The following is a 115,343-nucleotide window of genomic DNA, read 5'->3' on the forward strand; positions in this document are numbered from 1 at the left end:
GGCGCATCGGAGTCAGCGAGGAGCTGCAGCGATGCCTGGAAATCGCCGGCACCGCCAGCCTGGTCAGCACGCTGCCGCTCGACCCCGACAACGTGATCGTCAACCAGCTCAACGAGATCACCCTGAGCGGCAGCTATCACCTCTATAACCTGCGCACGAACGAGACGGAGCTTCTGTTCCGTGCCAACGGGCGTACCTCGCCGGGACTGTTCGACCCGCGCACCGGCAAGGTGCTCACCCGCGTCGAACTGGAGTCCGTCGGCGGCAGCGAGTACGAGCAGCGCATCTCGATCCTCGACGAGGAGACCGGCGAGTTCGAACTCCACGACAAGCTGTCCAACCGGCTGACCGAACGCCATTCGGTCGGGATCGTCGGACGCGACGAAGCCACCGGCAAATACTACGTGCTCACCGATCTGTTCGCGGACCAGACGCAGGCGTGGATGTACGACCCGGCCAAGCGGGAATTCGATTCCGAGCCGCTGCTGGCGCATCCGCAGTTTTCGATCGGCAGCCTGATCTTCGGATCGCAACCGAGCGACTTCAATCGTGTCCTGGGATTCACTGTCGGCGACATGCAGCGCACGGCCGTGTACGTCGACCCTGAGATGCGCGCCATCCACGACGGCATCAAGGCGGCGTTCCCCGATCAGAGCGTCTCCATTGGCGGATACAACGACGATCGATCGCGCGTGCTGTTCACCACGCACAGCGCGCAGCACCCGCCGGCCTACCACCTGCTTCTGGACCGCAAGCGCGTGCAGACGCTGGGCAGCCAGCGTCCGTGGATCGAGGCCGGGGACATCGGCGAACAACGCTGGGTGAGCTATCGCGCACGCGACGGCATGCAGATTCCCGCGATCCTGGACCTTCCGGCCGGCTGGACCCCGAAGGACGGTCCGCTGCCGACGGTCATCCACCCGCACGGCGGCCCCTGGGCTCGCGATTACGGTGGCTGGGACATGTCGGGCTGGGTGCCGTTCCTGACCTCTCGCGGTTACGCGGTGCTGCGCCCGCAGTACCGCGGCTCCGCCGGCCTGGGCCGCGAGCTGTGGCTTGCCGGCGACTCGCAATGGGGCAAGGCGATGCAGGACGACAAGGACGACGGCGCGGCGTGGCTGGTCGAGCAGGGCATTGCCGATCGCGACCGCCTGGCAATCTTCGGTTACTCCTACGGCGGCTTCGCGGCCGCGGCCGCGGCAGTGCGCCCCGACAGCCCTTACCAGTGTGCGATCTCCGGTGCGCCGGTTACTGATCTGGGCCGGCTTGGGACGAGCTGGAGCGAGGACCGGCTCCAGCGCATCCTGCAGGGGCGCACCGTCACGGGCATGGACCCGATGCGTAATGCCGACAAGGCCTCGCTTCCGATCCTGCTGTACGTCGGCGACCGCGACGTCCGCACGCCGGCGTTCCACGCGCGCGACTTCTACGAGGCCGCGCGCAGTCGCACGACGGCGAAGTTCGAGCTGATCCCCGACATGCCGCACAGCATGCCGTGGTACTACCGGCACCATCAGAAGACGCTGGGCCTGATCGAGCACTACCTTGCCGAGGAGTGCGGGCCGGAAGGGCTCTGATCCAGCCGCCGATGCAGGTGTCCAGCCGCCCGCGGCTTGGCCAGAGCTCAGGCCCGGGAGCGGCTTGCAACCACCTCTCACGCCATGTATACATTCATCGGTCTTTAACGATGCTTTAACGCAGTCATCACCCAGGGGAAACAAGCAATGCAGATGCGCAACACAACACGCGGGCCCAAGCTCCTGCCGCTGGCAGTCGCCGTGCTCGCAGGCCTACACAGCGTCGCAGCCGTGGCCCAGTCCGAGACCGACGCGCAGCAGGAGCAGACTCAGCAGCAGGAGGAGGCGCAGCAACAGGCGCAGGCCCCGCAGGAGGACGTGGTCGTCGAGCTAGACCGCCTGACCGTCACCGGCTCGCTCCTGCGCCGGGTCGAGTACGACTCCGTCTCGCCTGTCCAGGTCATCACCGCGGACACCAACATCGCCCTCGGCCAGGTCGAAGCCGCCGAGTTCCTGCAGAGCTCGAGCATTGCCGCGGGCTCCACCCAGATCAACAACCAGTTCAGCGGCTTCGTCATCGAGGGCGGCGCGGGCGTGCAGACCGTTTCCTTGCGCGGTCTCGGTGCGCAGCGCTCGCTGGTCCTGCTGAACGGCCAGCGCCCGGGGCCGGCCGGCACCCGCGGCCAGGTCGGCGCATTCGACCTCAACGTCATCCCGACCTCGATCATCCAGCGCGTCGAGCTGCTGAAGGACGGCAGCTCCTCGATCTACGGCTCGGACGCGGTGGCCGGCGTGGCCAACGTCATCACCCGCAAAAACATCGATCGTCCCGAGATCACCGTCAATGCCCGCGCGCCGTTCGACGGCGGTGGTGAAACCTTCACCGTCTCCGGCGCGACCGGCTGGAACTTCGACCGCGGCGCCATCACGCTGGCGGCCGAGTGGTTCAAGCGCGAGCCGCTGAAGGTCGGTGATCGCGACTTCTTCCAGTGTTCCGAGGGCCTGTTCACCGATGCGGAAGGCAACCGCATCGACCGCGAGGACCGTTCGATCCTCGCCGGCACCGAACTCGCCGGCTGCAGCAACCTGTATGCGAATACGGTGATCGACGCCCTGACCGGCGCCCGCTATATCCCGTCGCCGGACGGCACGACCGTGGGCCTGATCCCGGGCTACCGCCCTCGCCGGAATGAGACCTACATCGGTCCCGGCGGACAGGCCTTCTACGAGGACGTGCTGAACTTCGATTTCTACGGCGACCAGTACATCAGCAATGAACTGGAGCGTTTCAGCATCTACTCCGGCGCCGAATTCGCGTTCGGCAGCGTCAACTGGAATGGCGAGGTGCTGCTCAACCGCCGTGAGAACGAGTCCAGGCGCTTCCGTCAGTTCTTCCCGCTGGTGGGTGGCTCAACCTCTCGCATTCCGTTCTTCAGCTACGCCAACGACCCCGACTACGCCGCTGCGGTTCCGTCGGGTCTGGCCCAGCCGGTGATACCGTTCCGCTCCAACGGCAACGAGTCGGTCGATTACTACTACGTGTCCACCGGTCTGGACGGCCTGGTCACCTGGACCGACACGTGGGCCTGGCAGGTCGATACCGGCTATTCGCGCTCGGACGGCGACTACTCCAGCCTCGGTATCGTCGCCTCGCGTTCGGGCGATGTCCGCTTCGACGACAGCGCCCCGGTGATCGACTACTTCGACCCCGCCGTACTGAACGGCGATCGTATGGACGAGCTGGAAGCGCAGATCGGCCAGTGGCATACCGGAAACACCGTCTATGACCAGTTGACGTTCAGGAGCTTCGCCACCGGTGAGCTGTTCGACCTGCCGGCCGGCGCGGTGGCTGCCGCGGTCGGCGTGGAGTACCGCGACTACAGCATCGACGACCAGCCCAGCGATCTGTCCAGGACCGGCGACCTGTGGGGCCAGTCCTCGGCCCAGGTCACCAAGGGCGAAGACAGCGTCAAGGAACTCTTCGCGGAGTTGGAAGTGCCGCTTATCAGTGGCGTGCCTGGCTTCGAGGAGCTCAAGGCGAATGTGTCCGGACGTACCTTTGAGTACGACTCCATCGAGGGCAGCGACAGCATCTGGAAGTTCGGCATGAGCTGGCAGATGACGCCGTCGCTCCGTGTACGCGGCACCCGCGGCACTTCGTTTCGCGCTCCGGGGCTGTACGAGCTGTATCTGGGCAACCAGACCGGCTTCGTCAGCCAGCTGGCCATCGACCCCTGCATCGACTGGGGACAACGCGACAACGAGTTCCTCCGCGCGAATTGCGCTGCTGCCGGCATTCCGGCCGACTTCGCAGGCGGTAGCTCGTCGGCCACGATCGTATCCGGCGGCGGCGCCGGCGTGCTGAGACCGGAAAGCTCGCTGGCCGAAACGGTCGGCGTCGTGTTCACGCCGGAGTTCGCCGACTTCAGCGTGGCGCTGGACTACTGGTCCTACGACATCAGCGACACGATCTCGCAACTCGGTGGCGGCGCCATCCTGGGCGGCTGCTACGGCGCACCGGTGTTCCCCAACGCGTTCTGCAACCTGTTCGACCGCAACCCGGCCGACCACCCGACGGCGCCGCACGCGATCACCCTGGTCCGCGACTCGTATCTCAATGTGAACAAGCTGAAGACTCGCGGCTACGATCTGCTGTTCCGTTACGAGCGGGATTTCGGGGCAGGCAACCTGGAGGTCGAGGGCAACTTCACCTACGTGATGGAGGATTTCGAGCAGTTCTTCGACTCCTCGCAGGCCAGCGGCTTCGACAACGACGACCGCAATGGTTCCATCAGCCGTCCGAAGGTCGTCGGCAATCTCCGCACCGCTTTCGAGCGCAACGATTGGACCTTGAACTGGTTCATGGACTACGTCCACGGCACCAACAGTCTGAACCAGTCGCCGAACACCAGCTACTTCGGGTTCCAGAACGCAAGGCGTGATGTGACTGCCGATCGCGTGGTGTATCACGGTGCCTCGGTGTTCTATGACCAGCCCAACTGGTCGGTCCTGGTTGGTGTCCGCAACATCTTCGACACCGCGCCACCGCAGGTTTCCAGCGGCGTGGCCACCCGTTACGGCAACACCCCGGCCTTCGCCACGCAGTACGACTGGCTCGGCCGGACCGGCTATGTGCAATTCCGGTACAAGTTCTGATGTCCTGATCTAGCAATTGCCACGAAGAAGAGGCGACGCTTGCGTCGCCTCTTTTTTTGCCGAATCCATGGCAGGAGTACTGCCCTGCCCAGCCATCCCTCGATATCCAGTCGATGCGATATAAAGGGCCTGGGCCGGGCAGCCGCGCCCGGATGCGCTTGCCGAAACCCTGGGAGGGGACCATGCGTAACAAGCTACTTGCCGTGCTGCTCACCGTCCCGCTGCTGGGCGTTTCCACCGGGGTGCTCGCGCAGTCGCCGGTCGGCACCTGGACCACCATCGACGACGAGACCGGCCGGCCCAAGTCTGTGGTGGAAATCTACCGAGCGGGCGACGGCAGCCTGGCCGGGCGGGTCAACGAGGTGCTGCAGTCCGAGCAAGGCCCGGATCCGGTCTGCGACCAGTGCCCGGGCGAGCGCAGGGACCAGCCGGTCGAGGGCATGGAGATCCTGTGGGGCATCAGCCGCAATGGCGAGGTGTGGGACGGCGGCAAGATCCTCGACCCGGCCAGCGGCAAAATCTACTCGGTCAGGCTCAAGCCGATCGAGGCCGGCAGCAAGCTGGAGGTTCGCGGCTTCATCGGATTCTCGCTGCTGGGGCGCACCCAGACCTGGGTTCGACAGTAGCCGGGCACCGCACCAGGACACGCCTGCCAAGCCCGGCCACGCCGGGCTTTTTTGTGTCTTTGCGCAGGTCAACAAGTCGCCGCAGCATCCGCAGACGCACGGCGGGAGCGCGGTCATGCGCATGCGATAATCGCGCCTCTTTCATCCAGCCGATCGTCCCATGCCCCGCGAGTTCGTCGTCACCTGCGCCCTGCCCTACGCCAACGGCCCGCTGCACCTGGGCCACCTGGTCGGCTACATCCAGGGCGACATCTGGTCGCGCGCGCAGCGCTTGGCCGGCCACACCGCGCATTTTGTCTGCGCCGATGACACCCACGGCACCCCGATCATGCTTGCCGCGGAAAAGGCCGGCACCACGCCGGAAGCCTTCATCGCCCAGGTCCAGGCCGGTCACGAGCGCGACTTCGCCGATTTCGGCGTGGCCTTCGACCACTACGACTCCACCCACTCGCCGCGTAACCGCGCGCTGACCGAGGCGATCTACGCCAAGCTCGACAACAACGGCCACATCAAGCGCCGCTCGGTCGCGCAGCTGTTCGATCCGGCCAAGGGCATGTTCCTGCCCGACCGCTACGTCAAGGGCATCTGCCCCAATTGCGGCACCCCCGACCAGTACGGCGACAACTGCGAGCATTGCGGCGCGACCTACGCACCGACCGAGCTCAAGCAGCCACGCTCGGTGATCAGCGGCGCCGCGCCCGAGCTGCGCGAGTCGGAGCACTTCTTTTTCGAGGTCGGCGGCTTCGCGGCCTTCCTGCGCGAGTGGCTGGCCGGCGATGTCGCCGCGCCTGGCGTCAAGGCCAAGCTGTGCGAATGGCTGGATGCCGAGGGCGGCCTGCGCGCCTGGGACATCTCGCGCGACGAGCCGTACTTCGGCTTCGAGATCCCGGGCCACCCGGGCAAGTACCTGTATGTCTGGATCGACGCGCCGATCGGCTACCTCAGCAGCTTCCAGGCGCTGTGCGAACGCGAAGGTCTGGATTTCTTCTCCTATCTCGCACGCGACAGCCAGGCCGAGCTGCACCACTTCATCGGCAAGGACATCGTCAACTTCCACGGCCTGTTCTGGCCGGCGGTACTGCACGGCGCCGGCTTCCGTGCGCCGACCCGGCTGCATGTCAACGGTTACCTGACGGTCGACGGCGCCAAGATGTCCAAGTCGCGCGGCACTTTCATCATGGCGCGCAGCTACCTCGATGCCGGGCTCGATCCCGAGGCGCTGCGTTATTACTACGCCGCCAAGACCTCCGGCGGCGTCGACGACCTCGACCTGAACCTGGCCGACTTCGTCGCGAGGGTGAATTCGGACCTGGTCGGCAAGTTCGTCAATCTTGCCAGCCGCTGCGCCGGCTTCATCGGCAAGCGCTTCGACGGCTGCCTCGCGGACGCGCTGCCGGACCAGGCGATGTACGCGCGTTTCGTCGCCCAGCTCGCACCGATCGCGCAGGCCTACGCCCGCAATGAAGCCGCCGTCGCGCTGCGCCTGACCATGGCGCTGGCCGATGAAGCCAACCGTTACATCGACGACCGCAAGCCATGGGTGCTGGGCAAGCAGGACGGCGCCGAGGCCGAGTTGCACGCGGTGTGCACCCAGGGGCTGAACCTGTTTCGGGTGCTGGCCGCCGCGCTCAAACCGGTGCTGCCGCGGGTGTCCTCGCAGGCCGAGGCATTCCTCGCCGCGCCGGTGTCGGTCTGGAGCGACCTGGATGCGCCGCTGCTGTCGCATCGCATCGCCGCCTACACGCCCCTGTTCACCCGAATCGATCCGAAGCAGATCCAGGCCATGACCGAAGCCAGCAAGGAATCCATGAAGCCGACCGAAGCAGATGTCCTTGTAGGAGCGGCTTCAGCCGCGAAGCCAGAGGCAACGGACATCGGGAAAAAGCCCGCGGCTGAAGCCGCTCCTGCAAAAGCGGGTACGAAGGAGAACACCGGCGTCATCGGCATCGACGATTTCGCCAAACTCGACCTGCGCATCGCCAGAGTGGCGCTGTGCGAGTTAGTCGAAGGCTCCGACAAGCTGCTGCGCTTCGAACTGGATGCTGGCGAGCTTGGCCGGCGGCAGATTTTCTCCGGGGTTCGCGCCGCATACGGCGAGCCGGAGAAACTGGTCGGCCGCAATGTGGTGTTCATCGCCAACCTGGCACCGCGCAAGATGCGCTTCGGGATCAGCGAAGGCATGATTTTGTCGGCCGGTTTCGATGGCGGCGGGGTGTTTTTGCTCGATGTCGATGCCGGCGCCGAGCCGGGTATGCCGGTGCGTTGAAATGAGAAGCGAGTGAATAGAAGTGAGCAGTGAGAGTAAGGGCGCCATGTCTTTCGCGCTCACTTCTCACTTCTCAACGGTCACTCCTGCGGACGCCCCGTGAGGGTGAAGCGATCTCTCAGTCCTCACTCCTAGACTCTCACTCCTGCTTCATGGATCTCACCGAACGCCTCGATCGCCTGCTGCCACAGACCCAATGCGGCCAGTGCGGCTATGACGGCTGCCGGCCCTACGCCGAGGCGATGGCGGCCGGGGAGGCCGGCGTCGAGCGGTGTCCGCCCGGCGGCGATTCCGGCGCGCGCGCACTCGCCTGCTTGCTCGGCGTCAGTGGCAAGCCCTACGACCGCAGCCGCGGCGCGCACAAGCCGCCCCAGGTCGCGCTGGTGGTGGAAGCCGACTGCATCGGCTGCACCAAGTGCATCCAGGCCTGCCCGGTCGATGCGATCATCGGCGGCAACAAGCACATGCACACCGTGATCGAGCCGCTGTGCACCGGCTGCGAGCTGTGCGTCCCGGCCTGCCCGGTGGACTGCATCGTGCTGGTGGCGCCGCAGGTGCCGTAGACGATCAGCCGAGCAAGCTAGGCTCTACGGGCGCCTGTGTAGGAGCGGCTTCAGCCGCGATCCGGAGCCGGCGCCGGCGCGGCGTCTCCACGATCGCGGCTGAAGCCGCTCCTACAGGGGTTCGTCGTGGCTGACCGCTTCGCAGGCCGAACAGATGCGCTGCACCGTGTAACCCTTGGCGCGCAGCTTCTCGACCACGCCGTCCGCGCCCAGCAGGTGCAGTGCACCGACCACCACCAGCGTGTCGCGCGGCGACGGCCCGTCCAGCATGCGCTGGATCTGCGGCACCCAGGCATCGTTGCGCACGACGTTGACCAGGCGATAGGTCTCCGGTGTGTTCTCCAGCATCTGCAGGCGCGTCAGGCGATCGAGCGCTACCAGGTCCGCGCTGCGCCACGCCTCGTGCAGCCCGGTCAGCACGGCCGGCATCTCCTGTGGCCGGTCGAGGAAATCGGCCAGCGCAATGACCTGCTCGTCCATCGGGACACTGTCGAGCGTGTTCAACTGGTCATCGATGATCTCCAGCCCGCCGGTGGGCTTGTCGGCCGCGGCCGCCGCACGCATCAGGTGCTGGTCGAGTCCATCGGCGGCGCTGAAGCCCAGCGACTGCGCAACGCCGAGCATCAGCGTCAGGTTCACGAACCACGGTTCGAACGCTTCGAGCTGCTCGATCGAGGCGCCGTTGTTGCCGAGCACGTCATCGAGCCGGTCCTGCATCGCCGCAGGCAGCGTGTCGCTGAGGCCGCCGCCGTCGGCGTAGCCGGCCGCCGCCAGGAACTTGCGCGCGGTCGCCGGATCAGCAAGTTGCTCCGGCGGCACTTCGAACACCACCGCATCGGCCGCGGCGAACGCCTGATCGATGTCGCTGGACAACGGATAGTCGTCGGGCTTGAGCAGATGAAATGAGCCGAGCAGGTACACCGTGCTGCCGCTCCCGACGCTGGACAGCTTCCACAGCAGCGGCACGGGCGCCGCTCGGCCAAGCTCCGCACGCGCTGCACTCGGACTGTCATCGCGGGCCTGCGTGCTGGCCGGTGCGAACAGCAGCGCGAGGACCAACGCTGACAGGCCGAGGCTCTTGAGAGGGTGCATGGGCGGGCTCTTCAGTGCGGCGAGGCGTAGGTCTTTTCACCGGCCGCGATCGCCAGCTCGAGCCGGTTCTCCGGCGGCGGCAAGGGGCAGGTCGCGAACGCGGTGAATGCACAGGGCGGGTTGTAGGCGCGGTTGAAGTCCAGGGTGATGCGCCCTTGCGCATCCGGGCGTGGCGCATCCAGGTAGCGGCCAGCGCCATAGCTGCCGTGGCCGCTGGTGCGATCGGCGAAGACCAGGAACAGCGTGTCCTCGCCGTGGTCGAGCGCTTCGATGCGGTGCAGGGTGCCGTCACGCTCGAACTCGATCGCGCCGGGATTGGGCACCTGCTCGATGGTGCCGATGATGTTGGCGATCGGCAGGGTCCTGCCCGGCGGGTGCTCCACGAATTGGCCTGCGACACGCCACTGCTGCCGCGCCGGCCAGTAGTCCAGGCCGCCGAAACCGACGCGGCCGGGGGCGTCGGCGTGCTTCACCCGCAATGCGTGGCGCGCACCGCGCTTGATCACGGTGGCGAGGCCGCGGCCGTCGTCGAAGCCGAGCACGCTGGGACCGCCGGCGGCATCGTCGGCGTGCAACTCCGCCGGCCCGGTCAGCGGAGCGCCATCGAGCGTGACCGCCACGCCCTGCTCCGGCACGAACCGCGTTGCGCCGGCGTTGAGCTCGATCCTGCCGAGGTGCTCCGGGCCGACCGCCAGGCGGATGCCGTTGTCGGTATCGCTGCCGAAGTGATGCGCGCCCGGACCGATCCAGTGCAGCCCGACCAGGCTGGTCCAGCCGTCCGACCGGGTAAGCTCGGCGACGCGCTGCTCGCGCCAGCGCTGCTGATCGGCCTGGAAGGCAGCGAGCTCGGCCGGGCGTTGCGCTTCGCTGGATACGCCATTCTCGCGCTCGCCACCGGAGCATGCGGTCAGCAGTCCGCACAAGCCAAGAGCGGCGAGCCACACCGGCAAGGGTTTCGAGGAGGAGTTAGGGGAGCAGTTCGCCATCAGCGTCCTCGCAGGAACCAGCGGTCGATTTCGGGCAGGCTGAAATGGGCCCAGGTCGGGCGGCCATGGTTGCACTGGCCGGAGCGCTCGGTGGTCTCCATGTCACGCAGCAGCGCGTTCATTTCCGGCAGGCTCAGGCGCCGGTTGGCGCGCACCGCGCCGTGACAGGCCATGGTCGAGAGCAGCTCGTCGCGGGCGGCCGTGACCCGCTGCCCGCTCAGCGAGGACCCGCCGCCGTGTTCGCGCAGGTCGGCCAGCACGTCACGCAGCAGCGCCTCGACATCGCCATGGGCGAGCAGCGCCGGCACACTGCGCAGCGCCAGCGACTGCGGGCCGCTGCGGGTGACCTCGAAACCGAGCTGCTGCAGCGTCGCGGCCTCGCGCTCGGCGACATCGGCCTCGCGCTCGGATACCGACAGCGTCGCCGGCACCAGCAGGGGCTGGCTGCGCAGGCCTTTGCCATCGTGCGCGCGCTTGAGCTTCTCGTAGCCGATGCGCTCGTGCGCGGCGTGCATGTCCACCACGATCAGCCCTTCGGCAGACTCGGCCAGGATGTAGATGCCGTGCAACTGGGCGACGGCGTAGCCCAGCGGCGGCAAGGTCGCCTCGTCGCTGCCCGGCAGCGGCGAAGCCTGGGGAGCGTCCCTTTGTGGCGTGCCGTACAACGCGACGTAGCCGGCGCGCACCTCGGCCACAGTCGAGCCGGTCGTGGGCGAGTGCTGCAGACCCAGCGGAACCTGCGGCGCAGAGCCGGCCGACGGGTATCGGTGCGGCGCGAAATGGGCGTGGCCATTGCCTGACACGGCCGTCCGGTTGTCGGCCGACCCGTGCGGCAGCCCCGGCATGCTGCCAGCACGGGTTTCCGCAAGCGCGGCATGCAGGGTGCGATAGACGAAGTCGTGGATCAGCCGCGAATCGCGGAAGCGCACCTCGTGCTTGGCCGGGTGCACGTTGACATCGACCCGCCGTGGATCGAGCTCCAGGAACAGCACGTAGGCCGGCTGGCGGCCATGGAACAGCACGTCCGCAAACGCCTGCTTGACCGCGTGGGCAACGCTGCGGTCGCGCACCGCGCGGCCGTTGACGTACAGGTACTGCTGGTCGGCACTGGCGCGCGAATAGACCGGCCGCGCGATCCAGCCGTGCAGGCGAAGCCCGGCGCCGCTGTGATCGACGCGCATCGCATTGTTCGCAAATTCCTCGCCGAGGGTCTCGTGCAGGCGCGTGCCCGAGAGCCCCGCATCGGCCAGCATGTCGCCCTCGCCCTTCCAGCGCCGCGACGGCTTGCCGTTGTGCGACACGCGCAGCTCCACGTCCGGCCGCGCCAGCGCAAGCTGTCGCAGCCACTCCTCGATGTGGCCCAGCTCGGTGCGCTCGGCGCGCAGGAACTTGCGTCGCGCCGGCACGTTGAAGAACAGGTCGCGCACCTCGACCGTGGTGCCCAGCGGGTGTGGCTTCGGCGCGGGCGAGCCGACCCGGCCGCCATCGACCTCCAGCGCGGTGCCATGCACATCCTCGCTGCGGCGCGAGACCAGGGCGAACCGGCTGACCGACGCAATCGATGGCAGCGCCTCGCCGCGGAACCCGAGCGTCGTGACGCCTTCCAGGTCGTCGAGCGACGCGATCTTGCTGGTGGCGTGGCGCGACACCGCCAGCGGCAGCTGCCCCGCGGCAATGCCGGCGCCGTCGTCGCGGATGCGGATCAGGCGCACGCCGCCTTCCTCCAGGTCGATGTCGACCCGCGACGCGCCGGCGTCGAGTGCGTTCTCGACCAGTTCCTTCACCACCGAAGCCGGCCGCTCGACCACCTCGCCGGCGGCAATCTGGTTGATCAGGGTGTCAGGCAGTTGACGAATGGTCACGGACGGATGCGCGGCACTGTGCGGGGGCGCACCATGATAGCGGCAGTGAAGTCGCGCCTGCGGCGCTGCTCGGCTTGGTGCGGCGCGGCGGAGCAAACACGTGGCCCGCCGGGCCTAGTGTAGGAGCGGCCCATGGCCGCGAGCTCTTCGCTCACATCGCGAGACGGCCGGGGCCGATGCAGAAGGACCCCAACGGCGCGACCGCGCTTCGCCGGCCTCGGGTCGACAAGCATCGCGGCCATGGGCCGCTCCTACAGGGGTGGCGACGCGGTCTCGTGGAGCCGAAGCTTGCTGAGTGGGAACGTCGCCGCTGCGCAGCTTGTAAGTGAGGCAACAGCCACGCTGTTCACTACTTGCTGTTTGCAGGCGCGAAGCGCCGACTCACCGGCTGCCCCCGACCGAACCACCGGTGCCGGCAGTGGCCCACTGCGCTTCGGCACGGGCGGCGTACATCGTGCCCGGCGGAGGTTGCTGGGTGAAATAGGTATTGACCCCGTCGAGCAGCGCCCGCGCCACGGTCTTCTGGAACGCGGGGTCGATCAGCCGCTTTTCCTCGTCCGGGTTGGACAGGAACGCGGTCTCCACCAGCATCGCCGGCATGTCGGAGGTGCGCAGCACCGCGAAATTGGCATGCTCGATCTGCGGCTTGTGGTTGTTGCCGATGCGCTTGAGGCCGGCCAGCACGTGCGCGGCGGCGTCCTCGGAGGCTTTCATGTGGCCGCTCTGGGTGAGGTCGAGCAGCACCGAGGCCAGCGTGTTGTTGGTCCTGGCCAGGCTGACGCCGCCGATCAGGTCGGCCGCGTTCTCCTTGTCGGCCAGCCAGCGCGCCCGCTGCGACGAGGCCCCGCGCAGCGACAGCACGTAGACCGACGAACCCTTGGCCTTGCGGTTCTCGGCGGCGTCGGCGTGGATCGAGACGAACAGGTCGGCCTTGGCCGCGCGCGCCAGTTGCGCGCGCTTGTTCAACGGGATAAAGACATCGGTGTCGCGGGTCAGGTAGGCCTGGAGCCCGGGTGTCGCGTCGACCTGGCGCGCCAGCTCGCGCGCGATCGCCAGGGTGATGTCTTTCTCGCGCTTGCCGGCCTGGCCGATCGCGCCCGGGTCCTGGCCGCCGTGCCCGGCGTCGATGGCGATGATCAGCGGCCGCATGCCGCGCCCGCGCATCACCTGCTGCAGGGTCTTGCCGGCGCCGGCATTGGGCTGGCCAGTGGCCAGGCCGGTGGGTATGTCGGTGGGGATCGCAGCCGGCACCGTGGTCTGTACGCCGTTGCTGGCGGCATTGGAGTCGGCGGCGACGTTGCGCGAAGCGCGCGCCGCCAGTTCGGTGATCAGCCGCGTGGTCGCCGCAGCCGATGCCGCCGCCTGCTGGGCCGCAGTGGGTTCGTGCAGCGGCGGCGTCGAGGCAGCGAGGCCCGGCCCGGGTAGCGAGGCTTCCGGTGTGGCCACCCGCCCGCTTGCACCATCGCCGTCGCCGGGCCATTCCAGCACCAGCTTCGGACCGGATGCGCCCTGCTCGATCCGCGGCTGCAGCACGGCGATGCGTTGGGTCAGGTCGAACACCACGCGCGTGGTCCCCGGCGTCGGCTGACCGGTGCGGACCGACTGGACCACGCCGTTGCCGGCCGGGATGCGCACGCCGCGGGCGAGCGAAGACTCGGGGAGATCGATCACTAGACGGTCGGGATCGCTCAGGCGGATGACCTTGAACTCGGCCGCGCGGTCCAGTGCGATTTCCGCGCGCGTGCCGGTGGCGCCGTTGCTGAGCTCCAGACCGGTGATCTGACTGGCATGGGCGAGGTTCCAGGTCAGCGCTGCAAGCAGCGCCAGCCCGAGCAGCAGTCTGTGGACAATGGCGCCTTTGGCTCGCATGGCCGTAGTCAAGCACCGGATCGGGCAGATTGCAAGCACTTTTCCCTTTGTAATCCGTGACCTGCCGCGACTTCCTGCAAAATCGTTCAGGAACCGCCCGCAAACGACCCTGTCGCGCTGCATGCCGCTGCCCAGGCGACCCCCACGTCCGACACCGGTTGCAGCCGGACCTGCCGGCCCTGGCGCTCAATGGCCAGATGCACGATCAGATCCGCGGGCGGCAGCGCTGCAGCGCCGCGTTCGGGCCATTCGATCAACCACAGCACGGCTTCGTCGCCGTCCAGCCCGAGGAACTCCAACTCGCCGGCATCACCGATGCGGTACAGGTCCAGGTGCCACGCCTCGCCGCCGGCCGGTAGTGGATAGCGCTCGACCAGGGTGTAGGTCGGGCTGCGGATCGCGCCCGTGACTCCCAACGCACGCAGCAAGGCGCGGGCGAGGGTCGACTTGCCTGCGCCGAGGTCGCCGCGCAGGTGCACCACCGCACGTGCCGGCCGCGTCCGCGCCAGTCGTGCGCCGAGCGCGTCGGTCGCGGCCGGATCGGACAACCAGTAGGCGCTCATGCGGGTGCGTCCGGGTTCGCGCAGTGGCGCAGCCACGGCATCAGATCGCTGGGCAGCAGTCCACGCATGCCGCCCTCGGCCGCGGCGCGGTCGCCGGCGACCGCATGCAGCAGGGCGCCGACGCTGGCGGCATCGAACGCGGCCAGGCCCTGCGCGCGCAATGCCGCGATCACGCCGGTCAGCACGTCGCCCATGCCGGCCACCGCCATGCCTGGATTGCCCGCGGCGATCAGCCGGGGCATCCGATCCGGTGCGGCGACGATGCTGCCGGCGCCCTTGAGCACGACCACGCAGCCGTAGCGCTTGCACAGCGCGCGCGCCGCGGCGAAGCGGTCTGCCTGCACGCCGGCGGTGCTGGAGCCGAGCAGGCGTGCGGCTTCGCCCGGGTGCGGCGTCAGGATGGTGTCGGGCGCGAGCACTTGCAGGGATTGCGCCAGCAGATTGAGTGCATCGGCATCGAGCACCAGCGGCTTGTCCGCCTGCAAGGCTTGCGACCACAGGTCCCGGCCCCAGCGTTCCTGGCCCAGGCCGGGCCCCAGCGCGATCACGTCGCTGCCGCCTGTGAGCGGGCCCAGGACATCCGTCGGGTGATCATCGATACCGTGCACCATCACCTCGGGCCGACGCGCCAGCAGCGCGGCGACGTGCGCGCTGCGCGTGACCACCTCAACCAGTCCGGCGCCGCTGCGCAGCGCCGCTTCCGCCGCCAGCGTTATCGCGCCGCCATGGCCGGGACTTCCTCCGACGCAGAGCACGCGGCCATGCGCGCCCTTGTGGCTGTCGCGCAGCCGGCGCGGCAGGCTGCGGGCCAGCTGTTGCACGGTCCAGCACTCGGCGCTGCCGGCAATGGCGGTGAACTGGTCCGGAGCAAGGTCGAGATCCGCCACTGCCAGGCTGCCGGTGCAGTCGAGCGCTGCACCGGTGCGCAAACCCGCCTTGGCCGCGATGAACTCCAGGGTGTGCCCCGCGCACACCGCCGCGCCCGGGCGCGCACCCGATCGTGCATCGACGCCGCTGGGCGCATCGAGCGCCAACACCGGCGCGCACTGCCGGTTGATAGCCTCGATCAGCCGCGCGGCGTTTTCATCCGCGGGGCGCGACAAACCGATGCCGAACAGCGCGTCGACCAGCAGATCGGTGGCCGGCAGCGCATCGCCGAACTCCGAAATGCCGCCGCCCGCAGCCTGATATTCGACACAGGCGCGTTCAGCCAGCGCGCCGCGCGGGGCATGCTGCGGCAGCCGCAGTACCTTCACCGAGCGGCCGGCCGCGCGCGCATGACCGGCCAGCAGGTAGCCGTCGCCGCCGTTGTTGCCGGGCCCGCAGACCACCAGGATGCTCAGTGCCCTCGGCCACAGCCGCAACGTCTCGCGCCATGCCGCCTGGCCGGCGCGGCGCATCAACTCGTAGGGATCTCCCAGACGCTGCGCCGCGCGCGCCTCGATCGCGCGCAGGGCATGGACATCGAACAGGGTCACGGCGTCGGGCATCGCGCGATTCTATACTTGCAACATCGTGAGCCCGTCTTCCGCACCCGCCACCGCCGTCGATCGCGCACCCGAGCAGAGCGCAGATTATTTCGCGCTCGCGCAGCGCATCCGCACGCTTGCGCGCGAGTTCGGGTTCCAGCGCTGCGGCATCACCGGCATCGAACTCGCTGACGATGAGGCCCACCTGCGCGACTGGCTCGCGCAGGGGCTGTACGGATCGATGGACTGGATGGCGCGGCACGGCACGATGCGCGCGCGGCCGCAGGAACTGATCCCCGGCACGCTGCGGGTGATCTCGGTCGGTCTGGACTACGGCCGCGACGATGACGAGGCCGCCTGGCAGACCCTGGCCGATGGCGAGCGCGCCTACGTCGCCCGTTACGCACTCGGCCGCGACTACCACAAGCTGATGCGGCAGCGCCTGCAGCGCCTCGCCGATCGCATCGCCGAACTCGTGGGCCCCTTCGGTCACCGCGTGTTCGTCGATTCCGCGCCGGTGCTGGAACGCGCACTCGCACGCAACGCCGGGTTGGGCTGGATCGGCAAGCACACCTGCCTGATCGACAAGGATGGCGGGTCGTGGTTTTTCCTCGGCGAGATCTACGTCGACCTGCCACTGCCCCTGGACGTGCCGGCCACCGCGCACTGCGGCAGCTGCAACCGCTGCATCGACGTCTGCCCGACCCAGGCGATCACCGCGCCGTACCGGCTCGATGCACGGCGCTGCATCTCCTATCTGACCATCGAGCATGAGGGTTCGATCCCCGAGGAACTCCGCGCGCCGATCGGCAACCGCATCTTCGGCTGCGACGACTGCCAACTGGCCTGCCCGTGGAACAAGTTCGCCAAGCGCACCGACGAGCCGGATTTCCGCGCCCGCAACGACCTGGATCGCGCCACGCTGGCGGAGCTGTTCGCATGGAGCCAGGCCGAGTTCCTGCAGCGCACCGAAGGCTCGGCGATCCGGCGCAGCGGCCATGCGCGATGGCTGCGCAATATCGCGGTGGCGCTGGGCAATGCGCCGACCACACCGGAGGTCATCGCCGCGCTGGAGTCGCGGCGAGATTGCGACGATGCCGTCGTGCGCGAGCATGTCGAATGGGCGCTAACCCGCCACGGCGCGAACCGGCCCCTGTAGGAGCGGCTTCAGCCGCGAGTCCTTGCCTTCCTCGGATCTGACCGTAAGGCATTGGACGCAGATCAACGCGGAAAGAGCGGATACGAGCAGATCAAAACAGGAGCCTCTTTTCCGCCTTTTTGGCTCTGATCCGCGTCAGAATATTTTCGACCGAATCTCCACCTGGTCGCGTCCCGTCCCGATCGCGGCTGAAGCCGCTCCTACAGGTTAGGAGGAAGGCATTCGACGCGGATCAACGCGGAAAGAGCGAATGCAAGTAATTAGAACAGGAGCTTTTGTTCGCTCCTATCCGCCTTTTTTAGCTCTGATCCGCGTCAGAAGCTCTTGCTTACGACCGCTGACGCAACTGCGCGATCAGTTCGCGCGTGACCGGATCGGCGGGCTCGCCTTCGCCGGCCAGGGCCGGCAGCAAGCGCCCGGCGACCTGCTTGCCGAGCTCGACTCCGAACTGGTCGAATGGATTGATGCCCCACATGCATGCCTGGATGAACACGCTGTGCTCGTACATCGCCAGCAGTGCGCCGAGCGCGCGCGCATCGAGCGCGTCGAGCAGCCACAGCGTGCTCGGGCGATTGCCGGCGTAGGCGCGATGCGGGTCGTCGTTGTGCTCGCCATTGGCGAGCGCCTCGGCCTGGCCCAACAGGTTGGCCAACAACACGCGCTGGTTCTCGCCGTAGAGGGCGTCGCTGCGCATCGTGCCGATCAGGTCCATCGGCACGATCTGCGTGCCCTGGTGCAGCGCCTGGAAAAAGCTGTGCTGGGTGTCGGTGCCCACCCCGCCCCACCACACCGGCACCGTGTCGGTGTCAACCGGTGCAGCATCGTGCCGCACCGATTTACCGAGGCTTTCCATCACAAGCTGCTGCAGGTAGTTCGGCAGCAGCTTGAGTCGCTCGTCGTAGGGCACGACCGCGTGGCTGGTCAGTCCGAGCGCATTGCGATTCCACACCGCTGTGAGCGCATGCCAGGCGGCCAGGTTTTCGCGCAATGGCGCCTGCAGGACGTGGGCATCCAATTCCGCGGCGCCGGCAAGCAACGCCTCGAACCGGTCCATGCCGATCGCCAGCGCGATCGGGAATCCCACCGCCGACCACAGCGAATAGCGGCCGCCGACCCAGTCCCACATCGGCAGGATACGCTCGGGCGGAATCGCGAATGCCGCGTGCGCGCGTTCGCTATTGGCGGTGATCGCGAACAGGCGAGCGTCATCATCCAGCCAGTCGCGCAGAATCGCGCCGTTGAGCAGCGTCTCCTGGGTGCCGAAACTCTTGGAGATCAGCAGGACCGCGGTGCGCCCGCCATCGAGTCCCGCAAGCAGGCGCTGCGCCGCGGCGCCATCGACATTGGACAGGAAGTGAACCCGGAAGCGGTCCGGCGCCGGGCCCGAGAGGGCATCGACCACCAAACGCGGGCCGAGGTCGGAGCCGCCGATGCCGATGCTGACCACATCGGTGACATCGCTGTCGGCGAGCTCCGCGTACAGCGCGGCCATCCGCTCCCGTGCGGCGCTGGCCTGCGCATGTGCTTGGCGCGCGGCGGGTGCCGTCGACAGGTCACCGCGCAGCGCGGTGTGCAGGGCCGCCCGTCGCTCCGTGGTATTGACCTGCTCGCCATTGAACAGCGCACGCATCCGGCTGGCGACATGCTCCGCCTCGGCGGCCGCGAACAGCGCATCGAGCGCCGCGCGGTCGTAGCGCTGCCGCGCAAAGCTGGCGTAGAGCGGGCCGACCCGCAGCGCGAAGTCCTGCGCGCGGGCCGGGTCGGCCTGGAACAACCCGGCGATCGAGGCGTCCTCCAACCGCGCGGCATGCGCGCCGAGAACCGCGGTGAGTTGCGCCGTCATGCCGGTCCGATCATCCGGGCTCAACCCTGTGGCTTCGATCAGGCCGCCTGGGCCGGAATGGAATGGTTGGTGTGGGTCAGCCGGTTGTCGCGATCGACATAGACCAGGGTCGGCTTGAAATTGGCCGCTTCGGCCTCGTCGCAGGCGCCGTAGGCGCAGATGATCACCAGGTCGCCTGGCTGCGCCAGGTGCGCGGCCGCGCCGTTGACCGAAATCACGCCGCTGCCTTCCTCACCCCGGATGGCATAGGTCACGAAACGCTGGCCATTGTTGATGTTGAAGATGTGCACCTGCTCGTACTCGCGGATCCCGGAGATGTCGAGCAGGCGGCTGTCGATCGCGCAGGAGCCTTCATAGTGCAGCTCGGCGTGGGTCACGGTGGCTCGGTGGATCTTGGCCTTGAGCAGGTTCAATTGCATGGATTCGGCTCCGTCCGCAGGCGCGCGGGCGTCGAGGAAAATGCGAGTCTAGCAGCGGATGGCGCGCTGCAACATGACGGAGCATCAGCGAGCGTAGAGCCGAGCTTGCTCGGCTGCGAAGAAGGTCCCGTCGAACTGGGTCGGATGCGCGGAGGGTGAGCCGCCGAGCTCGCTCGGCTGCGCGCAAGCCGTGCAACGGCTGCAGCCGAGCAAGCTCGGCTCTACCGCGGCGCAGTCAGACGCTGAACTCAAGGTTGTCGATCAGCCGGGTACGTCCCAGGCGGGCGGCGATCAGCGCGACCCGGCCGCTCTCCTCACCGGCCGTCCCGCGCACCTCGCCCAGATCGGGGCGGCGCAGCGCGGCGTAGTCGACCTGGAACCCGGCGGCCGTCAGCCGCTGGGCGGCCTCGGCCTCGACCGCCGCGGGTGCCCTGCCCTGCCTGGCCGCATCGCGCATGGCTTCAAGCGTGCGCCGGATCTCCGCCGCGCGCGGGCGCTCTTGCGCCGACAGGTACTGGTTGCGCGAACTCATCGCCAGGCCATCGCCCTCACGCAGGGTCTCGCCCGCCAGCAACTCCAGCGGGAATGCCAGGTCGCTCACCAGATAACGGACCACCGCAAGCTGTTGATAGTCCTTGCGCCCGAATGCCGCCACGTCCGGCTGCACCTGGTTGAACAGGCGCGCGACCACGGTCGCCACGCCATCGAAATGCCCGGGGCGATGTGCCCCCTCCAGCACCCCGGAGACGCCCGGCACCCGCACCTGCACGGTCGCCGCTGGACCGAAGGGGTACATCGTCTCCACCGACGGCAACCAGAGCAGGTCGCAGCCGGCCGCCTGCAGCCCATCGGCATCGGCCTGGAGGGTACGTGGATAACGCGCGTAGTCCTCGTCCGGACCGAACTGGGTGGGGTTCACGAATACGCTGGCAACCACGCGATCGGCGCGCGCGCGGGCCAGCGCGACCAGGGAATGATGGCCGGCATGCAGGTTGCCCATCGTCGGCACGAACCCGACCCGCAGCCCGGCGCGCTTCCATTCAATGATGCGTGCACGCAGCTCGGCCAGTTCGGTGACGGTCTCGATCATTGAGGATTCTTCAAAAAAAGCTTCTGACGCGGATCAGAGCAAAAAAAGGCGGATAAAGCTCTATGGAATAGAGTGCTTTATCCGCGTCTTTTATCCGCGTTGATCCGCGTCAAAGGCTTCCCGCTTCAGGCATAGGAATGCGTGGCGTCGGGAAACCGACCTTCGCGGACCGCGGCGGCGAATGCCTGCACCGCGCCGGCCACCGAGCCGCCCTCGGCCAGGAAGTCCTTGACGAACTTGGGCCGGCGATGGCCGCTGTCCAGGCCGAGCAGATCGTGCAGCACCAGCACCTGCCCGTCGCATTGCGGGCCGGCACCGATGCCGATCGTCGGAATGCCCACCTCGGCAGTGATCGCCGCGGCCAGTGGGGTTGGCACGCATTCGAGCACCAGCAGCGCCGCGCCGGCCTCGGCCACCGCACGGGCATCGGCGCGCACCTGTTCGGCCGCGGCGTCATCGCGCCCCTGGACCCTGTAGCCGCCGAGTCGCAGCACCGACTGCGGGGTCAGGCCCAGGTGTGCGCAGACCGGGATCTCGCGCTCGACCAGATAGGCGATGACCTCGAGCTTGTGTCCCGCGCCTTCCAGCTTGACCATCGCCGCGCCGGCCTGCAGCAGCGTGGTCGAGGCTTCCAACGCGCGCTGCGGGTCTGCGTCGGACTGGAACGGCAGGTCGGCGACCAGCAGGCTGCGCGACAGCCCGCGCGCCACGCATCGGGTGTGGTACGCGATGTCCGCGACCGTGACCGGCAGCGTGCTGGCCTGGCCCTGCACCACCATGCCCAGCGAGTCCCCGACCAGCACCAGGTCGGCGCCATTGGCGTCGAGCACGCGCGCGAAGCCGGCGTCGTAGCAGGTCAGCATCACCAGTTTGCGGCCCTCGCGCCTGGCCTCGGCCAGCGCCGGCACCGTCCACGGCTTGTCGGTGGGGGTCGAGGCGTACATGCGACTAGCCTAGCGCCTGTATGCCATCGGTCGCCATCGCCGCGAGTGACCGGCAGGCCGGGCCGACGCCCGGAATGTGCGTGTCGGGGGCGATCTCGACCAACGGCAGCAGCACGAACGCTCGCTCGTGAAGGTGCGGATGCGGCACGCACAAGCCAGGCTGGTTGATCACCGCATCGCCATACAGCAGCAGGTCCAGGTCGAGCGTGCGCGGCCCCCAGCGACCGCTGCCGTCGCTGCGCCGGTCGCGTCCGGCCAGGCGTTCGATGTCGAGCAGCGCCTCGAGCAGCGCGGGCGCGGGCAGTGCGGTCTGGATCATCGCCACCGCGTTGATGAAATCCGGCTGCGCCGTGACGCCCCAGGCCGGAGTGCGATACAGGCGGGATGTTTTCAGCAGCCCGCTCGCCGGCAGCGCCTGGAGCGATGCGAAGGCAGCACGCACGCTGGCCGCGGGGTCGCCGAGGTTGGCACCTAGGCCGATGAAGCAGATGCAGGGCCGGGCCGGAGCAGCGACCACGGCTTGGTCACTCGGCCGCGGCGGGATTGCGACGGCGACGGCGACGCTTGCGTGGTGCCGCGTCGCTCTCGACATCGTCCTGCGCCTGCGCGTCGAGCTGGGCCGCCAGCGCATCGCCCGGCTGGGTCTGCGCCTCGCGCCAGAACTCGACGTCGTCGGCATGCTCGTCGGATGCCGACAGGCGCAGCGCCAGGAAATCGAACGCGGCGCGGAAACGCGGATGCGCCAGCAGGCGGAACACACGCTTGCGCTGGCGTTGCGAGAAGCGCGACTGCAGCAGCCAGATCTCCTGCATCGGCAGCGAGAACCGCCGCGGCAGCGCGACCGTGCCGAGCTGGTGCAGGGTGACCCGATCGGCAGCACGGCGCTGCGCTTCGACCGTGTGCATGCCCTGCGCCTGCAGCGCCATCAGCGCGCGGCAGTAGGCCGGCCACAGCAGCAGCGCGAACAGGAACGCCGGCGATACCGGCTCGTCATTGGCGACGCGGTGATCGGTCCCGCGCAGGCCCTCGATCAGCATCCGCCGCAGCGCACCGCTGCGGTTGGACTTAAGCGCGGCGGCGCTTTCGGGCAACAGCGTCTGCAGCAGGCCATGCCGCTCCAGGCGCAGGAAGCTTTCGACCGCATGGCCGGACAGGAACAGCTTGAGGCATTCCTCGAACAACCGCGCCGGCGCAGCTTCGCTCAGCAGTGGCGCCAGCTGGGGGATCGGCGCCGCGGTGGCCGCCTCGATCTCGAAGTCGAGTTTGGCCGCCAGGCGTACCGCCCGCAGCATCCGCACCGGATCTTCGCGATAGCGTGTTTCCGGATCGCCGATCAGCCGCATCAAGCGGTTCTGCACATCCTCGAAGCCGCCGGTGTAGTCGCGCACCGAGAAGTCCTCGATCGCGTAGTACAGCGCGTTGGCGGTGAAGTCGCGACGGATCGCGTCCTCCTCGATCGTGCCGTAGACGTTGTCGCGCAGCAGCCGGCCGCCCTCGTGCAGCTCACGGTCGCCACTGCCGTCGTCGACATTGGCGCGAAAGGTGGCGACCTCGATGATCTCGCGCCCGAACACCACGTGCGCCAGGCGGAAGCGCCGTCCGATCAGGCGGCAGTTGCGGAACAGCTGCTTGACCTGCTCCGGGGTCGCGTCGGTAGCGACGTCGAAGTCCTTGGGGTGGCCGCCGACGAGGATGTCGCGCACCGCCCCACCGACCAGGTAGGCGCCAAAGCCCCCATCGCGCAGCCGGTAGAGCACGCGCAGCGCGCTCGAACTGATGTCCTTGCGCGAGACGTTGTGCCCGTCGCGCGGAATGAGCCGGAGCATGGGATGGGCGGGATCGTTGTCGGTCGGCATCGAGCGGGCTTCGCCGCGGTTGGGAAAGTTTTCAGTCAAGTTCGATTCGGTCGTCCTAAGCCGTTGCCGGCGGCAACAGCGGCGCATATACTAGCAGGCCGCGCTTCGTTGAGAGTTGAGCGCGGACCCTGCTCCCTTCGTCTAGAGGCCTAGGACGTGGCCCTCTCAAGGCTAAAACACGAGTTCGAATCTCGTAGGGAGCGCCAATTTTTCGCAGTCGTCCGCAGGGACGACGCTTCGGAGCCTGCGCAGCGATGTGCGGGTTTCGTCGCTCTAGGGCGGCGAGTCGGCCGCGTTGCGGCCTGAAAGTCGGCGCTGCGCGCCTGTAAACGGCAAGTGGTAACAGCAAAAGACGAGCGCTGTTGGTGTTGCCTCTCCCGTTTACTGTTTACAGCCGGCGCAGCCGGCGACTTACAGCGAGCGCAGCGAGCGACCTCACAAGCGCGAAGCGCCGGCTCACGCGAGTCGGTCCCGGCGCAGATGGCCCGCAGCCGCTAAACTACCCGCAGCAACGCAACCGAGCCCAGCAATGCCCTTCGTCGTCACCGAGAACTGCATCAAGTGCAAGTACACCGACTGTGTCGAGGTGTGCCCGGTCGACTGTTTCCACGAAGGCCCCAATTTCCTGGTAATCGATCCGGACGAGTGCATCGACTGCACCTTGTGCGAGCCGGAATGCCCGATCAACGCGATCTATCCAGAAGACGACGTGCCCGCCGGGCAGGAAGCATTCGTCGCGCTCAACGCCGAGCTCGCCAAGGCCTGGCCGGTGCTCACCACCCGCAAGGACGGCGCACCCGACGCCAAGGAATGGGAAGACAAGCCAGGCAAGCTGGAACTGCTCGAACGCTAAGGTGCGCCGTTTTTGTAGGAGCGGCTTCAGCCGCGAACCGATTGCGATGACTAGTGTTTGTGGAAGAGCTCGCGCTTGTGGAAGAGCTCGCGGCTGAAGCCGCTCCTACAGGTGGCGAGGACAGACAAAAAACGGGCGCCGAGCGCCCGTTTTTCGTTACGCGCCGTTGATGCGATCAGTTGCCGCCGATCGCCGCCTGCAGTGCCGCGATCAGGCGGGCCGGTGCGTCACCGGTGGCCGGCTGGCCGCGCGGATCCAGGGCCGACACGCGAGCGCCGGCTTCGGCGTCGGTGACGCGCACCAGGAAGTTGCTGCCCTCGTAATTCACGTCGAATACGCCAAGCAACTGCGCGCGGCTGGCCACCTCGACACCGTCGATGCCACCCAGCGCTTCGCCGACCCGGTTGAATACTTCGTCGCGACTGCCGGGCATGGTGAAGCCGGTGCCGGCCGATGCGCCCGCATCTGGCGGCGATGCGGCCGCTGCTGGCGTCGGTGCCGGCACGGCCTGGCCCGAGGCCGTCACCGAACTGGGCGTTGCCATGGCGGCGTCTGCCCGCGGCAGATCCAGGTCGGGCGGCACTTCCAGTGGGCGGCTTTCCGGGTTCTGCGCATACAGGTCGTTGCCCTTGCGGAACCAGCTGCAGCCGGAGGTGGCGGCGACGCCGGCCACCAGCAGGCCGGTGATCACGACACGGGATATCGAGTGGAGCTGGGGGGAACGCATGGCAATCTCCTGCGGGTTCACGCCGCGAAGGATTCGCGGCAGACGTTTTCGAGTTCGCGAATGGCGCCGACCATGGTGATCGCGGCGTCGTGATGAGCGGCCGACAGCGGCAGCATCGGCAGGCGCAGGCCATGGCCGATGCCCTGCAACGCGAGAAGGGCCTTGACCGGAATCGGGTTGGATTCGATCCCGAGGAAATCGTAGGCGGCGCGCAGGCGCGCATCCCAGTCCTGCGCCGGACCGGTGTCGCCGGCGCGGGCCAGATCACACAGGCGACGGAACGAAGCCGGCAGTACGTTCGAGCCGACCGAAATCACCCCGTCGGCGCCGGCCAGCATTGCGCGGCACGCGGTCGGATCATCGCCACTGAGCACCGCGAAGTCGGCGCTCTTGAACTCCAGCAAGGCCTGCATGCGCTCGGGCTCGCTGCGCGCTTCCTTGATGCCGATGATCCGAGGGTGGCCGGCCAGTTCCGCCACGGTCTCCGGCAGCAGGTCGCCGCCGGTACGGCCGGGCACGTTGTAGAGCACCACCGGCAGGGCCGTGTCGTCGGCGACTGCCCGGTAATGCGCGACCAGCCCGGCCTGCGGCGGGCGCACGTAGGGCGGGGTGACCACCAGCGCGGCGTCGGCACCCAGCGCGGCCGCGCGGCGGGTCTGCTCGACGGTCTTGGCGGTATTGGACTGGCCGGTGCCGGCCAGCACCGGGATGCGCCCGGCGACCAGCTCCACCGCGCTGCGCAGCAGGGTGTCGTACTCGGCGTCGTACAACGCCGCCGCCTCGCCGGTGGAACCAGCCACCACGATGCCCTGGGTGCGCCCATCGAGCTGCAGCGCCAGCAGCTGGTGCCAGGCGTCCAGGTCGAGTTCGCCGCTGGCGTCGAACGGGGTGGCCAGCGCGGTGATGCTGCCGGAAAGTCGCAAGTGCAGGCCTTTGCGGGTAGGTGGCTGGACGGGGCGTACACACATGCACGCATGGCCGGTGATGCTAATCGGGAAAGTCTGAACAAGTCCATCCCGGACGCCGCCTCAGGCACCGCCGCGGTCGCTTGCGGCGCGAAAGCGCCGGCAAGTATGCTGGCCGCAAAGCCGCAGCCCGCGCGGGCTGCCGTTCATGCCGGACCGCGGTTCGTCCGGATATACACCGCTCCCACACGCAGGCGCCGCCTTGACTGACTCTGATTCCCGGCCGTCGCCGAATGAAAACCACCTCCTGATCAACGCCTACACGACGCATCCGGAGTCGCCGCTGCTGTCGGTGTCGCGCCGGATCGCCGACAGCGGCTGCAACCTGGTCGATGCCCGCCTGTCCACCGTCGGCCGCGATGTCTCGGTGACCGCGCTGGCGATCGGCTCGTGGGATTCGATCGCCAAGCTCGAGGCGATGCTGGCCCGCCTGGAGCGCGAGGAAGACCTGAAGCTGAACTGGTACCGGACCGGCGCCAAGCAGGTGCGCTCGGACCTGTTGCCGTACATCGTCGAGGTGGTGGCGGCCGACAAGCCGGGCATCGCGTTCCAGCTTGCCGATTTCTTCGACCGCCAGGGCATCACCATCGAGAGCCTGCACTGCACGCGCTACCGGGCGATGCAGACCGGCGCGGACATGTTCTCGGCGCAGGTGACGGTCGGCGTGCCGGCGAGCATGCATATCGCCGCGCTGCGCGATGACTTCCTGGAATTCTGCGACCACCTCAACCTCGACGCGATCATGGATCCGATGAAGTTCTGATGCTGTCCGCCTGGCATTTTCCGGTGAAATGACGACGCAACAGCAGCATTGAAAGCACAGGAGCGAACGTAAAGATGCTCGACACCGGCGACTCGATCCACGGCAACAACGCGCCCTCCGATCTGCCCCTGGCCCTGTCGAGCGGCGAGACCGCCCGCCTCTGCGATTACCGGCATCAGTGGCTGGTGCTGTACTTCTATCCGAAGGACAGCACGCCGGGCTGCACCACCGAAGGGCGGGACTTCAACGCGCTGTTGCCGCAGTTCAGGCAACTCGACGCCGTGGTGCTCGGCGTGTCGCGTGATTCGCTCAAGTCGCACCAGAACTTCTGCGCCAAACAGGGATTCGCATTCGACCTGGTCAGCGATCCGGACGAGGCGCTGTGCAATGCCTTCGGCGTCATCAAGGAAAAGAACATGTACGGCCGCAAGGTGATGGGCATCGAGCGCAGTACTTTCCTGATCGACCCACAGGGCGTCATCGCCCGGTCATGGCGGCCGGTGAAGGTGCCCGGACACGCGCAGGCCGTGCTGGATGCACTGAGCGGCTTGTCCGGCGCTGCAGGCACGCCAGGGGCGGCCGCAGCTCAGTGATCTCCCCGATGTCATCTTTCTCCACCACGCCGCCCCGCGGGTCCGTGGTGGCCTGTCCCTGCCCGGCATACGCCGCACTGCCGTAGTTCCACCACCCCACCCGCCCACCGCCCCCGCCCACCGCCACGAGGCATTGGAATGACACGAAGCAAGCGGATCTACGTGCTCGACACCAACGTGCTCATGCACGACCCGACCGCGCTGTTCAAGTTCGAGGAGCACGACGTCTACCTGCCGATGCAGGTGATCGAGGAACTCGACAACGGCAAGAAGGGCACCTCCGAAGCCAGCCGCAACGCGCGTCAGGTCAGCCGCTTTCTCAACGAACTGGTCGAGGCCGCGGGCACCGAGCGGATCCATTCGGGCATCGCGCTCAGCCGGCCACAGGGACTGCAGCTGCGCAGCGCGCAGAGCATCGGCTGCCTGCGTTTCCAGACCGACAACTTCGACGCGGGCAAGCGCTTCGGCGCGGTGGTACCGGACAACGCGATCCTCGGCGCGATCCTGGCGCTCAAGGAAAGCCAGCCAGACGCGCCGGTGGTGTTCGTCTCCAAGGACATCAACCTGCGGATCAAGGCCGCGATCGCCGGCATCGCCTCGGAAGACTACGAGAACGACCGCGCGCTCGACGATTTCGACCTGCTCTACACCGGCGCCACTGCGCTGCCGGAGGATTTCTGGCAGCGCCACGGCAAGGACCTCAAGTCCTGGACCGACAAGGGCCGGACCTATTACGAGATCAGCCGCGCCGATGACGACGAGTGGTATCCCAACCAGTACCTGTACCTGCCCGGCGACGACGAATCCCAGCTCACTGTCTCCAGGGTCACCGATGCCCGCGTGACGTTGCAGATCGTCGATGATTTCCGCCACAGCCAGCACGCGGTGTGGGGCATCAATGCACGCAACCGCGAGCAGAACTTCGCGCTCAACGCACTGATGGATCCGGAGATCGATTTCGTCACCCTGCTCGGCACCGCCGGCACCGGCAAGACCCTGCTCGCGCTCGCGGCCGGGCTCGCCCAGACCATGGACCAGCAGCGCTATCGGGAGATCATCATGACCCGCGCGACGGTCAGCGTAGGCGAGGACATCGGCTTCCTGCCCGGCACCGAGGAGGAGAAGATGACGCCGTGGATGGGCGCGCTGACCGACAACCTGGAGGTGCTCACCCACAACCAGGAAGGCGGCAGTTGGGGCCGCGCGGCGACCAACGACCTGCTCGCCTCGCGGATCAAGATCCGCTCGCTGAATTTCATGCGCGGGCGCACGTTCCTGAGCCGCTGGTTGATCCTGGACGAGGCGCAAAACCTCACCCCCAAGCAGATGAAAACGCTGATCACCCGCGCCGGTCCGGGCACCAAGATCGTCTGCCTGGGCAACGTCGAGCAGATCGATACGCCGTACCTGACCGAGACCACCTCGGGCCTGACCTACGCGGTGGACCGGTTCAAGAACTGGCCGCACAGCGCACACGTCACGCTGCGGCGCGGTGAGCGATCGCGCCTGGCCGATTACGCGTCCGAGGTGCTGTAGCGCCTCATCCTGCATCTGTAGGAGCGGCTTCAGCCGCGATCGGATCGACCCCAACGATTTTTCGATCGCGGCTGAAGCCGCTCCTACCAAGCAACGCCGTCGAAAGACGCGACAATGCCGTCATGACGACCCCGCCCGACACCCGCCCGCTCTGCGCCCTGACCATCGCCGGCTCCGACTCCGGCGGCGGCGCCGGCATCCAGGCCGACCTCAAGACCTTCGCCGCGCTGAGCGTGCACGGGTTGAGCGCGATCGCCGCCCTGACCGCGCAGCACACGCGCGGGGTGACCGCGGTGCACGTACCGCCGGTGGCGTTTTTGCGTGCGCAGATCGACGCCTGCTTCGCCGACTTCCGCATCGGCGCGGTCAAGCTCGGCATGCTGGCCTCGGCCGAAGTCATCGCCACGGTGGCCGATGCGCTGGAAACCCACCGTCCGCCGCACGTGGTACTCGACCCGGTGATGGTGGCCACCTCCGGTGCAAAGCTGCTAGCCGACGATGCGCTGGATGCCTTGCGCAAGCGCCTGCTGCCGCTGGCCACGCTGGTCACGCCCAACACGCCCGAGGCCGAGCTGCTGCTCGGCCGGCGCATTGCCGATGCCGCCGCCGCACGCGCCGCGCTGGCCGAGCTGCGCGGCCTCGGCGCGCAGGCGGTGCTGCTCAAGGGCGGGCACCTGGACGAAGGCGACGAGGTGATCGACCGCTTCCACGATGCCGATGGCACCGCCGCATTCACGCATCGCCGGCTGGACCTCGCCGGCCACGGCACCGGCTGCACGCTGGCCTCGGCGATCGCGGCGCACCTGTGCCGCGGCAGCTCGCTGCAGGGCGCTTGCGCGGCCGCGACCGACTACGTGTCCGATGCACTGCGGCGCGGTTACCGGCCGGGCCGAAGCGACGTCGTCGTGCTCGATCATCTGGGTGCGGCGACGCGGCAGTCGGCAACGGACCCATGAACGAGTTGCGCTCACTGGAAATGCCGCTGGAGGCTGCCGACGGCCACGCGTTCACGTTGCTGGCCCGCCTCCCGGAGCAACCGGTCGCATCGCTGCTGTGGCTGCCAGCGCTGGGCGTGGCCGCGCGGCATTACCTGCCGTTTGCCGAGTCGCTGGCGAAACGCGGCGTCGCGGTGTTCCTGCACGAGTGGCGCGGCAACGGCAGCAGCGATCTGCGCCCGTCACGGACCCGGGACTGGGGCTATCGGCAGTTGCTGACGCTCGACCTGCCGACCAGCGAAGCGGCGATGCTCGACGCATTGCCGGAAGCCGCACCCGGGGCCGCACGCATCATCGGCGGCCACAGCCTGGGCGGCCAACTGGCCTGCTGCCGTCTGGCGCTGGCGCCCGACACAGCCCGGCGGTTGTGGCTGGTCGCCAGCGGCGCGCCGTACTGGCGCGCGTTTCCGCCGCCGACGCGCTACTGGCTGCCGCTGGTGTACCGGTTCCTGCCGTGGCTGAGCGATCGCTGCGGCGCGCTGCCCGGCCGCCGGATCGGCTTCGGTGGGGAAGAAGCGCGCAGCCTGATCCACGACTGGGCCGCAACCGCGCTGAGCGGGCGCTACGCCACGCCGGATGGCGACCTCGATCTTGATGGTTCGATGTCCCAGCTGGCGCCGGCCGTGCGCGCCGTGGTCCTGGCCGAAGACTGGCTGGCCCCGGCGTCGTCGCTGCGGTTCCTGCTGTCGAAAATGCCGCGTGCGCGGGTGTCGACGGTCGAGCTGGATGCGCAGGCGCTGGGCGTGTCGGCCGATCACTTCGGCTGGATGGCGCAACCCGCGCGTGTGGCCGAAGCATTGCTGGATTGAACAGCACCCAGCGCTGTCCCCGTTGCGGCGCCACTGCCGCATGGCAGGGGCGCGCAGTGCCGGGCTAGAACCGGGTGGTGGCTTCTCCGGTGCCTGTTTTCTTGGCACCGCCCACCGGCGCGCGTACTTCGCGGGCCGGTTCGAGTTCCGGGGGCCGGGAGCGGACCGTGGCCAGGGTCGGCACCAACGGCAGCGAGACCGGGTCGCGATAGCCCTGGGGGTGCTTCGATTGCCAGCGCCATGCGTCGCGGCACATCGCATCAACGTCCAGTTCGGCGCGCCACCCCAGCAGCTGCTGCGCCAGGGCCGGGTCGGCGTACAGCTCGGCCACGTCGCCCGGCCGGCGATCGACGATCTCGTAGGGGATCTTGCGCCCCGACGCGCGCTCGAATGCCTGCAGCAACTGCAGCACACTGATGCCGCGGCCGGTGCCAAGGTTGACGGTGACGTTGCGGTCGGTGCGCTCCAGGCACTCGAGTGCATCGGCGTGCGCGCGCGCCAGGTCGACCACGTGCAGGTAATCGCGCACGCCGGTGCCGTCGATGGTCGGGTAGTCACCGCCAAAAACCGACAGCTTCCTGCGCCGGCCCACCGCGACCTGGCAGATGTAGGGCATCAGGTTGTTGGGCACGCCCGCCGGGTCTTCGCCGAGCAGCCCCGAGGCGTGCGCGCCGACCGGGTTGAAATAGCGCAGCGTGGCCGCGCGGAACGCATCATCGGCGCCGCCGACGTCGCTGATCAGCTGCTCCAGCACCAGCTTGGTCCGGCCATACGGATTGGTGACCTGCAGCCGTGCATCTTCCTGCACCGGCACCCGCTCGGGATCGCCGTACACGGTTGCCGACGAGCTGAACACCATCCGCCGCACGCCGGCGTCCTGCATCGCCTGCAGCAGCACGATGGTCCCGCTGATGTTGTTGTCGAAGTACTCCAGCGGACGCCGGCACGAATCACCCACCGCCTTCAAGCCGGCAAAGTGGATCACGGCATCGAAGCAGTGGGTGGCGAAGAGTTCCGAGAGCGCATCGCGGTCGCGCAGGTCGACGCGGTGGAAATCCACCGGTGCGCCGATGACCCGCGCCAGGTGTCGCAGTGCGCCGGGAGAGCTGTTGACGAGGCTGTCTGCGACCGTGACGCGATGTCCGCGCTGGGCCAGGACCACACAGGTGTGACTGCCGATATATCCCGCACCGCCGGATACCAGAACTCGCATTGATCATCCTCAAGGAATTGATGGTCGGGTTCGGCCGCGGCACCAAGGAGGCCGCGCGGAACACTGCGGTCCGTGTGGACAATCCGTGTGCATCGGCCTGATGGGCGCACTTGCGCAATGCGATCGCACAACGTGGCCACACTTGCTTCTGCCAACGCGCTCGATCGCGCACCGCGGCCTCGCCACGGTCAGGAATCTGAACCCTGCATCGGCGGCATGCGCGGCTGCGTTTCGACTGTCGTCACCACGATTTCACCTACGCCGAGACATCAATGGCGCGTGAAGTTGCAAGTGCGTGGGGGCGAGTCGGGTGTAACCGTTTTCTTGGCGGATTTCCCCGGCTTCGCTCGAACTCGACCAGCCGGCATTCCGCGGCCCATGCAGCCACACATGTTGTGGCTCGAAGAACGTGTGATGCAGCAAGGACCGAGCAGCGGTATCGCTCACCCTGTGTGCGCTGTGCCGTGGAGACGGATCAATGCCGATGTCATCGCGACAGCGGCGCGCATAGCAATGGCGGCGTCTGCGCCGCACGCGGCCTGCCTTCCGGTTTGGCCGGGACCACATGCCTGCTCCGTTCCATTGGGTGGCACCTGGAGATGACCCACATGAAAAACCTACTCACTGTCCTGCTCGCTCTATCGTTGTCTGTCCTTCTCGCCGCCTGCGCCACATCCGGTAGCGCCGGCAATGGTCCGCCACCGGTCGACACCGCGGCAGCCGAGCCTTACCAGATCGGCGTCGATGATGTCGTCACCGTGTCGGTGTGGCGCAATCCGGAACTCGAAAGCACCGGTCCGGTCCGTCCCGACGGAATGATCTCGGTGCCGTTGCTCGGCGATGTTTCCGCTGGCGGCCGCACGCCGCCGGAAGTAGCCAAGGACATCGAGGAGCGTCTCTCGACCTACATCCGCGATCCGCAGGTCGCCGTGATCCTGAGCGAACTGCGCAGCCACGAGTACCTGTCCCGTGTCCGCGTCACCGGCGCGGTGCGACAGCCGGTGTCGATCCCGTACCGTCCCGGCATGACCGTGCTCGACGCGGTGCTGGCCGCCGGCGGCGTCACCGAGTTCGCCGCAGCGGACCGCTCCAGCCTGTATCGCAAGAACGGCAGCGAAACCGGCAACTACACGGTGCACTTGGAGCAGATCCTCAACAGCGGTGACCTGTCGACCAACTTCGACGTTGCGCCCGGCGACGTCATCACCGTGGCAGAGCGCGCGCTGTGAGTAACCATCTAGTCGAATGGCGGCCGCCGCAGCGGAGCTCTGCGGTGGTCCCCCTACTGCCGATGGCGATGGAGGAAGGTCGCCGGCGCCCGCTGCTGCTGGCGGTGATGTTCGCAACGATCGCTTTGGCCGCGCTCGTGCTGGGTGCGATGGCGCCGAAGAAGTTCACCTCCTCGAGCACCGTCCGCGTCCAGGAGAACAACATCATCGAGCCGGTGGCCGAGCGCCGGTCCTCGTCCGGCGCCCCGGTCGACCACGCCGGCATCGCGCGCGAGATCGCCTTCAGCCGCAAGGTGCTCGATGACGTGCTGGAGGTCGGCGGTTGGACGGCGGCCAATCCCACGCCGCTGGAGCGGGAGAAACTGCGCGACCAGATCATGGCCCGGACCACGATCGCCAGTCCGAACATGAATCCCGGCCTGATCAAGATCAGCTACAGCGACGAGGACCCGCAACGTGCCCACCAGGTCACCGAGCGCCTTGCCAACGCGGTGATCCAGGAAAACCTGCAAGAGCGCGAACAACTGAGCCGCACGGCGTTCCAGTTCATCGACGAGCAGACCGACCAGTACCACGAGAAGCTCACCGAAGCCGAGAGCGAACTGGTCGCGTACTACCGGGCCAATCCGGATGCCCTGCCCGGCAGCACCGAGAACTCCGAGCAGCGGATCACCGAGTTGCTGCGCGAGACCGACCGGGCCCGCCTGGAGGCGGTCGACCAACAGGCCCAGGCGCAGGCATTGCAGTCGCACCTGGCCAACGTGGGCTCGAACGGGATCGCCGGGGCACGCGCCTCGCAGATCGGCGCGCGCTTGAGTGAACTGCAGTCCGAACGTGACCGGCTCGGCCTGAACTACACCGACCAGCACCCCGACGTGGTCCGGATCGAGCATCAGATCCAGGATCTGGAAACCGAGCTGCAGCGCGAACTGGCCTCCCCCAGCCGCAACCCGGTAGCGGCCGTGCAAGCCTCGTCCTCGCCGGTGTACAGCTCGATCAGCGGTCAACTTGCGCAAGCACGCAGCCGCGGTGCCGCCTCGTCCGCCCGCCTGGCCTTCGGCGAGCAGCTGATGGCGGTGGAACGTGAGCGCAACCAGCGGCTGCTGGCCATGGAAGGCGAACTGGCGGAACTGACCCGCACCTTCGAGACCAGCCGCGACATGTACCGCGACCTGCTCGAGCGCCGTGAAAACGCACGCATGGCGATGTACCTGGATGCCGCACACGGCGACCTGAGCTTTCGCATCCAGGAACCTGCCGAAGTGCCGCTGCAGGCGACCGGACTGCGCCTGATGCACATCGGCGCGGCAGGCCTGTTGCTTGCCGTGGCGATACCGCTGGCACTGTTGTTCGCCTGGGTCAGGGCCGATCCACGGGTACGCAGCGCCGCACAGATCGAACAGGCCGCCGGTTTGCCGGTGCTGGCCTCGATACCACGCAACATCACCGGGCGCCGGCGTAAACGCTCCAACAAACGCCTGGCCATGGCAGCAGCACTGACACTGATGGTGCCCGTGGCCTACACGCTCGCTTTGATCCTCAGATAAGGCGCACGCATGAACCGACCAGACATGGTTTCGCTGGACCGCGGCGGCCGCGACAAACAAGCCGTCGCCGACCGCCCGATGGCTCGCGTCGTGGAGACCACATCGCTTACTCCCGCGCAGCGGCAGGACCGTTCCATCATCTGTCGCACCGCCTCGTTCCACCCGCAGGTTGATGCGTTCCGCGACCTGCGTACGCGGCTGCTGGCAATCGCCGCGGGCCACAACATCACCACCGTGGTGGCGCCGGTCAGCCGGGGCAGTGGCGCCAGCTTCGTCGCGCGCAACCTGGCGGCGACCTTCGCGTTCGATGAGGCGCACAGTGCGCTGCTGATCGATTGCGACCTGCAGCGGCCCTCGCAACACACCACCATGCGCATCGACCCGCAACGCGGGGGGCTGATCGACTATCTCGACGACCCTTCGGCCGACATCGAGGAGATGTTCTACGAAACCGGCATCGCGCGGCTGCGGCTGATCCCGGTGGGCGCCACGCCGAGCGTCGATTTCGAATACTTCACCTCGTTCCGGATGCGCTTGCTGATCGACTCGCTGCGCAACCGTTATCCGGACCGCTACCTGTTCCTGGACAGTCCGCCGGTGCGCGGTGCGCCGGATGCCCGGCTGCTCGCCGACCTCGCCGACATGGTCGTGCTGGTGGCGGCCTACGGCCACGACACGCCGCAGGCGATTGCGCAGGCGGCGGCCAATTTCGATCCGGAGAAATTCGCCGGCGTGGTCTTCAACGAAGGCGTGTGAGGCAGACCCTATGACCGGCGCAAAGGCAGGATATTCCGCGAACCGCACCTCCTGGCGCGGCTTGCGCAAGGGGACCCTGGTCCTGGCGGTGCTGCTTGCATTGCCCGATACCACCCGGGCGATCGACGTCGACTACGAAGTCGGCGTCGCGGTGCGGCACAGCGACAACATCAACCTCAGCCAAACAAATCCGATCGAGGACACGGTCCGCTCGCCGACGCTCTATTTCGAGGCCGCGCAGGTGGGTCGACGGATTCAGCTGGCCGCGCGCGGCGATTTGGAATACCTCGATTACGCCAGCAACACCTTCGAGAACGAGCTTCGCGGGCGCTTCGCCGGCAGGCTCAACTTCAACGTGCTGCCCGAGCGCCTGGATTTCGTGGTGCAGGACTACCTCAGCCGCCAGCCGATCGACCAGCTGGCCGCGTTCAATCCAGGCAACCAGCAGCAGATCAACGTATTCGTCGCCGGACCCAGCCTGTACACGCGCTTTGACGGCGTCACCCGCGGGCAGTTCGACCTGCGCTACAGCAACAGCTATGCCGAAGAAGACGAGGAGTTCGACAGCGACCGCTACAACGCCGCGGCACGCGTGCTGCGTGAGATGAGCTCCACATCGAGCCTGTCGGCGAACCTGGAGGCGACCGACGTCAGGTTCCAGCTCGAGGGAGGCGCCAGTGACTACCGGCGGTACGACGGCTATCTCGGCACCGCCGTGGAGCGGGACAAGGTCGATGTCGAGCTCGACCTGGGTTACTCGCGACTGGAACTGGACGACGGGTTCGAAGAATCTTCACCGCTTGCCCGCGCCTCGGTGAACTGGCGTGTCACCCCACGCAGCCTGCTCGCCACGACCGTGCGCTACCACCTCACCGACGCCACCCAGTCACTGGTCACCCCGCTGGAAATCGATGCGAACCGCCGGCCTTTCGCCGATTTCATCGTTCCCGACGTGCAGGTCGAGCCCAACGTGTTCCGCGAGCGCCTGATCCGCGCGCGCTACCGGCACACCGGCGACCGGTTGACGTTGCAACTGGTGCCCTACCACCGCCGGATGCGCTACGTGGAGCAGGACGTGGTCGAGAGCCAGGACCGCACCGGTGCGTTGCTCCTGGCCGATTACCGGCTGCGGCCGCGGCTCACGCTTTCGCTGGAGGGCGGCCGCGAAAAGCGCGAGTTCGTCCGGGTCGACCGCGAAGATACCGACACCACGTTCAGCGTCTCCCTGGCCCACCGCTTCACCCGCAAGTGGACCGGACGGGTCGGGTTCCAGCGGCGCGACCGCGACAGCTCCGCCATCGGCCGCAGCTACGACTCCAACGCCGTGCTCCTCAGCGTGACCTATCAGCGCTGAGGCAGAGGGTTGCCGTGTTGTGGTGCAACGGCGCTCCGGGTACGCGCGTCCGCCCGGCAGCGCCCCGAAACGCCGCTCGCCCCAGCGCACCGGCGCCGGCGACTGGCTGGACCTGGCTCCGGTTTTGCCTGCACTGGCGCTTCTTCCTCCTGCACGCGCTCGATCGCACCGGCGCCCGCGCCCTTCCCCAACCCATCGGCGCGCCGACCGCCCACGCATCAGCGACCGCAAACGCGTCACGCACCGGAGACCTTGACCCATGCTCGAACTGATCCTCTGGGGCGCAATCGGGATTCTCGGATACATCTACTTCGGATACCCGCTGCTGATCATCCTGCTCGGCAGAGTGTTCCGGCAGCGCGACGCACACAGCCGGGAACCCGCGCCGGAGGCCGCGCCCGCGGCCGCTCTGCCCTCGATCACGGTGATCATCACCGCCTACAACGAGGCGAAACACATCGCCGAGAAGATCCGCAACATCTTCGCGCTCGACTACCCGCACGACCGCCTGGACATCATCGTCGCCTCCGATGCCTCCAGCGACGCCACCGACGAAATCGTGCGCCAGTGCACCTCGGAGAAGGTGCGGCTGCTGCGGGTTGAGGGGCGTCAGGGCAAGACCGCCTGCCAGAACGCCGCGGCCAACGCCGCATCCGGCGATGTCCTGGTCTTCACCGATGCCACGACCACGCTGGGCAGCGACGCGCTGCAGGCCATCGCGCTCAGGTTTCGCGACCCGGAGGTGGGGTGCGTCGCCGGCCGCCTCACCTACATTTCCCGGCAGGACGATGCGACCGGCAAAGGCGGAACCTCGTACTGGGGTTATGAGACAGCATTGCGCGTGGCCGAGAGTTCGCTGGGCTCGTTGATCGGGGTTAGCGGCTGCCTCTACGGCGTGCGCCGGAGCGCCTATCGCGACATTCGCCCCGACCTGATCAGCGACTTCGTCATCGCCATGGTGATGCGCGAGCAGGACCTTCGCACGGTGCTGGAGCCGGCAGCGACCTGCACCGAGGAAACACTCGACCGTGCCGACCGCGAGCTGGCCATGCGCATCCGCGTGACGCTGCGCAGCCTGGTTGCATTGGCAACGCAGCGGCGTTTTCTGAATCCGCTGCGTTTCGGCACGTTCGCGTGGCAGCTGTGGTCGCACAAATTGCTGCGGTATCTGTCACCGGTGTTCTGGCTGTGCGCGTTGGCGGCCAACATCGCGCTCGCGAGCCGCGGCGAGTACGTACTGCTGCTGGCGCTGCAAGTGCTGGCCCTGTCTGCGGGGCTGCTTGGTTTCCTGCAGCTGCCGGTACTCGGCAAGTCCCGCCTGCTGGCGCAGCCGTATTACTTCGTACTGACCAACGTCGCCTCGGCGATCAGTCTGGTCAAGTTCATCCGGCGCGAAAAAGTCGTGACCTGGACGCCGCTGCGTTGAGCGACGCGTCGGTGTGTCGCGCATCGGTACGGCGCGTGGGCGCGCGGAATCGATGAACGCCGGTGGGCGTTTCTTCCGAAGCACATGGCCTCGCAGGCTTCGCCGGGACGTTGTGTTGAGGACGAGCGGGACCGAAAGGCACGCACCGAAGCACTCACTGAACAACGCACCGCAACACGAGCAAAACATGCACACGATGGACGCGAAAAGCCGGGTGCACCAGTCGCCCGCGGAGCACTACAGCGAACTGGACCCACCAAGCCCGGCCGTGGTTCCACCCCGGCGCGTGCTGTACATGGTCTCGCTGTTCCCATCTTGGTCGGAGACCTTCATCGTGCGCGAGATCAGCGCACTGATCGAGGACGGCGTGGACGTGCGGATACTGTCGCTCAAGCGCCGTACGGAGGCGCTGGTGCACTCCGATGCCGCGGCGCTGCTGGAGCGGGTGCGCCAGCCGCAGGGATCCGGCGCAGGGCTGTGGAAGATCCTGCGGGCGCTGCTGACCCACCCGGTCCGGATTCTCGCTGCCGCCGCGACCATCGTCGCCGGCACGTGGCGCCAGCCAGGCGTGCTGCTGAAGTCGCTCGGCGCGCTTGCACGCGCGCTCGAGCACCTGGAATGGCTGCGCCAGTTCGATCCCGAGCTGATCCACGCGCACTGGGCGAACTACCCCTCCACGGCGGCCTGGGCCCTGAGCAGGATCATCCGGCGCCCGTTCGGTTTCACCTCCCACGCCCACGATATTTTTGTCAACGGCCACCTGCTGCGGCGCAAGCTCCAGGACGCCGCGCTGGCGGTGACCATCTCGCGCCACAACGTCGAGTGGTTCGACCGGAACGTCTCCGCCACGGCACACGAGAAGCTGAAGGTGGTGCATTGCGGTGTCGACCTGCAACACATCGAGTGGCAACCCGAAGGCCGCAATGGGCAACTCATCGTGGCGGTCGGCCGGCTCCATCCGATCAAGGGATTCGACACCCTGATCGAAGCACTCGCGCTGGCCTGGCGCGGCGGCGCGCGGTTCCGCTGCAGGATCATCGGCGAGGGGCCGCTGCGCGCCGAGCTCCAGGCGCTGGTGCACGCACGTGGCCTGGACGACTGCATCGAACTGGCCGGAGCGCAGCCGCAGGAAGTGGTGCGTGCCGCGCTGCGCGAGGCCGCCGTGTTCGCCCTGCCCAGCCAGGTGGCGGCCGATGGAGGACGCGACGGCATCCCAGTGGCGCTGATGGAGGCGATGGCATCCGGCTGCGCGGTGGTGAGCTGCCGGACCTCCGGGATTCCCGAACTGATCAGCGATGGCCAGCAGGGCCTGCTGGTACCCGAGCGCGATGCACCGGTCCTGGCCGGCGCGCTGCAGCGGCTGCTGGGCGACGCGATACTGCGGCGCCGGCTCGCCAGTGCCGCGCGCCAACGCGTCGAGCAGCAGTTCGACGCCCGCCACGAGGCCGGGAAGCTGCGTCGGCTGATGACCAACGCACTGACAGCGGAGGCCGCGACCGATGCCCGCTAAACGGCTGCTGGTGGTGATCGACGAGATGGAGGTCGGCGGCAGCCAGCGTCAGATCGTGCACCTGTTGACCGGCCTGGATCGCAGCCGCTGGCAGCCGGAAGTTGCCTACTTCAGGAACGAGTCGTTCCTGGTCGGCCGGCTCGAAGCCGCCGGCATTCCGGTGCATCGACTGCCCAAGCGCGGCCGCTTCGACCCACATTTTCTGCGCCACTTCCACCGCCTGCTCCGCCAAGGCAACTACGACCTGGTGCATGCCTTTTCGCTGACAGCCGAGCTGTGGACGGTGGTGGCCAGCTGGCTATGCCGGCGTCGCCCGCCGCTCATCGCCTCGGAGCGCAACCAGCAGCTCGGCAAGCCGGCGTGGTACTGGCCGGTCAAGCGCTTGGTGCTCTGGCGCAGCGCCGGGGTCATCGCCAACTCCGAGGCCGGCGCGCGCGTAACGGCGCAGCAGACCGGCCGATCGCTGGAATTTTTCGACACCATCGCCAACGGGGTGGAGGTCCTCGCGCGCCTCGGGCTTGCACAGCGCGAGATCCTGCGCGCGGAAGTAGGCGTGCCGGCCGGCCGCGTGTTCGCCTTGTTCGTGGGCCGCCTGGTGCCGCAGAAGAACCTGCCATGCCTGATCAGGGCCATGGCCATGTTGCCGCCGAGCCAGCGGCCGTGGCTGGGGCTGGTCGGCGACGGTCCGCTGCGCCGCCAGGCCCAGCGGATGGCGACCGCGTCCGGGGTCGCGCTGGACATGCGCTTCTTCGGCGAGCGCGACGACGCCACAAGGCTGATGCAGGGCGCGGACTTCCTGGTGCTGCCGTCGCACTTCGAGGGGCTGTCCAACGCCCTGCTGGAGGCGATGGCGGCCGGCTGCCCGGCGATCGCCTCGGCGGTCGGCGGCACCCCCGAACTGATCGAGCACGAGCGTACCGGCCTGCTGTTCGCCGCGGACGACGCCCACGGCCTGGCATCAAACATGGCCAGGCTCTGCGCAGACGGCGCTATCCGATCGAAGCTGTCACTGCAGGCGCGCGACTATGTCGGACGCACCTACGGAATCGCCGCGATGGTCGCCGCCACGGTGGCGGTGTACGAGCGTTGCCTGGCGCCCACCTCGCGCCGCCCGGCCAGGCCGGACCCGCCCTCGGCACCGGCCAGGAACGAGCCACCGCCGGACGCGAGCCCGGCGTCGGCCAAACCGAACAATGCGGAGTTGCACCGATGACTGACCCCCGCCCGCCGCTGCACGTCCTGATGCTGCTGGACGCCGCTTACCCGCCGCTGCAGGGCGGCGGCACGGAAATGCAGGTCCGCACGCTGTCCAGGGCGTTGCGCGCGCGGGGCCATCGGGTGACGGTGCTCGCGCCGTTGACTCCAGGCGGCGTGCAACAGCGCGCCGGGCGCCTGGATGGCGTGCCGGTCTGCCGGCTGCCGTATCCGCGCCTGCATCTGGTCGGCGGGGTGTGGCTGATGATCCGCCTGTTCCTGTTCCTGATTTCCAGGCGCGATCGCTACGACGCCTGGCACGTGCATTCTCCGCGCCGGCTCGGCGCGGTGGCAGCCCTGCTCGGAAGCTGGCTCGCCAAACCCCAGGTCGTGGTCAAGGTCGCCAGTGCGACCGAGTTCGAAAGCGGCACGCTGGCGCCACGTCCATCCGCCTTGAATCGATCGCTTTACCTATGCCTGCGACGCGCGGATGCGTGGCAGGCGATCAGCGGCAGGATCGGCAGAGCGCTCGCGGCGCGGGGCATCCCGCCGCACCGCATCGCGGCGATTCCCAATGCGGTCGACCTGTCCCGATTCAACGCGTCCGCCGGCACCGGCAGTGAGCACCCGCGTTTCGTGTTCATCGGTAGACTGGTCACCGCCAAGAACCTGTTCATGCTGCTGGAGGCGTTTGCCGAACTGTTGCGGGTGCATCCGGGTGCGCAGTTGCGCATCGTCGGCGGCGGACCACTGGAGGCGGCGCTGAAGCAACGCGCGCACGTGCTGGACATCGAGTCAGGCGTCGAATTCACCGGGCACCGCAGCGACGTCGAGCGATTGCTGGCCGACGCTGATTTCGGGGTGCTGCCCTCCACCGTCGAAGGTCTGTCCAACACCCTGCTCGAATGCATGGCCAGCGGGCTGCCGATGATCGCCAGCCGCATCAGCGGCAGCGAGGACCTGGTCCGTACCGGTATCAACGGCTGGCTGTTCGAGCCGGGCGACCGCGCTGAACTGACGCGCTGCCTGATCGAGGCGGCATCGCTTGCGCCGCAACGGCGTCGCGAACTGGGTGAACAGGCGCGCGCCGCGATCGAGCGCCACGCCAGTCTGGACAGCGTGCTCGAGCGCATGCTGCCGTTCTACCGCGGCGCGCCCACGGCGGCGCGCAGCCGGATGTCCGCGGCCAGCGAAAGGGTTTGAACATGCTTCGACTGCTGTTCGCCATCGCCATAGTGCTGCTGCCCAACGCGCTGCACGTCTCGGTCGATACGGGGATCCCCGGTCTGAACTTCAGCAACCTGCTGTTGCTGGTGTTGATCGGTGCGCTGCTCATCAGCGCGAAGGAGCCCAGGCCGGCGCTGGCCGGGCCGGGGTATCTATCGGCGCCGTTGATCGCGCTGTTCCTCGTGCTGGGGCTGGGATTTGTGATCGCCCAATGGAGCGAGCCAGGCGATCTGATGGAGGACCTGACCCGCCTGAAGAACGCGATCTTCTATCCGATCTTGTACTTCGTGTACCGGCGCTGCCGGCTGGGCCTGAAAGCCACACGCCAGTTGATCATGCTGGTTCTGCTGGTAGCCGTGGTCGCGGGTCTGGAGGCGGTCTACCAGGGCGTCCAGTTCGGGCTCGGGCAATATGTCGACAGCGAGCGGGCCTCCGGTCCGTTCGGCGGGCCCGAAATGGCCAATCGTGCAGGCGTGTTCTATGCCTTTTTCCTGCCGTTGCTGGCTGCGGCGGCAGTGCTGATGACCCGGCCCAAAGCGGTGCGTATGGCCGCGATCGGCGGCTGCGTCGTGCTGGCCGCGGCGATCATGCTGACCTACTCGCGGCAGTCCTACCTGATTGCCGTGTTCGGGCTGCTGATGCTGCTGATGCACCTGATGCGCCGCAAAGCCATGGTCGCGATGGTGGCCGGACTCATGTTGCTGGTGTCGGTCGGGCTGTTTCCCGACAGCGTCGTCCAGCGCGTGCAGGAAACCCGGCAGGTCGACGCCGCCGGAGCGGCAACCCTGGACTCGAGCACCGCCAGCCGTTTCGACATCTGGAGCGGCGCCGTAAAGATGTGGAGCGACCACCCGGCTGGGGTCGGCCTGGGCCGCTTTGCCACCAACATCGGCGAGTATTCCAGCCATGTCGGCATGGACGCGCACAACACCTACGTGTTGATGCTGGCCGAGACCGGCCCGCTGGGACTGGCGGCGCTGCTGTGGGTGTTCTGGCGTCTTTGGGGCCTGGGGCGACGATTGCGCGAATCGGCCGCCAGCACCGACCTGGAAGCGCAAGCGCTGGCGCTGGGTTTCAGGATCGCGGTGGTTTCAGTGGCATTGAGCAATATCTATGGCAGCGCGTTCTTCGAGGGCCTGATCATGGCGAGCTTCTGGGTGCTGTGCGGCCTGCTCGAGCGCTACTACGCGCTCAAGGCACATGCCGCGAACGAACTGGCCGAGGAACAGCAGCCGGCTGAGCCGGTCGGGATTCGCGACCGCTTTCCGCTGGCGGCCCGCGCCCTGCCGGGTGCGGGGCGACCCTTCCGCACCGCTCCGAGGACCTATCCGCGATGACGAACGACCGGCTGCCGACGCCTGCGCTTCGCCGCGCAACCGCCAGTGGGCCGGGCCGCCGCCGGCCGCAGCGGCGTGGCGCGCTGCTCGTACATGCGCTCGCGGTGATGGCACTGAGCAGTCTGGGTGCGTGTGCCGCCGAAAACGCTTTCACCGGCGAGGGCGACGAACTGGTCGAACTCGATTCGAGTGCTTCGCAGGCGGCCGCTTCGCATGCGGCGGCGTCGCACGCCGCTGCCTCGGCGGCGGTAGCGAACGCCCTGCCTAAGACCTCCCGCCGCCGCTCTGCGTCGTCCGAGATCGATTCGACCACCTGGTACGTGCGCGTCGATGGCGGCGACGCGGACCAATGCACCGGTCGTGCCGATGCGGCCTATCCCGGCAGCGGCACCGGTGAGGCCTGTGCCTGGAAGCATCCGTTCTTCGCCCTGTCGCCCGATGGCGCCATCCGCATCGCCGGCGGCGACACCCTGCTGATCGGCAGCGGCGACTACATGATGGGCCGCGGTGCTCCGGGCGCCGGCGAATGCTCCGGCAAGGACTGCCATATGCCACCGGTCCCCAGTGGCCCCACCGCCACCACCCCGACCCGCATCCTGGGCGACTCCCGGTCGGCGCCGCCCGTGCTGTGGGGTTCGGGCGGCGCCGACCGAATCCTCAACCTGGAGGGCAGCTCGAACGTCGAGATCGGCATATTGGACGTCACCGACCGGGACGATTGCGTGCACAACCATTCCGCCGCGGGCGCGGACTGCCCGGCCCGGGGCAGCGGACACTGGGCCGGGGCCGGCCTGTTCGCCCGCGCCTCGCGCAATGTCCGGCTGCACGACCTGCGCATCCACGGTATGGCCCAGCAAGGTATCCGCGCCGGCGGCCTGAGCGACTGGACGTTGGAGCGGGTCAAGCTCATCGCCAACGGCCGTGCCGGCTGGGATGGCAATGTCGGTGACGACGGCTCCAACTCGGGCCGGATCGTGCTGCGCGAGATCGAGATCGGGTGGAACGGCTGTGGCGAGCGCTGGAAAACCGGTGAGCCATGGGCCTGCTGGGCGCAAAAGACCGGCGGCTACGGCGACGGCCTGGGCACCACCGAGACCGGCGGCCACTGGTTGGTCGAGGACGCCTACATCCACCACAACACCTCCGACGGGCTGGACCTGCGCTACATGGACGGCAAGGACTCCACCCACGTAACCGTGCGCCGCACCCATGCGGTCGCCAATGCCGGCAACCAGGTCAAGGTCCGCGGCAACGCCACCATCGAGAATTCAGTGCTGGTCAGCCAGTGCGCCTACTTCAGAGGCAAGCACTTCATGGTCGAGGGCGACCACTGCCGCGCCGGTGGCAACACCCTGCAACTGGTCCCGACTTCCAACGACACCATCAGCGTGCGCCACAACACCATCACCGGCGAAGGCGGCGTGCTGATCGGTGCCAACGAGGGCGACAGCAGCAACCGGATCGATATCCGCAACAACGTGCTGATCGGCTTCCCGACCTTCCGCAACCCCGACGTCCGGAGCGCGGTCTACTACGCCAACGATGCCCCGGCCCGGGTCAACTGGGATGGCAACCTGGTCTGGAACGTCAAGCGCGGCAAGTGCCCCGAGGGCAGCATCTGCGATCAGGATCCGAAGCTGGCCAACATGACGCTGCCGGGCTTCGATGCCGAGCCGCTGCCCGGCAGCCCGGTGATCGACCGCGTCTCACCGCCGCCACGCCGCCCGCACGGCCCGCCGCGACCGCAGGGTTCGCAGCCCCGCTAGAGTCCTGGCCCGATGCCGGACCGGGGCAACGCCTCCAGCCGGCGCCAACCATCCGCAGGCTGCTCTGGCAAGCCCGGCCTGCAAGTGGCCCTGCACGAAGTGCGTGTAAAGCCGGACTCCCCGGTTACTCCGCATCCGATGCCCAAACGCAGCCGAGCAAGCCCGTCTCCATGTGGCCGCGCGCGTCGGCAAGGCTGCATACCTAGAGGCCGCGTTCGCAGGGTTGGCTGACGAGCCCAGCGCCTGCGATGGGGTTCGCTGCGGGCGACTCTTCCCCCCAAGTGCCGAAAGGCAGCCGAGCAAACTCGGCTCTACGTAAAGCCGGCACGTGCGGTGGGGATTGCTGTGCGCGACTCATCTTGGGGGCTGCCCCCCGAGTGCCGAAAGGGGCAGCCGAGCAAGCTCGGCTCTACAGGAGCGCAGCGCACGCGTGGGGCTCGCTGGACCCCGCGCGCTACGCCGACAGGCCTGCTGCCGCTCCCGGCCGCTGAACTCATGTGATCACTTCCTAGGGTGCCGTCGCCAAGCCGCCGGCGCTGCCGCCGGGGTGCGGCCGATTGCCTGCGAAAGCGTGATGCCGGACACGAAACGGGGGCTCAGAGCGTCGCCAGGCCGGCCGTTTTCCGCGGCGAAAACAGGCGCCGCGGACCCTCACGCTCGCTACTCCCGGCTGAATGACGCCGTCGTGAAGATTCTTAGTGGGAACCGCGTCAAATTTTTGACGCAGTGGGCGTGACGCAGCGCACAAAAGGGCTGGAGGGCCCTTCCTAACATCGCCGCCGGCTCGAAGGGAGCCCTCCTCCTTTTCTAAACCCCGCTTAAACAGCGACGGAGTCCCACACCCTCATGTCTACTCATCGTTCCGGCAAGCTTGCCCTCCTGCTTCTCGCGCCTCTCGGTTTCGCAGCCCACGGTTCGGCCGAGGCGGCCACCACCTACCACGTCCGCGCCGACGGCGGCGACGCCAGTCAGTGCACCGGCCGCGCCGACGCCCCGTATTCCGGCAGCGGCAGCAACCAGGCCTGCGCCTGGAAGCACCCGTTCGTCGCCCTGCCCCCCGGTGGCACGCCCCGCATCGCCGGCGGCGACACCCTGATCATCGGCAAGGGCAGCTACAAGATGGGCTCGGGCTTCATGCCGCCGATCCCCAGCGGCCCCTCGGCCACCAGCAAGACCCGCATCCTCGGCCGCGCCGGCGCCGAGCCCAAGCTCTGGGGCGCCGGCGGCACCAAGCGCGTGCTCAACCTGGACGGCAGCTCCAATGTCGAGCTCGGCTTCTTGGACGTCACCGACCAGGACGACTGCGTCTATGGCCACAGCGTGAGCAGCGCCAGCTGCGGCTCGGGCGACTGGGGCCGCGTCGGCCTGTACGCCCGCAACTCCAGGAACGTCTGGATCCATGACGTCAATATCCACGGCCTGGCCCAGAACGGCATCAACGCCGGCGGCCTGAGCAGCTGGACCAGGGAGCGGGTCAAGATCAACGCCAACGGCCGCGCCGGCTGGGATGCCAACATCGGTTCGGGCAGCTCCAACTCCGGCCAGATGGTCCTGCGCGAGGTCGAGATCGGCTGGAACGGCTGCGGCGAGCGCTGGAAGACCGGCGAGCCGTGGGCGTGCTGGGCGCAGCAGACCGGCGGCTACGGCGACGGCCTGGGCACCATCGACACCGGCGGCCAGTGGCTGGTCGAGGACTCCTTCATCCACCACAACACCTCCGACGGCCTGGACTTCCGCTACATGGACGGCGCCGACTCCACCCACGTGACCCTGCGCCGCGTGTATGCCGTGGCCAATGCCGGCAACCAGGTCAAGGTGCGCGGCAACGCCACCGTCGAGAACTCGGTGCTGGTCAGCGAGTGCGCCTACTTCGAAGGCAAGCACTACATGGTCACCGACGACAACTGCCGCGCCGGTGGCAACACCCTGCAGTTCGTGCCGACCTCCAACGACAAGATCCTCGTCCGCCACAACACCATCACCGGTGAGGGCGGCGTACTGATCGGTGCCAACGAGGGCGACAGCAGCAGCCACATCGACATCCGCAACAACGTGCTGATCGGCTTCCCGGCCTTCCGCAAGCCCAGCGTCCAGAGCTCGGTCTACTACGCCAACAATGCCCCGGCCCAGGTCAGCTGGGACGGCAACCTGATGTGGAACGTCAAGGACAACGAATACGCCTGCCCCTCGGGCAGCATCTGCGGCAAGGACCCGATGCTGGCCGACATGACCCTGCGCGGTTTCAATGCCGAACCGCGCGACGGCAGCCCGGTCATCGACAAGGTCTCCGTACTCGCCGGCATCGACACCGACTTCCTGCTGCAGCCGCGCCCGGTCGGTACGGCCAGCGATGTCGGTGCGTATGAAATGCAGGTCGGCGGAATCATTTCCGATCCTGATCCGATCGATCCGATCGACCCGGTCGATCCGACCTGCACCCGCGGTGCGCCGACGCTGAGCATCTCCGGTCCGACCACCGCGGTCGCCGCCGGGACCACCAGCACCTTTGATCTGGCCCTGCGCAACAACGACTCCACCGCGTGCAGCAACACGACCTTCAACCTGGCCCGGACGGTACCGTCGGGTTGGACCGGCACCCTGTCGGCGAACAGCGTGGCCCTGGCTCCGGGAGCCACCGGCAAGGCGGCCATCCAGGTGACCTCGCCGACGACCGCCACCGCCGGCTCCTACGGCATCGGTGCCGGTGCGAGCAGCACCGAGGGCAGCGTCCACACGCAGAGCGCCTCGGCCACGTACCAGATCGAGGATTCGAGCAGCACCAGCACCGATGGCCTGACCAGCAGCGTCGGCACCGACAAGACCCAGTATGTCGGCGGTGAAACCGTGCACATGAGCGCCCGCGTGCTCCACAACGGCAAGCCGGTCTCAGGTGTGAAGGTGCGCTTCGGTGCGCTCAAGCCCAATGGCATCAACGAGGTCGTGGAGAAGGCCACCACCGACAGCAACGGCTATGCCCGCGCGTCGTTCGTCTCCGGCTCCGGCCAGAGCTCGATCGGTACCTACCAGCTGCGTGCCGAAACCAGCCGTGGCAGCCATTCGGCCATTGCCACCAGCACCTTCTCGGTCGCCGATCCAGATGCCGCCACGGCCACCGGCATGACCGAAACCGTCGCCACCGACAAGACCAGCTACGTCGCCGGCGAGACCGTGCACATGAGTGCCCGCGTGCTCAACAACGGCAAGGCGGTCTCCGGTGCCGAGGTGCGCTTCGGTGCGCTCAAGCCCAATGGCATCAACGAGGTCGTGGAGAAGGCCATCACCGACAGCAACGGCTACGCCCGCGCCTCGTTCGTCTCCGGCTCCGGCCCGAGCTCGATCGGTGCCTACCAGCTGCGTGCCGAAGCGACCAGCGGCAGCCTGTCGGCCACCGCCAGCAGCACCTTCTCGGTTGCCGATGCCGGCACCGGCACCGAGGTCGCCACGGCCACCGGCATGACCGAAACCGTCGCCACCGACCAGACCAGCTACGTCGCCGGCGAGACCGTGCACATGAGTGCCCGCGTGCTCAACAACGGCAAGGCGGTTTCCGGTGCCGAGGTGCGCTTCGGCGCGCTCAAGCCCAATGGCATCAACGAGGTCGTGGAGAAGGCCGTCACCGACAGCAACGGCTATGCCCGCGCGTCGTTCGTCTCCGGCTCCGGCCCGAGCTCGATCGGCACCTACCAGCTGCGTGCCGAGGCGACCAGCGGCAGCCTGTCGGCCACCGCCAGCAGCACCTTCTCGGTTGCCGACGAGGGCGTGGCCCAGGTCGAGGCAGGCTTTACCGACACCGTCGCCACCAGCAAGTCCAGCTATGACGCCGGTGAAACCGTGTACATGAGTGCTCGCGTGCTCCACAACGGCAAGCCGGTCGCGGGTGCGAACGTGCGCTTCGGTGCGCTCAAGCCCAACGGCATCAACGAGGTCGTGGAGAAGGCCACCACCGACAGCAACGGCTATGCCCGCGCGTCGTTCGTCTCCGGCTCCGGCCCGAGCTCGATCGGCACCTATCAGCTGCGTGCCGAAGCGACCAGCGGCAGCGAGTCGGCCACCGCCAGCGGCACCTTCTCGGTGGGCTGAGGCCGAGCGAAACACCCGGGGCCTGGAGGGGTCCAGGTCTCCCAGTTTGGATGAGGGGGGAGCGGCTTCAAGCGAGAGCTTGAAGCCGCTTTTTTTTGTCGTCCGCTGCCGCCGACCCGCCGCTTCGAATCCGCTCTCGCGCCGCCGGAAGGCACCGGAAATTCAGGGTGACGCGCGTCAAGTTTTTGGCACGTGCAGTTAAACCGGGGCTGCACGGCCCCTATTCATCTTTATCTACGGAACGTATACGTGAGCCAGGTCGCAGAAGGCCTGTCGGGGCGTCCATAGCATCCACGCCTCCACGGAGGGAACGGTTCTTGACCTGTCCGTCACTTCGTAGGAGATCTGCGTGTCATCTATCGTTCACAACCGCTTCACCGCCAAGTCACCGGTTTCGCTGCTGTTGCTGGCCTGTGGACTTGCCGCCTGGGGTTCCGCGCAAGCGGCCACCACCTATCATGTCCGCGCCGACGGCGGCGACGCCAGCCAGTGCACCGGCCGCGCCGACGCCCCGTATTCCGGCAGCGGCAGCAACCAGGCCTGCGCCTGGAAGCACCCGTTCGTCGCCCTGCCCCCCGGTGGCACGCCCCGCATCGCCGGCGGCGACACCCTGATCATCGGCAAGGGCAGCTACAAGATGGGCTCGGGCTTCATGCCGCCGATCCCCAGCGGCCCCTCGGCCACCAGCAAGACCCGCATCCTCGGCCGCGCCGGCGCCGAGCCCAAGCTCTGGGGCGCCGGCGGCACCAAGCGCGTGCTCAACCTGGACGGCAGCTCCAATGTCGAGCTCGGCTTCTTGGACGTCACCGACCAGGACGACTGCGTCTATGGCCACAGCGTGAGCAGCGCCAGCTGCGGCTCGGGCGACTGGGGCCGCGTCGGCCTGTACGCCCGCAACTCCAGGAACGTCTGGATCCATGACGTCAATATCCACGGCCTGGCCCAGAACGGCATCAACGCCGGCGGCCTGAGCAGCTGGACCATGGAGCGGGTCAAGATCAACGCCAACGGCCGCGCCGGCTGGGATGCCAACATCGGTTCGGGCAGCTCCAACTCCGGCCAGATGGTCCTGCGCGAGGTCGAGATCGGCTGGAACGGCTGCGGCGAGCGCTGGAAGACCGGCGAGCCGTGGGCGTGCTGGGCGCAGCAGACCGGCGGCTACGGCGACGGCCTGGGCACCATCGACACCGGCGGCCAGTGGCTGGTCGAGGACTCCTTCATCCACCACAACACCTCCGACGGCCTGGACTTCCGCTACATGGACGGCGCCGACTCCACCCACGTGACCCTGCGCCGCGTGTATGCCGTGGCCAATGCCGGCAACCAGGTCAAGGTGCGCGGCAACGCCACCGTCGAGAACTCGGTGCTGGTCAGCGAGTGCGCCTACTTCGAAGGCAAGCACTACATGGTCACCGACGACAACTGCCGCGCCGGTGGCAACACCCTGCAGTTCGTGCCGACCTCCAACGACAAGATCCTCGTCCGCCACAACACCATCACCGGTGAGGGCGGCGTACTGATCGGTGCCAACGAGGGCGACAGCAGCAGCCACATCGACATCCGCAACAACGTGCTGATCGGCTTCCCGGCCTTCCGCAAGCCCAGCGTCCAGAGCTCGGTCTACTACGCCAACAATGCCCCGGCCCAGGTCAGCTGGGACGGCAACCTGATGTGGAACGTCAAGGACAACGAATACGCCTGCCCCTCGGGCAGCATCTGCGGCAAGGACCCGATGCTGGCCGACATGACCCTGCGCGGTTTCAATGCCGAACCGCGCGACGGCAGCCCGGTCATCGACCGCGTTTCGCTGCTCGCCGGCATCGACACCGACTTCCTGCTGCAGCCGCGCCCGGTCGGCACGGCCAGCGACATCGGTGCGTATGAAATGCAGCCTGTAGTTGAAGTGGAGCCGACGATTGTGGCCCCACCCATGAGCCGCAATACCCCGCCGATGCTGGTCGTTGCACCCACCGCCTCCAATCGCCCGGTGGCCGCGGTGGCGCCGGTCAGCGACGCGAGTCCCGACATCGACGCCAGCACACCCGGCCCGCTGGCCCATGGCGATGTTGCGCCAGTGGCACCGGCGCGCATCGAAGTGAAGACGGCCTTCGTACGATTCGCCGAGCACGCATGGCATTCGTTTGCGCGACTGATCGGGTCGGCATGGCAAGCGGAAGCCTCGGTTCCGCCGGCGCAAGTTCAGCAGTCCGCGCCGCGGCAGCCGACCGGGACCTCCGCCGCGACGCACGTGGTCGCGCCATACCAGGCGACCGCACCGCATCAGGCAGTCGCGCCGGAGTTGCTCCGAGCGACGGTGGAACCGCGGCGTGCCGCCGGCTGGAGGTATGCGGTGCACGGCTGGAAGGCGGCGGTGGGGATCGAACCGCCGCCGCGCATGGGCACGGTGCACGCGCGATAGCAGAAGCGCCGCGGCCAATGGGCCGCTCCGGCGACGCGCATTGTTACCAGTAGTCGCCGAGGATCCGGTCGTATTCGCCGAGTGACCTGGCGCCGGAACTCGGCGCCAGGGTCAGTTCGCGGAAATAGATCTTGTCGTCGAAGTCATACAGATCGACGCGGACGCAATCGAACTCGCTGCCCAGGACCTCGGCAATCTCGAGCAGGCGTTCAAGGTTGCGTGGACGCTCCGGCAACGGGTCGGGCGTGGTGAACCCGAGAAAATTCGGGAGCGGCTGCCAGCCGCGGTCGAACAATGCGCACGTATGCCGTCCGAAGCGGTCGAGGTGGTGACATTCACCGAAAAGATCCTCGCGCGCCGTTTATCTGTCCACCCTGCCGATCGGCGACCAGCCACCCGCGGTGCCAGCGCTTGGCGCTACGCCGCATGGACGCCGTGAGAGATGATCCGGTAGCGCGGATCAGCCGGACGATGTGGCGGCAGTCGCGATGCCCCCCAGCGTCCCCGGAGTCGTCGCCGCGGATCGAAGTTCACTCGGTCGAATCGTGGGGCTGCCGATCCAGCCAGCCGCGCCACCCGTAGTACCGGATTCCCACCAGCTCGTGCAGCGCCGCTTCGGTCTTGAGCAGCGAACTGGTCCTTGGCAGCAGGTAGCCCGGTGCGCCGACGGGAACCGTCCTGAAGTCGGTGGGCAGCGGGCACACCTCGAAACCCACCGCCTCGAAGGACAGTCGCGCGCGCGGCATGTGCAGTGCGGAGGTCACCAGCGCGATCCGGCGCGGGACTCCGGGCATCATCCGGGCTACGTTCTCCGCGTTCTCGCGCGTGTTGGCCGAGTGCGACTCCGCATGCAGTGCGGGTCCAGGGACTCCCTGCCATTGTGCGTACCGGCCCATGAGCTCGGCCAAGGTTGCCGGTCCCGCGGCGACCGCGCCTCCGGTCACCACGACCTGGCGCCCCTCACGCTCGCGCCAGTACTGCACCCCGCGTTCGATCCGCCGCCGGCTGGCCAGATTCAGCACCGCGAAATCAGCCCGGCCCTGCGGCGGCCGATCGACGCCGCCGGCCAGCACCACCACGGTCGAGGGTGGATCGGTCAGGCACGTTGCCGGTCCCGCGACGGGTCGCTCCAGATAGTCCAGCAGCGAGTTGGCCACCAGCGGCGTCATCGCCAGCCAGGCAGCGACAGCCAACGCGAGGCAACCTGCCGCCAGCCATTTCGCACGGGAACGCAGTTGCCACGCGATGGGTGCCAGCACCGCGGCAAGCAGCAACCAGACCAGCGGTGAAAGCAACCATTTCATCTGCGCAGCGCGTCCCCCGCCAGGTTCACCGCGTGGGCGTCTTGCGCCAGTTCCATCTGGGCAAGGTCGCACGAAGCCGCGGGTCCAGCAGCCACACCGGAAGTGCGTATACCGCCAGGAAAAGTGCCCCCCCCGCGAACACCCGCGACCACGGTCCCGACAAGCCGAACATGTCGGTGTAGATGACGATCACCAGCAGCAACAGCGCAAAGCCGCCCGCGGTGCCCAGCGCCCGCGCATCGGGAAACCGCAGCAGTTCCCTTGGGCAACACAAGCATGTGGCGATGCTCAGCGCCACGTAGCTGATCACCGTGGCCCAGGCCGCGCCCATGTATCCGTAGATGGGGATCAACACGAAGTTCGCCGCGATGTTGAACACGGCGGCACCGGCGGTGAGCGAAAACACGCGCATCGAGCGCTTTCTCAACAGCAACCCGTAACCGGAGATGTCCAGCAGTGGGTACAGCGCCATCACCGTGCCCACCGCCACGAACACCGCCCCGGATGCGGCCTTGTCGGCGCCGGCCAACGCGACCAGGACGTCCTTGCCCACTGCCACGATCATCGCGGCGACGCCCAGGGATGCGTAGGTCATCGGCAACAGCACCCGACCCTTGAGCTCGCGCACTCCCACATCGCCCTCGCCGCCGTAGATGCGGTTGACTACCGGGACGAAGGCTTCCGACAGGGTCGCGCTCATGAACAGGTTGACCTGCATCGCCAGCGTGTAGCCGATGGTGTAGATGCCGACGGTGGCGTAGTCGTCGGTGATCTCCTTGAGCAGGACGCGGTCGATGGCGACCAGCGACATGGCCGCGAACTCGTTGGCCATCAGCGGCAAGCCGTACATCAGCGCGCCGCCGGTGGCCGCGAGGTCTATCGTGCGGCGGGAGAAACTGAGGTTGCGCGAGGCCCAGTAGACAAAGTAGCCGAGCAGCAACGTCGCCGCGATCAAGCGCCCGCCAAACACTGACAGGGCACTGCGCTCGACCAGGATCACTAATCCCAGCACCAGCGCGAGTTCCATGCCGCGACCGGTGACCTTGGTCGTCATCAGCAGGCCCGAGCGCTCGCTCGCTCGTACCACCGCCTGCACGATGCTGACCACCACCATCACCGGGATGATCAGCACCACGCACCAGAAGACGCCGGAGAACTCCGCCCGTCCCGTCCACTGCCAGCCCGCCAGCGCGGCGGCTACCACCGTCCACAACGACAGCGACAACAGCATCGGCAAGGTCACGAAATTGGTGCTGAAGTGCGCCTGCTGGCGGGCGTCTCCGTCGTGCGGATAGAAACGGATGATGGCGTGCTGCCCACCGAGCTTGGCCACCGCCACGGCGATCAACACCCAGGTGTTGAAGTACCCCATGACCCCGTATTGGGTGTTGTCCAGCAGCCGGGTCAACACCGGAAACGAGATGACGCCCGCCACCAGCAGCAGCATGTTGGCGACGGAGTAGCGCAGGTAATGCGTCGCGATTCCCGGCCGGGCCGGTAAACCCGGCGCGGCGTCCGACGCCCCCGATGCGACCTTCGCTGTCGGTGGCGGGATGTCCTGGCGGCGGCTCATCTCGGCGAAGCCGAGCCGCTACGCCAGCTCCCCCTCGCCGCGCGGCACGAAACGTCGATGTACCCGGCAACGTTGGGCGATGCGGCGGGCGCGGGACCGCTATGCATCGACCGACCCTTTCGAGCGGGACTGCTGGTTTGCACGGGTCTGCGCCTGCGCTCCTGACGCGGCGCCGAGTACGTCGTTCGAGGCGTCGAAGGTCCTGAGCAGAGGCGTTCCCGCCGGCGGATAGCCCCGCGCATCCAGCACCTCGACGCCGCCGGCGGCGCTGTAGGTATGACACGCGGCCAGCGAGTCGGCCCAGTCGGGCGCCAGCCGTGAGATCGGCTGTTCGCGGTAGTGACTCGGGCTCAGTTCCAGTACCTCGTTGAAGACGATCGCGGAGCCGTAACACGCCGCGCAATCCTGCGCCGGACGGATCAGCTTGTCCCCATGCTGGAACAGACGGCCCGCAGGTCGCGCGCGCCGCACATCGCTCACGATCGGATTGGCCGGGTGCGGCTGGAAAGGCCCCTCCAGGCGATCGGCCACGAACAGGAACAGCTCGTCCCAGGTGCTGTTGCCGTTCTCGGCGATGGTCGCGAACAGGTACCAGTGGCCCTCGTGGAAATGCAGGGTCGGATCGAGGCAGACGCGGCCGGCGACCAGGTCCACGACCCGGCGCCAGCCCAGCGGGAACTCGGCGGCCTGGTACAGCGTCACACGCTTGGCCTGGCTCGATTCCACGGTCATATACCACTCTCCGTCCCACGCGAACACCTGCGGGTAGGACAGATGCGAGGCCTCCTCCAGCGCCAATCCCAATCGCGCGGCGCTGTCTGGCTGCAGCTCCAGGCACGCGATCGCGCCCTTCCCCGAGGGTTGCATCTCCTCGACGAAGATCAGCTTGCGCCCGTCGCGCTCGACCATGCACGGATCTGCCCAGTAATAGCCTTTGGGTGCCTGGACGACGGTGCTGGAGCCCACCGCCGGCGCGGCCGGATCAAGGGGCGTGCTGTCCTGGCGCAACACCAGGAGCCATGGCATCAGGCGCCGCCGCTTGGCCAGCTGCCAACGTATGGTGGTGCAAACGGTGACCCACAGCGCGCGCGCGCCCGCCGCGACTCCCAGCGGCTCCCTGGCGCCTGCCTGCCGCAGCTCGCCCGGCTGCCGCCGCGGAATCAGCGGGTCGTCAGCGGCGAGTTGACGCATTACACGCAGCAGCAGCAAAGGCAGCTTCAGAAACGCTTGCTCACGCTGCCGGCTAAACGAACCGTACGAAGTAGCGCCCCAACTCGTCACCAGCGGCATCGGCGCCAGTGACGGAGTCAATAGTTCCAGCTGGATCTCGGTGGCGGACTCGCGGTTCAGCATCGGCGCCAGCAACGCGGTGCCGGCGAGATCATCATCCAGCAGCCCCGCATCCAGGCTCCAGCACCCCCACTCCGCATCGTCGGCCAACAGCGAGATCCAGGCCGGCGGCCCCAGTGACAGGATCAGGTCCGGCCGCAGCTTGCGCATCCGCTCGCGCAGTTGCTTGGCATCCGCATCGGCCGATACCTCCGGTGCGATCGAGACGCCCGGATGCGCCGGGAATGACACCGCCGACACCATGGCGCCGGTGTGGCCGGGGCGGAGGCGCTCGGCCGCCATGAAGGCGAGGATATCCGGCGGCAGGTCCTTCACCGCCGGTAACGACCAGTCCGCCACGGGCAGCACCGAGATGTCGATCCAGCTGACCTCCGCGGCGAGCTCCAGGAACCGCGACAGCCAGCCGGGAATCCACTCCGGTGCCACCAGGGTGACCCGAAGCGGCTGGGTGAGCCCTGGCGGCGTGGCGTACAGCCGCGTGGCCGGGGCTGCCGCACCGTCGGCTGGTCTATCGCTGACTGTGCAGTGCTGGCTCACGACGATCCTCCGGGCAAGGTGTGAGGGTGTTCGCGAGCTTGAGCATCCACTCTTCGACCGTACCGAGCAGCCGGTCGCGGTGGGCACGCGCGAAAAAGGTGTGGTCGCAATCCGGCCAGTAGCGCATCGCCACGCGCGGGTCCCGGGTGGGCTCGCCGAAGGCCCAGCGGAACTGGCGCGGATGCAGAAAACGATCGGTATAGCCGCCGGTGTAGATCCACATCTGGTGCACACCGCGGTCGACCAGTTCGGCGAACTGCTGGCGCGCCTGGGCATGGCTGGGCCAGTCGCGGACGTCGGTCGCCTCGAAACCCTCGCTGTCGCGCAGGTGCTTCGGCGCGTCCCGCAACATGCGCCGCCATTCGCGCGGCAGACGGCGCAGGCGATCCAGGTTCCGGGCGTAGTGGAACCACGGGCCGTTGAAGCCGATCCCGTCCAGCATCAGCACCGCGCGGACCCTCGCATCCTGCAGGGCGACGTTCCATCCCAGATCGGCAGCACTGCACACGCCGCCGATCACGAAATCGGAGCAGTCGTGCTCGGTGGCCAGAACCTCCAGGGCCGCCAGCGCCGCAACGCGCCCGTCGGCCCCCTTCAGTCGCGGTGCCTCGCCTACGCCCGGTACATCGAAGCGAAAGCTGTCCATGCCGTGCGCAGCCAGACGCTCGCCCAGCTCGACGTGCAACCGGAAAGGTCCGGACCGCGGCTGCAGGCCCGCACTGGGCAGGACCAATGTCGGTCCGCGCGATGGTGCCGCGCCGCGCGTGAGCACGCCGGTCAGGCGCCGATCCGGTCCGAACGTCACCAATTGTTTTTTAATCCGGCTCATCTGATCCCCTGCTCCAGCAGCACCTGGTCGGGCGCATGCGCCTCCCGCAGTGCACGGCCGAGGTCGTCCACCACCCGCTCCAGCGCCGGTGACAGGAAAAAGGTCGCCTCCATGCTGGCACCGCCGTTGAACGTGGGTGCGGTAGCGGGCAACGGGAGTACCCGTCCGACCCGGATCGGCAACGCTGGCGCGTCGTGACGCATCACCGCCCAGATCGGTACATGTGGAGGAAGCTGCGCCGTAGCGTTCTGCATGGGCGTGCGCGCAGGCTGGACAGGCGCATCCACCAGCCGGGCTTCCGTGAGATCCCGGCGAAAACGCTGGGAAACGGCGAACCCCATCAGCTGACCATCGTCCGCCGGGGCGCTTCGCGGTATTCCCGGCCTCGGCCTCGGTCGGGATGCTCGTTCGGCCGCATCGTCCTGCTCCAGCTCGGTGAGCCAGTCGGCCCCGTCGACGATTGGCTCCCACAGCACGAGCAAGTCCGCTTGCGAAGATTGCTGAAGCCACTCCATCACCGGCAGCGCGGCTCCCCGCCAGGCAAGCACCACCACCCGATCGACACCGGCACGGGCACGCAACGCCGCAATAGCGAGCTCCAGGTCGGCTCCCATCGAAACGAAATCGAGCTTGTCACCGCTGCCGTCGGAGTCGCCGGTGCCGAAAAAATCGAACCTCAGGCACGGCAAACCCATTGCCGCCAGGCGCGCGGCAGCTTCAGTCAGAAAGCGCCGGCTACGCGGTTGTTCATGCAGCAACGGCGGCACGAACACCACCCCGGTCGATGCGCGTGCCGGCACTCCATGCAGCGCGGCATACAGGCACCGCGAATCGGAGTCCAACCACATCGGCTCCCAAGCTCGGGTGCTCATCGATTCGGCTCCGCCGCAGCAAAACCGAGCAGCCGCTTGATCCCCTTGCTGATCCGGCCGCCGACGCTCACGGTCGCCGCTACCGGTTCGGCCTCCATCACCGGGAGGTCTTCAGCCAGTTGGGCGAGGGTCTCGGCACCAAGGCGGATCAACCGGATGCGCACCCCTGTATCACGCGCGACCCGGTTGGCCATCTGGACCGCCAGCATCGAGTGTCCGCCCAGGTCGAAGAAGTTGTCGTCGGGTCCGGCCGGTGTACCGAGGAGCTCCGACCACACATCGGCCAGGTAACGCTGGCGGGGATCGACAGGATTGCCGGATCCGGATGCCGCAGGCGCGCCGGTGCCGATCGGATCCTGTGCCAGGGGTGGCAAGGCATTCCGGTCGATCTTGCCGTTCGGGAGCAGCGGCAGTTGTTCCAGCGCGACGAAGTGCTGCGGCACCATGTACGAAGGGAGCGTGTCACGCAGGTCCGTGCGCAATGCCGCCTCGTCGATGCGCGCGCCAGGCGCGGCAACCAGGTAGGCCACCAGACGCTGATCGCCGGGTCGGTCCTCGCGAACGATCACCAGTGCGCGCGCGATTTCGTCGCGTGCCGCAAGATTGGCTTCTATCTCGCCCGGTTCGATCCGGTAGCCGCGTACCTTGACCTGGTGATCGAGGCGACCGAGGTGCTCGAGGTTGCCGTCGGCACGCCAGCGGCCGCGGTCGCCGGTCCGGTAGAGCAGCGCAGGTACGCTGCGACTGGCCCCGTCGGCGTCCGTCGTGCCGGCAAAACGGTCGGCCACGAAACGCTCCGCCGTCAGCTCCGGTCGCTCCAGGTATCCAAGCGTTACACCTTCTCCGCCGATGTAGACCTCACCGGGCACCCCCAGTGGACACAGCGCTCCATGCGGGTCCAGCACCCACACCTGGGTGTTGGCAATGGGCCGGCCGATGGTGACGTCGGGCGTCTTCTGCGCCTGCGGTGGCATGATGCGTGCACAGGTCGACCACACGGTTGTCTCGGTGGGACCGTACAGGTTCCACAGTGCTCCACAGCACGGCAACAAGCGTTCAGCCAGGTCCACCGCGAGCGCTTCACCACCACACAAGGCCTTGAAGTGCGGTGTGCCGGACCATCCGGCATCCAGCAGCAACCGCCAGAGCGAAGGCGTGCCCTGCATCGCCGTCGCACCACTGCTGTCGAGCAATGCGGCCAGTGCGGCGCCGTCGGCCACGCTGTCGCGGTCGGCCAGCACGACCTCGGCGCCGGTGCTCAATGGCAGCAACAGCTCCAGCACTGCGATGTCGAACGAAAGTGTCGTCACCGCGAGCAGGCGGTCGCTCGCCGAGAGCTCAAGGTCGCGCTGCATGCCGAGAATGAAGTTGGCGACCGCCCGATGCGGCACCTGCACGCCCTTCGGACGGCCGGTGGAGCCCGAGGTATAGATCAGATAGGCGACGTCCTCCGACTCCGCCGATTTCTTGTCCCGCCCGATGCGGGTATCCGGAACGGCCGCGAGCTCCCCGCCCATTTCATCGAGTTTCAGCACCGCACGTCCGCGCAGGTCGAACCGCGGCGCGTATGCCGCGGTGGTCAGCAGCGCCGACAAGCCTGCATCGGCGGCCATGTAGGCCAAACGATCGGCTGGGAACCCCGGGTCCAGCGGCACATAGCCGGCACCGGATTTCAGGATGCCGAGCAAGCCCGCCACCATGTCGGCATCGCGGTCCATGGCCAGGCCGACCAGCGCACCGCACTGCACTCCCTGGGCGCGCAGCAGGTGGGCGATGCGGTTGGCGCGTTGTTCCAGTTCCGCGTAACTCACCGCCACCGCTCCGCAACGGACCGCGATGCTCTCGGGCGTACGATCGCACTGCGCTTCGAAATGCTCGTGCATCCGCCACTCGCGGTCGAACGCCACCGGCGCCGGCTGCAGCGCGGCCAGCTCCGATCGTGCCGCCGCATCGACCAGTGGCAGATGGGCGATCTCGATGGCCTCGTTCTCCACGGCCGCACGCAGCAGCGTCTCGAAGGCATGCAGCCAACGGCGGACAGTGGTTGCGTCGAACAGGTCGCAGTTGTACTGGCACTCCACGCGCAGTTCGCCCTGCGTCTGCACCGCATTGATGAACAACTCGAACGGCTCGAAGTCGCGCGGGACTGTCTCGGTCTCCATCCTCAGTCCCGGGAAAATCTCGCGTTGCTGATCGAGCGCCTGATCCAGATTGAACAACACGCTCACCAGTGGCGTGCGCGAGGGGTCGCGCCGGATACGCAGCTTCTTGAGTAGTGTCCCGAAGGTGTAGCGCTGGTGCTCCAGTGCATCGAGCAAGACCGCCTGCGCATCGACCATCGCTTCGGCGAAGGGTTGATCGGGATTGGTCTCGAACAGCAGTGGCAGCAGGTTGACGCAGTGACCGATGACGTTGTCGTGGCCATCGACCGGCTGGCCGGCGGCCGGAATGCCGATGACCACGTCGGGATGCCCCGACAGTTTGGCCAGCAACACCGAGAAGCCGGCGAGCAGGGTCGAGAACAGACTCGCGCGCCGGCGCGCGCCCATGTTGCGCAGGCCGGTAACCAAGGCGGCGTCCAGCATGTGGTCCTCGCGTGCCGACGCGAAATTGCGCCGCAACGGGCGCGGCCGGTCGGTCGGCAGGTTCAGGACCGGGATCTCTCCGGAAAAGCGCGACAACCAGTACTGCTCGTCCTCGGCATGCACGTCGCCGGACTGATGCGATGCCTCGGCCATCGCGTAGTCCGCAAACCCTTCCGGCTGCGGCAGCGCCTCACCGGCCAGCCCGAGATTCTGTCGGTACAGCCCGGACAGCTCGAATACGATCTTCGACCACGACCAGCCATCACAGACGATATGGTGCGCGGTCAGGAGCAACAGGTGCTCATCGCTGGACGTCCGAAACAGCTGCACTCGGAACAGCGGGGCGTCGGCCAGCCGGAACGGGGTGTTGTTGGCGGCATGCAGCCGTTCCTGGAGCGCCCTCACGCGCGCCGCATCGTCCAGCTCGGCCAGATCCACCAGTGGACACGGTACTTCGACATGTTCCAGCACGCAGAACGTCTCGCCGTCCGGGCCGATACTTGCGCGCAGTGCATCGCGGCGATCGACCAGCTGCTGCACCGCGCGCTGCAGACAATCCACGTCGAGCGGACCGCGCAGATTGAGCGACACCGACAGGTTGAACGACAGCGATGCGTCTTCGCCAAGGTGATCGGCCAGCCAGACCTCCCGCTGCGGCTCGATCGTCGGCACTACCCGGAGCAACACGCCTTCGGCAAAGGGGTCATAGGCGACCGGTACGGGTGAGGTCCGCCCATCGGAGCCCGCCGGCGCTTCATCGATCCGACAGAACCGGTCCGGTTGCGTCGGGTCGGAGACATACCAGCCTGGCCGGCCTTCCGGGTCACGCCCCGGCCTTGCACCGGGTGCAATCGGATTTGCCGCATCCATCGGTGCGAACGGTCCACTCGGTTGCGACGAATGATGCGGCTGGACAGCGACAGCCGCTGCGGAATCACGTTCATTGACAGCGGCGGATTGCACCGCCGGTGTGTCGAGCTTCGCAGGTACAGGCTTATCGCCGCCTGGCAATGTTGCAGCATCGCCGGTGCCGCTGGGCGTTGCTTCATGGGCGGTCACCGGCTGCATTTCCTGCCTGTCGGGCCGGTGCATCTCGCCAGGATCAGGCCCAGCCGCCGCTGCGGCCGAACCCGGCGCTGGCGACGATTCCGCCGATGTCACCGGTGCCGACGTCACCGCTGGCACCGACCCGGAAGCCGGCTGTCCGGCCAGCAGTTCAAGCTGTCGTTCCATCAGGCGCATCTGCTGCGCGATCAGATCGGCCAGCGTGACGCCGGCGGCTGCGGTCGGGACAGCGGCCGCCGGCGCTGGCGAGGCCGGGCTTGGGGTTGAAGACGCGGCCGGGACCGCTGCCGGTGTCGGTGTCGGTGTCGGTGTTGGTGTCGGTGCCGGAGCCGCGGCTTGAGATGCCTCCGATACTGCCGGTGCGGTCGATGCGGTCGATGCGGTCGGCGCCGACACCGACTCGTCCGGGCGTTCCGCCGCGGCGGTCGCGTCGGCTGCAGGCGGTTCTTCCGCCGGCAACTGTGCATCGAGCCGTTCGGCCAGTTTATCCAGACTTGCGCAATCGCTCATGAGCTGGCGGAAGGTGACCTTGATCGAAAACACCTTCTGCAACTGCAAAGCGACCTGGGTCAGCATGAGGCTGTCGAGGCCGGCCTCGACGAAGTTCGCATCGACATCGGCATCGCCCATGTCGAACCCCGAGATGTCCTGGAACACCTCGCGCAAACGGGCTACCAATCGCGCCTTTCGGTCGGGGCCGGCATTTTCGCCCGCCGCCGAGGCGAGTACCGCAGGAGCAGCCTCGATGGCTTGTGCCACTGCATCGTGACTGCCGGACGGCGCGAGGGCGGCAGGTGCGGCCGATCGCTTCGCATCCGCGGTGGAGGCTGCCGCGTCCACCCAGTGCCGTTTGCGCTCGAAAGGATAAGTCGGAAGCCGCAGTCGCTGACGTACGCTGCGGCGATCGCACGCAGCCGGATCGATCCTCACGCCGCGGCACCACAGACGGCCCATGGCGCGGGCGAAGTCGATCGCTTCACTGGCGGCATTGTCCGACAGGGTTGCGACCGCGTCGATCGACTGCTTCTGCACGCCGGGGTGCTGGCGCGAAAGCGTACTGAGGGTCGAGCGCGGCCCGACTTCAAGCAGCACGCGTGCGGGCACATCGAGCAGCCGCCCGAGCGCGCCGGCAAAACGCACAGGCTTGCGCAGATGGCGGGACCAGTATTCGGGCGAGGTCGCCGTGGCGTCATCGAGCCAGTCGCCGCTCACGGTCGAGAGCATCGGCAGTTGCGGCGCCGACAGGGCGATGGCGGCCACCGCGGCACGGAACGGCTCGACCACCGGCTGCATCATCGCGGAGTGGAATGCATGGGAGGTGCGCAACGCCCGGCATGCAACGCCATCGCCTTCGAGCTCGGCCTGGAACTGCCCGATTGCCTCGGACGGGCCAGCCACCACACACGCTCCAGGTGCATTCTCCGCCGCGAGCGCCAGCTCCTGGGGCAGCCGCTCCAGCAGCGCATCAAGCGGCATGCGCACGGACAACATCCCGCCCGGGGGTTGCGCCTGCATCAGCGCACCACGATGCGCCACCAACCGCAATGCGTCTGGCAATGCGAACACACCAGCCAGCGTGGCCGCCACGAATTCGCCGACGCTGTGGCCGACCATCGCCGTCGGCACGACGCCGTAACGCTTCATCCAGACCTGCGCCAACGCATATTCGATGGCGAATGTCGCCGGCTGCATGATCGCGGTGGGCAGCAACGCCTCCGGATCGTCGTCGAACAGCTGCTTCCGCAGGTCGAAACCATCCTCTCCGTCGGCCAGGATCTGCGCGCATTCATCGATCGATGCACGGAACACCGGCTCAGTCCGGTAAAGACTGCGGCCCATGCCCGGGTATGTCGCGCCCTGGCCCGGGAACATGAACACCACGTCCGACTGGCGTGTCGGGCGGCTGCGGCTCACGGTGGCAGCGGTTTCCTTGCCGCGCAGTGCGGTCGCCGCGTCTTCGACCTCGTCGGCAACCACTGCCAACCGATGTGCGAAAGCCTTGCGCCCGACCGCGAGCGTCCATGCAACGTCGGCAAGATTCACATCGGGGCTGGCCTCCAGATGATCAGCCAGACGCACGCATGCCTGCCCCAGCGCAGCCGGGGTGCGTGCCGACAGCACCAGAAGTTGCGGCCCCTGCGCCGGCTCGGACTCTTCCGCCGGGGGCGCCTCCTCCAGCACCGCGTGCGCGTTGGTACCACCGACGCCGAACGAACTGACCCCGGCGCGGCGGGCAGAACCGTCACTGGCCCATTCGCTCAGCCCGGCGTTGACCACGAACGGCGAGCCGGCGAAATCTACGTTCGGATTGCGTGTCTCGAAGTGCAGGCTCGCCGGTATCTTCCGATGGGCCAGGGACAGCGCGGTCTTGATCACCCCGGCCGCGCCGGCAGCCATCACCAGATGGCCGACATTGCTCTTGACCGAGCCGACCCGGCAGAAACCATTCTCGTGCGTGCCGCGGCGGAATGCCTTGGTCAGCCCTTCGATCTCGATCGGATCGCCCAGCGACGTCGCTGTCCCATGGGCCTCGACGTAGCTGACGCTGCGCGGATCGACGCCGGCGTTGTCCTGCGCCATGGCGATCACAGCCGCCTGTCCGTCACTGCTGGGCGCGGTGAAGCTTGCCTTCTGCCCCCCATCGTTATTGATTGCCCCGCCACGGATCAGTGCCACTACCGGATCACCGTCGGCGCGCGCGTCGGAGAGTCGCTTGAGCAACACCACCGCGGCGCCATCACTGAACACCGTGCCCTGCGCATTTGCGTCGAAGCTGCGCGTATGGCCGTCTGGCGACAGCATCGTGCCGTCCTGATGAAGGTAGCCACTGCGCGGCGGACAGGTCACTGCTACGCCGCCGGCCAGTGCCATGTCGCATTCGCCGGCACGAAGACTGTTGACCGCCTGGCAGATCGCGACCAGCGAGGTCGAGCAGGCGGTGTTGACGCTTATGGCCGGACCGGTCAGGTTGAGCTTGTGCGCGATGCGAGTGGCGATGAAATCCTTCTCGTTGCCGACCAGTACCTGCAGGGCGCCCAGCTTGTCGACCAGTTCCGGATGCGCGGCGACATGGCGCTGCATGTAGGTTGCGGTGTACATGCCGGCGAACACGCCGACCGGGCCATCGGCGCCGCTATCGGGCGCATGCCCGCCCCGTTCCATGCACTCCCAGCACAACTCCATGAAGATCCGCTGCTGCGGGTCCATCAGCTCTGCCTCCTTCGGGCTGATGCCGAAGAAAGCCGCGTCGAAAAGCTCCACTCCTTCGATCACGCCACGTGCCCGCACGTACGCCGGATCGCTGCGTTCGGCCACGCTGACCGCAGGGTCCAATTCCTCGGGTTCAAACCGTGTTATGGACTCGCGGCCTTCACACAGGTTGTCCCAGAACGCCTCCACGTCGGCGGCGCCAGGAAAACGACCGGCCATGCCGATGATCGCGATGGGCTCAGGCCTCAAATCGGGTCGGACCAGCCGCTTTGCCGCGATGCGCGCCGGATCCAGCCCCGACCCTGCGGCACTGCCCGACAGTGCCGCAGCCAGCGACGCCGGTGTCGGATTCCGGAACAACAAAGTGACCGGAACCCTTTTTGCCGCCGCTAGCGGCGCGACCTTGCCGACCAACTGCACAGCCAGCAGCGAATTGCCGCCCAGCTCGAAGAAATTGTCATGCCGCCCGACGGCGTCGATATCGAGTAGTTCGCCGAAGGCATCGCACACTTCCGACTCGACAGCACCAAAAGGGGCCTCGAACGCACAGGCAAGCTCGGGGCGTGAACGGTCCGGTTCGGGCAGCGCCTTGGAGTCGAGCTTGCCGTTGATCGTCACCGGAAACGCGTCCAGGCGCAGGTAGCGCACCGGCACCATGAACTCCGGCAGCCGCGAGGTCAGATGCGCACGCAGCGCGGACGGGGTTGGCGCCTCCTGGCCAGCGACGTAATAGGCCAGCAGCCGGGCACTGCCGGTACGGCCAGGCCGCGCCACCACCGCACACGACTGGATTCCGGCGTGCTGCTGCAGCGCCTGTTCGATTTCCGACAGTTCGATGCGGAAACCTCGAACCTTGACCTGACTGTCGCGGCGCCCGGCGAATTCCAGTGTTCCATCCGGAAGAAACCGGACCTGGTCACCGGTGCGGTATAGACGCTCGCCCGCACGGAATGGATCGCCGACGAATCGCCCTGCCGTCAGCTGCTCCTGGTTCGCATAACCGCGCGCGAGACCGCTACCGCCGACGTAGAGCTCGCCAAGGATGCCACTGGGCACGAGTTCACGCCGCGCGTTGAACACATAGACCCGGGTATCTGCGATCGGACGCCCGATCGGCACCGCCGTCGCATCGGCCGGCAGCTCTTGCCCGACCTCATGCGTACTGATGATCACCGTGCACTCGGTCGGGCCGTAGCAGTTGACCAGCCGCAGCGTGGGCAAAGCAGCGCGCAGGCGGCGCACGTGATCGACCGACATCGCCTCACCGCCGGAAAGCAGCTCCTCCAGCCCCGCCAAGTGCAAGGGATCCTCATCGACCACCGCATTGAGCAAGGCAGCCGTCAGCAGCGTGGTGGTGACCCGATGTTTGCGGATGGACGCAGCGATCCCGGTACCGGTCGGCACGAGTTCCGGATGCACCACCACGCAACCACCGTTAAGTAGAGGTGCCCACAGCTCAAGCGTCGACGCGTCGAAGCCCAGGGGCGCTACCTGCAGATATCGCGTTTGCGGCCCAAAACTGGCGTAGTCGACACCGCAGACCAGCCGGAGGATGCCGCGGTGGCGGATCTCCACGCCCTTGGGCTCGCCGGTCGAACCCGAGGTGTACATCACATAGGCGATCGAATCACCGGAGATGGAAACGGCCGGCGCCGGATTGCCGGAGTGTTCGCCGGAGTCCTGCTCGGGATCCACCTCCACGCATTCCAGCCGCTCCGGCAGCAGTGCCGCAGCGCCGCTGTCGTCGACGATGGCAACTTGCACGCCGGCGTTGTCGAGCATCTGCGAGACGCGATCCCGCGGGTGTGCCCTGTCGATCGGAAGATAGGCCGCGCCGGCCTTGAGGGTTCCGAGTACGGCGATGACGGTCGCAGCCGACCTTGACATCGATACACCGACTGCCGCCCCGGGTTGAACCCCGGCTGCGATCAATCGTGCCGCCATCGTGTTGGCGCGGCGGTCGAGTTCGGCATAGCTCAGGGAGCGAGCGCCATCGACCACTGCGATCGCTTCAGGCGCGCGGGCGAGCATGGTCGCGAACTGTTCGGTGACCGTAGCCGCCAGCCCATCGGTCGCCGGGGTCCTGCCCCAATCGCCGAGTTGTCGCGCGCGGTCTTCAGGATCGAGCAGATCGATCGACTCGATGGGGCGGTTCTCAGCCAGGTCAGCAAGCACACGGCACGCGCAGTTCGCCACGAGCGTGACTGCTTGTTCGGTAAGCGGGGCACGAAACGAGCAGCTGATCCGCAACTCACCGGTGAGGGTTGGATCGGGTTCAATGCGCCACTCCGAAGCAATCGGATCAGCTTCGTTCAGTACCGCAGCTTCCTCGAAAACTGCCCAGACCGTCGGTGACACGCTTCCTTCGTCCGACGGCGGCGCCTCGGACATTGCTTGCCGCAGCGCCTGCTGCCACGACGCACATTGACCCTGCTGGTCGATATCCACAGCCGCCTGCTTCAGGCCGCTCGTCGCGACCGACGTGGACAGAACCTGGTCCTCCCCGGTCAGCTTCGACTCGACCAGTGCCAACGCCGCGATCAGCAGCTCGGACAGGGATGCCTGCCGGTGCTGCTTGGTGCGAAGGCCATCCGACAGTTTCTTGCCGAGAGCAAACTGCAGGTGCTGCCATTCCCCGGAGCTCCTGCCGGTTCGGCACGGCAGTAACGTGCTCAGCTTCGCTTCGTCAAGATATGCCGTAGGCGCAAGCGGCTTTCGATTCATCAGTCTTGGTACCTTTTCGTTTGCGGTCGACATTCGCTTTTTGCGCGACTACTACATTTCCGGCAGTAGTGACCATGGGAAACTTTCCGTTGCGGCAAATTTGGCTCCTGGCATTCCGTTTGCGGCGAAATAATCGGCTGCTCCAAGTAGCTCCTGCACGGCCGCGCGACTTGGTGCGTTGCCTCGATTACAACGTTTCCAGCCGCTGGGGGCGGCCAGACAGCGCAGCTGCGCACACGGACGTCACCCGCGTTAGGATGGGTCAACCGCGAGGGCTGACATGAACTCCGACCTGGCGTCGCTCTATTCGCAGCTCGATCTCCGGCCGGGCTGCAGCTTTGAAGAATTTCAGCGGGCCTACCGACGGCAGATCGCGCAATTGCATCCGGACCGAGGCCGGACGGGTCCGGGCTCGTCGGAAACGCAGGCACGGCTGCGCAACCTGATCCTGCTGCACGCCACGGTGAGTCGATTCCACCATCGCTACGGGAGAATGCCCGGCGGGCGATCGCCGCGGATCACCGGCGTTCTGCCCACCAGGGGCAGCCAGGGCCGGCACGTGGGCCACACGGCAGCATCCCAGCCTGGCAGCGACAAGCGACCGGCCCGGTTTGCCGTTGGGCTGCTTATCATCGGCGCGCTCGTGGCAATGCTGGCAGCGTGGAACTGGCTTGTCTCCACGGGGCGCGACGCCACAGCGCACCTGCTGCCCCCACCTGCTCCTGAGATCGTGATCTCCAGCAGCCGCAGCATGCACGTACCACGTACCACGTGCCGCAGCCGGCTCGCCGAAGCGGGCATCCGGCATCAGCGCGCCCCGCGCCTGAACAGCACCACCTCGACCGTCTGCATCAGGATCGTCAGATCGAACAACAGGCCCTGGTTCTTGACGTAGAACAGGTCGAACGTAAGCTTTTCCTCGGCGTCGCGCACCGAGGCACCATAGGGGTAGCGTAGTTGCGCCCACCCGGTCAGGCCCGGCTTCACGCTGTGGCGGACGTTGTAGTAGCGGATTTCCTTGCCGAGCATTTCCACGAAGTGCGGGCGCTCCGGGCGCGGGCCGACGAAACTCATGTCGCCGCGCAGCACGTTGTACAGCTGCGGCAGCTCGTCGAGGCGGGTCATTCGGATGAAGCGGCCGACCCGCGTACTCCGGTCGTCCTCTCGGCTGGCCCAGCGGGCCACGCCGTCTCTTTCCGCGTCCGCACGCATGCTGCGGAACTTGACCAGCTCGAAACCGCGTCCGTTCTCCCCGACCCGGGTCTGCCGGTAGAGGATCGGCGAGCCCGACTCCAGCCACACGCACAGCGCCACGATGAGCATGAAGGGCCACGCGACCAGCAGCAGCGCGCAGGCAGCGAGCAGGTCGAAGAAACGTTTGCTCAAACGCCGCAGAACGGAGTGGTCGAACCCGCCGGAGAACACCAGCCAGGACGGATCGGCCACGTTCAACGTCACCATGCCCGCCTCGCGCTCGAAAAACGTCGACAGGTCAGACACCACGATGCCGCGTTGCGCGCACATCAGCATGCTTTCCATCGGCAGGCAGCCGCGCCGCTCGTCGGGGGCGACCACGATCTCGTCGACATTCATTCGCTCGGCGAGGTCGGCCAGCGCCAGTTCGCCGGTGTCCATGTCCAGCGGTGGTCCGCCCGTGACCTGTACCGGCTGGCCCGGCACCGGCAGGAAACCCACCACGACGAAAGACTGCCGATCCGAGGCGCGCCGCATCCGGCTGTTGATCAGGTCGGCGTTGCTGCCCGCCCCAAACACCAGCACGCGGCTCTTGAATAGCTTCATCCCGAACAGCTGCATCACCGTGAATCGCATCAGCATCACGCCGAGAAACCCGAACGCCAGCGACATCAGCAGCACGCCGCGGCCGATGTAGGTCGCCGGAACGAGGTAGTACAACACCAGCAAGCTGATGCCACCGAAGGCGAACGCCAGCAGCAGGCGCACCACGAACTCGGTCCGGTTGTGGCGCAGGTACACCTGGTAGAGCCCGAAGCACACCATCGCCACGGTCACGAACACCGCCACCAGCAACAGGCGCTCCGGGTTGCTGCCGAGGAACACCTGATAGCCCTCGGGGTCGTTCAGGAATCGCAGCCTGGCGGCGAACTTGGCCGCGAACGCGATCAGCAGCACCTCCATCAGCCACAGGACACGGATGACCCAACTCTTTCGGCTCGCCGATGCGATCTTCATGCGGGATGCTCATGGGGCGGAGAGCGGCGGCGCGACCGGCTGACGGGTGCGGCCTCTCCGGAACAGATTCGAGGGCTGCAACAGGTTCGACGGATGCAGTGCTTCAATCGATACAACGCGCTCAGCACTAAAATCCGCGGCCTTGGGCTTCGGAACTGTTCATTTCCAGCCGCCGCTCGCGTCAACACGCGGGCGCAGCCATCGGCAGTCGATCGCAAGATCGCGCGGCCCGGCCAAGGCGGCCATGCAAGCCGCGCCAGCTTCGAGCATGCGAACCTGGATCGGGTGCGGCCCCAACGTCGAGCTCGAAACCAGCGCGCCCGACGGCGCAGCGAACGTGTCCATTTCCACTGCGAGCCCGACACCTGCCGCCTTCAGGACCGCTTCCTTGCGCACCCACATCCCCAGCAGCGCGAGCGCACGGGCGGGCTCGTCCAGGCCGCGAAGCAATGCTTTCTCGCCGGCATGGCAGACGCGGTCGGCAATCTCGGGCAACTCCGCGGCGCGGTCGGGGGATTCGACGTCCACCCCGACTGGCCCGGCCCTGGTCACCGCCAGCGCGATCACGCCATCGGCATGACTGAGGCTGGTGCATATCCCGCCCGCCCCGACGCGGGGGCAACCACGCGGATCACGACGCAGCGGCACATCGAGTGGATCGCAGGACAGCATCCGGCCGAGCAATAGCCGGTGTGCCGCATACGCGAAGGTGAGCATGTCGCGATCGGCGGCGAGACGACGGCGCCGCACGCGCGCGATCTCCGGTGGATCCAGCAGCGCCGCCGCCTGCGCTTGCCACGGCGCCCAGTCCGCCATCCGCAGCAGCGCGACCGCGGCGCATTCGGGCCGCAATGGAGTCCACGATGGGGGCAACGAGGCCGCGAACGCCGGCCCTATCTTCGGAAGCGGGTCGCGCATGGGGAGCGGCGTGGGTGCGCACTGGAGCATCGGGCGTTCACTGGCTGGAGAACCGGCGGCTCTCAACTCATTGAACGTGACCCCGCCGGAAAGTAGGCAGCGCACCCGCGTCTATCCCCGGGCCGATGATTTTCCCTTGAATCACAAGCAGGTCACATGCAGATCACGCGCAGAGCCTGGCAGTCGCGACGGAGCCTGCTCGGTGCTCCTGCCGGCCGCCAAGCCGGGCTGCACAGGACGAGACTACGAAAAGCGACTGACGTGCCGAGTGGGCATGCGGATGTGCCCAAGCTTGAGCGGAGCCCCAGAAAGCAGAAGGGCCAACAGGCGGTAGCCCGTTGACCCTTGTGCTTGTATATGGCGCGCCCGGAAGGATTCGAACCTCCGACCCCCAAGTTCGTAGCCTGGTGCTCTATCCAGCTGAGCTACGGGCGCGTAGTCGAAAAATTATGACGATTCAGCGCGAATTCGTCAAACTCTTCATGGTGCTGCTGGCTCCGAAGCGGCCCGCAAAAATGCTGCAATGACGGCCGATGGAGCTGGCCAAAGCGAGCCGGATACCCCTGCCTGATGCGCGAAACCTTGCATCTGGCTGGCTGTGCCTGACGACCACTGGCCTGAGGCATCATCTTCCGGCGAACCTCCATCCCACGTGGCTGGAAGTTCCCGCTGGAGCCTCTGGAAATTGGCGGAGAGTGAGGGATTCGAACCCTCGATGGAGTTTAACCCCCATACTCCCTTAGCAGGGGAGCCCCTTCAGCCACTCGGGCAACTCTCCGCATCTGACAACTCGTTGCGGGCGCAGAGCATACCGGCTCACTTCACCCGCGGCAAACTCCTGGCTCGACGCGGTCCCGCCCAAGGTGGCCCGGACCACCGGCTCAAGAGCAACTACCGCCGATACAGCCACTGCCGCATTCCTTGGGTCGGCCCCGTTTGGCCGAGCGAGGTCAGTCGGCAGCATCCTTCGCGCCGCCACCTTCGCCCGCTTCCTCGCCTCGCTGGATGCGCTGGTAGATCTCCTCACGATGCACGGCGACATCTTTCGGTGCGTTGATGCCGATACGGACCTGGTTGCCCTTGACGCCGAGTACGGTGACGGTCACCGAATCGCCGATCATCAGGGTCTCACCGACGCGACGCGTCAGGATTAGCATTGATAACTCTCCTCATGCCGACGCGTCGTGCGCCGGCGCATGCGCTTTGTACAAGACGAAAGCGCTCCAAATGGATAAGCAAAAACCGATTATCGCGGCGACAGCGCCCGGTCACAAGCAGTAATGACGCCGGATACGGGCTCAAGTCAGTCGCTGTTCAATCCACACCGGCACCCCCGCCAAGGCCGTGAGCAGCGCAGGGCTGTCCTCGCCGCCGCCCTGCGCCATGTCCGCGCGGCCGCCGCCCTTGCCGTTGATCTGCGCGGCCACATGCCCCAGCAGCTCGCCGGCCTTGACCTTGCCGGCCGCACCTCCGCTGACGCCTGCCACCAGTGCAGCCTTGCCGTCGTGGGTGCCGGCAAGGACGATAACGGCATCGCCCAGCTGTTGCTTGAGTCGGTCGACCGCATCGCGCAATGCCTTGGCGTCGAAACCCTCCAGGCGGCTGGCGATCACACGGATGCCGCGCACGTCGACCGCGGAACCGGCCAGGTCCGAGGTCGCGCCCGAGGCGGCCTTGGCCTTGAGCGATTCCAGCTCGCGCTCCTGCTTTTTCTGCCGGTCCAGCAGCGCACGCAGCTTCTCGGCGAGGTCCGCGGGGTTGCCGCCGAGCAGCTGCGCGGCCTCGTCGAGCCGGCGCTCCACGGTCGCCACGTGGTCGAGCGCGCCCTGCGCCGTCACCGCCTCGATGCGGCGCACGCCGGCCGATACTCCGCCTTCGGACACGATCTTGAACAGGCCAATGTCGCCGGTGCGCCCGACATGGGTGCCGCCGCACAACTCGATCGAGCCATCGCCCATGCGCAGCACCCGGACCTGGTCGCCGTACTTCTCACCAAACAAAGCCAACGCGCCGAAATCCAGCGCTTCCTGCATCCCCATCTGGTGGATTTCCGCCCCATGGTTGTGGCGGATCTCGGCATTGACCCGGCGCTCGATCTCCGCCAGCTCGCCGGCACTGACCGGCTGGAAATGGGCAAAGTCGAATCGCAGCCGGTCGGGCGCGACCAGCGACCCCTTCTGGGTGACGTGATCGCCGAGCACCGAACGTAACGCCGAATGCAGCAGGTGCGTGGCCGAATGGTTGAGTACGGTGGCGGCGCGGCGCGGCTCGTCGACCGCGCCGAGCACGCGGTCGCCGCGCTTCAGCGTGCCGGCGGACAGCGTGCCGATGTGGCCGTGGAACTGGCCGGCGAACTTGAGCGTGTCGCGCACGGCAAAGCGGGTGCCGGCCTCGTCGAGCTCACCGGCATCGCCGACCTGGCCACCGCTCTCGGCGTAGAACGGGGTGCGGTCCAAAATCACCACTGCCTCCTCGCCCGCTTCGATGCGGTCCACCGGTCGTCCGTTGCTGAGCAGCGCCACGACCTCCAGGCCGCCCTCGGTCAGCCGCTCGTAGCCGAGGAACTCGGTCGGGGCCAGTTGCGCGGCCAGCTCGGCCGGCAGCGTCGAGGTGTTGCCGAACTTGCCCGCCGCCCGGGCGGTCTCGCGCTGCTGGGTCATTGCCGCATCGAAGCCGGCCATGTCGACGGTCAGCCCGCGCTCACGCGCGATGTCAGCGGTCAGGTCGACCGGGAAGCCGTAGGTGTCATAGAGACGAAACGCATCGGCACCGGGGATCACCCCCTGCGACTGCCCGCCGCCGGCGTGTGCGCTGCGGGACCGCTCGGCGAGCTCGTCGAAGATGCGCATGCCCGCATCCAGGGTCTCGGCGAAGCGCTCCTCCTCGGACTGCAGCGCACGCTCGACCAACTCGCGCCTGACCACCAGGTCTGGATAGGCCTCCCCCATGGCCGCAATCAGCGGACCCATCATGCGATGGAAGAATGGCTGCTTCTGGCCGAGCATCCAGCCGTGGCGCAGGGCGCGGCGGATGATCCGGCGCAGCACGTAACCGCGGCCTTCGTTGCTCGGCAATATGCCGTCCAGGATCAGGAACGCGCAGGCGCGGATGTGGTCGGCGATCACCCGCAGCGACTTGTCGTCCAGATCGGCGGTGCCGGTGAGCTCGCCGGCATCGGCGATCAGCTGCCGGAACAGGTCGATTTCGTAGTTGCCATGCACGCCCTGCAGCACCGCCGAGATGCGCTCCAGCCCCATGCCGGTGTCGACGCACGGCGCCGGCAACGGCGCCAGCGAGCCGTCGGGCTGGCGATCGAACTGCATGAACACCAGGTTCCATATCTCGATGAAGCGATCGCCATCCTCGTCCGGCGAGCCCGGCGGGCCGCCGGCGATGTGCGCGCCGTGATCGTAGAAGATTTCGGTGCAGGGACCGCATGGTCCGGTATCGGCCATCTGCCAGAAATTGTCCGAGGCAAACGGCGCGCCCTTGTTGTCGCCAATGCGGATGATGCGCTCGGCCGGCACGCCGACCTGGCGGTGCCAGATGTCGTAGGCCTCGTCATCGGTGTGATAGATCGTAACCAGCAGGCGCTCGGCCGGCAGGCCCCAAGCCTGGGTCAGCAGTTCCCACGCCCAGACGATCGCCTCGGTCTTGAAGTAGTCGCCGAACGACCAGTTGCCCAGCATTTCGAAGAAGGTGTGATGACGCGCGGTGTAGCCGACCTGGTCGAGGTCGTTGTGCTTGCCGCCCGCGCGCAGGCAGCGCTGCACGTCGGTGGCGCGCGTGAAGCCGAGCTTCTCGCTGCCCAGGAACACGTTCTTGAACTGCACCATGCCCGAATTGGTGAACAGCAGCGTCGGATCGTTGGCCGGCACCAGCGGCGCCGACGGCACGACCGTGTGGGCCTTGTCGCGGAAGAACGCGAGGAATTCGCTGCGGATGTCGTTGGTGGTCTTGGCCGAAGTGTTCATGCCTGCACGGTAGGTCGAGGGGCTGGGCGAGTTGCCGCTGCACCGATAGTCCCGAGATGGGGCTGGCGCGTCTGGTGGGCAACCGTGGGTAGCCGATAAGCTTATCAGGCTGGGCGATGGGGTGCTGGCCGCTGCCGGAGGAATCCTGCCTCCTGCCGTCGCGATACACGGGCTTCGGAGGGAGATTGTTCTTGACTTGCGAGCAAGCAGCCGCAAGAGCACCCCTCCCAGCCTCCCCTGCTGACGCTTTTACTTACGACGTTCCTTTCGCGCCTTTTGCGTCCTTCGCAAACCAGTCGCTCTATTCAGTCGCCGGGTCCGAGTGGATAGCGGCGCGAATGCAGCCCCCGTCGAACCCGCGCCGCATCAGCAGATCCGTGGCTTTGCGGCGCAAGGCGAGATCGTCGGCGACCGCGTCGCCGTAGCGCCGGCGGATCAGATCGCGCGCATTCTCAACCCAGTCCCCCTCGAAAGTATCCAGCGCGTCGCCGATGGCGGAGTCGTCCAGGCCGTGGGTCGCCAGCTCGGCGCGGATGTGGATCGGGCCGTAGCCGCTGCCGGTGCGCCAGCGCACCAGCCCTTCGGCGAAGCGGGTGTCGTCCTGCCAGCCCTCACTCGCCAGCTTGGTGACCACCGTCTCGACTTCATCGGGATCGAGACCGCGCGCGACCAGCTTGCGGGTGAGTTCCCTGCGCGAGTGCTCGCGGCGGGTCAGCAGCGCGAGCGCCCGCTGGATCGGAGTCAGTGCCGGGCGCGAACGACGCCGGGACGAAGACGGCCCGGAGCGACCCGCATCGTCGGACCGGCCATCGGCCATCAGTGCCTGGTCTGGTGCATCTTCACGCATTCGGCCGCACTACCCCGCCGCTGGACGCCTCAGGCGTCCTCGGCAACCTCGTCGGGCTTGACCTCGGTGGGCACGAACTTCTCTCGCAATGCCGCCTCGAGCTGCTGCGCGATCTGCGGGTTCTCCTTGAGATAGGTGCGGGCGTTCTCCTTGCCCTGGCCGATGCGCTCCTCGCCGTAGCTGTACCAGGCACCGGCCTTGTCGACGAGCTTGGCCTCCACGCCCATGTCGATCAGCTCGCCTTCGCGCGAGATGCCCTCGCCGTACATGATCTCGGTGATGACCTGCTTGAACGGCGGAGCCAGCTTGTTCTTGACCACCTTGATCTTGGTCTGGTTACCGATGATCTCGTCGCCCTTCTTGACCGCGCCGATCCGGCGGATGTCCAGGCGCACCGAGGCGTAGAACTTGAGCGCGTTGCCGCCGGTGGTCACCTCCGGACTCTGGCCCGGCATCATCTGGCCGATCTTGTGGCGCAGCTGGTTGATGAAGACCACCAGGGTGCCGGAGCGCTTGATGTTTCCGGTCAGCTTGCGCAGCGCCTGGCTCATCAGTCGAGCCTGCAGGCCCGGCAGCTGGTCGCCCATCTCGCCCTCGATTTCGGCCCGTGGCGTAAGCGCGGCGACCGAGTCGATCACCACGATGTCGACCGCGGCCGAACGCACCAGCATGTCGGCGATCTCGAGCGCCTGCTCGCCGGTGTCGGGCTGCGACAACAGCAGTTCGTCGACGTTGACGCCGAGTTTGGCGGCGTAGATCGGGTCGAGCGCGTGCTCGGCGTCGATGAAGGCCGCGGTGCCGCCGGTCTTCTGGCACTGGGCGATCGCCTGCAGCGTCAGCGTGGTCTTGCCCGAGGATTCCGGCCCGTAGATCTCGACTACGCGCCCCTTGGGCAGGCCGCCGATGCCGAGGGCGATATCGAGCATCAGCGAACCGGTACCGATCACCTCGGCGGCCTCCACGGCGCGGTCGCCCATGCGCATCACCGACCCCTTGCCGAACTGCTTCTCGATCTGGCCCAGGGCGGCTGACAGGGCGCGCTTCTTGTTCTCGTCCATCGTGGAATCCTTAGGTGATTTGGGTGTTGGGGGGCAACTTAGCGGGCCCGGGTCGCACCGTTTGAGACCGGAGCGGCGGAGCTGACGTTATCGATTGGCACGGGCTTCCGACAGCGGCGATCCACCCGACGACGGGTCGGAAAATTCCGTCCGCTTGGTGTCGGTCGGCGGTGCCAGGATCACCGACTCGGCCTCACCAGCCCGCAATACAGGCCCTCGATGGCGAAGTCCTGATCGGGCATCACCTCGATGGGCTGGTAATCGGGATTGCGCGGCAGCAGGCGGATGCGGTCCTTGCCCACCTTGAGCAACTTAACGGTGATCTCGTCATCGATGCGCGCGACCACGATCTGGCCCGACCGTGCGTCGGGGGTACGGTGCACACCGATCAGGTCGCCGTCGAAGATGCCTTCGTCGCGCATCGAATCGCCCTGCACCTTGAGCAGGTAGTCCGGCGTCGGCGAAAAGAACACCCGGTCCAGCAACACGACCTCGTCCGAGCCGATGTCGGCCCCGATCGGCAGGCCGGCCGCGACGCGACCGAGCACCGGCAGCCGGAGCGCATTGTCCGGCAGCACGCCTGCAGGCATCGCCGCGGAGATGTCCATTGAGCCGGGGTCGCCCAGGCCGGTGTCGCACAGGCGGATCCCGCGCGCCCGTCCCGGCGTGCGGCTGATCGCGCCGGCCTGTTCGAGCGCCTCGAGGTGGTACTGCGCCGCGCGCACGCTGCTGAACCCCATCGCTGCGGCAATCTCGGTCTGCGAGGGCGGCACGCCTTCGGATGCGATGCGCTCGCCGATCAGGGCGAGGATCGTGTGCTGGGTGGCGGTGAGGTCATCGAGATTCATGGTTAGTAGTAATACTACTAACTTGCTAGAAGATCAACCATCATCTTCTGCAGGAGCGGCTTCAGCCGGTCAGGTCATCAGGTCGAGCAACCCGTGCAGCGCAGCGGCCACGCTCTGTCGCCGGACCGCTTCGCGGTCGCCGGAAAAGTGGAACACCACCGCGGTCGGATACCCGCCGCGGCGCTTCCAGGCGATCCAGACGGTGCCGACCGGCTTGTCGTCGGTGCCGCCACCGGGGCCGGCGATGCCGGTAACCGCCACCGCCAGGGTGGCGCCGGAATGCACCAGCGCGCCGGACACCATCTCCATCACCGTCTCGCGGCTGACCGCACCGTGCTCCTCCAGCGTCTGCGGCCCCACGCCCAGCAACGCCTGCTTGGCCTCGTAGCTGTAGGCCGCCATGCCGCATATGAACCAGCCCGACGAGCCGGCGATATCGGTCAGGGTCTTGGCGATCCAGCCACCGGTGCAGCTTTCGGCGGTGACCAGGGTCTGGTGGTGCTGCCGGGCCGCTTCGCCCACCTGCTCGGCGAGGCGATGCAGGGCGGCATCGGAGACGTCATTGCTCATGCGGCGATGATAATCGCAAGCTGCGCGCGGACGTGAGTGCGGCGGCGATGCCGGTTGGCGACGGTAGAGCGGAGCTTGCTACGCTGCGAATGTCGCGGCATGGGCGCGGCTGGACTCGCCGCGCCGGCCCGAAAAGCTCGCGCCCATGGGGCGCTCCTACGAGGTAACGACGCGCTCCTACAAGATACGCCGCGCTCCTACAAGGCACGACGCGCTCTTGCAGGAGCGGGGCCGCGCCTCAGTACATGACCCGCAGGGTCACGCCGTAGGTCGCCGGCGCGCCGAGGAAGGCGTTGTAGGAATTGAACGGGTTGCCCGGCGCCGGCGAGACGTTCTGCAGCGGCGCGTCGAAGCCGACCTGCACGTACTCCTCGTCGGTGATGTTCAGGCCCCACAGCTCGACCATCCAGCGCCGGTCGCGCGAACCGAAGCCGAGCCGGGCATTCACCACCGCGTAGCCTTCCTGCTCCTTCTCGACATCCAGGTCCGACCCGGTGTTGTAGTCGGACATGTACTTGCCGCCGAGGTTAAACCGGCCGATCAGGTCACTGCCGAAATCCCACTCGTAGGTCACCGAGCCGGAGGTCGACCACAGCGGCGCGAAGCTGACCCGGCTGCCCGGCAGTTTGTATAGCTGACCGGTCGGTTCCACGAAGTCCCCGCCCGGAATGCTGTCGCTGTAGCGGGTGTCGGCGTACACCAGCCCGCCCTGGAACATCAGCCCGTCGACGCCGGTCTGCCACAGGATTTCGGTGTCGATGCCCTGCGAGACCGCCTCGGGGATCGAACGCACCACGAAGCTGGTGCCGAGGAAGCTGTTGAGCTGAAAGTCGCTGTAGGTCTGGTGGAACAGGGTGGCGTTGAGCAGCAGGTTGCCGTCGGCCCAGGTGGTCTTGGCACCCAGCTCGTAGCTGTCGACGAACTCGCCCGGAAACGAGGTGTCGTTGACCGGCACGATGCCCTGACCGGCGCTGGACAGGCCGTTGGCCGACTGCACCCGGTCGAGGTTGAAGCCGCCCGCCTTGTAGCCGCGCGCGGCCGATGCGTAGGTCATGACGTGCTCGTTCCAGCGGTAGGCGGCCTTGAGGGTGCCCGACCATTCGTTCTCCTCGCGCTCCTGCTGGGTGACGCGGCCGTTGTGCAGCGGGTTGGCCCACGGCAGGCAGCTGAAGCCGATCACCTGCGGGATGACCGAGGGCAATGCCGAGGCCGGCACGCCGCGCGCGAGCAGCGCCTGGGCGATGCGCTGCTGCCCGCCCGGCCCCAGCATCGCCGAGCAGCCGGGGCTTCCGTTGGGGTTGCTGTAGACCGACCGCAGCTCTTTCTCCTCACGGGTGTAGCGCAGGCCCAGGGTCAGGTCGAGTGCGTCGGTCGCGTGCCAGGTGTTGTTGGTGAACAGCGCCAGGCTGCGCGCGTTCTGCTCGTAGCGATCGTCGGCGCCGAGACCGGCGAACACCGTGCCGAAGGGCTGGCCGGACGCGTCGGCCAGGAAGGTCGCTGCGTTGGGCGCCTGGCCGAGGGCGGGGTTCACCAGCGACAGCAGCGCGATCGACAGGTACGGCTCGTAGGCGCCGCCGATGCGGTAGGTCTCGTTGCGCTCGAGGTCCTCGTCGGAATAGAACGCGCCGACCATCCAGTCGATCGAGTCGGTCGCGCCGGTCAGGCGGAATTCCTGGGTAAAGGTGTCGAACGCGGTCAGTGACTCGTCCTCGTCGGCGTTGCGGTACAGCAGGTCGGCGGTGCTGAAGTCGAAGTCCAGGCCATTGATCGCATCCCACTGGCGCTGCGCGGTGATCGAGGTCAGCGTGGCGTTGCCGAGCCACGGCGAGACCCAGTTGACCTCGGCGGAGACGCCACCGTCCTTGATGTCCTGCTCGGTGCTGCGATTGCTCCAGGCGACCCGCGCGAACGGGTCGGCCACCGGCGCCACGCCTTCATCCGGCGCCAGCGCGTCGATGATGCCGGCGGTCGCGCCGCGCACCACCGTCACGCCGGTGCAGCAGTTCTCCTCCCGGCTGGTGAAGTCGGCGATGACGTTGATGTCGAGGGTGTCGGTCGGCTCGAACAGCCACTGGCCGCGCAGCGAATGGAAGTTCTGGTCGTAGTCCTCGGTCTCGGTGCGCGGGCCGGCGCCGGTGCGCACGTCCATGAAGCCGTCACGCTTGCGCTTGGCGGCGTAGACACGGATCGCCGAGTTGTCGCCGACCGCGGTGTTGAACGCGCCCGACACGCCCAGCGCGTTGTAGTTGCCGATGGTGATCTCGCCCTCGGCCGAGGTGGTGTAGCTGGGGCGGCGGGTGATCACGTTGATCACGCCGGCGGAGGTGTTCTTGCCGAATACCGTGCCTTGCGGCCCCTTGAGCACCTCGATGCGCTCGATCTCGCCCAGGTCGCCAAAGCCCACGCCGTTGCGCGGCCGGTAGACGCCATCGATCACCACGCCGACCGAGGATTCCAGGCCGGCGTTGTCGCCGACGGTGCCGATGCCGCGGATGCGCGCGGTGGTCTGCGCTTCGCTCTGGGTGCTAGTGACGGTGAGCCCCGGCACCAGCACCTGCAGGTCCTTGACGTCGCGCACGCCGGTGTCGTGCAGCAACTGCTCGGGCAATGCGGTGATCGAGATCGGCACGTCCTGCAGGGCCTCCTCGCGCTTCTGCGCGGTCACCGTCAATGCCGACAGGGTGGTCAGTTCCTCGTCCTCATCGGCCGCCGCGGCGGTGGCGGCCTCCTGTGCGGACAGCGGTGCGACAGCCAGCGATCCGAGTACGGCGACGACCGCCAGGACCAACACGTTCCGATTCGGCTTGCGACAAAGCATTTGATTCTCCCCCCCTTGTTGAATACGAAAAACCAGTGCCGACCGGGTATGTCCGCGCGGTTCCCTCTGCCCATTTGTAATGCACCGCCTCGCGCAATGCCACTGCCGAAGGTCGGCCCGGAGCACGCACCGCTAGCCCAACATACGGCAGCGAACGGTAGCAAGAAGCTAGCACGCCATCGGGCGCTGTCATGCCGCGCCGCAACACAGCACCGCCATGTGCGATCGCCGGGCCAAGGGTGCGAATGCCGGCTCAAGGTGCGCTTGCCGCCTCGCGCGCATGCGGCGGCAGCGCCAGGGAGATCAGCGCCGCGGCCGCGATGAAGACCGCCGATATCCACAGGCATGCCGCGAGCCCGGCGACCTGGTAGACCCAGCCCGAGAGCACGGTCCCGATCAGCCGGCCCATCGCGTTGGCCATGTAGTAGAAACCGACATCGAGCGACACCCCGTCCTCGGCGGCGTAGCTGACGATCAGGTAGCTGTGCAACGAGGAATTGATCGCGAACAGCGCGCCGAAGAGGCCCAACCCGGCGATGAGCAGCGTCTGTGCCGGCCACTGCCCGAACACCGCCGCAATGCCCAGCGGCACCAGCGCGAGCAGCCCGGCCCAGGCAAACGCCTGCACGCGACCGGGCGGCTGGTCGTGACGGCCGGTGAGGCGCGGCGCGGCGGCCTGCACGATGCCGTAGCCGATCACCCAGGTGGCCATGAAGGCACCGACCGACCGGTGCTCCCAGTCCAGCGAGGTGGCCAGGAACACCGGCAACGCGACGACGAACCAGACATCGCGGGCGCCGAACAGGAACAAACGCGCCGCCGAGAGGACGTTGATCGCGCGACCCTTGGAGAACATCGCCTGGAATTTCGGCTTGGACCGGGCCCTGCCGAGGTCGCGCCGCAGCATCATCAGGCTTGCCAGCCACACCAGCATCAAGCCGGCGGCCATCGCCAGTACCGCAGCGCGGAACCCGATGCCGCCCAGCAGCAGCCCACCCAGAAAGAACCCGGCGCCCTTGAGCGCGTTCTTCGAGCCGGTCAGCGCCGCCACCCAGCGATACAGCGTGCCTTGTGCGCTGTCGGGCACCAGCGATTTGACGCTGCTCTTGGCACTCATCTTGTTGAGGTCCTTGGCCACGCCCGACAGCGCCTGCGCCGCCATCACCCAGGGGATCGTCAGCCAAGCCACCGGCACGGCCAACATCGCCAGTGCCGCGATCTGCAGACCCAGGCCGATGTTCATGGTGCGGTTCAAGCCGATGCGCGCGCCGATCCAGCCGCCGACCAGGTTGGTGATGACCCCGAAGATCTCGTAGAACAGGAACAGCAGCGCGATCTGCAACGGCCCGTAGCCGAGCTGGTGGAAGTGCAGCACCACCAGCATGCGCAGCGCACCGTCGGTCAGGGTGAACGCCCAGTAGTTGCCGGTGATCAATGCGTACTGGCGGACCGAGGGGGGAAACCGTTCTGACATTGGCAGCTAAGTGCTCGCGTAGAGCCGAGCTTGCTCGGCTGCGGTGATCGGGTCGGAAGGGCAGCCGAGCAAGCTCGGTTCTACGTCACGCGGAGCCGACCCTGAGCACCAGCTCCGCGGTCCGGTTCACATAGCCCCACTCGTTGTCGTACCACGCGAATATCTTGACCTGCGTGCCGTTGATGACCCGCGTCGACAGTGCATCGACGATGCTCGAGCGCGGATCGCCGAGATAATCGATCGACACCAGCGGCCGCTCCTCGAACCCCAGGATCCCGCGCAGCGGCCCGGCCTCCGACCCCGCGCGCAGCAGCGCGTTGACCTCCTCCACCGTAGTCGCGCGCTCGACCTCGAACACGCAATCGGTCAGCGATGCATTGGTCAGCGGCACGCGCACCGCGATGCCGTCGAGCCGGCCCTCGAGCTCCGGAAAGATCGAGGCGATCGCGGTGGCCGAGCCGGTCGAGGTCGGGATCAGGCTGGTCCCGCACGAACGCGCCCGGCGCAGGTCCTTGTGCGGCGCATCGACGATGGTCTGGGTGTTGGTCAGCGAATGGATCGTGGTCAGGCTGCCGTGGCGGATGCCGAGGCCCTGGCGGATCACCTTGACCACCGGCGCCAGGCAGTTGGTGGTGCAGGAAGCCGCGGTGACGATGCGATGCACCGCCGGATCGAACAGGTGGTCGTTGACCCCGACCACCGCATCGAGCACGCCCGGCTCCTTGACCGGCGCGGTAACCACCACGCGCGCCACGCCCTGGTCCAGATACGGCTGCAGTTGCGCCGACTTGCGGAACCTGCCGGAGGCCTCGATCACCACGTCGCAGGCCGACCAGTCGGTCTCGGCGATCCGGCTGTTGCGCGTCACCGCGATGCGGCGCCCACCGATCAGCAGATCGTCGCCGTCGTGGCGCGCCTCGTGGTGCCAGCGGCCGTGCACCGAATCGAAGTTGAGCAGGTGCGCGAGCGTGGCCGCATCGGCGGCAGGATCGTTGACCTGCACGAACTCGAGTTCCGGCCATTCCCACGCCGCGCGCAGGGTCAGCCGCCCCATGCGGCCGAAGCCGTTGATGCCTGTCTTGATGGTCATTGCATTTGTCTCGATCGAAATGTGTCAGGCGTCATCAACGCGTTTCAGTCGCCATTCCCGCGAACGCGGGAACCCAGTGACTTCGCTTCTGCAGCACATGAAAACAAAGGCGCTGGATCCCCGCCTTCGCGGGGATGACGAGCTCGGCGGGATGACGAGCTTGGGCGGGCTGACAGCCGTTTGCATGTTCGTCATCGCGCGGAGCGCCTGTGCTGAGGCACGGAGGTCGGCTCACATCGCGCGCTGTCGCCGCCGCAGCAGTTCTCGGTGAGGTAGCCGACCAGCCCCTGCATCGCCGCGAAGTTCGCGCGATAGGTGATGCTGCGGCCGTTCTGCTCGGCGTCGATCAGCCCGGCCTGCAGCAGGGTTTTGAGATGGAACGAGAGCGTGGTCGCAGTGATGCCGACCGCCTCGCCCAGATCGCCCGGGCAGGCCCCATCGGGACCGAGTTCAACCAGGTGGCGGAAGATCGCCAGGCGGGATTTCTGGGCGAGCCCGGCCAGCGCGTCGAGGGCTTGTTGGGTGTGCATAGTTCGATGATGCTGGAAATATGGTTACAACGCCATGACAAGCAGCCAACAGGTATGTAAGCAGCGATGGAGCTCAATAGCGCCGCGCCCCGTTTGTCTCCTTCCTTCCAAGGGGAGGGCTAAAGCAGGCACCACCCCTGCTCGCTACAATCGACCGCTTTCGCGGCCGGCGTCGTCACGGCCCCACTTTCCGCAGTGAGCCGATGTCCAGCACTTCCGAAAAGCCGCCCGAACACACCCCGTTGATGAAGCAGTTCTTCGCCGCCAAGGCGGAGCACCCCGACGTGCTGCTGTTTTTCCGGATGGGCGACTTCTACGAGCTGTTCTTCGACGACGCGCGCAAGGCCGCCCGGCTGCTCGACATCACCCTGACCCAGCGCGGCAGCTCCGGCGGCCAGCCGATCCCGATGGCGGGCGTGCCGCACCACGCCGCCGAGGGTTACCTGGCGCGGCTGGTCGCGCTCGGCGAGTCAGTGGCGATCTGCGAGCAGATCGGTGATCCGGCCGCGAGCAAGGGTCTGGTCGAGCGCAAGGTGGTGCGCATCGTCACCCCGGGTACGGTCACCGACGAGGCGTTGCTCAACGAGCGCCGCGACACGCTGCTGCTGGCGGTGTCGCGCAACAAGCACGGTTACGGCATCGCCTGGGCCGACCTGGCCGGCGGGCGCTTCCTGGTCAACGAGGTCGCCAGTGCAGACGCATTGGAGGCCGAGCTCGCGCGGCTGGAGCCGGCCGAAACCCTGTGCGCCGACGAGGACGGCTGGCCGGCGTGCGTGATCGAGCGCAGCGGCCTGCGCCGGCGCGCGCCGTGGCTGTTCGATGCCGACAGCGGCCGCCGTCAGTTGCTGCGGTTCTTCAACCTGCACGACCTGTCCGGCTTCGGCCTCGACGACAAGCCTTTGTCGATCGCCGCCGCGGCCGCGCTGCTGGGTTACGTCGAAGAGACCCAGAAGCAGCGCCTGCCACACCTGAGCTCCATCGCGGTCGAATCCGGCGACGGCGCGATCGCGATGAACGCCGCCACCCGGCGCCACCTCGAACTCGATACCCGCGTCGACGGCGACACCCGGCACACCCTGCTGGGCGTGCTCGACAGCACGATCACGCCGATGGGCGGGCGCCTGCTGCGGCGCTGGCTGCATCGGCCGCTGCGCGACCGGCCGATCCTGCGTCGGCGGCACCAGGCGGTCGCCACGCTGATCGACTCGCGCGCCGGCGAGGCCCTGCGCGAGCGCTTTCGCGCGCTCGGCGACCTGGAACGCATCCTGACCCGCATCGCCCTGCGCAGCGCGCGGCCGCGCGACCTGTCGACGCTGCGCGACGGCCTCGGCCTGCTGCCGGACGTGCGCGCCCTGCTCGCCCCGCTCGACGCCCCGCGCCTGAACGAGCTGGTCGACGACCTCGGCCGGCACGACGAACAGGCGCATCTGCTGGCCTCGGCGATCGTGCCGCAGCCCCCGGTGCTGGCGCGCGATGGCGGCGTGTTCGCCGAAGGTTACGACTCCGAGCTTGACGAGCTGCGTACCCTGTCGAGCACCGCCGACCAGTTCCTGGTCGACCTGGAAGCCCGCGAACGCATCGCCAGCGGCATCGCCACGCTCAAGGTCGGCTACAACCGCGTGCACGGCTATTACCTGGAGGTCAGCAAGGCGCACGCGGCCAGGGCGCCGACCCACTACACCCGGCGGCAGACGCTGAGCAATGCCGAGCGCTACATCACCGAGGAGCTCAAGCAGTTCGAGGACAAAGTCCTGTCGGCGCGCGAGCGGGCACTGGCGCGCGAGCGCTTGCTCTACGAGCAGTTGCTCGATGCGCTCAACCAGAGACTGGACGTACTCAAGCTCTGCGCCGCCGCGCTGGCCGAACTCGACGTGCTGGCCGGTTTCGCCGAACGCGCGCTGGCACTGGACTGGTCACAGCCGGAACTGGGCGACAACCCCGGCCTGCGCATCGAGCGCGGCCGCCACCCGGTGGTCGAGGCGGTGCGCAGCGAGCCGTTCGAGCCCAATGACCTCGTGCTCGACTGCGCCCCGGAACACGCCGGCCGGCGCATGCTGATCATCACCGGCCCGAACATGGGCGGCAAGTCGACCTACATGCGCCAGAACGCGCTGATCGTGCTGCTCGCGCACATCGGCAGCTTCGTGCCGGCTTCGCGCGCGGTGATCGGCCCGATCGACCGCATCCTGACCCGCATCGGCGCCGGCGACGACCTCGCCCGCGGCCAGTCCACCTTCATGGTCGAGATGAGCGAGACCAGCTACATCCTGCACCACGCCACCCAGCAGTCGCTGGTGCTGATGGACGAGATCGGCCGCGGCACCTCGACCTACGACGGCCTGGCACTGGCGGAGGCCTGCGCGCGCCACCTGGCGCAGGTCAACCGCGCCTACACGCTGTTCGCCACCCACTATTTCGAATTGACCGCACTCGCGGAGCCGTCCAGCGGGATCGCGAACGTGCACCTGGACGCAGTCGAACATCGCGACCGGGAACATGGCGAGCAGCTGGTGTTCATGCACGCGGTCAAGGACGGGCCGGCCGATCGCAGCTTCGGCCTGCAGGTGGCGGCGCTGGCCGGGCTGCCCAGATCGGTGATCGGTCAGGCCCGCGCTCGCCTGGCGGAACTGGAGCAACACAGCCGCGACGCGCCCAAACCCTCGATGGCGGCGGTGGCGCTGGACCAGCCGCAGCAGATCGGCCTGTTCACCCCGGCAGCCGCCGCGATGGAGGCACTGGCCGCACTGGAACCGGATGAACTGACTCCCAAACAGGCGCTGGAAGCGCTGTACCGGCTCAAGGCGCTGACCTGACCGACCCAGGCGCCCGGCTCTGCGGGAGCGCCCCAGGGGCGCGACCGCCACCGGAACTCGCGCCCGTGGGGCGCTGCTGCAAGGGCGCAGCGGGATGGGTAGAGCCGAGCTTGCTCGGCTGACCTCCCTCACCGCGCAACGCAGCCGAGCAAGCTCGGCTCTACACCATCGGGGGAAGGCGGCCTCGGATCAGGCGGCGCGGGAAACCACAGCTTCCGCGCTGCCGAGCGCCTGCGCCAGGTCCGCCCACAGGTCATCGACATGCTCGATCCCGGCCGATAGCCGCAGCAGGCCCGGGGTGATCCCGCACGCCTCGCGGGTGGGCTCATCAAGCACGCGATGGGTCAGGCCGGCCGGGTGCTGGATCAGCGTGTCGACCGAGCCGAGACTGACCGCGGGCGTCATCAGCCGCACCGCCTTGAGCACCGCCGCGGCGGCCGCGTGCCCACCCGACAGCTCGAATGCCAGCAGCGCTCCCGGCCCGCGCATCTGCGCCTGCAGCAGCGCGTCGTTGCGTACCGTGCCCATGCCCGGATAGAACACCTTCCGCACTCCCGGATGTTCGGCCAGCCGTTGCGCGAGCACCCCTGCGTTGGCCTGCGCACGCTCCACCCGCAATGTCAGCGTCGGCAGGCCACGATGCAGCAGGTAGGCCCCCAGCGGATGCAGCAGGGCGCCGGTGGCGGCCCGCACCTGCCGCAGGCTGCGGGCGTGCTCCTCGGCGCAGCACACCACCCCGGCGATGACATCGCCGTGCCCGCCGAGGAACTTGGTCGCGCTGTGCAGCACGTAGGTCGCGCCCAGCTCCGCCGGCCGCTGCAGCACCGGCGTGGCAAAGGTCGAATCGACCACCACCGGCACGTCCCCGGCCGCCGCGACCACCGCACGGATGTCCACCAGCCCCAGGGTCGGATTGGCCGGGGTCTCGATGATTACCAGCGCGGTGTCGGCGCGGCGGCGGGCGGCGATCTGGTCGGCGTCGACGAACTCGGCCTCCAGTCCGGTCAGGCCGCTGGCCAGCAGATGATCGGAGGTGCCATACAGCGGGCGCACCACCAGCACATGATTTCCACGCGCGCGGGCGGACATCAGCAAGGCGGTCAGCGCGGCCATGCCCGAGCCGAACGCGACGCATGCCTCGGTGCCTTCCAGCGTCGCCAGGGCGCGCTCGACCCGGGCCACGGTAGGGTTGTGCAGGCGCGCGTAGATCGGGTTTTCGGCACTGGCATCGCCGCCGACCAGCGCATCGAAACTTGCCGTCCCGGCACCCAGGTCGGGAACCGGATAGGTCGTGGACAGATCGATCGGCGGGGCATGCACGCCCAGTTCGACCAGGTCTTCGCGACCGGCATGCACGGCCAGGGTATCGAGACGCGACATCGGCTAATCCATTCGGATGTGAAGCAAGATCCTAGAACGTACTGCGCCTGATAAGCTGCCGCCCGAACAATATTTCGCCGGAGCGACCTGCCATGCATCTGGATCGAATCGACTTCGCCCTCCTGCGCCTGTTGCGGAAGAACGCTCGGCTGCCGAACAAGGATCTGGCCGAACGGGTCGGGATTGCGCCCTCCACGGCGCTGGAGCGGGTCCGCCGGCTGCGCGAGTCGCGCACCCTGCTCGGCTTCCATGCGGAGATCACGCCCGCGGCCATCGGCATTGGCCTGCAGGCGCTCGTCTCAGTGCGGCTGGCGCAGCATTCGCGCACGCTGCTGGATGGTTTCCAGGCGCACCTGCATGCGCTGCCGGAGGTCCTGGCGTTCTATCACGTGGCCGGGGCCGACGACTTCCTGGTCCATGTCGGCGTGCGCGACAGTGCGCACATGCGTGAGTTCGCGTTGTCGGCGTTTACCGAGCGCCCCGAAGTGGCGCGGATCGAGACCCGCCTGATCTTCGAATTCCAGCGCAATACCGAACTGCCGGGCCAACTGGAGCTGGACCGCGACGACGGCTAACCCGCTGGGCTGCAGCACGAGCGTGACGGGCTACAGCGCGTCGATATCGCCCAGTGCGCGGATCAGTCGACGGGCGCGCTTGTCGGGCTTGCCCTCGGGGGCGCGGTAGCCGGTGCGCTGTGCGATCTGCAGCGCGCGCGCCTGCTCGCGTTGCAGGCGAGAGGTTTCGCTTTCCTCGTACAGCCCCCGCGCCACCGGCGCCGCGCCGCGGCTGTCGCTCAAGCCCAGCACGGTGACCTCGAATGCCTCCTGGCCGCGCGCGATCCGCAGCACGTCGCCGTTGCGCACCGCGCGCGATGCCTTGGCGCGCTGGCCGCCGAGCTCGACCTTGCCGGTCTCTATCGCCTGCCGCGCCAGGCTGCGGGTCTTGAAGAAACGCGCGGCCCACAGCCACAGGTCGAGGCGGACGGTTGCGATGGGTTCGGATGGGGTCATTTGGGTCACGGCGTACGTCAGGGCGGCGGCGCACAGGACATCTTGATGGACGATCGACCTTGGCTTGGCCAAACGCAAACGGCCGCCCAGGGGCGGCCGTCGATGCGACTGGCGCTGCGCGCTCCGGAGAGCGCCTCCGGAACTTACTTGGTGGCGGCAGCGGCTGCCTTGGCCTTGGCGTATGCGGCCAGGTCTTCCTTGATGCGCGCCTTCTTGCCTTCCAGGCCACGCAGGTAATACAGCTTGCCGGCGCGAACCTTGCCGCGACGCTTGACCTCGACCGATTCGATCACCGCGCTGTGGGACTGGAACACGCGCTCGACGCCGAAGCCGTGCGACATCTTGCGCACGGTGAATGCCGCGTTGAGTCCGCCGTTCTTCCTGGCGATCACCACGCCCTCGTAGGCCTGGACGCGCTCGCGGTTGCCTTCCTTGACCTTGACGTTGACCACCACGGTGTCACCGGGGCTGAAATCCGGCAGCTGGCGCTGGATCTGTTCGGATTCGAAATTCTGCAGCAGCGTATTGAGCGAGGGCTTGTTCATGACGTTGACCTGTTGGATTGCCACTGCGTGGCTTGCCTGTTGGAGTCGTTGTAGCGCGAGTGCACGTGGACCCGCGTCTGGCATTGGGTGGAGCGAAGCCGCGCATTATAGCGGCCTTTTTCCTTGCGCGGCTAGGGCTTAGCGGTTCTTGCCTGATCGAGGGGGTTTTCCGCCGCGACATCGGTGGCGGCCTGCGCCAGCGACGCCCGGTACTCGTCCAGCAACCTGCGATCGGCCTTCGACAGCGCCGCCTCGTCGAGCAGGTCGGGCCGGCGCTGCCAGGTGCGGCCGAGCGCCTGGCGCCGGCGCCAGCGCGCGATCTCGGCATGGTTGCCCGACATCAGCACCGCCGGCACCTCGCCCAGTTCATGCTCGACCGGCCGGGTGTAATGCGGGCAGTCGAGCAGGCCGTCGTCGCCGAAACTGTCCTGGGTGGCCGACTCGACATCGTTCAGCACACCCTCCTGCAGCCGCGCCACCGCATCGACCAGCACCGCGGCGGCCAGTTCGCCGCCGGACAGCACGTAGTCGCCGATCGAGATCTCCTCGTCGACCTCGGCCGCGATCAGGCGCTCGTCGATCCCCTCGTAGCGGCCGCACAGCAGGATCAGCCGGTCACGGCCGGCCAGCTCGCGGACCCGGGCCTGGGTCAGCGGCGCGCCTTGCGGGCTCAGGTAGACCACCTTGGCCAGCGCCGGGTCAGCGGCGCGGGCCGCGCGCAGACTGGCGCGCAGCGGGTCGATCAGCATGACCATGCCGGGACCGCCACCGAACGGGCGCTCGTCGACACGGCGGTAGTTGCCCTCGGCGTGGTCGCGCGGGTTCCAGCCATGCAGCGACAGCAGACCGCGCTCGGCGGCCCGCCCGACCACGCCGAACGCGGCGCACTGGGCGACGAATTCGGGGAACAGGCTGATGACGTCGATGCGCATAAAGCGAGGGGTGAGTGCAGAGGAGTGAGTAGTGAGACAGCCGGAGAGTACCCTCTCACTCCTCACTCTCCCCCCTCACTTCTAGAAATCCGGATCCCAATCGACCGTCACCACACCGGCCTCGAAGTCGATATCGGTGATGAACTGCGGGCGCACGAACGGGATCATGCGTTCGCGCTCCTCGTCACGCGCGACCAGCACGTCATTGGCCCCGGTGGCGAACAGGTGCGAGACGGTGCCGAAGGCGACGCCTTCCAGATTGACCACGCGCAGGCCTTCCAGGTCGACCCAGTAATACTCGTCGGGACTGGGCGGCGGCAGCGCCGAGCGCGGCACGTAGATCTCGGTGCCGCCCAGCGCCTCGGCCGCGTCGCGGTCGCTCACGTCCGGGAACTGGCCCATCAGGTGCTTGCCGCTGTCACGCCCCTGCGCGCCGCGCAGCTCGCGCTCGCGCCCCATCGGGTCGACCAGCAGCCAGGGCTGGTAGCGGAAGATCGCATTGCGCGGCTCGGTCCACGACTCGAGCTTCACCTCGCCACGCAAACCGAAGGCGCCAAGCACCCTGCCAAGGAGGATGCGGCGCCCGGAATCGTTCATCTCGAAAAGGCGGCCGCGCGGCTTGCCACGCGCGGCCTGCGGCTCAGGCTGCGGAAGCAGCCGGCGCGTCGGCGGGCGCCGTGCCGGGCGACTTCTGCGCCTCCTTGTAGAGCACGCCGACCTTGTCGGTCAGCTGCGCGCCCTGGGAGACCCAGTGATTCACGCGCTCCAGGTCGAGCTCGACGCGCTTTTCGCCGCCGGTGGCGACCGGGTTGTAGTAACCGACGCGCTCGATGTTGCGGCCGTCGCGGGCGCTGCGGCTGTCGGTGACGATGATGTGGTAGAACGGACGCTTCTTGGCGCCGCCGCGGGTCAGTCGGATCTTGACCATGGATTGCTGTTTCCTGTGTTGCCCAGCCGCCGGGATGACGGGGTAAGCCGGCAATTATAGGGGGCTTTCCCGTGCGAGTGGAAGCCTTTGCCTTGCCCTCACCCCAGCCCTCTCCCGCGTGCGGGAGAGGGCTGGGGTGAGGGCAGGCGAGACGCACTTGCGTCGCACGTACATGTCGCGTGCCCTCATCCGCCCTTTGGGCACCTTCTCCCGTGAACGGGAGAAGGGGGTTTGTCCGCCTGCGGAGGGCGTTTTTAGAAGGGCATGCCGCCGCGGCCGCCCATCATGCCCTTCATGCCGCGCATCATGCCTTTCATGCCGCCGCGGCCGAGCTTGCTCATCATCTTTTCCATCTGCTGGAACTGCTTCATGAGCTTGTTGACGTCGGCCGGGGTCATGCCCGAGCCCCGTGCGATGCGCGCCCGCCGGGAGCCGTTCAGCAATGCCGGGTTGCGGCGCTCCTTCTTGGTCATCGAATTGATGATCGCGACCATGCGCGGCACTTCCTTGCCGGTCACCTGGTTCTTGACCGAATCGGGGATCTGGCCCATCCCCGGCAGCTTGTCCATCAGGCCGGAGATGCCGCCCATGTTCTGCATCTGGTCGAGCTGGTCGCGCATGTCGTTGAGGTCGAACTTCCTGCCCTTGGCGACCTTGGCGGCGAGCCTGGAAGCCTTGTCCTGGTCGACCTGCTGCTCGACCTGCTCGACCAGGCTGAGCACGTCGCCCATGTCGAGGATGCGGCTGGCCACGCGTTCGGGGTGGAACACGTCCAGGCCATCGGGTTTCTCGCCGGTGCCGATGAACTTGATCGGCCGACCGGTGATGTAACGCACGCTCAGCGCCGCGCCGCCGCGCGCGTCGCCGTCCGTCTTGGTCAGCACCACGCCGGTCAGCGGCAGCGCCTCGCTGAAGGCCTTGGCGGTGGTCGCCGCATCCTGGCCGGTCATCGAATCGACCACGAACAGGGTTTCCACCGGCGCCACCGCCGCATGCAACGCCTTGATCTCGGCCATCATCGCCTCGTCGATCGCGAGGCGGCCGGCGGTGTCGACGATCAGCACGTCGGCGAAGGACTTGCGCGCGTCATCGATGGCGGCGCGGACGATGGCCTCGGGCTGCTGCGAGGCATCCGAGGCGAAGAACAGCACCTCGACCTGCTGCGCCAGCGTCCTGAGCTGCTCGATGGCGGCCGGCCGGTAGACGTCGGCCGAGACCACCATGACCTTCTTCTTGCGGCGCTCCTTGAGGTGCTTGGCGAGCTTGGCGACGGTGGTGGTCTTGCCCGCGCCCTGCAGGCCGGCCATCAGGATCACCGCCGGCGCCGGGACGTTGAGATTCAGGTCGGCTGCCTGCGCGCCCATGACCGTGGTCATCTCATCGCGCACGATCTTGATCAGCGCCTGGCCCGGGGTCAGCGACTTGATCACCTCCTGGCCGACCGCGCGCACCTTGATGCGCTCCATCAGCGCCTGCACCACCGGCAACGCGACGTCGGCCTCCAGCAGCGCGATGCGGACCTCCCGCAGCGACTCGCGGATGTTCTCCTCGGTCAGCCGGCCGCGGCCACGCAGGCGCTCGATGGTGCCGGACAGGCGCTGGGTCAGGGATTCGAACATGGAAGCGGCACCGCAACGGCGAAACGGAACCGCTGATTGTAGCCGGTAGGATGGGCACGTTTTTGGTGCCCACCGGCGTGGCGGCCAAGCTGGTGGGCAGGGAAAGCATGCCCACTCTGCGGCTGCCCGGTCGCATCTCCGGCTCCGGATCGCGGCTGAAGCCGCTCCTACTGCTGCACGGCTGTGCCACACTGCGGCGATGACAATCGTTCTCATCGCCATCGTGCTTTACCTCGCCGCCGCCGGCCTGCTGGTCGTCGGCGTGCGCCGCGATACCGGGCGGATGCCAAGGCCGTGGTGGTTGCCGGCGGCCGCTGCGGTGGTGCTGCATGCAGCCGCGCATCTGGTGGCGTGGCGCGCTTCGGGCACCGCCGACCTGCACTTCTTCGCGGCGCTGTCGCTGGTCGGACTCGGCATGGCCGCGCTGACCACCCTGGTCGGCGCGGCGGGGCGGATGGGCGCGCTGGGGGTGGTCGTGTTCCCGCTGGCGGCACTCGCCCTGGTGGGTTACCACCGCCATGGCCCGGTCCCGTCGATCGCCCTGGATTGGCGGCTGCAGCTGCACGCCTGGTTCGCGTTGCTGGCCTACGCCACCCTGGCGGTGGCCGCGTTGCTGGCGGTCATGCTGTGGGCGCAGGAACGCGCGCTGCGCCGGCGCGACTTCCACCGCTGGCTGCGCGCCCTGCCGCCGCTGGTCGAACTGGAGACGCTGCTGTTCCGCACCATCGCGGTCGGCTTCGTGTTGCTGACCGCGACGCTGCTGACCGGCGTGCTGTTCGTCCAAAACCTGCTGACCCAGGACCTCGTGCACAAGACCGTGCTGAGCGTGTTGTCGTGGCTGGCCTTCGGCGCCCTGCTCGTTGGGCGGTGGCGCTACGGCTGGCGCGGGGCGGTCGCGGTGCGCTGGACGCTCATGGCGATGGCGCTGCTGGTGCTGGCCTACTTCGGCAGCAAGTTCGTGCTGGAGCTGGTGCTGGGGCGCGCCTGAACGTGGCCGCTGTTGTGTAGAGCGCAACTTGCTGCGCTGCGCGGCGGCTACATGAAAGGCTTCCGAGCAAGCTCGGCTCTACGGATCTACTGCAGACGTCCCGTGATCCAGGAGTTTCGCGGCCGTGGCTGGCGGAACCGCCGCGGAAAACAGGAAACCCTGCGCTTCCAGGCAACCCAGCTCGCACAGCTCCTCGGCCTGCGCGGCGGTTTCCACGCCCTCGGCGACCACGTGCAAGCCGAGGCTGCGGCCCAGATCGATGATCGAATGGATGATCGCACGCGCGCTGCGCCGGTTGCCTCCCGCAGGGCTGTCGCGGCCCAGCTCGGCGGTGAAACCGCGGTCGATCTTCAACGTGGTCACCGGCAACCTCCCCAGGTAGGCCAACGAGGAGTAGCCGCTGCCGAAGTCGTCGATTGCGACCTTCAGCGCCGGTGCCGCCCGGCGCAGGCGCGTCAGCATGGCGGAGGCCTGGTCGATGTCGCGCATCAGCGAGCTTTCGGTGATCTCGATCTCAATGCCTTCGGCGGCATCGCCGGCGCTGGTCAGCATCTGCTGCAGGCGCTCGATCAGGGCCTCGTCCTGCAGGTCCGCGGCATCGAGATTGACCGAGATGCGGCAGTCGGGATGATGCTGCCGCCAGCCGGCCAGGTCGCTGAGCGCGTGCGCCAGGATGCACAGGTCGATCCGGCCGATCACCCCGCTACGCTGGGCCAGGTCGAGAAAGTTCGAGGGCAGCAGCAATCCGCGCCGCGGGTGGTTCCAGCGCGCCAGCGCCTCGAACCCGATCACCTGCCTGGAGGGCAACGCCACCCGCGGCTGGTACCAGGGCGTGATCTCGTCGCGTTCGATCGCCAGGCGCAGGTCATGCCGCAGGCGCAACGCCGCGCGGCTGTCGCGGGTCATGCCGGGGGTGAAGAAGGCCGAACGATTCTTGCCCTCGACCTTGGCCGCGTACATGGCGGTATCGGCCTGGCGCAGCAGCGTCTCGGCGGTCGCACCGTCATCGGGGAACAGCGCGATGCCCACGCTCATGCGCAGGGCGAACGTCACGCCCCGCAGCTGGACCGGCTCCAGCATCGCCTCGAACAGCCGTTCGACCAGGTGCGACACCGCGTCGATTCCGGCCACCTCGGCCACCACCACGAACTCGTCGCCGCCCAGCCGCGCCACCGTGTCGGGCACGCGCACGGTGGCGCTCAGCCGCGACGCCGCGGTCTTCAGGATGTCGTCGCCGAGCGAGTGCCCGTAGCTGTCGTTGACCAGCTTGAAGTCATCCAGGTCAATCAGGATCACCGCCAGCTTCAGCTGCTCGCGCTGGCTGCGCTCCAGTGCATCCGACAGCCGCTCACCCAGGAACCGGCGGTTGCCCATGCCGGTCAGCGGGTCGTGGAAAGCCAGCCGGGTCAGCCGTTCGGCCATTTCCTGCGCGCGGAACGCGTTGAAGAACATCTGCCCGACCAGTTGCAGCCCCAGCAGGATGTCCGGTGCCCAGTGGCGTTCGCGGCGCACCGAATCGAAGCCGATGAATCCCTCCATGCGGTCGGCACTTCCAAACGGCACCAGCACCAGCGACCGGATGCCTTCGCGGATGAATTCCCCGCGCTCGGTCGCCGCCACATCCGGCAAGGCCGTGACCACCGGCACGTGCACCGCGCGGCCGGCCAGCATCTCCTCCATCAGCCAGGGGAAATGGGTCATCGGCACGTCCTGCAGGTGCTCGGCCTCGCGGGTGATGCCCTCCTCCACCCACTCGTGGGTGTTGCTCTGGGTGCGGCGGTCCGCGCTGAACCTAAACAGGTACGCGCGGTCGACCGCGAACTCGCGGCCGATGCGGCCCAGCGCCTGCTCGATCAAGCCGTCCAGCCGCTCGGAAGGGGCGTGGATGAGCTCGGTCGACAGCGCCGCGATCAGGCGCTCGAACGCCAGCCGCTGCTCCAGCCGCTCGCGGTAGCCGGCGCGGCTGTCGGCCTGCTCCACGTCCACCCGGTAGCGGGATGCGGGTGCATCGATCCGGCTGAGCCGCAATGCGATGACCGACCCGCCGGGCGAGGGGATGTCGATCCGCAACACGCACGCAGGTGCCGCATCCACAGCGGCACGCAGGCCTGCAAAGGCGGCGGCATCCAGCGCGGGCACCAGATCGGTGATGCGGCGCGACGACGATCCGCTGCCGGCCTCGCCGCCATCCACCTCGACCACGCGCCCTTCGCCATCCACCACGCAGCCGCAGGCGGCCGGCAAGGACTCCTTCGCTGCGCCATGGTCCGCAATGTCTTCGGTATCGGGCCGATTCCGCATCGTCTGGCTGCCCGCCTTGGCCAATGGGTCCGGGTGCAGAATGTCATGGGTCCGGGCAAACGCAAGCGCCAGCCGATCACCACCAGTGGGCAGGGGATCGCTCATGCCCCCTTATCGGCAGATCCGGTCGCGGGTTCACTCCGCGGCGCTGAGCGCCTCGGCCAGCCGCTCCACCGCGATCACCTGCATCTCGCCAATACGACCGCCCTTGGGTGCGTTGGCCTTGGGCACGATCGCGCGTTTGAAGCCGTGGGTCGCGGCTTCCTTCAGCCGGTCCTCGCCGTTGGGCACCGGGCGGATTTCGCCGGACAGGCCGACCTCGCCGAACGCGATCGTCTGCTCGGCCAGCGGCTTGTCGCGCAACGACGACAGTACCGCCAGCAGCACCGGCAGGTCGGCCGCGGTTTCCTGCACGCGGATGCCGCCGACCACGTTGACGAACACATCCTGGTCGCCGACCGCAACCCCCCCATGCCGGTGCAGCACCGCCAGCAGCATCGCCAGGCGGTTGCCCTCCATGCCGACCGCCACCCGGCGCGGATTCGACAACGGCGAGGCGTCCACCAGCGCCTGCACCTCGACCAGCAGCGGCCGGGTGCCTTCGCGCGTGACCATCACGCAACTGCCCGGCTGCGGCGTGCGGCTGCCGGACAGGAAGATCGCCGACGGGTTGGGCACCTCGCGCAGGCCTTTGTCGCCCATCGCGAACACGCCCAGCTCGTTGACCGCGCCGAAGCGGTTCTTGAACGCGCGCAGCACGCGGAAGCGGCTGCCGCTCTCACCCTCGAAGTACAGCACCGCATCGACCATGTGCTCGAGCACGCGCGGGCCGGCGATGCCGCCCTCCTTGGTCACGTGGCCGACCAGGAACACCGAGGTGCCGGTCTCCTTGGCGTAGCGCACCAGCCGCGCTGCGCTCTCGCGGACCTGGCTGACCGAGCCCGGCGCGGCGCTGAGCTCCTCGGTCCACAGGGTCTGCACCGAGTCGGCGACGATCAGGCTAGGCCGCATGGTCGCAGCATGTTCCAGGATGCGCTCGATGCCGGTTTCGGCCAGCGCATGCACGCCGTCCAGCGGCAGGCCCAGCCGCGCGCCGCGACCGGCGATCTGCGACAGCGACTCCTCGCCGGTCACGTACAGCGCCGGCAGCGTCTGCGCCATCTTGCTGATCGCCTGCAGCAGCAGGGTCGACTTGCCGATGCCCGGATCGCCGCCGACCAGCACCACCGCGCCGTGCACCAGACCACCGCCGAGCACGCGGTCGAGCTCGCCGATGCCGGTGGTCACGCGCGATTCCTCGGTGTGACTCAGGTCCTTGAGCGCGGTGACCGCCGGCGCGTCGGCGCGGCCGGCCCAGCTGCCGCGGCGCGAGGCCGCCACGCCCTTGCCGGCGCTGGCGGGCTCGACCACGAACTCGCTCAGCGAGTTCCACGCCCCGCACTCGCCGCACTGGCCCTGCCACTTGTTATGGTCGGCGCCGCATTCGGCGCAGACGTACGCGGTGCGCGCTTTGGCGCTGGTTTTGCCGGCGAGCTTGCCGGCAGGTTTGGCGGCGGGCTTGGACAGGTTCGACATGGCAGGGGCGCTGGACTGGGGCCCACAGGGTAACGGCGAGCTGTCTCGTTCAGTGAGACCGCCCGCGACGGCGGCACCGGCAGCGTAGGATGGCGACACCGATCTTCCGTCTGAATCCGCTCCAGCGTCTCGCGTGGCCGGCTTGCGCCGTCGCCGTGTCGCTCCCCCTCCTGCTTCACCGCCGGCCTCGCTTCGAGGCGGCCCCACGGGGGCATCCATGCCGGGCTACAAGACCCGCAACCTGTGCGTCCGCCTCGGCGGCCACGACTTCCACATCCGCGCACTGAGCGACCTGCAGCAGTTCGCCGATCCCGACGGCCTGGCCGAACGCGCCGGCATCTCCTCATCGCTGTGGAGCCTGTTCGGCCAGGTCTGGCCGTCCGGGCGCGTGCTGGCCGAGGCGATGTCAAGCTTCGAGGTCGCCGGCAAGCGCATCCTGGAACTCGGCTGCGGGCTGGGCCTGGCAAGCCTGGTGCTGCAACGCCGCGGGGCCGACATCGTCGCCACCGATCACCATCCGCTGGCCGAACCGTTCCTCGCCCACAATGCCGCGCTCAACGGCTTGGCGGCGATCGCCTACCGCGACCTGCCGTGGGCGGTACCTAACCTGGCGCTGGGGCGTTTCGACCTGATCATCGGCAGCGACATCCTCTACGAGCGCGATCACGCCAGCCAGCTGGCGGCCATGCTGCTGCGCCACGCGCACGTCGATGCGGAGGTGCTGATCACCGACCCCGGCCGCGGCAACAGCAGCCTGCTGACCCGCGCGCTGGCCGCCCAGGGCTATAGCGTGACCGAGCTTCGCAGCCGTTTCGACGAGCGCGACCAACTCCCGTTCCGCGGCCGGCTGCTGAGCTACCGGCGTGGCGCGTCGGCCACCGACGGCCTGTGCGCATGAGCGCCGCAGCGTTTCCCGACGATGCGGTCGACCCGGGGGTGTCGTGCAGCAATTGCGATGCGGTGTGCTGCCGGCTCACGGTGGTGGTGATGCCGGACGACCCGGTGCCGCGCCACCTGACCGAGCGCGATCCGCGCGGGCTGGAGGTGATGGCGCATGACGAGGACGGCTGGTGCGTGGCGGTCGACCAGAGCCGCATGTGCTGCAGCATCTACGAGCTGCGCCCCGGCATCTGCCGCAAGTTCGCGATGGGCAGCGCGTATTGCCGCGACGAACGGGAGACGTATTCGCGCGACACCGCTGGCGGAATTCCGCTGAAGCTGTGTTGAGTTTTTGCGGCTAACCGCCGAAGAGCAAATCCCCCCTGCCCCCCTTTTTCAAAGGGGAAACCGCTAGAGCAATCCGGGGAACACGGCTGTTGCGGTTGCGCCGGCTGTTGCTGTTGCGCCTGCTGTTGCCCCTGCTATTACTCCCTCCTTTGGAAAAGGAGGGCTGGGGAGGATTTGCTCTTGCTGTTGCCATCGCGTCACCACCTCAGGGCAACCCACGCGCCAGAACCTCTACACCCGGTGCGATACCCGACGCCCTAAACTGCCCCACCCAAGTCCAAGCTCCCCGCACCGCCATGCCCGAATCAGAACCCGTCCGCCTCGCCCGCCGTGTGGCCGAGCTCGCCCGCTGCTCGCGCCGCGAGGCCGAGCAGTACATCGCCGGCGGCTGGGTACGGGTCGACGGCGAGGTGGTCGAGGAGCCGCAGCACACCATCACCACACAGGTGGTGGAGGTCGCGGGCGACGCACGGCTGGAGTCGGCCGAACCAGCGACGATGTTGCTGCACAAGTCCGCCGCTCACGAGTCCGCCGCCGCACCGGCGCTGATCGCCCCCGGGACCCATGCCGACGGCGATGCCTCCGGCGTGCGCCTGCTGCAGCGGCACTTCCAGCACCTGACTCCGCTCATGCCGCTGGAAGCGGAGGCCAGCGGGCTGATGGTGCTGAGCCAGGACGGCCGCGTGCGGCGGCGCCTCACCGAGGACGGCGATGCCATCGAGCAGGAGTACGTGGTCGAGGTATCCGGTAACGATCCCGGCCCTTACGCGTTGAGCCGGCTCAGCCGCGGCATGAGCTATAGGGGCCGGCCGCTGCCGCCGTGCAAGGTCAGCTGGCAGAACGAGACGCGGCTGCGGTTCGCGATCAAGGCGGTGCGGCCTGGCCAGCTGCGCGACATGTGTGCGCAGGTGGGCTTCGAGGTGATCTCGATCCGCCGCATCCGCATCGGCCGGGTCGCGATGGGCAAGCTGCCGCTCGGCCAATGGCGCTACCTGCCGGTCAGCGAACGCTTTTAGGGCGCTTGGACAGGCGGCACGCCCCGGCATCGGCGAGGAGCCCGCTCATTCAGGCTGCGTCCCGGCACCTACCGCGCCGGCCCGGCGCAACCACGTCGCCGCCAGCCCCAGCCACAGCACGATCAGCGCCATCACCAGCTTCTGGCTGAGCCCGCGCGGCGCCTCGCGCCACAAGGCGTGCACCCACAACGCCACGAAGCACGCCAGCGCCAGCGCGAATGCGGTGGTGAAGCGCGCACGCCACAGCGCGTCGCCGCGCATGCACCAGGACTGCAGCAGCATGGCGATGCTCACGCACAGGAACGCGGTGAGCGCGGCGATGCCATGGATCAGGCCTTCCACGCTGAGGCCGCTGCGATCGGAATCGGCGATCGCGGTGACGCACAGGCCGGTGGCACCGATCACGAACAACGCCCGCGACCCGCTGCTGCGCGCCTGCGGGTGCAACGCGCGGTAGTAGCCGACGCCGAGCGCGGCCAGTGCCAACGCCAGCGCCACGTACCCGGCACGCAGCCAGCCGCCGTGGTCGCCCAGCAGGTAGAAGCTCATGGGCGCGCGCAGCCAGTTCAGGTCGGGGTGCAGGAACTGGCTGGCGATGCACGCCGCCACGAACGCGGCAATGCCGGCCAGCGCGATCGTGCCCAGGCGTGCGATGCCGGTGGAGGACGTGGCGTGGTTCGGCATTGGAGGTCTGCGATGTCAGGTGCCAACGAGGCGGCTGGATGGCAGCCGAGCTCGCTCGGCTCTACTGGCTCCCCCCACGCCACTGGCGTAGAGCGGGGCCTGCTCCGCTGCGCCCTCGTGGCGGCGGCGACCTGCCAGGTCAGTACTGACCCATGTAGTCGCGCTTGCCGACCTCCACCCCGTTGTGGCGCAACAGTGCATAACTCATGTTCACGTGAAAGAAGAACTGCGGCAGGCCATAGCCCAGCAGATACCTCTGGCCATCGAAGCGGCGCTCCTTCGGCGTGCCGGGGCGGGTGACGATCTCGCGCTGCTCGCTGCCCTCGAAGCGCGCGGCCTCCAGGCCGTCCACGAACGCCAGCGTTTTCGCGACCAGCGCGCGCAGCTCCTCGAAGGTCTGCTCGCGGTCGTCATAGACCGGCACCTCGGCGCCGGCCAGGCGCGCGCTGACGCCTTTGGCGAAGTCACAGGCGATCTGCACCTGCCGCACCAGCGGGAACATGTCCGGAAACAGGCGCGCCTGCAGCAGGGCCTGCGGCTCGATCTTCCGGTCGGCGGCGTGGGCCTCGGCCTTGGCGAGCAGCTCGCCCAGGCTGCCGAGCATCTGCTTGAACAGCGGGACCGACGCGGCATGCATGGAGATGGTCATTGGGGGATTTCCTCGGAAGGGGCCGTCGATGGTAGCGCCGGCGCAGGATCGGCAGCATCGTCGGCGGGACTCAGCTCAAGTATCCCCGCACAAAGCCGTTACGGAAGTGAGCGCGGACGCCAGCCATTTGCGCGGGCTGCGCCGCCTTCTTTCAACCGAGGATCCGTCACGATGACTTCCCGCCCGACCGTATTGCTGTGCGACGACTCGCGCGCGCTGCGCATGCTGGCCGCCCGGCAGCTCGCCGATTGCGGTTTCGACGTGGTGGCCGAAGCCGGTACCGGCGTCGACGCCGTGCAGCAGTACAAGGCGCTGCGCCCGGACGTGGTGCTGCTGGACCTGGTGATGCCGCAGCGCGACGGAAAGCAGGCGCTGCGCGAGATCCTCGCCACCGATCCGCAGGCGCGGGTGGTGATCCTCAGCTCGCTCGGCGCGCGCAGCGATATCGAGGAATGCCTGCGCCTGGGCGCGAAGTCCTACCTCCAGAAACCCATCGATCCGGAGGCCATGGCGCGCGTGCTGCACGAAACCATCGCCTGAGCACGCAGGTGCAAGCGCTCCACCTTCATCGTCAAACCGGCACGAGGCGACCCGACATGGCAGCAAAATTCCTGGGCCAGTTCCTGCTGGAAAAAGGCTCGATCAACAGGCAGCAGTTGCTGGCGGCGCTGGAGGCGCAGCACGCATCCAACCCCTTGCTGGGCGAACTGGCCGAGCAGCACGGCATGCTGAGCGCCGTGCAGGCACGGCGCGTCAACGAACGCCAGCGTGCCGAGGACCGGCGCTTCGGCGATATCGCACAGGACATGGGGCTGCTCGGCGCAGAACAGGTCGCCGAACTGCTCGACGAACAGAAGGCGAGGCGCAAGCGCTTCGGCGAGATTTTGGTCGAGCAGGGCACGTTGACCGGCGAACAGCTCGATGCCGAGCTGGCCGCGCACCAGCTCGACCGCGACCAGGCGGTGCAGGCGCTGGCACTGGGCATCGCCGAGCACCCGCTGGGCGATGCGGTGACCAGCGCGATCAACACCTGTACCCGCCTGTTCCCGCGCATCCTCGGCAGCCAGTGCCAGTTCTCCAGCCTGGTCAACGCCGGCGCGCCGGTGACGTCCTGCGAGGTCACCGCGCACGTGCGGATCAGCTCGGAGCGGCCGCTGGCGATCGGCATCGGCTGCGACCAAGAGGTGATGACCGGCATTGCCTGCGCCTTCCTCTCGATCACGCCCGACCAATGCGATCCGGAGCTGGCGGTCGATGCGCTCGGCGAGCTGGTGAATGTGCTGATGGGCTACGTGGTCAAGGACGCGCTGCCCGACGACGCCGGCTATCGCGCATCGCCGCCGGACACCGGCGTGCCGGCCGCGCAGTTCCTGGCGCAGGGCGAGCGCACGCTCGCGGTCACGATGACCTCGCCGCTCGGGCCGTTCGTGCTGATCGTCAATAGCTGAGGCCCGCGGTACAGCCACGCAGACGCCTCGCTTCTTGTAGGAGCGCCCCATGGGCGCGACCGCCGCGTGTCGCTACCGACGCGCCTGACCGGAATGCTCGCGCCCATGGGGCGCTCCTACGAATGCACGCCCCGACCGCCGACCGGATCACTCCTGTATGCGGCGCGGCATCATCCACAGCGCCAGCAAGGTCAGCGCGGCGGCGGCCGACAGGTAGTAGCCGACATACTCCAGCCCGTAGCGCTGCGCCAGCCAGGTCGCGATGTAGGGTGCCAGCGACGCGCCGAAGATGCCGGCCAGGTTGAATGCAAGTGACGCGCCGGTGTAGCGCACCGCGGTGGGAAACATCTCCGCCAGGATCGTGCCGACCGGCCCATAGGTCAGCCCCATGATGCCCAGCCCCAGCGCCAGGAACAGCAGCGTGCCGCCGAGGCTGCCGGCGACGAACAGCGGCGCGAACACGAGGCCGAACACGAAGATCGCCGCGCTCGCCACCATCATCGCGGTGCGGCGCCCGCGGCGATCGGCGTACACCGCCGCCAACGGGATGGTCGCGGCGAAACACAGCACGCCGAGCATCTGCAGCCACAGGAACTGGTCGCGCGAATAGCCCAGCTGCGAGGTGCCCCAACTCAGCGCAAACACCGTCATCAGGTAGAACAGCACGAAAGTCGCCAGCGCCGCGAACATGCCCGCCAGCAGCGCGCGCGGATGCGAGCGCAGCACCGTCATCATCGGCAGGCTGACCCGTTCGTGCTGGTCGAGGATGCGCTGGAACGCCGGCGTCTCGTGGATGCTCAGGCGCACCCACAGGCCGAGCAGCACCAGCACCGCGCTGCCGATGAACGGCACCCGCCAGCCCCAGGCGAAGAACGTGGACTCCTCCATCAGCGCGGTCAGCAGCAGGAATACGCCGGTCGCGAGGAAGAAGCCGAGTGGCGCGCCCAATTGCGGGAACATGCCGTACCAGGCACGCTTGCCGGGCGGGGCGTTCTCGGTCGCCAGCAATACCGCCCCGCCCCACTCGCCGCCAAGCCCCAGCCCCTGGCCCAGCCGGCACAGCGCCAGCAGCAGCGGTGCGGCCACGCCGATCTGCGCATAAGTTGGCAACAGGCCGATCACCACCGTGGAGATGCCCATCGTCAGCAAGGCCGCGACCAGCGTCGCCTTGCGCCCGATCCGGTCGCCGAAGTGGCCGAACAAAGCCGAACCCACCGGCCGGGCGAAGAACGCCAGCGCGAACGTCGCCAGCGACTGCAGCTTGGCCGAGGCCGGGTCGGCGGCCGGGAAAAACAGCGCCGGGAACACCAGCACCGCCGCGGTGGCATAGATGTAGAAGTCGAAGAACTCGATCGTGGTGCCGATCAGGCTCGCAAACAGCACGCGGCGCGGCGAGTTGACGGGTGCAACCGGGACTGGAGTCATCGAGTGGCGTGGTGCAGGCGAGATCAGCAGCGAACATACCCCAACACCACCCATGCCGGCATCGGCCCGCAGTGTTGCGGGCGCGTCGCCAACCCGCGCCGCGGCGAACCCTACACTGGCGTGCCGCTCCGGCCCCGCCCTCGACGACCCGCCCATGACGCGCCGCCTGCTGCAGCTCTACCTCGGCCTGACCGCCTACGGCGTGTCGATGGTGATGATGCTCGATGCGCGGCTGGGGCTGATGCCCTGGGACGTGCTGCACCAGGGGCTGTCGTTGCAGGGCGGCTGGCCGATGGGCCGGGTCGCGATCGCGGTCGGCTTCGTGGTGCTGCTGGCGTGGATTCCGATCCGCCAGAGGCCGGGGCTGGGCACGCTCAGCAACGTGATCGTGATCGGGCTGGTGTTCGACGCCGTCCACCTGCTGCTCGGCGACACCCTGGCCGATGCCGACCTGCCCACGCGCGTCGCACTGTTGCTCGGCGGCATCGTGCTCAATGCACTGGCGACCGCGGCCTACATCGGCGCGCATTTCGGCCCCGGGCCGCGCGATGGCCTGATGACCGGACTGGCGCGCCGCAGCGGCCGCTCGGTGCGGCTGATCCGCACATTGATCGAAGGCAGCGTGCTGCTGGTGGGCTTCCTGCTCGGCGGCACCCTGGGGCTGGGAACGGCGGCCTACGCGCTGGCGATCGGGCCATTGATCCAGGCGGCGCTGCCGATGTTCGATCGACCCGGTCGAACCGCGACGCGCAAGTGCCCGGCTGTGCGGTGAGCGCGGCCCCTTCTCCCGCGAGCGGGAGAAGGGAAACACGCGGGCTGCGCTCAACGCTTCTCGGTCACCGCGCGGCGCAGGTTGATCCGGGCCTGCGCGTCGCAGCGCGCATGGAAGAAATCGGTGAGGTAGATCCGCTCGCGCGCCAGCAGCGACTTGAGGAAGCGGCGACGGTTGAGCTTGTACGTCCACGCCGGCACCTGGCCGCGGTATTCCGCGGCGATGCCACGGTCGTAAGCATCGAACTGCGCCGGGGCGGCGCCGAGGATCGCCATGTCGCAATCCAGGAACAGGGCCGCGTCGCGGTCGACGTCACCCGGCCCGACCCGGCCGTGGCGCGCGGTGAGTTCGATCAGGCCGGCGATGCGGTCCGCGTCGATCCCCGCCTGTGGCAGCCAGCGCGCGAGATGCTCGCGTGCCAAGTGCGCCGAGCATGCCTCGTTGTCGCGGCGCCCGGCCACGTAGATGGCGTCGTGATACAGGACGGCGAGGTAGACCTCGGCGGGCTGCGACCAGCCGGGGCCGGCAGCCACGGCCGCGTAGTGCCGCAATACCTCCTCGACATGGCCGAAGTCGTGGTATGCGCGCGGCGGGCTGGCATAGGCCGCTTCGAGTGCGGCGCTTTGCTGGGCGGGCAGCTCGACGGGCTGACGGTGTTGCATCGTTGCAGACGGCCGGTGGTCGCGATCGCGGCATGCTACGGCAGCGACCAGGTGCTGTGCTTGTGGCTCCTCCTTGCCAAGCAGAGCGAGATTGGGCCCTAAGGCGGCATCAGTCCTCCAGCTCGTAACGCTCCAGCGGGTGCAACGAGGGCCCCTCGATCACCTGGCCCTGGACGTCGAAGCGGCTGCCGTGGCACGGGCAGTCCCAACTGGTCGCCGCGGCGTTCCAGGCGACGTGGCACTTCAGGTGCGGGCACACCGGCGACAGCACGGTCAGCTCGTCCGCGGGCGAGCGGTAGACGGCGTGCTTGCGGCCGTCCAGGTCGACGATGCGGCCCTGGCCGCGCTGCACGTCCGACAGCCGGTCCTGCTCGGCCGAAGACAGGCGGTCGCCGACCAGGTGCTTCATCACGGTTGCGTTTTCCGCGGCCCAGACCTTGGCCGACTTGATCGGCGTGAAGCGCTTGGGGGTGAGCAGTTCGCTGGCCGGGCTCTCGCGGCCCTGGACGAGCTCGGCGATCACGTTGGCCGCGACCGTGCCCCAGGTCAGCCCGTCGGCGCCGAAGCCTGTAGCGATGTAGACATTGCGGTGCGCGCTGTGGCCGATGTAGGGCAGCGCGTCGGCCGACTTGTACTGCTGCGCCGACCAGGCGTAGTCGAAGCCCGCAACGCCGAAGTGCTCGCGCGCGTATTCGCGCAGGCGCTCGTGGTAGTCCGTGTTGGCCGCGTTGTGGCCGGTCTTGTGCTTCTCGCCGACCACCACCAGATGGTCGCGGTCGCCATGGCGACAGCTGCGGATCGAGCGCGACCGGTCGCGGATCCAGCAGATCGCCTCGGGCGCGCGGCCCTGCCCCGGGTCGGATTGTGCGTGCGTGGAGCCGGCCCCCAGCGCGCCGGCGATGCCGTACTCGCGGTAGGTCTCCATCTCGGCCTGGACCAGGTTGAAGCCCTTGGGCGTATGGGTGGCGAAGACGATGTGCCTGGCATGCACCTCGCCGGCGGCGGTCTTGACCCGTCCCTGGCCGGCGTCGACATCGACCGCCGCGCTGTGCTCGTGCACGCGCACGCCCTGCTCCGCCAATGCCCGGGCCAAACCCTGGGTATAGGTGAAGGGATTGAACTGGGCCTGCTGCTCGATCCGCAGCGCGGCATGCGCGCGTGGCGGCAGCGCGCTGGCCGGCAGCCCGGGCACCGTCTCGACCCAGCTCGGCGCCAGGCCGGCCTCCTCCAGCGCGCGATGCTCGTCCTGGAGGGATGCGAGTTGCTGCTCATCCTCGCCGGCGACACAGGCATACAGCGGCCGACGGGCGAAGCCGCAATCGATCGACAGGCGCGCGCTGGTCTTCTCGATCAGCTCCAGCGCCTGCATCCGCATCGTGACCACCTGGCGCGCGGTGTCGGCGTCCCACTTGTCCCGCACCTTCGCCAGTCCGTCCGAGACGGTGCCATAGAGGTTGCCGGTCGATCCGCCGGTGTTGCTGGCGCCGATGCGCTCGGCCTCCAGCAGCACCACCGACTGGCCGGCGCCGGCGAGCAGCATCGCCGTGGTCACCCCGGTGATCCCGCCGCCGATGACCACCGTATCCACCTCGGCCGTGCCGGCCAGCGGCGGGTACGGCGAGTCGCGACGGTCGGCCATCCATACGCTGTTCATGCGGCAACTCCGGGCGGGAGGCGCCATTAGGCCGCACCGGGTGTGTGTGCGACGTCACTCCGTCGCAATCCGTAGGCAGTGAGCGCGCAGTCCCGGCCGAGCCGACCTACTGCCGCAGCACGATTGCCGGTAGCGCCACCAGACCTAGGAGGAAAGCGATCGCCAGCAGCGTCAGCAGCACCCTCAGCGGCTGGGTGCGCACCACGTCCCACAGCGTCTCGGCGGTGCCTTCGCGCCGGGCGGCGGCGTGCTCGGCGCGAACCCGCGTGCGACGGGCGGCCTGGTAGTCGGCCATCAGCCGCTTGGCCTCCGGCAGGTCTTCGTCGTGGGTCAGCCAGATGCCGCCGTGCGAGATGCCCCAGCGGCTGGGCTGGGTTTCGTAGAACTCGATGCGATGGGTCTGGAGCATCGCGCGGACGTCGTCGATCTCGTCATCGAGCACATGGCGCAGGTTGAGCAGGAGTTTCGACATGCGTGGATCATAACGATGCGCGCGGAGCGGCGAAGGACGACGACCGGCGCGGGGCACCACTGCGGCGGCCGCACTCGTCACGCAGCCGCGCGCCGGGGCCGGACGCGGCCGTGAGGCTTCGACGACGCGGTCGATTGACTACCAGGCCGACGATTAGCTGTCGTCGCCGGCCATCGCCTCGCCTTCCGGGGTGACCAGGTGCCACTGGCCCCATTTATCGCTGACCCCGCGGCCGGCGGTCCGGCCGGCACCGCGATCGGCGGCGTAACGGTAGAGCGGATGGTTGTTGTAGGTGATCTGCATCGTGCCGTCGGGGCGCTGGATCGATGCGACCAGCTCGCCGCTCAGGCCGGCGCCGGCGGTGGGTTGCGCATCGGACACCAGCATCGGCGGCCATGCTTCCAGACACGCATCGGCACAACCGCTGCCATCGGTATCGCCCTCCAACATGTACAGCGCGCTGCCGGCATCGTCAGCCACGTACGGGCCGCCCTCACCGGTTTCCATCAGGGTCAGGTTGCCTGCGGCGGCATTGGCCGCGGGAGTCGGCTCGATGCTCTCGGTCGGCGTGGCCGGCGGTGGCGTGGTCGGCGTCGTGGTCACCGGCGCGCCATCGGTAAGGGTGTCGTCGGTGTCCTGGGCACAACCGGCCAGGCCCAGCGCCACCAGTGCGCTGCATAGGGTGAACAACCGGGTCCTGCGCATTGCATTCTCCTCGGGCGTGGGCCCATCGGGCCATCCGTCGTGGATGGGTCCCCTGCAGTGATAGGCGCACGGCCGTGAATGGAGGGTCTGCATCGGTGAGGCGGGGGGGTCGCGGGTATTAGCCGGACCCGACGGTCAGCTCTCCTGACCGTGCAGCGCCTCGCCCTCCGGCGTCAGCAGGTACCAGCCGCCCCACTGGTCGTGGATGTCGTGGCCGGTCGGCATGCCGGTGTCGGGATCCTGCGCGTAGTAGTACAACGGATGGCCGTTGTAGGTGACCTGGGTCGCGCCGTCGGCACGCTGGACGGTCCCGATCAGCTCGTCGTCCACGCCGGCGCTCGCTCCGGGCACTTCACTGCGCAGCAACGGCGGCCAGGCATCGAGGCAGGCGTTGGTGCAGGTGCTGCCATCGCGGTCGTCCTCCAGCAGGTACAGCGGGTGACCCGCGCTGTCGACCAGGTAAGGCGCCGGCCCGCCCACGGTCGCAACGGCCAGATGGGTCACGTCGACCGCGGTGTCCGCAACGTCGTGGGATCGCCGATCGTCGCTCAGCGGCGGAATCAAGTCACCTTCGACCGACGGCGTCATTGCGTCGGGGGCGATTTCGGTGTCGGCCTGGTCCACGTCCTGCTGGCAGGCGACCAGGCCCAGCGCGGCGACGGCCGTGCACAGGGCCAGCCGGGGTATCTTGCTCATGGCGTTCTCCTTGGTGGCGGTGCCATTGGAATGCGCCGGAGGGCGCGCGGTGCGCCCAGTGATAAGCGACCCGCCGTGAATGACGGGTCGCGGGCGGGTCTGCCCCGCCGCGGCCGCATTGCCAGGCAAAGCAGCCCGTCGCCGTTCTCAACGCCTCAGCGAGGAGTCGCACGATGACCGGTTGCCCGGCGCACGGTCGCCCGAAATGAGCTATCCGATTGCGCGCACCGCACCATTGCCGCGATCGTTCTACGCCCGCGATGCGCTGGAGGTCGCGCCCGATCTGCTGAACAAGATCCTGCTCGGCGTCGACGGGCGTGCCGGGCGCATCGTGGAGACCGAGGCCTACCGCGGCGCCTGCGACGCCGCCGCGCACAGCTTCCGCGGCAGGACCGCGCGCAACGCGACCATGTTCGGCCCGCCCGGGCACCTCTACGTGTACTTCAGCTACGGCATGCACTGGTGCGGCAATGCGGTGTGCAGCAGCGAAGGCGACGGATCGGCGGTGCTGCTGCGCGCGATCGAGCCGCTTGCCGGCCTGGCGCGGATGCGCGCCGCGCGGCCACGCGCCGCGCGCGAGCGCGACCTGTGCAGCGGGCCGGCGCGGTTGTGCCAGGCGCTGGGAATCGATGGGAGCCACGACGGCATCGACCTGGTGTCGCGCCGCGCAGCGTTCATGATCGCCGACGACGGCATGCCGCCACCGGCCGATCCGGTCGCCGCGCCGCGCATCGGCATCACCCGCGCCGCCGACCGGCCGTGGCGCTGGTACGTCCGCGGCAACGTGCATGTGTCGCGGCGTTAGCGGCGCGCTGCAGTCAGGAGCAAGAGCAAATCCCCCTGTCACTTGGCTCCCTCCTTTGGCAAAGGAGGGTTGGGGAGGATTTGCTGTTGCTGTTGCCTGCGTTCTTTCACAGCAGAAGCAAATCCCCGTGCCCCCCTTTTTTCAACGGAGGGGTGAGCATTGGGGAGAGCGCTCCGACGCCGCCGGGCCGAACGGCGCTACATCATCGCCAGCGCGGTATTGCTGATGGCCCCTTGGTAGTACGCGCGCAGCCGCACCTTGCGCTCCAGGTCGGCGATGATGTGGCCGCTGAAGTCGGCGCCGGTCAGCTCCTCGGCCATGTTGATGCCGCCGGGCGTGTCGACATTGATCTCCATCATCTTGTCCCCGACGATATCCAGCCCGGCCAGGTACATGCCGTCGCTGATGAGCTTGGGCCCGACGATCTCCGCCAGCCGCAGCGCGGCCTCGTCGGGTACCGCCATCTCGATCTTGCCGCCGGCGGTGATGTTGCTGCGGGCATCGCCGGAATCGTTGTAGCGGCGGAAGCAGGCGTAATGGCCGTCGACCTGCAGCGGATGTCCATTCAGGGTCAGCAGCCGCAGGTCGCCCTTGGCCGCCTCGGGCAGGTACTCCTGCACGATCGCGTATCCGTCGCGGGTCACCGCCTCGATCATCTGGTTGAGGTTCGCCCGGTTTTCCTGCGTCACCACGAACACACTCTGCCCGCCCGAACCCTGCAGCGGCTTGATCACCGCGCTGCCGCCCCGGGCTTCGATGAAGGCCTTGATCTCGTCGGTCTCCATGGTGATGCAGGTGACCGGCCGGACCTCCTCGGGGAAGTGCTGGAAATAGGTCTTGTTGGAGGCGTCGGTCAGGTGCGCCGGATCATTGAGCACGATCACGTGCTTGGCCGCGGCCAGCTGCGCGAACAGCAGCCCGCTGTTGGGCGCCCAGGGCCGGTCGGCCGTCTCTTCGGCCGGATCGCTGCGCAGCAGCAGGACGTCGAGTTGCTCCACGCTGATACGCCGGGTCTGCGCCTCCTTGCCCTGCACGTCGGCGAGGAACTCGTCGTCGTCCTTGTAGTCGTCGCGGGCGGGGCAATGCGCGGTCGCATTGACGCTGCCGTCGGCGTCGTAGATGAAGTTGGCCAGGCCGATCAGCACCACCTCGTGCCCGCGCGCGACCGCGGTGCGCGCCAGCCGGATCGTGGTGTAGTTGTTCTTCTCGGTGGCGATGTCGTTGATCACGAATCCCAGTTTCATGCGAGTGGCCTTCATGCTGCGGGTTCCCTGTGGAAGAGCTTCGCGACCGGAATGGTCCGGCAGAGGGCGAGCCGGTCGTCGGTGGCCGGCGCCGACCAGTAACGCGGCAGCAGCTCGGGCCGGGTCACCCAGCCTTCATCGATCAGTTGCTCCAGCACCACCAGGTGCGACAGCGCGAACTTGCCGCCGAACAGCGGCTCGAACGCGCCGCCCTCGTGCAGGTACTCGAGCAGGTCGCGCAGGCCGCTGAGGTACACCGCGTCCTTGGTCAGCCCGCCGCCACGGCGTGCACGCACGGCCACGTCGAATGCATCGTCGGTCGGCAGGCCGTGCTCCTGGTGCAGGCAGTGGAAGATCGCCGGGACGTCCTGGCCATGCATCGCCATGTCGGTGGCGAGCACGCGCGCGGCCAGCACCCGCAGGCGTTCGGCCGGCAGGTAGCCGGCAAGGAACTCCGACAGCACGCCGATGCCTTCCTGCAGCGCGTCGTAGTGCGCCAGCCCCACTTCCAACTGCTTCAGCGACTGCTTGCGCCCGTTGTGCCGGGTCACCACGTGGGTGCCGATCTCGTGCTGGATCAGCGGCTGCACGCGCGCGCGCGGCACGCGCAGCTTGCCGTCGATGTAGAACCTGCCGTGCGAGACCATCATCAGCGAGTTGAGGTCGTCATCGACCACCACCTCGGCCTCGAACCCCGGCGCCTGTTCGCGATACCAGTCCAGCTCGGCATGGACCGCGGCGAGCACCTCCTCGATGCCGGTGTCGTCCTCCGGCACCGGGCCGGTATCGACCGTGTCGAGGATCTCGCGTGCAAGCTTCAACAGCCGCGGCTCGACCCCGCCGAACAGGTCGATGCTGGCATTGACGAAGCCGTCGGTGCCGCGCAGCCGGACCAGCTCGATCTGGCGGTCGAGCTCGCGCTGCTTCTCCGACAGCAGGCCCTGCAGCAGGGCCGATTCGACCTCCTCCACCGGCAGCGCCAGCAGGGCCTCGCGCGCGGCGTGCAGGTCGAGGTCGAGGTCGAGGTAGTCCAGCGGCGGGATCGCGGTGCGGCCGCTGTCCTCGAAGCTGCGCCACAGCGCATCGTTGTGAATCGGCGACAGCGCCAGCAGCCAATCGATCTCACCGTCCATCCGCGCCAGCGCGGCGTCGACCTGCGCCGCGACCGGCGGCAGCGGGCGCGCGGCGACGGCCCTGCTCAGTGACACCGCAGGAACTCCCCGCGCACCGCGTCCACCGCATGCCGCAGGCCGGCGCGCAAATCCTCGACCATCGCGATATCGGCCTGCGCAGTCCACTCGTCCATGTAGACCTTCTTGTACTCCAGCGATATCGCGCAGACCCTGTCGCCGTAGGTCGCATGCAGCCATTCGGGGAAGTGCCCGCCGCCTTCGTAGCGCACGTTCTCGCGCACGTCGGGATTGCGGCCGGCGACCTTCGTCGCGCGCAGTTCGCGGGCGAAACGCGCGACCGCATCGCCGAAGCGCGCAGGGTCCAGCGTGGTCACGCCCAGGTCGATCTCGGGGTTGGCGGCCGGGTCGGCCGGCGCCGCCCCGGGCCCGTCGCGCCGGTGGTTGTAGCTGTGGATGTCCAGCAGCAGCACGCAGCCCCAGCGCGCGATCGTCGCGTCCACCAGCGTGCCGATGGTCGTGTAGAAACGGTCGTAGTAGGCCAGTGACTGGTCGAGTTCGGACTGCGGCGGTGCGGTCTGCCAGACCTCCAGGTCCCAGGTGTCGGCCGGGTTGGTCGAGATCGCCAGATCGCGCGGCCGGTTCAGGTCGCACTGGAAGCGCGAGGCGTGTACCCGCACCTGGACGTCGCCGACGGTGGTTAGCACTCCGGTCAGGGGGTCCTCCTCGCGTCGGCGGTCGGCCTCGGAGATCGCCATCCACTGCCGCAGCGAGTCGCGCACGGTGTGGCCGTCGTGGATGGCGGTGGCGATGACCGGGCCATCGCCGAGGGTGATCTCCCAATGGGGGGTGCGGCGATCCTCGGCCGGGACTGCTTCGGATAGATGCGCTTCGGACAGATGCGCCTGCGCGTCGTGGTCGTTATGGCGGGCCTGCGGCATGCTTTCAGATTCCGGTCGTCGGCCGATATCGGGTTGCAACATCGTCCCATCGGCGGCATGAGCCGTTCGTGACAGACCGGCCGCGGCGGCTCGCTCGAGAGGCATGCGCCGCCCGCATGACCGGCTGCATTCAGCCCTTGTTGCAGCCGCCACACAGTCCTCCGCACCACCCGCCACAAAGCGCCGGCAGCGATCGGCAAGCCCGGATCGCGGGGTTCGGCCGGATGCCGCGGGTTGCACCTGGCGGCCGGGTTAACTAGCCTGCCCGGGTACCAACATCTCTGGCGCCGTGATTTTCACCGGCGTGTCCCCTCCCTTCTCCTAGTCGAGGTTTCCCCATGGAGATCGCCGATCGGCGTGTCGCAACGATTCATTACACCCTCACCAACGAAGCTGGCGAGGTCATCGACCAGTCCCCACCGCAGAGCCCGCTGAGCTACATGCACGGCGCCGGCAACATCGTGCCCGGTCTGGAAAAGGCACTGGCCGGCCACAAGCCCGGCGACACCGTGAAGGCCGAGGTGGTGCCGCAGGAGGGCTACGGCCCGCGCCACGACGGACTGGTCCAGACCGTGCCGCGCAGCGCGTTCCAGGGGGTCGAGTCGGTCGCGCCGGGCATGCAGTTCGAGGCACGCACCGAGCGCGGCCCGCTGCTGGTCACCGTGACCAAGGCCGACGAGCAGGAAGTCACGGTCGACGGCAACCATCCGTTGGCCGGACAGAACCTGCATTTCGCGGTGGAAGTCGCCGACGTGCGCGACGCCACCGAGCAGGAACTGCAGGACGGACAGGTCACCAACGGCGCCGGTTCGCCCGCGGCCGACCCATCGGCGGCGTGATCGCGCCGGTGCTCGTACAGTAACGAAGAAGCCCGCGCAAGCGGGCTTTTTCATGCCTGTTCAAAAAGCGGTCGCGGAAGCGCAACTGTAGGAGCGCTTCATGCTCTGTAGGAGCGCTCAGGGGCGCGACCGCCTTACTACGTGGCTGGGTCGCGGGCATGGCCCGCTCCTACAAACCGCGCCCTGGCGGTGCGTCGCCACTCACCGCCCATGCACCGGCCCGGCCGCTACGATCCTGTGGTCGCTGGTGCATTTGCCCGAACCGGAACAGCTGCCGAACGCATGACGATCCTGAAGCTCGCCACGTTCAATATCAACGGCATCCGCTCGCGGCTGCCGGCCCTGCTGGAGTGGCTGGACAAAGAGTCGCCCGACATCGTCTGCCTGCAGGAACTCAAGGCGGCCGACGAGGCCTTCCCGATCGCGGAGATCCGCGACGCCGGCTACGGCGCGATCTGGCAAGGGCAGCGCTCCTGGAACGGAGTCGCGGTGCTCGCCCGCGGCATGGACCCGATCGAGAGCCGGCGCGGGTTGCCCGGCGGCGACGGCGACACCCAGAGCCGCTACCTCGAAGCGGCCGCGCATGGCGTGATCGTCGGTTGCCTCTACCTGCCCAACGGCAATCCGCAACCGGGACCGAAGTTCGACTACAAGCTCGCCTGGTTCGAGCGGCTGATCGAGCACGCCGCCGCGCTCCACCAGAGCGGCTACCCGGTAGTCCTGGCCGGCGACTACAACGTGGTGCCGACCGACGAGTTGGACATCTACAACCCGCGCTCCTGGAAGAAGGACGCGCTGCTGCAGCCGGAGAGCCGCGAGTGCTACGCGCGCCTGCTCGCGCAGGGCTGGACCGACGCGCTGCGCGCGCAGTACCCGGACGAGCGCATCTACACCTTCTGGGACTATTTTCGCCAGCA

General features: G+C 67.9%; 90 protein-coding genes, 3 tRNA genes and 1 pseudogene (2 of these 94 cut by a window edge). 38 read left to right on the top strand and 56 right to left on the bottom strand.

The genetic code is table 11. The annotated features are described in order from the left end of the window. The 5 genes from ACJQWM_RS02580 to rnfB all read left to right on the top strand — a co-directional run. Positions 1 to 1,577: the 3' portion of an alpha/beta hydrolase family protein gene (locus ACJQWM_RS02580; RefSeq protein ID WP_332704823.1), read on the top strand. 451 nt of this gene lie to the left of the window's left edge; only the last 1,577 of its 2,028 coding nucleotides appear in the window; the start codon falls outside the window, past its left edge; its stop codon occupies positions 1,575 to 1,577. Positions 1,578 to 1,808: 231 nt separating this feature from the next. Beyond that, positions 1,809 to 4,673: a TonB-dependent receptor domain-containing protein gene (locus tag ACJQWM_RS02585; RefSeq protein WP_411306648.1), complete on the top strand. Its 2,865-nt coding sequence runs from the start codon at positions 1,809 to 1,811 to the stop codon at positions 4,671 to 4,673. Positions 4,674 to 4,855: 182 nt separating this feature from the next. After that, positions 4,856 to 5,299: a DUF2147 domain-containing protein gene (locus tag ACJQWM_RS02590; RefSeq protein ID WP_332704827.1), complete on the top strand. Its 444-nt coding sequence runs from the start codon at positions 4,856 to 4,858 to the stop codon at positions 5,297 to 5,299. A 160-nt stretch (positions 5,300 to 5,459) separates the two neighbouring features. After that, the gene (gene metG, locus ACJQWM_RS02595; RefSeq protein WP_332704828.1) at positions 5,460 to 7,565 is read left to right on the top strand and encodes a methionine--tRNA ligase; all 2,106 of its coding nucleotides are present in this window, start codon (positions 5,460 to 5,462) and stop codon (positions 7,563 to 7,565) included. Positions 7,566 to 7,717: 152 nt separating this feature from the next. Next, positions 7,718 to 8,128, top strand: a complete 411-nt coding sequence (gene rnfB, locus ACJQWM_RS02600; protein ID WP_332704830.1) for an Rnf electron transport complex subunit RnfB — start codon at positions 7,718 to 7,720, stop codon at positions 8,126 to 8,128. A 111-nt stretch (positions 8,129 to 8,239) separates the two neighbouring features. On the opposite strand, the gene ACJQWM_RS02605 is transcribed toward rnfB, so the two are convergent. From ACJQWM_RS02605 to ACJQWM_RS02630, 6 genes are all read right to left on the bottom strand, one after another. After that, entirely contained in the window at positions 8,240 to 9,220 is a 981-nt protein-coding gene (locus ACJQWM_RS02605; protein ID WP_332704832.1) for a TraB/GumN family protein, read from the bottom strand. A gap of 11 nt (positions 9,221 to 9,231) precedes the next feature. After that, on the bottom strand, positions 9,232 to 10,206 hold the full coding sequence (locus ACJQWM_RS02610) for a DUF1684 domain-containing protein (protein ID WP_332704834.1): 975 nt from the start codon (positions 10,204 to 10,206) through the stop codon (positions 9,232 to 9,234). After that, entirely contained in the window at positions 10,206 to 12,068 is a 1,863-nt protein-coding gene (mutL, locus tag ACJQWM_RS02615) for a DNA mismatch repair endonuclease MutL (RefSeq protein WP_332704836.1), read from the bottom strand. Before mutL ends, ACJQWM_RS02610 begins: the two co-directional genes overlap by 1 nt. A 381-nt stretch (positions 12,069 to 12,449) precedes the next feature. Beyond that, positions 12,450 to 13,937 (bottom strand): N-acetylmuramoyl-L-alanine amidase, encoded by a 1,488-nt coding sequence (locus ACJQWM_RS02620; RefSeq protein ID WP_332704838.1) that lies wholly within the window; start codon positions 13,935 to 13,937, stop codon positions 12,450 to 12,452. 86 nt (positions 13,938 to 14,023) lie between these two features. Further along, positions 14,024 to 14,500: a tRNA (adenosine(37)-N6)-threonylcarbamoyltransferase complex ATPase subunit type 1 TsaE gene (tsaE, locus tag ACJQWM_RS02625; RefSeq protein WP_332704840.1), complete on the bottom strand. Its 477-nt coding sequence runs from the start codon at positions 14,498 to 14,500 to the stop codon at positions 14,024 to 14,026. Further along, positions 14,497 to 15,990, bottom strand: coding sequence for an NAD(P)H-hydrate dehydratase (locus ACJQWM_RS02630; protein ID WP_332704843.1), 1,494 nt, complete (start codon positions 15,988 to 15,990; stop codon positions 14,497 to 14,499). The genes tsaE and ACJQWM_RS02630 overlap by 4 nt, the downstream gene beginning before the upstream one ends. 106 nt (positions 15,991 to 16,096) lie before the next feature. Between ACJQWM_RS02630 and queG the strand changes: the two genes are divergently transcribed. After that, positions 16,097 to 17,128, top strand: coding sequence for a tRNA epoxyqueuosine(34) reductase QueG (gene queG / locus ACJQWM_RS02635; RefSeq protein ID WP_332704893.1), 1,032 nt, complete (start codon positions 16,097 to 16,099; stop codon positions 17,126 to 17,128). A gap of 328 nt (positions 17,129 to 17,456) precedes the next feature. Here the strand turns inward: queG and pgi are convergent, their stop codons facing one another. The 6 genes from pgi to pcnB all read right to left on the bottom strand — a co-directional run bounded on the left by pgi (position 17,457) and on the right by pcnB (position 23,280). Beyond that, positions 17,457 to 18,971: a glucose-6-phosphate isomerase gene (pgi, locus tag ACJQWM_RS02640; protein WP_332704845.1), complete on the bottom strand. Its 1,515-nt coding sequence runs from the start codon at positions 18,969 to 18,971 to the stop codon at positions 17,457 to 17,459. A 38-nt stretch (positions 18,972 to 19,009) separates the two neighbouring features. Then, the gene (gene panD / locus ACJQWM_RS02645) at positions 19,010 to 19,390 is read right to left on the bottom strand and encodes an aspartate 1-decarboxylase (protein WP_332704847.1); all 381 of its coding nucleotides are present in this window, start codon (positions 19,388 to 19,390) and stop codon (positions 19,010 to 19,012) included. A gap of 235 nt (positions 19,391 to 19,625) precedes the next feature. Next, entirely contained in the window at positions 19,626 to 20,480 is an 855-nt protein-coding gene (gene panC / locus ACJQWM_RS02650; RefSeq protein ID WP_332704849.1) for a pantoate--beta-alanine ligase, read from the bottom strand. Positions 20,481 to 20,605: 125 nt separating this feature from the next. Beyond that, a complete protein-coding gene (gene panB / locus ACJQWM_RS02655) occupies positions 20,606 to 21,424 on the bottom strand; it encodes a 3-methyl-2-oxobutanoate hydroxymethyltransferase (RefSeq protein WP_332704851.1) in 819 nt (272 codons plus the stop codon). A 4-nt stretch (positions 21,425 to 21,428) separates the two neighbouring features. After that, positions 21,429 to 21,941 carry a 2-amino-4-hydroxy-6-hydroxymethyldihydropteridine diphosphokinase gene (gene folK / locus ACJQWM_RS02660; RefSeq protein WP_332704852.1) on the bottom strand — a complete coding sequence of 171 codons (513 nt, stop codon included), beginning with the start codon at positions 21,939 to 21,941 and terminating at the stop codon, positions 21,429 to 21,431. Between the two features lie 7 nt (positions 21,942 to 21,948). Then, a complete protein-coding gene (pcnB, locus tag ACJQWM_RS02665; RefSeq protein ID WP_332704895.1) occupies positions 21,949 to 23,280 on the bottom strand; it encodes a polynucleotide adenylyltransferase PcnB in 1,332 nt (443 codons plus the stop codon). A 130-nt stretch (positions 23,281 to 23,410) separates the two neighbouring features. On the opposite strand from pcnB, the gene ACJQWM_RS02670 reads away from it, so the two are divergent. Together ACJQWM_RS02670 and fdxA are read left to right on the top strand one after the other, a co-directional pair. Beyond that, positions 23,411 to 23,486: transfer RNA gene (locus ACJQWM_RS02670), tRNA-Glu, on the top strand. 323 nt (positions 23,487 to 23,809) lie between these two features. Then, entirely contained in the window at positions 23,810 to 24,133 is a 324-nt protein-coding gene (fdxA, locus tag ACJQWM_RS02675; protein ID WP_332704854.1) for a ferredoxin FdxA, read from the top strand. A 175-nt stretch (positions 24,134 to 24,308) separates the two neighbouring features. Here fdxA and ACJQWM_RS02680 read toward each other — a convergent pair whose 3' ends face one another. After that, a complete protein-coding gene (locus tag ACJQWM_RS02680) occupies positions 24,309 to 24,860 on the bottom strand; it encodes a hypothetical protein (protein ID WP_332704856.1) in 552 nt (183 codons plus the stop codon). Positions 24,861 to 24,877: 17 nt separating this feature from the next. Beyond that, positions 24,878 to 25,783 (bottom strand): 4-hydroxy-tetrahydrodipicolinate synthase, encoded by a 906-nt coding sequence (gene dapA / locus ACJQWM_RS02685; RefSeq protein ID WP_411306649.1) that lies wholly within the window; start codon positions 25,781 to 25,783, stop codon positions 24,878 to 24,880. 244 nt (positions 25,784 to 26,027) lie between these two features. On the opposite strand from dapA, the gene ACJQWM_RS02690 reads away from it, so the two are divergent. The 5 genes from ACJQWM_RS02690 (at position 26,028) to ACJQWM_RS02710 (ending at position 30,521) form a co-directional block, all read left to right on the top strand. Further along, the gene (locus ACJQWM_RS02690) at positions 26,028 to 26,588 is read left to right on the top strand and encodes a glycine cleavage system transcriptional repressor (RefSeq protein WP_332704858.1); all 561 of its coding nucleotides are present in this window, start codon (positions 26,028 to 26,030) and stop codon (positions 26,586 to 26,588) included. A 74-nt stretch (positions 26,589 to 26,662) separates the two neighbouring features. Next, positions 26,663 to 27,181 (top strand): peroxiredoxin, encoded by a 519-nt coding sequence (locus tag ACJQWM_RS02695; protein WP_332704860.1) that lies wholly within the window; start codon positions 26,663 to 26,665, stop codon positions 27,179 to 27,181. 138 nt (positions 27,182 to 27,319) lie between these two features. Next, positions 27,320 to 28,717: a PhoH family protein gene (locus tag ACJQWM_RS02700; protein WP_332704862.1), complete on the top strand. Its 1,398-nt coding sequence runs from the start codon at positions 27,320 to 27,322 to the stop codon at positions 28,715 to 28,717. Positions 28,718 to 28,839: 122 nt separating this feature from the next. Next, the gene (thiD, locus tag ACJQWM_RS02705; RefSeq protein ID WP_332704864.1) at positions 28,840 to 29,673 is read left to right on the top strand and encodes a bifunctional hydroxymethylpyrimidine kinase/phosphomethylpyrimidine kinase; all 834 of its coding nucleotides are present in this window, start codon (positions 28,840 to 28,842) and stop codon (positions 29,671 to 29,673) included. Next, positions 29,670 to 30,521 (top strand): alpha/beta hydrolase family protein, encoded by an 852-nt coding sequence (locus ACJQWM_RS02710; protein WP_332704866.1) that lies wholly within the window; start codon positions 29,670 to 29,672, stop codon positions 30,519 to 30,521. Before thiD ends, ACJQWM_RS02710 begins: the two co-directional genes overlap by 4 nt. A gap of 64 nt (positions 30,522 to 30,585) precedes the next feature. On the opposite strand, the gene galE is transcribed toward ACJQWM_RS02710, so the two are convergent. Continuing rightward, on the bottom strand, positions 30,586 to 31,734 hold the full coding sequence (galE, locus tag ACJQWM_RS02715) for a UDP-glucose 4-epimerase GalE (protein ID WP_332704868.1): 1,149 nt from the start codon (positions 31,732 to 31,734) through the stop codon (positions 30,586 to 30,588). A gap of 608 nt (positions 31,735 to 32,342) precedes the next feature. Between galE and ACJQWM_RS02720 the strand changes: the two genes are divergently transcribed. The 12 genes from ACJQWM_RS02720 (at position 32,343) to ACJQWM_RS02775 (ending at position 51,579) form a co-directional block, all read left to right on the top strand. Beyond that, positions 32,343 to 32,963 carry an XrtA/PEP-CTERM system exopolysaccharide export protein gene (locus ACJQWM_RS02720; protein ID WP_332704870.1) on the top strand — a complete coding sequence of 207 codons (621 nt, stop codon included), beginning with the start codon at positions 32,343 to 32,345 and terminating at the stop codon, positions 32,961 to 32,963. Positions 32,964 to 33,007: 44 nt separating this feature from the next. Then, complete coding sequence (locus ACJQWM_RS02725; RefSeq protein ID WP_332704872.1) at positions 33,008 to 34,510, top strand: XrtA system polysaccharide chain length determinant; 1,503 nt, start codon at positions 33,008 to 33,010, stop codon at positions 34,508 to 34,510. 9 nt (positions 34,511 to 34,519) lie between these two features. Continuing rightward, a complete protein-coding gene (locus tag ACJQWM_RS02730; protein ID WP_332704874.1) occupies positions 34,520 to 35,266 on the top strand; it encodes a P-loop NTPase family protein in 747 nt (248 codons plus the stop codon). A 10-nt stretch (positions 35,267 to 35,276) separates the two neighbouring features. Then, on the top strand, positions 35,277 to 36,620 hold the full coding sequence (locus tag ACJQWM_RS02735; RefSeq protein ID WP_411306650.1) for an outer membrane beta-barrel protein: 1,344 nt from the start codon (positions 35,277 to 35,279) through the stop codon (positions 36,618 to 36,620). A gap of 259 nt (positions 36,621 to 36,879) precedes the next feature. Continuing rightward, complete coding sequence (locus ACJQWM_RS02740) at positions 36,880 to 38,046, top strand: glycosyltransferase family 2 protein (protein WP_332704878.1); 1,167 nt, start codon at positions 36,880 to 36,882, stop codon at positions 38,044 to 38,046. Between the two features lie 187 nt (positions 38,047 to 38,233). Beyond that, positions 38,234 to 39,556 (top strand): glycosyltransferase, encoded by a 1,323-nt coding sequence (locus ACJQWM_RS02745; RefSeq protein ID WP_411306651.1) that lies wholly within the window; start codon positions 38,234 to 38,236, stop codon positions 39,554 to 39,556. Then, a complete protein-coding gene (locus tag ACJQWM_RS02750; protein WP_332704883.1) occupies positions 39,546 to 40,769 on the top strand; it encodes a glycosyltransferase in 1,224 nt (407 codons plus the stop codon). The genes ACJQWM_RS02745 and ACJQWM_RS02750 overlap by 11 nt, the downstream gene beginning before the upstream one ends. After that, positions 40,766 to 41,953 (top strand): glycosyltransferase family 4 protein, encoded by a 1,188-nt coding sequence (locus ACJQWM_RS02755; RefSeq protein WP_332704885.1) that lies wholly within the window; start codon positions 40,766 to 40,768, stop codon positions 41,951 to 41,953. Before ACJQWM_RS02750 ends, ACJQWM_RS02755 begins: the two co-directional genes overlap by 4 nt. Before the next feature lie 2 nt (positions 41,954 to 41,955). Next, positions 41,956 to 43,314 carry an O-antigen ligase family protein gene (locus tag ACJQWM_RS02760; protein ID WP_332704887.1) on the top strand — a complete coding sequence of 453 codons (1,359 nt, stop codon included), beginning with the start codon at positions 41,956 to 41,958 and terminating at the stop codon, positions 43,312 to 43,314. Further along, positions 43,311 to 45,080 (top strand): right-handed parallel beta-helix repeat-containing protein, encoded by a 1,770-nt coding sequence (locus ACJQWM_RS02765; RefSeq protein WP_411306652.1) that lies wholly within the window; start codon positions 43,311 to 43,313, stop codon positions 45,078 to 45,080. Before ACJQWM_RS02760 ends, ACJQWM_RS02765 begins: the two co-directional genes overlap by 4 nt. Before the next feature lie 846 nt (positions 45,081 to 45,926). After that, positions 45,927 to 49,160, top strand: coding sequence for a choice-of-anchor Q domain-containing protein (locus tag ACJQWM_RS02770; protein ID WP_411306653.1), 3,234 nt, complete (start codon positions 45,927 to 45,929; stop codon positions 49,158 to 49,160). Positions 49,161 to 49,509: 349 nt separating this feature from the next. Next, positions 49,510 to 51,579 carry a choice-of-anchor Q domain-containing protein gene (locus ACJQWM_RS02775; RefSeq protein WP_411306654.1) on the top strand — a complete coding sequence of 690 codons (2,070 nt, stop codon included), beginning with the start codon at positions 49,510 to 49,512 and terminating at the stop codon, positions 51,577 to 51,579. Positions 51,580 to 51,622: 43 nt separating this feature from the next. On the opposite strand, the pseudogene ACJQWM_RS02780 reads toward ACJQWM_RS02775, so the two are convergent. From ACJQWM_RS02780 to ACJQWM_RS02810, 7 genes and pseudogenes are all read right to left on the bottom strand, one after another. After that, a pseudogene (locus ACJQWM_RS02780) lies at positions 51,623 to 51,892 on the bottom strand (ATP-grasp fold amidoligase family protein); the annotation flags it as partial. A gap of 217 nt (positions 51,893 to 52,109) precedes the next feature. Beyond that, positions 52,110 to 52,883: a YdcF family protein gene (locus ACJQWM_RS02785; protein ID WP_332704972.1), complete on the bottom strand. Its 774-nt coding sequence runs from the start codon at positions 52,881 to 52,883 to the stop codon at positions 52,110 to 52,112. Between the two features lie 25 nt (positions 52,884 to 52,908). Next, a complete protein-coding gene (locus ACJQWM_RS02790) occupies positions 52,909 to 54,456 on the bottom strand; it encodes an oligosaccharide flippase family protein (RefSeq protein ID WP_332704974.1) in 1,548 nt (515 codons plus the stop codon). A gap of 99 nt (positions 54,457 to 54,555) precedes the next feature. Next, entirely contained in the window at positions 54,556 to 56,343 is a 1,788-nt protein-coding gene (locus tag ACJQWM_RS02795) for a glucosamine inositolphosphorylceramide transferase family protein (protein WP_332704976.1), read from the bottom strand. Beyond that, entirely contained in the window at positions 56,315 to 57,172 is an 858-nt protein-coding gene (locus tag ACJQWM_RS02800) for a hypothetical protein (protein WP_411306655.1), read from the bottom strand. The genes ACJQWM_RS02795 and ACJQWM_RS02800 overlap by 29 nt, the downstream gene beginning before the upstream one ends. Next, positions 57,169 to 58,044: an alpha/beta hydrolase family protein gene (locus ACJQWM_RS02805; protein WP_411306656.1), complete on the bottom strand. Its 876-nt coding sequence runs from the start codon at positions 58,042 to 58,044 to the stop codon at positions 57,169 to 57,171. The genes ACJQWM_RS02800 and ACJQWM_RS02805 overlap by 4 nt, the downstream gene beginning before the upstream one ends. Continuing rightward, positions 58,041 to 67,628: a non-ribosomal peptide synthetase gene (locus ACJQWM_RS02810; protein ID WP_411306657.1), complete on the bottom strand. Its 9,588-nt coding sequence runs from the start codon at positions 67,626 to 67,628 to the stop codon at positions 58,041 to 58,043. Before ACJQWM_RS02810 ends, ACJQWM_RS02805 begins: the two co-directional genes overlap by 4 nt. Before the next feature lie 280 nt (positions 67,629 to 67,908). Between ACJQWM_RS02810 and ACJQWM_RS02815 the strand changes: the two genes are divergently transcribed. Beyond that, a complete protein-coding gene (locus ACJQWM_RS02815; RefSeq protein ID WP_332704986.1) occupies positions 67,909 to 68,523 on the top strand; it encodes a J domain-containing protein in 615 nt (204 codons plus the stop codon). On the opposite strand, the gene ACJQWM_RS02820 is transcribed toward ACJQWM_RS02815, so the two are convergent. From ACJQWM_RS02820 to ACJQWM_RS02885, 14 genes are all read right to left on the bottom strand, one after another. Then, on the bottom strand, positions 68,436 to 69,839 hold the full coding sequence (locus ACJQWM_RS02820) for a TIGR03013 family XrtA/PEP-CTERM system glycosyltransferase (RefSeq protein ID WP_332704988.1): 1,404 nt from the start codon (positions 69,837 to 69,839) through the stop codon (positions 68,436 to 68,438). The genes ACJQWM_RS02815 and ACJQWM_RS02820 overlap by 88 nt on opposite strands. 159 nt (positions 69,840 to 69,998) lie before the next feature. Next, positions 69,999 to 70,691: a 4'-phosphopantetheinyl transferase family protein gene (locus ACJQWM_RS02825; RefSeq protein WP_411306658.1), complete on the bottom strand. Its 693-nt coding sequence runs from the start codon at positions 70,689 to 70,691 to the stop codon at positions 69,999 to 70,001. A 424-nt stretch (positions 70,692 to 71,115) separates the two neighbouring features. Further along, positions 71,116 to 71,192 (bottom strand) — tRNA-Arg (locus ACJQWM_RS02830). 251 nt (positions 71,193 to 71,443) lie between these two features. Next, positions 71,444 to 71,535, bottom strand: a tRNA-Ser gene (locus ACJQWM_RS02835). Positions 71,536 to 71,707: 172 nt separating this feature from the next. Next, complete coding sequence (csrA, locus tag ACJQWM_RS02840) at positions 71,708 to 71,914, bottom strand: carbon storage regulator CsrA (protein WP_332704992.1); 207 nt, start codon at positions 71,912 to 71,914, stop codon at positions 71,708 to 71,710. Positions 71,915 to 72,055: 141 nt separating this feature from the next. Continuing rightward, entirely contained in the window at positions 72,056 to 74,731 is a 2,676-nt protein-coding gene (gene alaS, locus ACJQWM_RS02845; RefSeq protein WP_332704994.1) for an alanine--tRNA ligase, read from the bottom strand. A gap of 301 nt (positions 74,732 to 75,032) precedes the next feature. After that, a complete protein-coding gene (gene recX / locus ACJQWM_RS02850; RefSeq protein ID WP_332705038.1) occupies positions 75,033 to 75,548 on the bottom strand; it encodes a recombination regulator RecX in 516 nt (171 codons plus the stop codon). Positions 75,549 to 75,607: 59 nt separating this feature from the next. Then, positions 75,608 to 76,636, bottom strand: a complete 1,029-nt coding sequence (gene recA / locus ACJQWM_RS02855; protein ID WP_332704995.1) for a recombinase RecA — start codon at positions 76,634 to 76,636, stop codon at positions 75,608 to 75,610. A gap of 179 nt (positions 76,637 to 76,815) precedes the next feature. Next, a complete protein-coding gene (gene lexA, locus ACJQWM_RS02860; protein ID WP_332704998.1) occupies positions 76,816 to 77,484 on the bottom strand; it encodes a transcriptional repressor LexA in 669 nt (222 codons plus the stop codon). Positions 77,485 to 77,553: 69 nt separating this feature from the next. After that, on the bottom strand, positions 77,554 to 78,054 hold the full coding sequence (locus ACJQWM_RS02865; protein WP_332705000.1) for a CinA family protein: 501 nt from the start codon (positions 78,052 to 78,054) through the stop codon (positions 77,554 to 77,556). A 238-nt stretch (positions 78,055 to 78,292) separates the two neighbouring features. Beyond that, positions 78,293 to 80,845 carry a TonB-dependent receptor gene (locus ACJQWM_RS02870; protein ID WP_332705002.1) on the bottom strand — a complete coding sequence of 851 codons (2,553 nt, stop codon included), beginning with the start codon at positions 80,843 to 80,845 and terminating at the stop codon, positions 78,293 to 78,295. A 280-nt stretch (positions 80,846 to 81,125) separates the two neighbouring features. Further along, positions 81,126 to 82,346, bottom strand: a complete 1,221-nt coding sequence (arsJ, locus tag ACJQWM_RS02875; protein WP_332705004.1) for an organoarsenical effux MFS transporter ArsJ — start codon at positions 82,344 to 82,346, stop codon at positions 81,126 to 81,128. 85 nt (positions 82,347 to 82,431) lie between these two features. Further along, positions 82,432 to 83,436 (bottom strand): ArsJ-associated glyceraldehyde-3-phosphate dehydrogenase, encoded by a 1,005-nt coding sequence (locus ACJQWM_RS02880; protein ID WP_332705006.1) that lies wholly within the window; start codon positions 83,434 to 83,436, stop codon positions 82,432 to 82,434. A gap of 191 nt (positions 83,437 to 83,627) precedes the next feature. Next, positions 83,628 to 83,966, bottom strand: coding sequence for an ArsR/SmtB family transcription factor (locus tag ACJQWM_RS02885; RefSeq protein WP_332705008.1), 339 nt, complete (start codon positions 83,964 to 83,966; stop codon positions 83,628 to 83,630). 203 nt (positions 83,967 to 84,169) lie between these two features. Here ACJQWM_RS02885 and mutS point away from each other — a divergent pair, with 203 nt between their 5' ends. After that, a complete protein-coding gene (gene mutS, locus ACJQWM_RS02890) occupies positions 84,170 to 86,779 on the top strand; it encodes a DNA mismatch repair protein MutS (RefSeq protein ID WP_411306659.1) in 2,610 nt (869 codons plus the stop codon). 189 nt (positions 86,780 to 86,968) lie between these two features. Here the strand turns inward: mutS and ACJQWM_RS02895 are convergent, their stop codons facing one another. Continuing rightward, entirely contained in the window at positions 86,969 to 88,159 is a 1,191-nt protein-coding gene (locus ACJQWM_RS02895) for a trans-sulfuration enzyme family protein (RefSeq protein WP_332705010.1), read from the bottom strand. A 92-nt stretch (positions 88,160 to 88,251) separates the two neighbouring features. On the opposite strand from ACJQWM_RS02895, the gene ACJQWM_RS02900 reads away from it, so the two are divergent. Further along, positions 88,252 to 88,734 carry an Lrp/AsnC family transcriptional regulator gene (locus ACJQWM_RS02900; RefSeq protein WP_332705012.1) on the top strand — a complete coding sequence of 161 codons (483 nt, stop codon included), beginning with the start codon at positions 88,252 to 88,254 and terminating at the stop codon, positions 88,732 to 88,734. 30 nt (positions 88,735 to 88,764) lie between these two features. On the opposite strand, the gene ACJQWM_RS02905 is transcribed toward ACJQWM_RS02900, so the two are convergent. The 6 genes from ACJQWM_RS02905 to ffh all read right to left on the bottom strand — a co-directional run bounded on the left by ACJQWM_RS02905 (position 88,765) and on the right by ffh (position 93,193). Then, positions 88,765 to 89,169: an RNA-binding S4 domain-containing protein gene (locus ACJQWM_RS02905; protein WP_411306660.1), complete on the bottom strand. Its 405-nt coding sequence runs from the start codon at positions 89,167 to 89,169 to the stop codon at positions 88,765 to 88,767. 143 nt (positions 89,170 to 89,312) lie between these two features. Continuing rightward, positions 89,313 to 89,714 carry a 50S ribosomal protein L19 gene (gene rplS, locus ACJQWM_RS02910; RefSeq protein WP_332705016.1) on the bottom strand — a complete coding sequence of 134 codons (402 nt, stop codon included), beginning with the start codon at positions 89,712 to 89,714 and terminating at the stop codon, positions 89,313 to 89,315. Positions 89,715 to 89,845: 131 nt separating this feature from the next. Further along, positions 89,846 to 90,646: a tRNA (guanosine(37)-N1)-methyltransferase TrmD gene (trmD, locus tag ACJQWM_RS02915; protein ID WP_332705018.1), complete on the bottom strand. Its 801-nt coding sequence runs from the start codon at positions 90,644 to 90,646 to the stop codon at positions 89,846 to 89,848. A gap of 81 nt (positions 90,647 to 90,727) precedes the next feature. Continuing rightward, positions 90,728 to 91,243: a ribosome maturation factor RimM gene (rimM, locus tag ACJQWM_RS02920; RefSeq protein WP_332705021.1), complete on the bottom strand. Its 516-nt coding sequence runs from the start codon at positions 91,241 to 91,243 to the stop codon at positions 90,728 to 90,730. 43 nt (positions 91,244 to 91,286) lie between these two features. Next, on the bottom strand, positions 91,287 to 91,574 hold the full coding sequence (gene rpsP, locus ACJQWM_RS02925; protein ID WP_332705024.1) for a 30S ribosomal protein S16: 288 nt from the start codon (positions 91,572 to 91,574) through the stop codon (positions 91,287 to 91,289). Positions 91,575 to 91,828: 254 nt separating this feature from the next. Further along, positions 91,829 to 93,193, bottom strand: a complete 1,365-nt coding sequence (ffh, locus tag ACJQWM_RS02930) for a signal recognition particle protein (protein WP_332705027.1) — start codon at positions 93,191 to 93,193, stop codon at positions 91,829 to 91,831. Between the two features lie 199 nt (positions 93,194 to 93,392). On the opposite strand from ffh, the gene ACJQWM_RS02935 reads away from it, so the two are divergent. Then, positions 93,393 to 94,181 carry a cytochrome C assembly family protein gene (locus ACJQWM_RS02935; RefSeq protein WP_332705029.1) on the top strand — a complete coding sequence of 263 codons (789 nt, stop codon included), beginning with the start codon at positions 93,393 to 93,395 and terminating at the stop codon, positions 94,179 to 94,181. A gap of 78 nt (positions 94,182 to 94,259) precedes the next feature. On the opposite strand, the gene ACJQWM_RS02940 is transcribed toward ACJQWM_RS02935, so the two are convergent. After that, a complete protein-coding gene (locus ACJQWM_RS02940) occupies positions 94,260 to 96,587 on the bottom strand; it encodes a putative bifunctional diguanylate cyclase/phosphodiesterase (protein WP_332705032.1) in 2,328 nt (775 codons plus the stop codon). A gap of 30 nt (positions 96,588 to 96,617) precedes the next feature. Beyond that, complete coding sequence (gene radA / locus ACJQWM_RS02945; RefSeq protein ID WP_411306661.1) at positions 96,618 to 98,057, bottom strand: DNA repair protein RadA; 1,440 nt, start codon at positions 98,055 to 98,057, stop codon at positions 96,618 to 96,620. Positions 98,058 to 98,274: 217 nt separating this feature from the next. Here radA and ACJQWM_RS02950 point away from each other — a divergent pair, with 217 nt between their 5' ends. The 3 genes from ACJQWM_RS02950 (at position 98,275) to ACJQWM_RS02960 (ending at position 100,300) form a co-directional block, all read left to right on the top strand. Further along, on the top strand, positions 98,275 to 98,955 hold the full coding sequence (locus ACJQWM_RS02950; protein ID WP_332702085.1) for a class I SAM-dependent methyltransferase: 681 nt from the start codon (positions 98,275 to 98,277) through the stop codon (positions 98,953 to 98,955). Next, complete coding sequence (locus tag ACJQWM_RS02955) at positions 98,952 to 99,284, top strand: YkgJ family cysteine cluster protein (RefSeq protein ID WP_332702083.1); 333 nt, start codon at positions 98,952 to 98,954, stop codon at positions 99,282 to 99,284. Before ACJQWM_RS02950 ends, ACJQWM_RS02955 begins: the two co-directional genes overlap by 4 nt. A gap of 296 nt (positions 99,285 to 99,580) precedes the next feature. Further along, positions 99,581 to 100,300, top strand: a complete 720-nt coding sequence (locus tag ACJQWM_RS02960; protein ID WP_332702081.1) for an RNA pseudouridine synthase — start codon at positions 99,581 to 99,583, stop codon at positions 100,298 to 100,300. Between the two features lie 45 nt (positions 100,301 to 100,345). Here ACJQWM_RS02960 and ACJQWM_RS02965 read toward each other — a convergent pair whose 3' ends face one another. Both ACJQWM_RS02965 and ACJQWM_RS02970 read right to left on the bottom strand, forming a co-directional pair. Then, positions 100,346 to 100,984, bottom strand: coding sequence for a DUF998 domain-containing protein (locus tag ACJQWM_RS02965; RefSeq protein ID WP_332702079.1), 639 nt, complete (start codon positions 100,982 to 100,984; stop codon positions 100,346 to 100,348). Positions 100,985 to 101,123: 139 nt separating this feature from the next. Beyond that, the gene (locus ACJQWM_RS02970) at positions 101,124 to 101,633 is read right to left on the bottom strand and encodes a DUF1993 domain-containing protein (RefSeq protein ID WP_332702077.1); all 510 of its coding nucleotides are present in this window, start codon (positions 101,631 to 101,633) and stop codon (positions 101,124 to 101,126) included. Between the two features lie 171 nt (positions 101,634 to 101,804). Between ACJQWM_RS02970 and ACJQWM_RS02975 the strand changes: the two genes are divergently transcribed. Next, on the top strand, positions 101,805 to 102,173 hold the full coding sequence (locus ACJQWM_RS02975) for a response regulator (protein WP_332702075.1): 369 nt from the start codon (positions 101,805 to 101,807) through the stop codon (positions 102,171 to 102,173). Between the two features lie 56 nt (positions 102,174 to 102,229). Further along, positions 102,230 to 103,081 (top strand): cyclic di-GMP-binding domain-containing protein, MshE-related, encoded by an 852-nt coding sequence (locus ACJQWM_RS02980; protein WP_332702073.1) that lies wholly within the window; start codon positions 102,230 to 102,232, stop codon positions 103,079 to 103,081. 147 nt (positions 103,082 to 103,228) lie between these two features. Here the strand turns inward: ACJQWM_RS02980 and ACJQWM_RS02985 are convergent, their stop codons facing one another. After that, positions 103,229 to 104,506 carry an MFS transporter gene (locus tag ACJQWM_RS02985; protein ID WP_332702071.1) on the bottom strand — a complete coding sequence of 426 codons (1,278 nt, stop codon included), beginning with the start codon at positions 104,504 to 104,506 and terminating at the stop codon, positions 103,229 to 103,231. A gap of 154 nt (positions 104,507 to 104,660) precedes the next feature. Here ACJQWM_RS02985 and yczE point away from each other — a divergent pair, with 154 nt between their 5' ends. After that, positions 104,661 to 105,278 (top strand): membrane protein YczE, encoded by a 618-nt coding sequence (yczE, locus tag ACJQWM_RS02990; RefSeq protein WP_332702069.1) that lies wholly within the window; start codon positions 104,661 to 104,663, stop codon positions 105,276 to 105,278. Between the two features lie 50 nt (positions 105,279 to 105,328). Here yczE and ACJQWM_RS02995 read toward each other — a convergent pair whose 3' ends face one another. The 5 genes from ACJQWM_RS02995 to ACJQWM_RS03015 all read right to left on the bottom strand — a co-directional run bounded on the left by ACJQWM_RS02995 (position 105,329) and on the right by ACJQWM_RS03015 (position 109,467). Further along, complete coding sequence (locus tag ACJQWM_RS02995; RefSeq protein ID WP_332702067.1) at positions 105,329 to 105,940, bottom strand: HD domain-containing protein; 612 nt, start codon at positions 105,938 to 105,940, stop codon at positions 105,329 to 105,331. 109 nt (positions 105,941 to 106,049) lie between these two features. Further along, a complete protein-coding gene (locus ACJQWM_RS03000; protein WP_332702064.1) occupies positions 106,050 to 107,594 on the bottom strand; it encodes an FAD-dependent oxidoreductase in 1,545 nt (514 codons plus the stop codon). A gap of 106 nt (positions 107,595 to 107,700) precedes the next feature. Next, positions 107,701 to 108,066: a DUF6164 family protein gene (locus tag ACJQWM_RS03005; protein ID WP_332702062.1), complete on the bottom strand. Its 366-nt coding sequence runs from the start codon at positions 108,064 to 108,066 to the stop codon at positions 107,701 to 107,703. 153 nt (positions 108,067 to 108,219) lie between these two features. Beyond that, complete coding sequence (locus ACJQWM_RS03010; protein WP_332702060.1) at positions 108,220 to 108,771, bottom strand: COG4315 family predicted lipoprotein; 552 nt, start codon at positions 108,769 to 108,771, stop codon at positions 108,220 to 108,222. A gap of 135 nt (positions 108,772 to 108,906) precedes the next feature. Next, on the bottom strand, positions 108,907 to 109,467 hold the full coding sequence (locus tag ACJQWM_RS03015; protein WP_332702058.1) for a COG4315 family predicted lipoprotein: 561 nt from the start codon (positions 109,465 to 109,467) through the stop codon (positions 108,907 to 108,909). A 205-nt stretch (positions 109,468 to 109,672) separates the two neighbouring features. Here ACJQWM_RS03015 and ACJQWM_RS03020 point away from each other — a divergent pair, with 205 nt between their 5' ends. After that, positions 109,673 to 110,272 carry a DNA-3-methyladenine glycosylase gene (locus tag ACJQWM_RS03020; RefSeq protein ID WP_411306662.1) on the top strand — a complete coding sequence of 200 codons (600 nt, stop codon included), beginning with the start codon at positions 109,673 to 109,675 and terminating at the stop codon, positions 110,270 to 110,272. A gap of 197 nt (positions 110,273 to 110,469) precedes the next feature. On the opposite strand, the gene ACJQWM_RS03025 is transcribed toward ACJQWM_RS03020, so the two are convergent. Genes ACJQWM_RS03025 through ACJQWM_RS03035 form a run of 3 tightly spaced genes read right to left on the bottom strand, consistent with a single transcriptional unit; the run spans position 110,470 to position 113,587 of the window. Beyond that, positions 110,470 to 111,516, bottom strand: coding sequence for a glutathione synthetase (locus tag ACJQWM_RS03025; protein WP_332702054.1), 1,047 nt, complete (start codon positions 111,514 to 111,516; stop codon positions 110,470 to 110,472). 11 nt (positions 111,517 to 111,527) lie between these two features. Continuing rightward, the gene (locus tag ACJQWM_RS03030; RefSeq protein WP_332702052.1) at positions 111,528 to 112,724 is read right to left on the bottom strand and encodes a tyrosine/phenylalanine carboxypeptidase domain-containing protein; all 1,197 of its coding nucleotides are present in this window, start codon (positions 112,722 to 112,724) and stop codon (positions 111,528 to 111,530) included. Beyond that, the gene (locus ACJQWM_RS03035; protein WP_332702050.1) at positions 112,715 to 113,587 is read right to left on the bottom strand and encodes an N-formylglutamate amidohydrolase; all 873 of its coding nucleotides are present in this window, start codon (positions 113,585 to 113,587) and stop codon (positions 112,715 to 112,717) included. The genes ACJQWM_RS03030 and ACJQWM_RS03035 overlap by 10 nt, the downstream gene beginning before the upstream one ends. A gap of 338 nt (positions 113,588 to 113,925) precedes the next feature. Between ACJQWM_RS03035 and ACJQWM_RS03040 the strand changes: the two genes are divergently transcribed. Continuing rightward, a complete protein-coding gene (locus ACJQWM_RS03040; RefSeq protein ID WP_332702048.1) occupies positions 113,926 to 114,426 on the top strand; it encodes an FKBP-type peptidyl-prolyl cis-trans isomerase in 501 nt (166 codons plus the stop codon). Between the two features lie 282 nt (positions 114,427 to 114,708). Continuing rightward, on the top strand, positions 114,709 to 115,343 hold the 5' portion of the coding sequence (gene xth, locus ACJQWM_RS03045) for an exodeoxyribonuclease III (protein ID WP_332702046.1). The gene runs 202 nt beyond the window's last position; only the first 635 of its 837 coding nucleotides appear in the window; the start codon lies at positions 114,709 to 114,711; its stop codon lies off the right edge, out of view.

It is taken from the genome of Novilysobacter longmucuonensis, assembly GCF_046600735.1.
GTDB classification, from domain to species: domain Bacteria; phylum Pseudomonadota; class Gammaproteobacteria; order Xanthomonadales; family Xanthomonadaceae; genus Novilysobacter_A; species Novilysobacter_A longmucuonensis.

What these genes read in the sequence shown, in the direction of transcription:
- ACJQWM_RS02590 (WP_332704827.1), top strand. Translation starts at nt 4,856, where the DNA reads ATGCGTAACAAGCTACTTGCCGTGCTGCTCACCGTCCCGCTGCTGGGC.
- metG (WP_332704828.1), top strand. Translation starts at nt 5,460, where the DNA reads ATGCCCCGCGAGTTCGTCGTCACCTGCGCCCTGCCCTACGCCAACGGC.
- rnfB (WP_332704830.1), top strand. Translation starts at nt 7,718, where the DNA reads ATGGATCTCACCGAACGCCTCGATCGCCTGCTGCCACAGACCCAATGC.
- ACJQWM_RS02605 (WP_332704832.1), bottom strand. Translation starts at nt 9,220, where the DNA reads ATGCACCCTCTCAAGAGCCTCGGCCTGTCAGCGTTGGTCCTCGCGCTG.
- ACJQWM_RS02610 (WP_332704834.1), bottom strand. Translation starts at nt 10,206, where the DNA reads ATGGCGAACTGCTCCCCTAACTCCTCCTCGAAACCCTTGCCGGTGTGG.
- ACJQWM_RS02620 (WP_332704838.1), bottom strand. Translation starts at nt 13,937, where the DNA reads ATGCGAGCCAAAGGCGCCATTGTCCACAGACTGCTGCTCGGGCTGGCG.
- tsaE (WP_332704840.1), bottom strand. Translation starts at nt 14,500, where the DNA reads ATGAGCGCCTACTGGTTGTCCGATCCGGCCGCGACCGACGCGCTCGGC.
- ACJQWM_RS02630 (WP_332704843.1), bottom strand. Translation starts at nt 15,990, where the DNA reads ATGCCCGACGCCGTGACCCTGTTCGATGTCCATGCCCTGCGCGCGATC.
- pgi (WP_332704845.1), bottom strand. Translation starts at nt 18,971, where the DNA reads ATGACGGCGCAACTCACCGCGGTTCTCGGCGCGCATGCCGCGCGGTTG.
- panD (WP_332704847.1), bottom strand. Translation starts at nt 19,390, where the DNA reads ATGCAATTGAACCTGCTCAAGGCCAAGATCCACCGAGCCACCGTGACC.
- panC (WP_332704849.1), bottom strand. Translation starts at nt 20,480, where the DNA reads ATGATCGAGACCGTCACCGAACTGGCCGAGCTGCGTGCACGCATCATT.
- panB (WP_332704851.1), bottom strand. Translation starts at nt 21,424, where the DNA reads ATGTACGCCTCGACCCCCACCGACAAGCCGTGGACGGTGCCGGCGCTG.
- pcnB (WP_332704895.1), bottom strand. Translation starts at nt 23,280, where the DNA reads ATGCCGACCGACAACGATCCCGCCCATCCCATGCTCCGGCTCATTCCG.
- fdxA (WP_332704854.1), top strand. Translation starts at nt 23,810, where the DNA reads ATGCCCTTCGTCGTCACCGAGAACTGCATCAAGTGCAAGTACACCGAC.
- ACJQWM_RS02680 (WP_332704856.1), bottom strand. Translation starts at nt 24,860, where the DNA reads ATGCGTTCCCCCCAGCTCCACTCGATATCCCGTGTCGTGATCACCGGC.
- ACJQWM_RS02695 (WP_332704860.1), top strand. Translation starts at nt 26,663, where the DNA reads ATGCTCGACACCGGCGACTCGATCCACGGCAACAACGCGCCCTCCGAT.
- ACJQWM_RS02700 (WP_332704862.1), top strand. Translation starts at nt 27,320, where the DNA reads ATGACACGAAGCAAGCGGATCTACGTGCTCGACACCAACGTGCTCATG.
- thiD (WP_332704864.1), top strand. Translation starts at nt 28,840, where the DNA reads ATGACGACCCCGCCCGACACCCGCCCGCTCTGCGCCCTGACCATCGCC.
- ACJQWM_RS02710 (WP_332704866.1), top strand. Translation starts at nt 29,670, where the DNA reads ATGAACGAGTTGCGCTCACTGGAAATGCCGCTGGAGGCTGCCGACGGC.
- galE (WP_332704868.1), bottom strand. Translation starts at nt 31,734, where the DNA reads ATGCGAGTTCTGGTATCCGGCGGTGCGGGATATATCGGCAGTCACACC.
- ACJQWM_RS02720 (WP_332704870.1), top strand. Translation starts at nt 32,343, where the DNA reads ATGAAAAACCTACTCACTGTCCTGCTCGCTCTATCGTTGTCTGTCCTT.
- ACJQWM_RS02730 (WP_332704874.1), top strand. Translation starts at nt 34,520, where the DNA reads ATGAACCGACCAGACATGGTTTCGCTGGACCGCGGCGGCCGCGACAAA.
- ACJQWM_RS02735 (WP_411306650.1), top strand. Translation starts at nt 35,277, where the DNA reads ATGACCGGCGCAAAGGCAGGATATTCCGCGAACCGCACCTCCTGGCGC.
- ACJQWM_RS02740 (WP_332704878.1), top strand. Translation starts at nt 36,880, where the DNA reads ATGCTCGAACTGATCCTCTGGGGCGCAATCGGGATTCTCGGATACATC.
- ACJQWM_RS02745 (WP_411306651.1), top strand. Translation starts at nt 38,234, where the DNA reads ATGCACACGATGGACGCGAAAAGCCGGGTGCACCAGTCGCCCGCGGAG.
- ACJQWM_RS02750 (WP_332704883.1), top strand. Translation starts at nt 39,546, where the DNA reads ATGCCCGCTAAACGGCTGCTGGTGGTGATCGACGAGATGGAGGTCGGC.
- ACJQWM_RS02755 (WP_332704885.1), top strand. Translation starts at nt 40,766, where the DNA reads ATGACTGACCCCCGCCCGCCGCTGCACGTCCTGATGCTGCTGGACGCC.
- ACJQWM_RS02760 (WP_332704887.1), top strand. Translation starts at nt 41,956, where the DNA reads ATGCTTCGACTGCTGTTCGCCATCGCCATAGTGCTGCTGCCCAACGCG.
- ACJQWM_RS02765 (WP_411306652.1), top strand. Translation starts at nt 43,311, where the DNA reads ATGACGAACGACCGGCTGCCGACGCCTGCGCTTCGCCGCGCAACCGCC.
- ACJQWM_RS02770 (WP_411306653.1), top strand. Translation starts at nt 45,927, where the DNA reads ATGTCTACTCATCGTTCCGGCAAGCTTGCCCTCCTGCTTCTCGCGCCT.
- ACJQWM_RS02785 (WP_332704972.1), bottom strand. Translation starts at nt 52,883, where the DNA reads ATGAAATGGTTGCTTTCACCGCTGGTCTGGTTGCTGCTTGCCGCGGTG.
- ACJQWM_RS02790 (WP_332704974.1), bottom strand. Translation starts at nt 54,456, where the DNA reads ATGAGCCGCCGCCAGGACATCCCGCCACCGACAGCGAAGGTCGCATCG.
- ACJQWM_RS02800 (WP_411306655.1), bottom strand. Translation starts at nt 57,172, where the DNA reads ATGAGCCGGATTAAAAAACAATTGGTGACGTTCGGACCGGATCGGCGC.
- ACJQWM_RS02805 (WP_411306656.1), bottom strand. Translation starts at nt 58,044, where the DNA reads ATGAGCACCCGAGCTTGGGAGCCGATGTGGTTGGACTCCGATTCGCGG.
- ACJQWM_RS02810 (WP_411306657.1), bottom strand. Translation starts at nt 67,628, where the DNA reads ATGAATCGAAAGCCGCTTGCGCCTACGGCATATCTTGACGAAGCGAAG.
- ACJQWM_RS02815 (WP_332704986.1), top strand. Translation starts at nt 67,909, where the DNA reads ATGAACTCCGACCTGGCGTCGCTCTATTCGCAGCTCGATCTCCGGCCG.
- ACJQWM_RS02820 (WP_332704988.1), bottom strand. Translation starts at nt 69,839, where the DNA reads ATGAAGATCGCATCGGCGAGCCGAAAGAGTTGGGTCATCCGTGTCCTG.
- csrA (WP_332704992.1), bottom strand. Translation starts at nt 71,914, where the DNA reads ATGCTAATCCTGACGCGTCGCGTCGGTGAGACCCTGATGATCGGCGAT.
- alaS (WP_332704994.1), bottom strand. Translation starts at nt 74,731, where the DNA reads ATGAACACTTCGGCCAAGACCACCAACGACATCCGCAGCGAATTCCTC.
- recX (WP_332705038.1), bottom strand. Translation starts at nt 75,548, where the DNA reads ATGGCCGATGGCCGGTCCGACGATGCGGGTCGCTCCGGGCCGTCTTCG.
- recA (WP_332704995.1), bottom strand. Translation starts at nt 76,636, where the DNA reads ATGGACGAGAACAAGAAGCGCGCCCTGTCAGCCGCCCTGGGCCAGATC.
- lexA (WP_332704998.1), bottom strand. Translation starts at nt 77,484, where the DNA reads ATGAATCTCGATGACCTCACCGCCACCCAGCACACGATCCTCGCCCTG.
- ACJQWM_RS02865 (WP_332705000.1), bottom strand. Translation starts at nt 78,054, where the DNA reads ATGAGCAATGACGTCTCCGATGCCGCCCTGCATCGCCTCGCCGAGCAG.
- arsJ (WP_332705004.1), bottom strand. Translation starts at nt 82,346, where the DNA reads ATGTCAGAACGGTTTCCCCCCTCGGTCCGCCAGTACGCATTGATCACC.
- ACJQWM_RS02880 (WP_332705006.1), bottom strand. Translation starts at nt 83,436, where the DNA reads ATGACCATCAAGACAGGCATCAACGGCTTCGGCCGCATGGGGCGGCTG.
- ACJQWM_RS02885 (WP_332705008.1), bottom strand. Translation starts at nt 83,966, where the DNA reads ATGCACACCCAACAAGCCCTCGACGCGCTGGCCGGGCTCGCCCAGAAA.
- mutS (WP_411306659.1), top strand. Translation starts at nt 84,170, where the DNA reads ATGTCCAGCACTTCCGAAAAGCCGCCCGAACACACCCCGTTGATGAAG.
- ACJQWM_RS02895 (WP_332705010.1), bottom strand. Translation starts at nt 88,159, where the DNA reads ATGTCGCGTCTCGATACCCTGGCCGTGCATGCCGGTCGCGAAGACCTG.
- ACJQWM_RS02900 (WP_332705012.1), top strand. Translation starts at nt 88,252, where the DNA reads ATGCATCTGGATCGAATCGACTTCGCCCTCCTGCGCCTGTTGCGGAAG.
- ACJQWM_RS02905 (WP_411306660.1), bottom strand. Translation starts at nt 89,169, where the DNA reads ATGACCCCATCCGAACCCATCGCAACCGTCCGCCTCGACCTGTGGCTG.
- rplS (WP_332705016.1), bottom strand. Translation starts at nt 89,714, where the DNA reads ATGAACAAGCCCTCGCTCAATACGCTGCTGCAGAATTTCGAATCCGAA.
- trmD (WP_332705018.1), bottom strand. Translation starts at nt 90,646, where the DNA reads ATGCGCATCGACGTCATCAGCCTGTTCCCCGAATTCGTCGCCCAGTGC.
- rimM (WP_332705021.1), bottom strand. Translation starts at nt 91,243, where the DNA reads ATGAACGATTCCGGGCGCCGCATCCTCCTTGGCAGGGTGCTTGGCGCC.
- rpsP (WP_332705024.1), bottom strand. Translation starts at nt 91,574, where the DNA reads ATGGTCAAGATCCGACTGACCCGCGGCGGCGCCAAGAAGCGTCCGTTC.
- ffh (WP_332705027.1), bottom strand. Translation starts at nt 93,193, where the DNA reads ATGTTCGAATCCCTGACCCAGCGCCTGTCCGGCACCATCGAGCGCCTG.
- ACJQWM_RS02935 (WP_332705029.1), top strand. Translation starts at nt 93,393, where the DNA reads ATGACAATCGTTCTCATCGCCATCGTGCTTTACCTCGCCGCCGCCGGC.
- ACJQWM_RS02940 (WP_332705032.1), bottom strand. Translation starts at nt 96,587, where the DNA reads ATGAGCGATCCCCTGCCCACTGGTGGTGATCGGCTGGCGCTTGCGTTT.
- radA (WP_411306661.1), bottom strand. Translation starts at nt 98,057, where the DNA reads ATGTCGAACCTGTCCAAGCCCGCCGCCAAACCTGCCGGCAAGCTCGCC.
- ACJQWM_RS02950 (WP_332702085.1), top strand. Translation starts at nt 98,275, where the DNA reads ATGCCGGGCTACAAGACCCGCAACCTGTGCGTCCGCCTCGGCGGCCAC.
- ACJQWM_RS02955 (WP_332702083.1), top strand. Translation starts at nt 98,952, where the DNA reads ATGAGCGCCGCAGCGTTTCCCGACGATGCGGTCGACCCGGGGGTGTCG.
- ACJQWM_RS02960 (WP_332702081.1), top strand. Translation starts at nt 99,581, where the DNA reads ATGCCCGAATCAGAACCCGTCCGCCTCGCCCGCCGTGTGGCCGAGCTC.
- ACJQWM_RS02965 (WP_332702079.1), bottom strand. Translation starts at nt 100,984, where the DNA reads ATGCCGAACCACGCCACGTCCTCCACCGGCATCGCACGCCTGGGCACG.
- ACJQWM_RS02970 (WP_332702077.1), bottom strand. Translation starts at nt 101,633, where the DNA reads ATGACCATCTCCATGCATGCCGCGTCGGTCCCGCTGTTCAAGCAGATG.
- ACJQWM_RS02975 (WP_332702075.1), top strand. Translation starts at nt 101,805, where the DNA reads ATGACTTCCCGCCCGACCGTATTGCTGTGCGACGACTCGCGCGCGCTG.
- ACJQWM_RS02980 (WP_332702073.1), top strand. Translation starts at nt 102,230, where the DNA reads ATGGCAGCAAAATTCCTGGGCCAGTTCCTGCTGGAAAAAGGCTCGATC.
- ACJQWM_RS02985 (WP_332702071.1), bottom strand. Translation starts at nt 104,506, where the DNA reads ATGACTCCAGTCCCGGTTGCACCCGTCAACTCGCCGCGCCGCGTGCTG.
- yczE (WP_332702069.1), top strand. Translation starts at nt 104,661, where the DNA reads ATGACGCGCCGCCTGCTGCAGCTCTACCTCGGCCTGACCGCCTACGGC.
- ACJQWM_RS02995 (WP_332702067.1), bottom strand. Translation starts at nt 105,940, where the DNA reads ATGCAACACCGTCAGCCCGTCGAGCTGCCCGCCCAGCAAAGCGCCGCA.
- ACJQWM_RS03000 (WP_332702064.1), bottom strand. Translation starts at nt 107,594, where the DNA reads ATGAACAGCGTATGGATGGCCGACCGTCGCGACTCGCCGTACCCGCCG.
- ACJQWM_RS03005 (WP_332702062.1), bottom strand. Translation starts at nt 108,066, where the DNA reads ATGTCGAAACTCCTGCTCAACCTGCGCCATGTGCTCGATGACGAGATC.
- ACJQWM_RS03010 (WP_332702060.1), bottom strand. Translation starts at nt 108,771, where the DNA reads ATGCGCAGGACCCGGTTGTTCACCCTATGCAGCGCACTGGTGGCGCTG.
- ACJQWM_RS03015 (WP_332702058.1), bottom strand. Translation starts at nt 109,467, where the DNA reads ATGAGCAAGATACCCCGGCTGGCCCTGTGCACGGCCGTCGCCGCGCTG.
- ACJQWM_RS03020 (WP_411306662.1), top strand. Translation starts at nt 109,673, where the DNA reads ATGAGCTATCCGATTGCGCGCACCGCACCATTGCCGCGATCGTTCTAC.
- ACJQWM_RS03025 (WP_332702054.1), bottom strand. Translation starts at nt 111,516, where the DNA reads ATGAAACTGGGATTCGTGATCAACGACATCGCCACCGAGAAGAACAAC.
- ACJQWM_RS03035 (WP_332702050.1), bottom strand. Translation starts at nt 113,587, where the DNA reads ATGCCGCAGGCCCGCCATAACGACCACGACGCGCAGGCGCATCTGTCC.
- ACJQWM_RS03040 (WP_332702048.1), top strand. Translation starts at nt 113,926, where the DNA reads ATGGAGATCGCCGATCGGCGTGTCGCAACGATTCATTACACCCTCACC.